Origin of the sequence: Paenarthrobacter sp. NPDC058040, assembly GCF_042885775.1 — a bacterium.
GTDB lineage: Bacteria > Actinomycetota > Actinomycetes > Actinomycetales > Micrococcaceae > Arthrobacter.
The window spans coordinates 177,013-291,008 of record NZ_JBHVRN010000004.1 but is presented as its reverse complement, the minus strand read 5'-3'; the positions used below and the strand labels follow the sequence as shown (position 1 = coordinate 291,008).

103 protein-coding genes, 2 pseudogenes and 1 riboswitch (1 of these 106 running past the window's edge) are annotated in these 113,996 nt (G+C 64.2%); of the genes and pseudogenes, 53 read left to right on the top strand and 52 right to left on the bottom strand.

What is annotated here, in order from left to right; genetic code table 11:
• The 5 genes in view from ACFVSJ_RS07615 to ACFVSJ_RS07595 are tightly spaced (each overlapping or abutting the next) and all read right to left on the bottom strand, a layout consistent with a single transcriptional unit that may run on beyond the window.
• On the bottom strand, positions 1–447 hold the 5' portion of the coding sequence (locus tag ACFVSJ_RS07615) for an amidohydrolase family protein (RefSeq protein WP_387435609.1). It extends 399 nt beyond the left edge of the window; only the first 447 of its 846 coding nucleotides appear in the window; it begins with the start codon at positions 445–447; the stop codon falls past the left edge of the window.
• Entirely contained in the window at positions 440–1,387 is a 948-nt protein-coding gene (locus ACFVSJ_RS07610; RefSeq protein WP_387435607.1) for an aldo/keto reductase, read from the bottom strand. Before ACFVSJ_RS07610 ends, ACFVSJ_RS07615 begins: the two co-directional genes overlap by 8 nt.
• The gene (locus ACFVSJ_RS07605) at positions 1,372–1,686 is read right to left on the bottom strand and encodes an L-rhamnose mutarotase (protein WP_387435606.1); all 315 of its coding nucleotides are present in this window, start codon (positions 1,684–1,686) and stop codon (positions 1,372–1,374) included. Before ACFVSJ_RS07605 ends, ACFVSJ_RS07610 begins: the two co-directional genes overlap by 16 nt.
• A complete protein-coding gene (locus ACFVSJ_RS07600) occupies positions 1,679–2,965 on the bottom strand; it encodes an alpha-L-fucosidase (RefSeq protein WP_387435604.1) in 1,287 nt (428 codons plus the stop codon). Before ACFVSJ_RS07600 ends, ACFVSJ_RS07605 begins: the two co-directional genes overlap by 8 nt.
• Positions 2,962–4,266, bottom strand: coding sequence for an L-fuconate dehydratase (locus ACFVSJ_RS07595; RefSeq protein ID WP_387435602.1), 1,305 nt, complete (start codon positions 4,264–4,266; stop codon positions 2,962–2,964). Before ACFVSJ_RS07595 ends, ACFVSJ_RS07600 begins: the two co-directional genes overlap by 4 nt.
• Before the next feature lie 146 nt (positions 4,267–4,412).
• Between ACFVSJ_RS07595 and ACFVSJ_RS07590 the strand changes: the two genes are divergently transcribed.
• Together ACFVSJ_RS07590 and ACFVSJ_RS07585 are read left to right on the top strand one after the other, a co-directional pair.
• Positions 4,413–5,324: a fumarylacetoacetate hydrolase family protein gene (locus ACFVSJ_RS07590; RefSeq protein ID WP_387435600.1), complete on the top strand. Its 912-nt coding sequence runs from the start codon at positions 4,413–4,415 to the stop codon at positions 5,322–5,324.
• A gap of 3 nt (positions 5,325–5,327) precedes the next feature.
• On the top strand, positions 5,328–6,089 hold the full coding sequence (locus tag ACFVSJ_RS07585; RefSeq protein WP_387435598.1) for an SDR family NAD(P)-dependent oxidoreductase: 762 nt from the start codon (positions 5,328–5,330) through the stop codon (positions 6,087–6,089).
• 5 nt (positions 6,090–6,094) lie between these two features.
• Here the strand turns inward: ACFVSJ_RS07585 and ACFVSJ_RS07580 are convergent, their stop codons facing one another.
• Genes ACFVSJ_RS07580 through ACFVSJ_RS07570 form a run of 3 tightly spaced genes read right to left on the bottom strand, consistent with a single transcriptional unit; the run spans position 6,095 to position 9,604 of the window.
• The gene (locus ACFVSJ_RS07580; RefSeq protein WP_387435596.1) at positions 6,095–7,222 is read right to left on the bottom strand and encodes an FG-GAP repeat domain-containing protein; all 1,128 of its coding nucleotides are present in this window, start codon (positions 7,220–7,222) and stop codon (positions 6,095–6,097) included.
• A 19-nt stretch (positions 7,223–7,241) separates the two neighbouring features.
• On the bottom strand, positions 7,242–8,420 hold the full coding sequence (locus ACFVSJ_RS07575) for an FG-GAP repeat domain-containing protein (RefSeq protein WP_387435594.1): 1,179 nt from the start codon (positions 8,418–8,420) through the stop codon (positions 7,242–7,244).
• A gap of 32 nt (positions 8,421–8,452) precedes the next feature.
• Complete coding sequence (locus tag ACFVSJ_RS07570; protein WP_387435592.1) at positions 8,453–9,604, bottom strand: FG-GAP repeat domain-containing protein; 1,152 nt, start codon at positions 9,602–9,604, stop codon at positions 8,453–8,455.
• A 204-nt stretch (positions 9,605–9,808) separates the two neighbouring features.
• On the opposite strand from ACFVSJ_RS07570, the gene ACFVSJ_RS07565 reads away from it, so the two are divergent.
• The 4 genes from ACFVSJ_RS07565 to ACFVSJ_RS07550 all read left to right on the top strand — a co-directional run bounded on the left by ACFVSJ_RS07565 (position 9,809) and on the right by ACFVSJ_RS07550 (position 14,026).
• Positions 9,809–11,119, top strand: coding sequence for an ATP-binding protein (locus tag ACFVSJ_RS07565; protein ID WP_387435590.1), 1,311 nt, complete (start codon positions 9,809–9,811; stop codon positions 11,117–11,119).
• Positions 11,120–11,149: 30 nt separating this feature from the next.
• Positions 11,150–12,394: a low temperature requirement protein A gene (locus tag ACFVSJ_RS07560; RefSeq protein WP_387435588.1), complete on the top strand. Its 1,245-nt coding sequence runs from the start codon at positions 11,150–11,152 to the stop codon at positions 12,392–12,394.
• Positions 12,395–12,587: 193 nt separating this feature from the next.
• Positions 12,588–12,824 (top strand): helix-turn-helix transcriptional regulator, encoded by a 237-nt coding sequence (locus ACFVSJ_RS07555; protein WP_387435586.1) that lies wholly within the window; start codon positions 12,588–12,590, stop codon positions 12,822–12,824.
• Complete coding sequence (locus tag ACFVSJ_RS07550) at positions 12,821–14,026, top strand: type II toxin-antitoxin system HipA family toxin (RefSeq protein ID WP_387435584.1); 1,206 nt, start codon at positions 12,821–12,823, stop codon at positions 14,024–14,026. Before ACFVSJ_RS07555 ends, ACFVSJ_RS07550 begins: the two co-directional genes overlap by 4 nt.
• 3 nt (positions 14,027–14,029) lie before the next feature.
• On the opposite strand, the gene ACFVSJ_RS07545 is transcribed toward ACFVSJ_RS07550, so the two are convergent.
• Entirely contained in the window at positions 14,030–14,818 is a 789-nt protein-coding gene (locus tag ACFVSJ_RS07545; protein ID WP_387435582.1) for an SDR family NAD(P)-dependent oxidoreductase, read from the bottom strand.
• A gap of 121 nt (positions 14,819–14,939) precedes the next feature.
• Between ACFVSJ_RS07545 and ACFVSJ_RS07540 the strand changes: the two genes are divergently transcribed.
• A complete protein-coding gene (locus ACFVSJ_RS07540; RefSeq protein ID WP_387435580.1) occupies positions 14,940–15,554 on the top strand; it encodes a TetR/AcrR family transcriptional regulator in 615 nt (204 codons plus the stop codon).
• A gap of 108 nt (positions 15,555–15,662) precedes the next feature.
• Here the strand turns inward: ACFVSJ_RS07540 and gluQRS are convergent, their stop codons facing one another.
• The gene (gluQRS, locus tag ACFVSJ_RS07535; protein WP_387435578.1) at positions 15,663–16,583 is read right to left on the bottom strand and encodes a tRNA glutamyl-Q(34) synthetase GluQRS; all 921 of its coding nucleotides are present in this window, start codon (positions 16,581–16,583) and stop codon (positions 15,663–15,665) included.
• A 348-nt stretch (positions 16,584–16,931) separates the two neighbouring features.
• Between gluQRS and ACFVSJ_RS07530 the strand changes: the two genes are divergently transcribed.
• The 3 genes from ACFVSJ_RS07530 (at position 16,932) to ACFVSJ_RS07520 (ending at position 19,618) form a co-directional block, all read left to right on the top strand.
• Positions 16,932–17,399 carry an Lrp/AsnC family transcriptional regulator gene (locus tag ACFVSJ_RS07530; RefSeq protein WP_387435576.1) on the top strand — a complete coding sequence of 156 codons (468 nt, stop codon included), beginning with the start codon at positions 16,932–16,934 and terminating at the stop codon, positions 17,397–17,399.
• 93 nt (positions 17,400–17,492) lie between these two features.
• Positions 17,493–18,971 carry a WXG100 family type VII secretion target gene (locus ACFVSJ_RS07525; RefSeq protein WP_387435574.1) on the top strand — a complete coding sequence of 493 codons (1,479 nt, stop codon included), beginning with the start codon at positions 17,493–17,495 and terminating at the stop codon, positions 18,969–18,971.
• 134 nt (positions 18,972–19,105) lie between these two features.
• A complete protein-coding gene (locus tag ACFVSJ_RS07520; RefSeq protein WP_387435573.1) occupies positions 19,106–19,618 on the top strand; it encodes a hypothetical protein in 513 nt (170 codons plus the stop codon).
• A 27-nt stretch (positions 19,619–19,645) separates the two neighbouring features.
• Here the strand turns inward: ACFVSJ_RS07520 and ACFVSJ_RS07515 are convergent, their stop codons facing one another.
• Complete coding sequence (locus ACFVSJ_RS07515) at positions 19,646–20,101, bottom strand: Lrp/AsnC family transcriptional regulator (protein WP_387435571.1); 456 nt, start codon at positions 20,099–20,101, stop codon at positions 19,646–19,648.
• 105 nt (positions 20,102–20,206) lie between these two features.
• Between ACFVSJ_RS07515 and ACFVSJ_RS07510 the strand changes: the two genes are divergently transcribed.
• Positions 20,207–20,842 carry a LysE family translocator gene (locus tag ACFVSJ_RS07510; RefSeq protein ID WP_387435570.1) on the top strand — a complete coding sequence of 212 codons (636 nt, stop codon included), beginning with the start codon at positions 20,207–20,209 and terminating at the stop codon, positions 20,840–20,842.
• 4 nt (positions 20,843–20,846) lie between these two features.
• On the opposite strand, the gene ACFVSJ_RS07505 is transcribed toward ACFVSJ_RS07510, so the two are convergent.
• From ACFVSJ_RS07505 to ACFVSJ_RS07495, 3 genes are all read right to left on the bottom strand, one after another.
• On the bottom strand, positions 20,847–21,314 hold the full coding sequence (locus ACFVSJ_RS07505) for an SRPBCC family protein (RefSeq protein ID WP_387435568.1): 468 nt from the start codon (positions 21,312–21,314) through the stop codon (positions 20,847–20,849).
• Position 21,315: 1 nt separating this feature from the next.
• On the bottom strand, positions 21,316–21,681 hold the full coding sequence (locus tag ACFVSJ_RS07500) for an ArsR/SmtB family transcription factor (protein ID WP_387435566.1): 366 nt from the start codon (positions 21,679–21,681) through the stop codon (positions 21,316–21,318).
• Between the two features lie 92 nt (positions 21,682–21,773).
• A complete protein-coding gene (locus ACFVSJ_RS07495; RefSeq protein WP_387435564.1) occupies positions 21,774–22,745 on the bottom strand; it encodes a hypothetical protein in 972 nt (323 codons plus the stop codon).
• A gap of 156 nt (positions 22,746–22,901) precedes the next feature.
• On the opposite strand from ACFVSJ_RS07495, the gene ACFVSJ_RS07490 reads away from it, so the two are divergent.
• On the top strand, positions 22,902–23,378 hold the full coding sequence (locus ACFVSJ_RS07490; protein ID WP_387435562.1) for a DUF4383 domain-containing protein: 477 nt from the start codon (positions 22,902–22,904) through the stop codon (positions 23,376–23,378).
• A gap of 155 nt (positions 23,379–23,533) precedes the next feature.
• Here the strand turns inward: ACFVSJ_RS07490 and ACFVSJ_RS07485 are convergent, their stop codons facing one another.
• The 5 genes from ACFVSJ_RS07485 to ACFVSJ_RS07465 form a co-directional block, all read right to left on the bottom strand.
• A complete protein-coding gene (locus ACFVSJ_RS07485; protein WP_387435560.1) occupies positions 23,534–25,600 on the bottom strand; it encodes a glycosyl hydrolase family 28 protein in 2,067 nt (688 codons plus the stop codon).
• Positions 25,601–25,818: 218 nt separating this feature from the next.
• Positions 25,819–26,622 carry an IclR family transcriptional regulator gene (locus tag ACFVSJ_RS07480; protein WP_387435558.1) on the bottom strand — a complete coding sequence of 268 codons (804 nt, stop codon included), beginning with the start codon at positions 26,620–26,622 and terminating at the stop codon, positions 25,819–25,821.
• Positions 26,623–26,718: 96 nt separating this feature from the next.
• Positions 26,719–27,975, bottom strand: a complete 1,257-nt coding sequence (locus ACFVSJ_RS07475) for an aminopeptidase P family protein (protein ID WP_387435556.1) — start codon at positions 27,973–27,975, stop codon at positions 26,719–26,721.
• A gap of 26 nt (positions 27,976–28,001) precedes the next feature.
• Positions 28,002–29,330: an MFS transporter gene (locus ACFVSJ_RS07470; protein ID WP_387435554.1), complete on the bottom strand. Its 1,329-nt coding sequence runs from the start codon at positions 29,328–29,330 to the stop codon at positions 28,002–28,004.
• Positions 29,331–29,780: 450 nt separating this feature from the next.
• Positions 29,781–30,452 carry a GntR family transcriptional regulator gene (locus tag ACFVSJ_RS07465; protein ID WP_387435552.1) on the bottom strand — a complete coding sequence of 224 codons (672 nt, stop codon included), beginning with the start codon at positions 30,450–30,452 and terminating at the stop codon, positions 29,781–29,783.
• 151 nt (positions 30,453–30,603) lie between these two features.
• On the opposite strand from ACFVSJ_RS07465, the gene glyA reads away from it, so the two are divergent.
• The 7 genes from glyA to purU are packed head-to-tail and all read left to right on the top strand — an operon-like array spanning position 30,604 to position 39,406.
• Positions 30,604–31,947, top strand: a complete 1,344-nt coding sequence (glyA, locus tag ACFVSJ_RS07460) for a serine hydroxymethyltransferase (protein ID WP_387435550.1) — start codon at positions 30,604–30,606, stop codon at positions 31,945–31,947.
• On the top strand, positions 31,944–33,164 hold the full coding sequence (locus ACFVSJ_RS07455; protein WP_387435548.1) for a sarcosine oxidase subunit beta family protein: 1,221 nt from the start codon (positions 31,944–31,946) through the stop codon (positions 33,162–33,164). Before glyA ends, ACFVSJ_RS07455 begins: the two co-directional genes overlap by 4 nt.
• A gap of 16 nt (positions 33,165–33,180) precedes the next feature.
• Positions 33,181–33,546, top strand: coding sequence for a sarcosine oxidase subunit delta (locus ACFVSJ_RS07450; RefSeq protein ID WP_387435546.1), 366 nt, complete (start codon positions 33,181–33,183; stop codon positions 33,544–33,546).
• A complete protein-coding gene (locus tag ACFVSJ_RS07445) occupies positions 33,543–36,488 on the top strand; it encodes a 2Fe-2S iron-sulfur cluster-binding protein (RefSeq protein ID WP_387435544.1) in 2,946 nt (981 codons plus the stop codon). The genes ACFVSJ_RS07450 and ACFVSJ_RS07445 overlap by 4 nt, the downstream gene beginning before the upstream one ends.
• Complete coding sequence (locus ACFVSJ_RS07440; RefSeq protein ID WP_387435543.1) at positions 36,481–37,125, top strand: sarcosine oxidase subunit gamma; 645 nt, start codon at positions 36,481–36,483, stop codon at positions 37,123–37,125. The genes ACFVSJ_RS07445 and ACFVSJ_RS07440 overlap by 8 nt, the downstream gene beginning before the upstream one ends.
• Entirely contained in the window at positions 37,125–38,504 is a 1,380-nt protein-coding gene (locus tag ACFVSJ_RS07435) for an L-serine ammonia-lyase (RefSeq protein ID WP_387435542.1), read from the top strand. Before ACFVSJ_RS07440 ends, ACFVSJ_RS07435 begins: the two co-directional genes overlap by 1 nt.
• A gap of 2 nt (positions 38,505–38,506) precedes the next feature.
• Positions 38,507–39,406 carry a formyltetrahydrofolate deformylase gene (gene purU / locus ACFVSJ_RS07430; protein ID WP_387435540.1) on the top strand — a complete coding sequence of 300 codons (900 nt, stop codon included), beginning with the start codon at positions 38,507–38,509 and terminating at the stop codon, positions 39,404–39,406.
• 121 nt (positions 39,407–39,527) lie between these two features.
• On the opposite strand, the gene ACFVSJ_RS07425 is transcribed toward purU, so the two are convergent.
• The gene (locus tag ACFVSJ_RS07425; protein WP_387435538.1) at positions 39,528–40,880 is read right to left on the bottom strand and encodes a GntR family transcriptional regulator; all 1,353 of its coding nucleotides are present in this window, start codon (positions 40,878–40,880) and stop codon (positions 39,528–39,530) included.
• 162 nt (positions 40,881–41,042) lie between these two features.
• Between ACFVSJ_RS07425 and ACFVSJ_RS07420 the strand changes: the two genes are divergently transcribed.
• From ACFVSJ_RS07420 to ACFVSJ_RS07400, 5 genes are all read left to right on the top strand, one after another.
• Entirely contained in the window at positions 41,043–42,401 is a 1,359-nt protein-coding gene (locus tag ACFVSJ_RS07420) for a flavin monoamine oxidase family protein (RefSeq protein WP_387435537.1), read from the top strand.
• A gap of 151 nt (positions 42,402–42,552) precedes the next feature.
• Positions 42,553–43,347 (top strand): amino acid ABC transporter ATP-binding protein, encoded by a 795-nt coding sequence (locus ACFVSJ_RS07415; RefSeq protein WP_387435536.1) that lies wholly within the window; start codon positions 42,553–42,555, stop codon positions 43,345–43,347.
• A 7-nt stretch (positions 43,348–43,354) separates the two neighbouring features.
• On the top strand, positions 43,355–44,002 hold the full coding sequence (locus ACFVSJ_RS07410) for an amino acid ABC transporter permease (RefSeq protein ID WP_387435535.1): 648 nt from the start codon (positions 43,355–43,357) through the stop codon (positions 44,000–44,002).
• A complete protein-coding gene (locus tag ACFVSJ_RS07405; protein ID WP_387435533.1) occupies positions 44,003–44,665 on the top strand; it encodes an amino acid ABC transporter permease in 663 nt (220 codons plus the stop codon).
• Positions 44,666–44,716: 51 nt separating this feature from the next.
• A complete protein-coding gene (locus ACFVSJ_RS07400; RefSeq protein ID WP_387435532.1) occupies positions 44,717–45,586 on the top strand; it encodes a substrate-binding periplasmic protein in 870 nt (289 codons plus the stop codon).
• A gap of 91 nt (positions 45,587–45,677) precedes the next feature.
• Here the strand turns inward: ACFVSJ_RS07400 and ACFVSJ_RS07395 are convergent.
• The 8 genes and pseudogenes from ACFVSJ_RS07395 to ACFVSJ_RS07360 form a co-directional block, all read right to left on the bottom strand.
• A pseudogene (locus ACFVSJ_RS07395) lies at positions 45,678–46,121 on the bottom strand (LysE family translocator); the annotation flags it as partial.
• Positions 46,122–46,231: 110 nt separating this feature from the next.
• Complete coding sequence (locus ACFVSJ_RS07390; RefSeq protein ID WP_387435531.1) at positions 46,232–47,719, bottom strand: aldehyde dehydrogenase family protein; 1,488 nt, start codon at positions 47,717–47,719, stop codon at positions 46,232–46,234.
• A gap of 27 nt (positions 47,720–47,746) precedes the next feature.
• Positions 47,747–49,237 (bottom strand): alanine/glycine:cation symporter family protein, encoded by a 1,491-nt coding sequence (locus ACFVSJ_RS07385; RefSeq protein WP_387435530.1) that lies wholly within the window; start codon positions 49,235–49,237, stop codon positions 47,747–47,749.
• A 3-nt stretch (positions 49,238–49,240) separates the two neighbouring features.
• Positions 49,241–50,143 (bottom strand): 4-hydroxy-tetrahydrodipicolinate synthase, encoded by a 903-nt coding sequence (gene dapA, locus ACFVSJ_RS07380; RefSeq protein WP_387435528.1) that lies wholly within the window; start codon positions 50,141–50,143, stop codon positions 49,241–49,243.
• 44 nt (positions 50,144–50,187) lie between these two features.
• Entirely contained in the window at positions 50,188–51,573 is a 1,386-nt protein-coding gene (locus tag ACFVSJ_RS07375; RefSeq protein ID WP_387435527.1) for a protoporphyrinogen/coproporphyrinogen oxidase, read from the bottom strand.
• Between the two features lie 232 nt (positions 51,574–51,805).
• A complete protein-coding gene (locus tag ACFVSJ_RS07370) occupies positions 51,806–52,528 on the bottom strand; it encodes a cache domain-containing protein (RefSeq protein ID WP_387435526.1) in 723 nt (240 codons plus the stop codon).
• 1 nt (position 52,529) lies between these two features.
• Complete coding sequence (locus ACFVSJ_RS07365) at positions 52,530–53,306, bottom strand: FadR/GntR family transcriptional regulator (protein WP_387435525.1); 777 nt, start codon at positions 53,304–53,306, stop codon at positions 52,530–52,532.
• 145 nt (positions 53,307–53,451) lie between these two features.
• The gene (locus ACFVSJ_RS07360; protein WP_387435524.1) at positions 53,452–54,921 is read right to left on the bottom strand and encodes a PucR family transcriptional regulator; all 1,470 of its coding nucleotides are present in this window, start codon (positions 54,919–54,921) and stop codon (positions 53,452–53,454) included.
• Positions 54,922–55,028: 107 nt separating this feature from the next.
• Between ACFVSJ_RS07360 and ACFVSJ_RS07355 the strand changes: the two genes are divergently transcribed.
• Both ACFVSJ_RS07355 and ACFVSJ_RS07350 read left to right on the top strand, forming a co-directional pair.
• Positions 55,029–56,570: a purine-cytosine permease family protein gene (locus ACFVSJ_RS07355; protein ID WP_387435522.1), complete on the top strand. Its 1,542-nt coding sequence runs from the start codon at positions 55,029–55,031 to the stop codon at positions 56,568–56,570.
• A 22-nt stretch (positions 56,571–56,592) separates the two neighbouring features.
• Positions 56,593–57,558 (top strand): polysaccharide deacetylase, encoded by a 966-nt coding sequence (locus ACFVSJ_RS07350; RefSeq protein WP_387435521.1) that lies wholly within the window; start codon positions 56,593–56,595, stop codon positions 57,556–57,558.
• 83 nt (positions 57,559–57,641) lie between these two features.
• On the opposite strand, the gene ACFVSJ_RS07345 is transcribed toward ACFVSJ_RS07350, so the two are convergent.
• The 3 genes from ACFVSJ_RS07345 to ACFVSJ_RS07335 all read right to left on the bottom strand — a co-directional run bounded on the left by ACFVSJ_RS07345 (position 57,642) and on the right by ACFVSJ_RS07335 (position 60,338).
• Positions 57,642–58,145, bottom strand: a complete 504-nt coding sequence (locus ACFVSJ_RS07345; RefSeq protein ID WP_387435519.1) for a DUF456 domain-containing protein — start codon at positions 58,143–58,145, stop codon at positions 57,642–57,644.
• 118 nt (positions 58,146–58,263) lie between these two features.
• Positions 58,264–59,451: an NADP-dependent malic enzyme gene (locus ACFVSJ_RS07340; RefSeq protein ID WP_387435518.1), complete on the bottom strand. Its 1,188-nt coding sequence runs from the start codon at positions 59,449–59,451 to the stop codon at positions 58,264–58,266.
• A gap of 281 nt (positions 59,452–59,732) precedes the next feature.
• A complete protein-coding gene (locus ACFVSJ_RS07335) occupies positions 59,733–60,338 on the bottom strand; it encodes a TetR/AcrR family transcriptional regulator (RefSeq protein WP_387435516.1) in 606 nt (201 codons plus the stop codon).
• A gap of 205 nt (positions 60,339–60,543) precedes the next feature.
• Here ACFVSJ_RS07335 and ACFVSJ_RS07330 point away from each other — a divergent pair, with 205 nt between their 5' ends.
• The 7 genes from ACFVSJ_RS07330 (at position 60,544) to ACFVSJ_RS07300 (ending at position 71,010) form a co-directional block, all read left to right on the top strand.
• On the top strand, positions 60,544–61,671 hold the full coding sequence (locus ACFVSJ_RS07330; RefSeq protein WP_387435514.1) for an FG-GAP repeat domain-containing protein: 1,128 nt from the start codon (positions 60,544–60,546) through the stop codon (positions 61,669–61,671).
• Between the two features lie 51 nt (positions 61,672–61,722).
• Positions 61,723–62,865, top strand: a complete 1,143-nt coding sequence (locus tag ACFVSJ_RS07325; protein WP_387435512.1) for an FG-GAP repeat domain-containing protein — start codon at positions 61,723–61,725, stop codon at positions 62,863–62,865.
• Positions 62,866–63,037: 172 nt separating this feature from the next.
• Positions 63,038–65,227 (top strand): FG-GAP-like repeat-containing protein, encoded by a 2,190-nt coding sequence (locus ACFVSJ_RS07320; RefSeq protein ID WP_387435511.1) that lies wholly within the window; start codon positions 63,038–63,040, stop codon positions 65,225–65,227.
• A 41-nt stretch (positions 65,228–65,268) separates the two neighbouring features.
• Complete coding sequence (locus ACFVSJ_RS07315) at positions 65,269–67,116, top strand: FG-GAP repeat domain-containing protein (RefSeq protein WP_387435510.1); 1,848 nt, start codon at positions 65,269–65,271, stop codon at positions 67,114–67,116.
• A gap of 65 nt (positions 67,117–67,181) precedes the next feature.
• The gene (locus ACFVSJ_RS07310; RefSeq protein WP_387435508.1) at positions 67,182–68,471 is read left to right on the top strand and encodes an FG-GAP repeat domain-containing protein; all 1,290 of its coding nucleotides are present in this window, start codon (positions 67,182–67,184) and stop codon (positions 68,469–68,471) included.
• Positions 68,458–69,714 carry an FG-GAP repeat domain-containing protein gene (locus tag ACFVSJ_RS07305; protein ID WP_387435507.1) on the top strand — a complete coding sequence of 419 codons (1,257 nt, stop codon included), beginning with the start codon at positions 68,458–68,460 and terminating at the stop codon, positions 69,712–69,714. The genes ACFVSJ_RS07310 and ACFVSJ_RS07305 overlap by 14 nt, the downstream gene beginning before the upstream one ends.
• Before the next feature lie 72 nt (positions 69,715–69,786).
• Complete coding sequence (locus tag ACFVSJ_RS07300; RefSeq protein ID WP_387435505.1) at positions 69,787–71,010, top strand: FG-GAP repeat domain-containing protein; 1,224 nt, start codon at positions 69,787–69,789, stop codon at positions 71,008–71,010.
• 5 nt (positions 71,011–71,015) lie between these two features.
• Here the strand turns inward: ACFVSJ_RS07300 and ACFVSJ_RS07295 are convergent, their stop codons facing one another.
• A complete protein-coding gene (locus ACFVSJ_RS07295) occupies positions 71,016–72,320 on the bottom strand; it encodes an MFS transporter (RefSeq protein ID WP_387435503.1) in 1,305 nt (434 codons plus the stop codon).
• A 159-nt stretch (positions 72,321–72,479) separates the two neighbouring features.
• On the opposite strand from ACFVSJ_RS07295, the gene rraA reads away from it, so the two are divergent.
• Together rraA and ACFVSJ_RS07285 are read left to right on the top strand one after the other, a co-directional pair.
• Positions 72,480–72,953, top strand: a complete 474-nt coding sequence (gene rraA, locus ACFVSJ_RS07290; RefSeq protein ID WP_387435502.1) for a ribonuclease E activity regulator RraA — start codon at positions 72,480–72,482, stop codon at positions 72,951–72,953.
• Between the two features lie 131 nt (positions 72,954–73,084).
• Positions 73,085–74,737: an MDR family MFS transporter gene (locus ACFVSJ_RS07285; RefSeq protein WP_387435501.1), complete on the top strand. Its 1,653-nt coding sequence runs from the start codon at positions 73,085–73,087 to the stop codon at positions 74,735–74,737.
• Between the two features lie 169 nt (positions 74,738–74,906).
• On the opposite strand, the gene ACFVSJ_RS07280 is transcribed toward ACFVSJ_RS07285, so the two are convergent.
• From ACFVSJ_RS07280 to ACFVSJ_RS07250, 7 genes are all read right to left on the bottom strand, one after another.
• Entirely contained in the window at positions 74,907–76,355 is a 1,449-nt protein-coding gene (locus ACFVSJ_RS07280) for an aromatic amino acid lyase (RefSeq protein WP_387435499.1), read from the bottom strand.
• Between the two features lie 232 nt (positions 76,356–76,587).
• On the bottom strand, positions 76,588–78,354 hold the full coding sequence (locus ACFVSJ_RS07275; RefSeq protein ID WP_387435498.1) for a urocanate hydratase: 1,767 nt from the start codon (positions 78,352–78,354) through the stop codon (positions 76,588–76,590).
• A gap of 31 nt (positions 78,355–78,385) precedes the next feature.
• Positions 78,386–79,300, bottom strand: a complete 915-nt coding sequence (locus ACFVSJ_RS07270) for an ABC transporter substrate-binding protein (protein WP_387435497.1) — start codon at positions 79,298–79,300, stop codon at positions 78,386–78,388.
• Between the two features lie 100 nt (positions 79,301–79,400).
• Positions 79,401–80,153, bottom strand: a complete 753-nt coding sequence (locus ACFVSJ_RS07265) for an ABC transporter permease (protein WP_387435495.1) — start codon at positions 80,151–80,153, stop codon at positions 79,401–79,403.
• Positions 80,114–80,764: an ABC transporter permease gene (locus ACFVSJ_RS07260; RefSeq protein WP_387435494.1), complete on the bottom strand. Its 651-nt coding sequence runs from the start codon at positions 80,762–80,764 to the stop codon at positions 80,114–80,116. Before ACFVSJ_RS07260 ends, ACFVSJ_RS07265 begins: the two co-directional genes overlap by 40 nt.
• Positions 80,761–81,867, bottom strand: coding sequence for an ABC transporter ATP-binding protein (locus ACFVSJ_RS07255; protein ID WP_387435492.1), 1,107 nt, complete (start codon positions 81,865–81,867; stop codon positions 80,761–80,763). Before ACFVSJ_RS07255 ends, ACFVSJ_RS07260 begins: the two co-directional genes overlap by 4 nt.
• A complete protein-coding gene (locus ACFVSJ_RS07250; protein WP_387435490.1) occupies positions 81,864–82,550 on the bottom strand; it encodes an IclR family transcriptional regulator in 687 nt (228 codons plus the stop codon). The genes ACFVSJ_RS07255 and ACFVSJ_RS07250 overlap by 4 nt, the downstream gene beginning before the upstream one ends.
• 244 nt (positions 82,551–82,794) lie before the next feature.
• On the opposite strand from ACFVSJ_RS07250, the gene ACFVSJ_RS07245 reads away from it, so the two are divergent.
• The 3 genes from ACFVSJ_RS07245 (at position 82,795) to ACFVSJ_RS07235 (ending at position 87,147) form a co-directional block, all read left to right on the top strand.
• Positions 82,795–83,994, top strand: a complete 1,200-nt coding sequence (locus tag ACFVSJ_RS07245; protein WP_387435489.1) for an allantoate amidohydrolase — start codon at positions 82,795–82,797, stop codon at positions 83,992–83,994.
• Positions 83,991–85,346, top strand: coding sequence for a formimidoylglutamate deiminase (locus tag ACFVSJ_RS07240; protein ID WP_387435487.1), 1,356 nt, complete (start codon positions 83,991–83,993; stop codon positions 85,344–85,346). Before ACFVSJ_RS07245 ends, ACFVSJ_RS07240 begins: the two co-directional genes overlap by 4 nt.
• 334 nt (positions 85,347–85,680) lie before the next feature.
• A complete protein-coding gene (locus ACFVSJ_RS07235) occupies positions 85,681–87,147 on the top strand; it encodes a sugar porter family MFS transporter (RefSeq protein ID WP_387435486.1) in 1,467 nt (488 codons plus the stop codon).
• Between the two features lie 76 nt (positions 87,148–87,223).
• On the opposite strand, the pseudogene ACFVSJ_RS07230 reads toward ACFVSJ_RS07235, so the two are convergent.
• The 3 genes and pseudogenes from ACFVSJ_RS07230 to ACFVSJ_RS07220 all read right to left on the bottom strand — a co-directional run bounded on the left by ACFVSJ_RS07230 (position 87,224) and on the right by ACFVSJ_RS07220 (position 89,550).
• A pseudogene (locus tag ACFVSJ_RS07230) lies at positions 87,224–88,459 on the bottom strand (MFS transporter).
• A 25-nt stretch (positions 88,460–88,484) separates the two neighbouring features.
• Positions 88,485–88,928 carry a MarR family winged helix-turn-helix transcriptional regulator gene (locus ACFVSJ_RS07225; RefSeq protein WP_387435485.1) on the bottom strand — a complete coding sequence of 148 codons (444 nt, stop codon included), beginning with the start codon at positions 88,926–88,928 and terminating at the stop codon, positions 88,485–88,487.
• A gap of 124 nt (positions 88,929–89,052) precedes the next feature.
• A complete protein-coding gene (locus ACFVSJ_RS07220; RefSeq protein ID WP_387435690.1) occupies positions 89,053–89,550 on the bottom strand; it encodes a GNAT family N-acetyltransferase in 498 nt (165 codons plus the stop codon).
• A gap of 112 nt (positions 89,551–89,662) precedes the next feature.
• Between ACFVSJ_RS07220 and ACFVSJ_RS07215 the strand changes: the two genes are divergently transcribed.
• The 5 genes from ACFVSJ_RS07215 to cycA all read left to right on the top strand — a co-directional run bounded on the left by ACFVSJ_RS07215 (position 89,663) and on the right by cycA (position 93,535).
• On the top strand, positions 89,663–89,992 hold the full coding sequence (locus ACFVSJ_RS07215) for a PadR family transcriptional regulator (RefSeq protein WP_387435483.1): 330 nt from the start codon (positions 89,663–89,665) through the stop codon (positions 89,990–89,992).
• A gap of 2 nt (positions 89,993–89,994) precedes the next feature.
• Complete coding sequence (locus ACFVSJ_RS07210) at positions 89,995–90,366, top strand: DUF1048 domain-containing protein (protein WP_387435482.1); 372 nt, start codon at positions 89,995–89,997, stop codon at positions 90,364–90,366.
• The gene (locus ACFVSJ_RS07205; RefSeq protein WP_387435481.1) at positions 90,363–91,160 is read left to right on the top strand and encodes an ABC transporter ATP-binding protein; all 798 of its coding nucleotides are present in this window, start codon (positions 90,363–90,365) and stop codon (positions 91,158–91,160) included. Before ACFVSJ_RS07210 ends, ACFVSJ_RS07205 begins: the two co-directional genes overlap by 4 nt.
• Complete coding sequence (locus ACFVSJ_RS07200) at positions 91,157–91,918, top strand: ABC transporter permease (RefSeq protein ID WP_387435480.1); 762 nt, start codon at positions 91,157–91,159, stop codon at positions 91,916–91,918. The genes ACFVSJ_RS07205 and ACFVSJ_RS07200 overlap by 4 nt, the downstream gene beginning before the upstream one ends.
• Positions 91,919–92,074: 156 nt before the next feature.
• Complete coding sequence (cycA, locus tag ACFVSJ_RS07195) at positions 92,075–93,535, top strand: D-serine/D-alanine/glycine transporter (protein WP_387435479.1); 1,461 nt, start codon at positions 92,075–92,077, stop codon at positions 93,533–93,535.
• Positions 93,536–93,680: 145 nt separating this feature from the next.
• On the opposite strand, the gene ACFVSJ_RS07190 is transcribed toward cycA, so the two are convergent.
• The 3 genes from ACFVSJ_RS07190 to ACFVSJ_RS07180 form a co-directional block, all read right to left on the bottom strand.
• Positions 93,681–94,829 (bottom strand): mannitol-1-phosphate 5-dehydrogenase, encoded by a 1,149-nt coding sequence (locus ACFVSJ_RS07190; protein WP_387435477.1) that lies wholly within the window; start codon positions 94,827–94,829, stop codon positions 93,681–93,683.
• Positions 94,829–96,844 carry a PTS mannitol transporter subunit IICBA gene (locus ACFVSJ_RS07185; RefSeq protein ID WP_387435476.1) on the bottom strand — a complete coding sequence of 672 codons (2,016 nt, stop codon included), beginning with the start codon at positions 96,842–96,844 and terminating at the stop codon, positions 94,829–94,831. The genes ACFVSJ_RS07190 and ACFVSJ_RS07185 overlap by 1 nt, the downstream gene beginning before the upstream one ends.
• Before the next feature lie 66 nt (positions 96,845–96,910).
• Complete coding sequence (locus ACFVSJ_RS07180) at positions 96,911–97,633, bottom strand: TetR/AcrR family transcriptional regulator (protein ID WP_144662142.1); 723 nt, start codon at positions 97,631–97,633, stop codon at positions 96,911–96,913.
• 130 nt (positions 97,634–97,763) lie between these two features.
• Between ACFVSJ_RS07180 and ptsP the strand changes: the two genes are divergently transcribed.
• The 7 genes from ptsP (at position 97,764) to ACFVSJ_RS07145 (ending at position 102,999) form a co-directional block, all read left to right on the top strand.
• Positions 97,764–99,449, top strand: a complete 1,686-nt coding sequence (ptsP, locus tag ACFVSJ_RS07175) for a phosphoenolpyruvate--protein phosphotransferase (RefSeq protein WP_387435475.1) — start codon at positions 97,764–97,766, stop codon at positions 99,447–99,449.
• Positions 99,450–99,479: 30 nt separating this feature from the next.
• Entirely contained in the window at positions 99,480–99,758 is a 279-nt protein-coding gene (locus tag ACFVSJ_RS07170; RefSeq protein ID WP_387435473.1) for an HPr family phosphocarrier protein, read from the top strand.
• A gap of 181 nt (positions 99,759–99,939) precedes the next feature.
• A complete protein-coding gene (locus ACFVSJ_RS07165) occupies positions 99,940–100,773 on the top strand; it encodes an NADPH-dependent oxidoreductase (protein ID WP_387435472.1) in 834 nt (277 codons plus the stop codon).
• A gap of 29 nt (positions 100,774–100,802) precedes the next feature.
• Entirely contained in the window at positions 100,803–101,222 is a 420-nt protein-coding gene (locus ACFVSJ_RS07160; RefSeq protein ID WP_387435471.1) for a helix-turn-helix domain-containing protein, read from the top strand.
• Positions 101,223–101,314: 92 nt separating this feature from the next.
• The gene (locus ACFVSJ_RS07155) at positions 101,315–101,566 is read left to right on the top strand and encodes a hypothetical protein (RefSeq protein ID WP_387435469.1); all 252 of its coding nucleotides are present in this window, start codon (positions 101,315–101,317) and stop codon (positions 101,564–101,566) included.
• Between the two features lie 299 nt (positions 101,567–101,865).
• Complete coding sequence (locus tag ACFVSJ_RS07150; protein ID WP_387435467.1) at positions 101,866–102,651, top strand: alpha/beta fold hydrolase; 786 nt, start codon at positions 101,866–101,868, stop codon at positions 102,649–102,651.
• A 114-nt stretch (positions 102,652–102,765) separates the two neighbouring features.
• Positions 102,766–102,999, top strand: a complete 234-nt coding sequence (locus ACFVSJ_RS07145; RefSeq protein WP_387435466.1) for a DUF6480 family protein — start codon at positions 102,766–102,768, stop codon at positions 102,997–102,999.
• Between the two features lie 6 nt (positions 103,000–103,005).
• Here ACFVSJ_RS07145 and ACFVSJ_RS07140 read toward each other — a convergent pair whose 3' ends face one another.
• The gene (locus tag ACFVSJ_RS07140) at positions 103,006–104,070 is read right to left on the bottom strand and encodes an ATP-dependent DNA ligase (RefSeq protein WP_387435464.1); all 1,065 of its coding nucleotides are present in this window, start codon (positions 104,068–104,070) and stop codon (positions 103,006–103,008) included.
• A 216-nt stretch (positions 104,071–104,286) separates the two neighbouring features.
• Positions 104,287–104,433, top strand: a riboswitch (cyclic di-AMP (ydaO/yuaA leader).
• 3 nt (positions 104,434–104,436) lie between these two features.
• Between ACFVSJ_RS07140 and ACFVSJ_RS07135 the strand changes: the two genes are divergently transcribed.
• Positions 104,437–105,765 (top strand): hypothetical protein, encoded by a 1,329-nt coding sequence (locus ACFVSJ_RS07135; protein ID WP_387435462.1) that lies wholly within the window; start codon positions 104,437–104,439, stop codon positions 105,763–105,765.
• Between the two features lie 260 nt (positions 105,766–106,025).
• Here the strand turns inward: ACFVSJ_RS07135 and ACFVSJ_RS07130 are convergent, their stop codons facing one another.
• The 5 genes from ACFVSJ_RS07130 to ACFVSJ_RS07110 form a co-directional block, all read right to left on the bottom strand.
• Positions 106,026–106,946: an AEC family transporter gene (locus ACFVSJ_RS07130; RefSeq protein ID WP_387435459.1), complete on the bottom strand. Its 921-nt coding sequence runs from the start codon at positions 106,944–106,946 to the stop codon at positions 106,026–106,028.
• Between the two features lie 98 nt (positions 106,947–107,044).
• Positions 107,045–107,170, bottom strand: coding sequence for a hypothetical protein (locus tag ACFVSJ_RS07125; protein ID WP_387435457.1), 126 nt, complete (start codon positions 107,168–107,170; stop codon positions 107,045–107,047).
• Positions 107,167–108,780 carry an aldehyde dehydrogenase (NADP(+)) gene (locus ACFVSJ_RS07120; protein ID WP_387435455.1) on the bottom strand — a complete coding sequence of 538 codons (1,614 nt, stop codon included), beginning with the start codon at positions 108,778–108,780 and terminating at the stop codon, positions 107,167–107,169. Before ACFVSJ_RS07120 ends, ACFVSJ_RS07125 begins: the two co-directional genes overlap by 4 nt.
• Before the next feature lie 34 nt (positions 108,781–108,814).
• Positions 108,815–109,729 (bottom strand): 5-dehydro-4-deoxyglucarate dehydratase, encoded by a 915-nt coding sequence (kdgD, locus tag ACFVSJ_RS07115; protein ID WP_387435453.1) that lies wholly within the window; start codon positions 109,727–109,729, stop codon positions 108,815–108,817.
• A 130-nt stretch (positions 109,730–109,859) separates the two neighbouring features.
• A complete protein-coding gene (locus tag ACFVSJ_RS07110; RefSeq protein WP_387435451.1) occupies positions 109,860–110,744 on the bottom strand; it encodes a LysR substrate-binding domain-containing protein in 885 nt (294 codons plus the stop codon).
• A gap of 189 nt (positions 110,745–110,933) precedes the next feature.
• Here ACFVSJ_RS07110 and ACFVSJ_RS07105 point away from each other — a divergent pair, with 189 nt between their 5' ends.
• On the top strand, positions 110,934–111,335 hold the full coding sequence (locus ACFVSJ_RS07105) for a universal stress protein (RefSeq protein ID WP_387435449.1): 402 nt from the start codon (positions 110,934–110,936) through the stop codon (positions 111,333–111,335).
• Here ACFVSJ_RS07105 and ACFVSJ_RS07100 read toward each other — a convergent pair.
• Positions 111,332–112,549, bottom strand: a complete 1,218-nt coding sequence (locus ACFVSJ_RS07100; RefSeq protein WP_387435688.1) for a PucR family transcriptional regulator — start codon at positions 112,547–112,549, stop codon at positions 111,332–111,334. The two genes, ACFVSJ_RS07105 and ACFVSJ_RS07100, sit on opposite strands and share 4 nt — an antisense overlap.
• Positions 112,550–112,754: 205 nt before the next feature.
• Between ACFVSJ_RS07100 and ald the strand changes: the two genes are divergently transcribed.
• Positions 112,755–113,873, top strand: a complete 1,119-nt coding sequence (ald, locus tag ACFVSJ_RS07095; protein WP_387435448.1) for an alanine dehydrogenase — start codon at positions 112,755–112,757, stop codon at positions 113,871–113,873.
• The last annotated feature ends 123 nt before the right edge of the window (positions 113,874–113,996 follow it).

The following is a 113,996-nucleotide window of genomic DNA, read 5'->3' as shown; positions in this document are numbered from 1 at the left end:
CCGAGGGAAGGCATCAGGAACGTCAAAAACAAGGCCCCGCTGAGCCACGAGGGCAAGGGACTTCCGGACCGACGGCAGCGAAAGGAAATCGTCCCGCGGGTCTTCGTGGACCAGATGCCGCACGCCCTTGAACAAAGGGGTGACCCCGTAGAGGTCTAATGCGGCGGACGCCTCGGGCGGTGAATCCAGCCGGACCCAGCCCACCACTCCCAGCACCCAGGGCTGCCGGGCGGCAACGGCCAGCATGCTCTCAGTATCCCCAACGGTGTCATCGGCCTGGACCAACACCGCTCCCCGCACGCCGGCGGCTTCAAGGACCTCACGGGCTTCGTCCTCACCGAAGCTCCGAAACAAGGCGCCGTGCTGCGGTCCCAGCCACGCGTAGGGCCGAACACCCTCGGTATAAGAGGAGTCCAGGCTCCACAAGTGCAGGTGCGCGTCAATCACGCCCGACGGCCTCCAGCGCACTCCACAGCTCTTCGGGAACGGGCTCGTTCATCCGCGCCGCATTGGACGTGACCTGTTCCGGCGCGCTGGCCCCTACTGTCACGTTGACCACGGCGGGATGCCGCAGCGGAAACTGGAGTGCCGCCGTCGGCAGTTCCACACCCAAGCTGCGGCAGACGGCCGCGAGCTTCCGCGCCCGCTCCACCACTGCGCGGGGTGCTTGGCCATAGTTGTAGTGGGCGTCGTCCGGCACCTCGGGGCGGGCCAGCAGCCCGGAGTTGAAGGCCCCGACATTGACGACGCCGGTGCGGCGCGCCACACAGCGGTCGAGCAGCGGAACGCTGGGCTGCTCCAGCAGCGTGTAACGTCCGGCGAGCATGACGAGGTCAAGATCGGCGGCTTCGACGCATTCCAAGGCGGCTTCGGCCGAGTTGGTTCCGACACCGATCGCCTTGACCATGCCTTCTTCACGTAGCTTCTCCAGTGCAGGCAGGCCCTGCTCGATGCCCAGGGCCAGGTTGTGGACGTCCGGATCATGCAGATAGGCAATATCCACGTGGTCCAGGCCCAGCCGTTCCAGGGAATCCTCGATGCTGCGCCGGATGCCCGCTTCGGTGAAATCCCAGACGCGTTTCTTGCTGGCCGGGACATCGAAACCTTCGGGGTCGCGGCCCTCTCCCGTGGCGGGCTCCAGGAGCCGGCCGACCTTGGTGGAGATGACGAACCCGTCCCGCGGTTTGTCGCGGAGGACGGCGCCGAGCCGCTGTTCGGACAGGCCCAGGCCGTAATGCGGCGCAGTATCGAAGTAGCGGATTCCGGCTTCCCAGGCAGCCAAGACCGTGGCAAGAGCCTCGCCGTCGGGGATAGCCCGGTACAGATTTCCGATGCCTGCCGCGCCGAAGCCAAGCTTGCCCAGGTTCAATGTCATGGCAATTCCCATACTTTCCCGATACCCGAATCGTTGCCCGAGTAATCGTCCTGGACCTCAAGAAGTTCGGCCATGCGGGCTTGCCACGGCACGTTGGCCGGGTGGTCGGTGAGCGCACGGCGCATGGCTTGGTAATCGTCCACATCCACCACGTGGAAGAGATCCTGTCCGCTGCGCCAAATCCGCCAATTCCGAACGCCGGCTTCCTTGAGGGCAGCGACCAACTCGGGCGGAATGTTCGCATGGGCCTCGGCGTAGGCAACGTCGGCGCCGGGTTTGAGCCTGGTATGGAGCGCAATCGACTCAACCATGCGCTGCCTCCGGCTTCAGGAACAGTTCCAGCACCGGCAAAGCCACATCCGGCCGCTGGACCGGCAGCTTGATGGTCAGCGTTCCCGGGGGTTGGCCGCCCGGAGTCATGTTCATGGCCTGTTGCCCGGGGTCCACCTCGCGCAGGAACACCTCCGAGGCATCGTTGAGCAACTGCGCGTACTCCACTTTGCCGGCCAGGCCCGGGAGGTGGACGTACTCGAAGGGCCAGGCGAACAGGTGCACGTACAGCCTGTCGCCGCGCTGGGTGTAGCGGGCATCCGCCGGTGCGGTGAACGGGGAAGGCCCCGCGCCATGGATGGATCTCGAGTGCAGCTTCATCCACTCTCCGATTCCTGTCAGGGAGGCGAGCGCGCGTGGATCGATGTTGCCGCGCCCCGTGGGTCCTACGTTGAGCAGCAGGTTGCCGCCCTTTGAAACGCCGTCCACGAGCATGCGGATGAGGAGGTCCACGGATTTATAGTCCAGGTTGTCCCGGTCGTAGCCCCAACTGCCGTTCAACGTCTGGCAAGCCTCCCAGGTGACGGGCACGCCGTCGAGCATCATGGGAGCGGCAGGCTGGTACTGCTCGGGCGTGACAAAGTCTCCCGGGATATCCAGCCGGTCGTTGACCACGATGCCGGGCTGCAGTTCGCGGACCATGGCCAGCAGGGCTTCCGAGTCCCAGTCCTTCCGGCCCTTGCCGCCCCAGAAATCTCCGTGGTCCGTGTAGGAGAAGTCGAAGAACAGGTAGTCGATGGTGCCGTAGTTGCTCAGGAGTTCACGCACTTGGCCGTGCAGGTATTCACGGTAGCGGGCCATGTCCCGGCCGGCGTTGAGGCGTTCGACGTCGGCAGCGTTGCGTTGCGGGTGGACGCCGTCGATGGTGAAATCCGGGTGGTGCCAGTCGATGAGCGAATGGTAGAAACCGACTTTGAGCCCCTCTGCCCGCAACGCCTCCACATAAGGTTCGATGAGGTCCCTGCCCGCGGGCGTGTTGGTCGCGTTGTAATCCGTCAGCGCCGAGTCCCAGAGGCAGAAGCCATCGTGGTGCTTGGTGGTGAGGACGACGTACTTCATACCGGCATCCCGGGCGGCCCGCGCCCACTCGCGGGGATCGTAGAGATCGGGATCGAAGCGGCGGAAGTACTGCGCATAGTCCGCCACACTGATCTCCTCACGGTTCATCACCCACTCGTGGCGCGCCGGAAGGGCGTACAGGCCCCAATGCACGAACATGCCAAAGCGCGCTTCTTCGAACCAGGGTGCGTGGTGGATCAACGGGATTCCTTCCATACGGGTCCGTCCGGGAAGCTGTATCCGGCCAGTGTTTCACGGAGCATTTGGTTGCCGGCTCCGGGCAACGACGGCGGCCAGTACGCGCCGCCGTGGACGTCCACGGGATCCACGAAATGTTCGTGCAAGTGGTCCACGAACTCGATCATCCGGTCTTCCTTGGTGCCGGACACCGCCACGAAGTCGAACATGGACAGATGCTGCACCGCTTCGCACAGGCCCACCCCGCCAGCGTGGGGACACACACGCACACCAAACTTGGCCGCGAGCAGCAGGATGGCGATGTTCTCGTTCACCCCGGCCACGCGGGCGGCGTCGATCTGCAGGACCTCCAGGGCGCCTGCTTGGAGCATCTGCTTGAAAACCATACGGTTCTGGACATGTTCCCCGGTAGCAACGGGGATCGGTGCAACGCCACGGGCAATGGCTGCGTGCCCCAGGATGTCGTCCGGGCTGGTGGGCTCCTCGATCCAGGCGATGTCATAGGGGGCCAGGTGCGCCATCCACTCGATGGCTTCCTGCACATCCCAGCGTTGGTTGGCGTCCACGGCGATCCGGATATCCGGCCCCACTGCGGCGCGGGCGGCCCGTACACGCCGGATGTCGTCCTCCAGGGAGGCCCCGACCTTCAGCTTGATCTGGGTAAATCCGTCAGCCACGGCTTCCTTGGCCAGACGCGTAAGTTTCGCCTCGCTGTAACCCAGCCAGCCCGGCGTCGTGGTGTACGCGGGGTAACCCTCGGCGCGAAGTGCGGCTTTGCGTGCTTCCCTGCCAGGTTCCGCATCACGGAGCAGCGTGAGCGCCTCATCGGGAGTAAGGGCATCCGTGAGGTACCGGAAGTCCACCAAGGCCACCAGTTCCTCCGGACTCATCCCGCTCAGCAACTCCCAGAGCGGCAGGCCGGCGCGCTTGGCTTTCAGGTCCCAGAGCGCGTTGACCACGGCGCCGATGGCCATGTGCATCACGCCCTTCTCGGGCCCGAGCCAGCGGAGTTGGGAGTCGTGGGCCAGCAGCTTCCATGTGGCACCCATGTCGCCGAGCAGTTCTTCGACGTCGCGCCCCAGAACGTGGTCCCGCAAAGCGCCGATGGCGGCGGTCTCGACGTCGTTACCGCGGCCGATGGTGAAGACGAAGCCGTGGCCTTCGTGCCTATCCCCTGCGTCGGTCCGGATGATCAGGTACGCGGCGGAGTAGTCGGGATCCGGGTTCATGGCGTCCGAACCGTCCAGTTCCAAGGACGTGGGGAAGCGGATATCGAAAGTATCCAGTGCGGTGATGCTGCTCATGGGGCTCCTGGGCGTTAAAGGACTTCACGATTTGTCATGAGCCTAAACATCGGATGTCTTAGTTGTCAACGGGTCACATTTCCGTATTATGGAGGAAAACAGCACACTAGAGCTCGGATGTTAGTCCCGAACGCACGGAGGAAGCCATGACCTTGAAATTCGCCAGGCTGGGTACGGCCGGAAACGAACAACCGGCAGTCATCGCCCAGGACGCCAGCGGCACAGAGAAGTACTACAGCCTCACGTCACTGACGCAAGACATCGACGGCGGCTTCCTCGCGGCCGACGGCATCGCCCGCACCCGCGAAGCGCTGGAATCCGGGGAACTCAAGGAAATCTCCGCAGAGGGCCAGCGCATCGGAGCGCCCGTCGCCCGGCCCGGATCCGTCATCGCGATCGGCCTCAACTACACCGCACACGCAGCCGAATCCGGAGCAACGCCGCCCGAAGTTCCGGTCGTCTTCCTCAAGCCGAGCAACACCATCGCCGGGCCGTTCGACGCAGCACCCATCCCGCCGTCGGCAGAGAAGTACGACTGGGAAGTGGAACTGGCCATCGTGATCGGCAAGGAAGCGTCATACCTTTCGTCCGCCTCAGAAGCCGAAGAACACATCGCCGGATACGCCGTAGCAAACGACCTCTCCGAGCGGGATTACCAACTCAACGGTCCGGCAGGCCAGTGGACCAAGGGCAAATCCCTGCCCGGTTCCACCCCGCTGGGGCCGTGGCTGGTACCGGCCTCCGCGGTGGACGCGGGCAACCTCAGGCTGCAGACCCTGGTCAACGGGGAAGGCCGGCAGGACTCCAGCACCTCGGACATGATCTTCGATCCCGCCACGATCGTCCACCACCTCAGCCAGTACATGGTCCTCGAGCCCGGAGATGTCATCATCACCGGGACGCCCGAAGGTGTCGCATTGTCCGGCAGGTTCCCCTTCATCCAGCCGGGTGACGTTGTGGAGCTCGAGATCGAGGGCCTTGGACGGCAGCGCCAGGAGTACTACCGCGCAACGGCCGGCGCGGCGCGTCCGGTCTCCTTCGCGAGCACCGACGCCTGAGCCGTGGCAGCCACGGTGGGTAACGAGTTTGAAGGCCTTGCGGCACTCGTCACCGGCGGTGCCTCCGGCATAGGGGCGGCCATCGCGGACCGCCTCGCTGCAGGAGGCGCCCAGGTGGCGGTCCTCGACCTCACGCCGGACGGCAGCCCGCATTTCGGCGTGGAATGCAATGTGGCCGATGACGCCTCGGTGCGTGCCGCCGTCGAACGCGTTGCGCGGCAGTTTGGGCGCCTTGACGTCGTGATCAACAACGCCGGGATCGGTGCCCAAGGCGATATCTCCGCGAACGACGACGACGAGTGGCTGCGCGTCCTGAACATCAACGTGGTGGGCATCGCGCGCGTCAGCCGGGCAGCCCTGCCCTACCTTCGGCAATCCCCTGCCGCCGCGATCGTCAACACCTGTTCGATCGCAGCGACGGCGGGGCTGCCGCAGCGTGCCCTGTATTCGGCGTCGAAGGGCGCGGTCCTTTCGCTGACGCTTGCCATGGCGGCCGACCACGTGCGCGAGGGCATCCGCGTCAATTGCGTGAACCCCGGCACCGTGGATACGCCGTGGGTCGGCCGGCTGCTGGATTCCGCCGCGGATCCTTCAGCCGAGCGCGCGGCCCTCAACGCGCGCCAGCCGCATGGCCGGATGGTGGATCCCGTGGAGGTGGCCGGCGCCGTCGCCTACCTCGCGAGCCCGCTGTCAGGTTCGACGTCGGGAACCTCGCTGGCGGTCGACGGCGGGATGCAGGGACTGCGGCTGCGTCCGGTTCAGTAGGGACTTCAGTAGAGTCCGTTGAAGATGTTCCAGCCCCATCCAACGGTCTCTACGCCTTTCCACCCGCCGCGGCCGTCGCCGTAGTACATGAGGAGATCCCCGGCGGCGTTGACGCCGTGGACATCATTGAAGCCATCACGGTTGAAATCACCGGCGCTCCCGATCATTGTCAGGGCGTTCCAGCCTTGGCCGATCTGCCGGGACGTGGTCCAGCCACCGTGGCCGTCGCCGCCATAGAAGAACAGCCGTCCGGATTTGTCCTTCGCCAAGACGTCCACATTGCCATCTCCATCCCAGTCCCCGGGTCCGATGAGCAGGTCCATGACGTCCCAACCTCGGCCGACCTTCTCCCGCGGGCTCCAACCGCCCCACCAGCTCGATGGGTAGATGAACAGGTCACCGTTGGCTTCTGTCCCGAGGAGATCGTTACGTCCATCCCCGTCCCAATCCCCGGGACCCACCACTTGGTCGATGGCATTCCAACCCCAGCCACTGGCGACTCGATACGTATGAAACCCACCGTCGCCCGTACCGTTGAACTTGTACAACGTTCCCGTGGGATCGGTGACAATGAGGTCATTGACTCCGTCACTCGCGAAGTCTCCGGCCCCCACGATCCTGTTCAGTGCATTCCAACCCGGGCCGACCTCCCTGGTCTCTTTCCAGCCCTTTGCTTCTGCCTGGCCGATGTACAGCGCGAGCGTTCCGTCGAGACGGCGACCCAGCAGTTCGAACGCACCGAGGCCGGTAAAACCGTCGGCCCTCACAGGTTGCTTGGATATGACGGGCGACTCCACAACGAACCGCGAAGGCTCACAAACCTGTGGCCCGGTAACGATCGCCGAGATCCGGCTGCCGACATCGCCTGCTTCCAACTCGTAGGTGTACGGCGAGCCATCGGGCACCTCCGGTTGCCCATCTTTGAGCCACTGGACCTGGTAGTACTGCGTGCTATCGCCGCCGCAGACCCTGAAATAGACATCGGCGTTCAAGACTCCCAGTGAGGAGCCAACTATCGGCAGGCCGACAATCCGTATATCGTCAGCATCCACCGCATGGGCTGCCGGTATCGATGCCGAGACGGCCAGCGCAGCCGCCAGCATCACCACTGCACACGACTTCAATCGCGCCATGATCACGATTTGTCTCCGCTCAGTAAAGCCCGTTGAAGATGTTCCAACCCCAGCCGACGGTTTCGACGCCCTTCCACCCGCCGCGGCCGTCGCCGTAGTACATCAGCAAATCCCCGGCAGCGTTCACACCATGGACATCATTGAACCCATCCCGGTTGAAGTCCCCGGCGCTGCCGATCATGGTCAATGCATTCCACCCCTGGCCTATTTGCCGGGGCACCTTCCAACCACCCTTGCCGGTGCCGCCATACAGGTAGAGCCGACCGGACTTGTCCTTGGCCAGGACATCCACGTTTCCGTCACTGTCCCAATCCCCGGGGGCGATCAAGGCATCCATAACATCCCAGCCCCGGCCGACTTGGACGCCGGGCTTGAGATCCCGCTCAAACCCTGATGGATACAGGTAAAGCTCACCGCTGGGCTCACTGGCGAGGAGGTCATTCAGTCCATCCCCATCGAAGTCGCCGGGGCCGATCACCCTATCGAGGGCATTCCATCCGGGCCCGAAACCATAGTCGACGTCGGGACCCTGATAGGTGTTGAAACCGCCATCCCCTGTTCCATTGAACTGGAACATCCGGCCGTCGGCGTTCGACGTCAGAAGGTCGTTGACGCCGTCGTTCCCGAAATCGCCGGCCGCAATGATTTTGGTGAAGCCGGCCCACCCCGGACCCACCTGCCGTACTTCCTTCCAGCCCTTCGTGGTGTCTTTGCCGAGGTACAGCATCAGCGTTCCATCGTGTCTCCGCGCCAGCAGTTCGAACGTGCCGCGTCCCGTGAAACCCTCTTGGCGCATGGGCTCCTTCCGGATGGCGTCAGAAGGAGGCGTTGTGAGGGTTTGACCGGCACAATTCACGGGCGATGCCGTGAGGACTGCGGAAATCCGGTGGCCGAGATCAGCAGTTTTCACCTCGTAAAGGTATTCGTTGTACGGCGGCCCAATGGGAACCGGCACACCATCCCTTAACCATTGAACGCTGTGGTTCGGCTTCCAAGAACCGCTGCAGCCTTCAAAGTACGCATGCGCAGCCTCCACCGACAACGTGGCACCAACGATTGTTTGGCCATAAATCCGAACATCGTCCGCATCGACTGCCCGGGCAGCCGGGACTACCGCCGATGCCGAAAACAGGAGCGTCAGCAGCGCAGCAGCGCTTGCCCGGCGGATGCTGCATTTCTTCCCTGCAATCACGGACACAGTTCCCCTCATTTGATGAATACGGGCCTCTTTCAGTAGAGCCCGTTGAAGATGTTCCAGCCCCAGCCGACGGTTTCAGCGCCCTTCCAGGCCCCGCGGCCATCGCCGTAGTACATCACCAGGTCACCCGCCGCGTTAACGCCGTGGACATCGTTGAACCCGTCCCGGTTGAAGTCCCCCACACTCCCGATCTTGGATAAAGCGTTCCAGCCCTGCCCGATCTGTCGGGCACTGGTCCATCCGCCATGGCCATTGCCGCCGTAGAGAAACAGCCGGCCTTCTTTGTCTTTGGCCAGGACATCGACGTTGCCATCGCCGTCGAAATCGCCCGGCGCGAAAAGGGTGTCCATGCCAGCCCAGCCTTGGCCGACTTTTACCCTGGGACTCCATGAACCTCGTCCAACTCTCGGGTAAAGGTAGAGGTCGCCGTTTGATTGGGTCGCCAGGAGGTCGTTGAGCCCATTGCCGTCAAAATCCCCGGGCCCGATGACCTTGTCCATGGTGTGCCACCCCGAGCCAACCTGGGCACGGAACTGGGTGGTGAACGCGCCATCACTGTAACCCTCGTACAGGAGAAGCGCTCCGGAGGCATCGGTTGCCAGAATGTCGTTCCGGCCGTCAACGGTGACGTCACCCGCGGCGATGATTCTGGTAAAGGACGCCCAACCCGACCCTAGGCGCAGGATCTGTTTCCAGCCTTGGACTGTGTCCTGGCCCAGGTATGACAACAAAACCCCATCGGACCGACGAGCCTCCAACTCAAAGACTCCGCGGCCAGTGAATCCCTCAGCTCTTTCGGGTTCCTTCCGGATCACCCGCGGATCGCCGACGCGAACGGGCGGACACTCCGGGACGCCGGTGAGTACCGCGGAGTACCTGCTTCCAACATCCTCAATTGTCAGTACATGGAGCGACGGGGAATACCCGGACGAGGGTTCCACCGGTTCTCCGTTCCGAAGCCATTGGACAGAGTAGTCCACCCGCTCGTTCGGATCGCAGGCGATGAAGTAGTCGTAATCGCCTGGAGTGGACAGCACGCCGCCAACGATGTTGGGGCCTTGGATGACGATTTCGTCAGCATCCACCGCCCCAGCCGGGGTCGCAAGCCCAGCCCCCACCAACAGGGCACACACCAGCCCGGCGACGCTGACTCGACCCATCGCCGTCCCAGAAAACAAGCCCACGACTTCTCCCCCACCTATGGCGCGACAAGCAGCTAAGTTGCGCTCATTGTAGGCAGGACGCACGACGGCGGGCCGAACGCGGGCGGCGACAGGCCGCCGTCGTACGCGGTTGCGTAACGCAACGGTCCCGCAACCTCCTGTTCGTGCCGTTCGCCTATGCTCAACTCCAAGGCATCAACGACGATCCACCGAGGAGACACAGCCATGACGAATTGGCGTATCAGGGACTTTCACTCGTCCGACCTGGACGGCATCCTGCACTTGTGGGAGTCGCTCAAGGCCGATGGCGTGGAGCCCGTGTACGCCTTGTCCGAGGTGTTGGCTTCCTGCGAGAAGGACCACGCGGTGGTCGCGGTCCAGGGCGACCAGGTAGTCGGCGCCGCCGTCGGACGGGCCGCGCACGACCAAGGCTGGGTGGTTTTCCTCGCCACCCTGACCGAGTTCCGGGGACGCGGGATCGGCACCTCGCTGCTGTCCGCCGTCGAAAACAGGATGGCACCGCACGGGCTGAATAAACTCTCCGCGCTCATGCCGGAAACCGAAACCCGCGTCGAAGCGTTCCTCGGCCGCGGCTTCGTGGTCAAGAAGAACCTGCGCTACTTCGAACGGACCATCCCCGTCCAACGCCAGGAGCTCGAACCCCTGAGCCTGCTCGGTGGCAGGATCCTGGCCCGCGACCTCTGGGAAAACGTCGCCGGCATGAAACGCGAAAAGGAACTCCTGGAACGGCGCCTCGTCCTGCCCCTGGCCGAAGCCGACCTCGCCGACGAATACGGCGTGGTCCCACCCCGGGCCGTGGTCCTGTTCGGCCCTCCGGGCACCGGCAAAACCACGTTCGCCAAAGCCATCGCCTCCCGCTTGGAATGGCCGTTCGTGGAAGTCTTCCCCTCCCGGCTGGCCTCCGACCCCAAAGGCCTGGCCGGCGCCCTGCGCGAAACGTTCCTGGAAATCGCAGAGCTCGAACACGCCGTCGTGTTCATCGACGAGGTGGAAGAAATCGCCTCCCAACGCGCCGGCGACCCACCCTCTCCCCTGCAGGGCGTCACCAACGAACTCCTCAAAATCATCCCGGCCTTCCGCGAACAGCCCGGGCGTTTGCTGGTGTGCGCCACCAACTTCATCCGAGCCCTGGACACCGCGTTCCTGCGCCACGGCCGCTTCGACTACGTCATCCCCATTGGCCTGCCGGACGTCCACGCCCGCGAAGCCATGTGGCAACGCTTCATCCCCGCCACGGTGGTGGACAACGTGGACATACCCTTGCTGGTGGACCGCACGGAGGGCTTCTCGCCTGCGGACATCGAGTTCGCCGCGCGCAGCGCCTCCCAGCGGGCCCTGGAAAAAGCCGTGTACGACGACGGCGCTGCCGCCGGCTCCGTTTCGAACGGCGCCAACGGCCGGAAGGGCCCCGTCACCCAGGACTACCTCGACGCCATCGCCGATACGCGCACCACTGTCAGCGACGAGGTGTACCAGGAGTTCCTCGAAGACATCGACGTCCTCGGGCGGGTGTAGGGGCTGTGCCACGGCGGTAATCTTTGAGCTATGTCCACGAACCCCCTTCGCCATGCCCTGGCTCGGATGGGCGGGCGCGATCCGCATGAAAAGCATCGCACCGCCACGCCCCTGGAACTGTTCTTCGACCTGACGTTCGTGATCGCCTTCAGCGTGGCCGCCAACCAATTGGCCCACAACGTTGCCGATGCGCATTTCGGGGCCGGCCTGCTGGGTTTCTGCTACGCCATGTTCGCCGTGATCTGGGCGTGGGTGAACTTCACGTGGTTCGCCAGTGCCTACGACACCGACGATTGGGTGTTCAGGGTGGTCACCATGATCCAGATGATCGGCGTGCTCATCCTGGCCATGGGTATCGAGCCGATGTTCCATTCGCTCCTTGAGGGCGACCACGTGAACAACGTGGCGATCCTCATCGGATACATCGTGATGCGGCTGGCCTTGGTGTTCCAATGGCTCCGAGCAGCCAAGCAGGATCCCGAACGCCGCGAGACCTGCTTGCGCTACGCCAAATACCTTGCGCTGGTGCAACTTGGCTGGGTCGCGGCGCTCGTGATCGAGACCGACGTTCTCACCACGTTCCTCCTGGCCGCGCCCCTCTTCATCCTGGAGATGTCCGTACCGGGCCTCGCCGAGCGAAAGATGCGCACGCCTTGGCACGCGCACCACATTGCCGAACGCTATGGTTTGCTGGCCATCATTGCCCTGGGCGAGTGCCTCATCGGCGCCATCGAAACCCTGCGCGCGATCGTCGCCCTGCACGGCTGGTCCCTGGAGGCAGCTGTGGTGGGAATCGGCGGAACGGGCCTGGCCTTCGGAATGTGGTGGATCTACTTCATCCTTCCTTCCGGCAAGTCGCTGCATCTCCAGCGGCACCGCTCGTTCCTCTTTGGCTACGGCCACATGATCGTCTTCGCAGCGATCGCGGCCACGGGCGCAGGACTCCACGTTGCCGCCTACTTCATCGACCAGCAAGCCCACATCAGTGCGGCTGCGGCCGTCGCCTGGATCGCCGTGCCGGTGGCGATCTTCAAAGTCTCACTGACATCGATCTACACGGCCATGCTCGGAGTGGACAAGCACGTGCTGTGGAGTACCGCCATGGTGGTGGCCGTACTCGCCGGAAGCGTTGGCCTGGCCGCCGCGGGAGCTTCGGTTCCCGTGTGCATGCTGGTCATGGTCGCGGCCTTGGGCGCCTCGATCGCCCTCGACGAACGCTCGGGCCACAAAGGCCGGGCTGCTGCACTCCGACGTTTGGAGGCGGCGGCCGGCTAGCAAACACCGCGTTGCGTGGCCCGCTTTGCGCCCTACGACACGTCCAAAGCACGCAAAGCGGGCCTCGGAGGGGAGGGTGCAACCGGTACGAACGTGCCGGTTTCGCCCTTCAGCCCTTGAAAGACCCCCTTCAGAAGAGGAAACTGGGCCAATCGGTACGAACGTGCCGAATCCGCCGATCTGAGGAGCCACCATGGCAGGCAACCCGTTCAACACCTCCCTCGGCTCGGAAGTGCGGGCACGAAGAACCTCATTCGGGCTCAGCCAACAGGACCTGGCCGACCTTTCGGGCGTGTCCGAGCGGTTCGTGCGCTTCGTGGAAAACGGCAAGCCAACCATTCAGCTCGAACCCCTCCTGGCTGTCCTCACCACTCTCGGCCTTGAACTCACGGTGGTACAGGCAGCCAGTCCAGCGGCGGCAACGCCATGACCTTCCACAGGATTGCCGACGTCTACAAGCAGGGCGTCCGCGCAGCCCGTCTTGAGCGCCATCAAGGCGGGACCAAGTTCAGTTACCTGACGAGCTATCTGGACAAAGCGCTTCCCGCTGTTGCCACCACGCTCCCCCTGAGCCCAGAGCCGGTGTTCACACCTAGCGGCGCAGTCCCTCCCTATTTCACCGGGCTCCTTCCGGAAGGCCGCCGGCTCAACGCCCTCAGACGCCACGTCAAGGCGAGCGCCGACGACGAACTTGGCCTGCTTATGGCGGCAGGCGGTGACGCCGTGGGCGATGTCCAGACGGTTCCGCACGGCGAGGCGCCAACGGAAGGAGGCTCCGCCGTCGTGCTTGATCCCAAGCTGCCGCTCGACTTCGATGCCCTGCTGGGCGACCCCGGACTGATCGATCCCGTCGCCTTAGCGGGTGTGCAGGACAAGTTGTCCGCCGGGATGATCTCCCTGCCCGTGGCACAGGCGGGGAAGCGGTACATCTTGAAGCTCAACGCGCCTGAGTTCCCTTGGGTGGTGGAGAACGAGTTCCTGATGTTCCGTTATGCGCGCCGGCTGCGGATTCCGGTGAGCAACGTTCAGTTGGCGCACGACGTCGGCGGGCGGGCCGGGTTGTTGGTGGAGCGTTTTGATCGGATCACCGCAGCCGACGGGTCACCGCGGCGGCTGGCCGTCGAAGACGGGGCGCAGATCCTGGGCCTGTATCCGGCCGACAAGTACAGCATTCCGTTCAGCGAAGTGTGCGCAGCCTTGGCCTCGCATTGCCCTGCGCCGCTTCCAGCAGTGCGGAACCTGGTGATCCAACTGGCCTTCGCGTGGCTGACAGGGAATGGCGATCTTCACGCCAAGAACGTGTCAATCGTCGAATCCCCCGGAGTCCTGGGAGGCCGCGAGTTCACAGTCGCTCCGGTGTACGACATCCCCTCCACAGTTGTGTACGGGGATAAGACGCTGGCCTTGGCCATCGGGGGCAAGAAGACGGGAATTTCGCGCAGGCACTTCCTCGACTGGGCCGCGAAGCTCGGCCTCACGGACCGGGCTGCGCAGCATGCTCTGGAGACTGCACTCAAAGCAAGCGGCCCTTTGATCGGGGACCTCGATGCCGGCGCCTCACCATTCGGCACGATGCAGACCCGGGACTGGGTCAAGGAACTGAAGCATCGTCGCCGCCTCATGGAGGGGTAAGTATTAGTCCTGGACTGCCCGGGCGGCGATGGCCACGGTGAGGGCACGGGGCAGGCGCTGGGCAAACCCTGCGGCAACCCGGTTGGCCCAGCCTGAAACGACGCTGGCAGGAGTGGCTTTGCCACCCAATGCCTTGAGCGCGGTTTCAACGACCTGCTCCGAAGTCTGCATGGCGCCGACAGCTGCGGACTCGCTACCCAGTACTTCGAAGAATTCCGTGCGGGTAGCGCCCGGGCAAAGGGCAAGGACGCGGAGGCCGGATCCCTTGGTTTCGTGGGCCACCGCTTCGGTGAAGCTCAGGACGAAAGCCTTGGTGGCTCCGTAAACAGCCATGCCGGGAATTGGCTGGAAGGCGGCCGTGCTGGCAACGTTGACCAGCGCACCCTTCCCGGACGCGAGCAGCTCCGGAAGGAATGCCCTGGTGATATCCACCAAGGCGGCCACGTTGAGGGAGATTTCAGAGGCGATGACGTCAGGGTCTTCGTCAACGAGCGGCCCCCGGGTTCCGAAGCCTGCATTGTTGATCAGTGTGTCCACGGCGATCCCGCGTGCGGAGAGCTCCGCCGCGAGCTCGCGTCCGGCGCCCGGATGTCCGAGGTCCATCGGCAGGACCGTGACCGTAATGCCGTGCTTGGCGAGAAGGTCCGCGGCCAATTCTTCAAGGCGGTCCGCGCGGCGCGCTACGAGGACGAGGTTGGCTCCGCGGGCAGCGAACTTTGCAGCGAATTCGGCGCCGAGACCGGAGCTCGCGCCGGTGATCAGCGCGGTGGTGCCGGTGTAGATCATGGTCATGGCAGGTCCATCCTTTGTGAGGCTCGATCGAGCCCTTAGGCCGATCAAAAGTAGTCAATGCCAACATCGTAGGCAGTGCCTACATTGTTGTCAATGGCTACTTTGTGGATAAACTGGGTGAATGACCGAGCAGCCCTACCACCACGGCAAACTTCGCGAAGCGCTCTTGGAACGCGCCATGGAGACCTTGGAAAGCTCCGGGGTTGAAGGGCTCTCACTCCGGCAACTGGCCCGCGATGTGAACGTCAGTCACGCTGCACCTGCCAAACACTTCCGGGATAAGCAGGCCTTGATCGACGCATTGGCCAAAGCAGGCTTCGAAACCATGAACCAACAGCTCCTGGCAGCATCCCAATCCGGCCCGGAACTCCAGCACCGGCTGGTCGGTGTCGCCAGGGCCTACGTGGACTTCGCCTTGGCCCGCCCCGCCCTGCTAACCGTGATGTACTCCACCAAGCACGATTCCGATTCCAGCGACGAACTCCGGGCCATCGGCGAGCGCGGCCTGCACATAGCCCTGGAACTCATCAAGGAAGGGCAAGAGTCGGGAGCCTTGGCCGAAGGGAGTCCCGAAACCCTGGCCATGGTCTGCTTCGCAAGCCTTCATGGCGCCGCCATGTTGGCAGCAGGCAAGCACCTGGAAGACACCTCCACAGAGGCCCTGGTCATTGCCACCACCGACACCCTCTGGGCCGGCATGACGGCCGGAGTCCCGGCGGCACAAGCAGCCGGCTAGCTATTCCGTGGTTCGTTGCGGGGCCTATTCTGCGTGCTTCGCATCCACTTTGGGGCGCAGAGTGGGCCCCGCAACGCACTGCCGAACGCTGCACGTCGCAGCGCGTGATTACCTCGCTGTGACCGCCTGGTCCGAGGGCCTCCCCGCCTTCGGCGTTTTCCACACCCACGGTTCCCTGGGAAGACGTTCCGGGCGGAAGGCCTCCACGGCGGATTCAAGGCTTCCGGCGCGCATTCCCAGCGACCCGAGAATCATGTCCCGTACGGTCTCAGCGGAAATTCCGACGGCGGCCAGGTCGCCCAGCGTGACGGCGCCGTCGCGCTTTGCCAGCCGCGCGCCGTCGTGATTCACCACCAACGGAACATGCGCATACTCCGGGACCGGCAGCCCCAGCAAAGTTGCCAAATAAGCTTGCCGCGGGGTGGACGGGAGGAGGTCGTCCCCGCGCACCACCTGGTCGACCCCCTGGGCTGCGTCGTCCACCACCACGGCAAGGTTGTAGGCCGTCACGCCGTCATTGCGGCGCAGCACGAAGTCATCCACCACCCCGGTAAAGGAGCCGTGCAACCGGTCCTCTACAGCGCACTCGGCGACGTCGGCGCGGAGGCGGACCGCGGCCGGCCGGGAGGCGCGGCGAATCTCCCGTTCAGCGTGGGACAGGTTCCTGCACGTCCCCGGATACGCCCCCTGCGGAGCATGTGGCGCGGAGGGAGCCTCCTGGACCTCGCGCCGGGTGCAGAAACATTCGTACGTGCGGCCCTCGATGGTCAGTCGGTCTATCGCCTCGCTATACAGCTGGACCCTTTCGGTCTGGCGAACGACGGCGGCATCCCAGGTCACGCCCACGGCCCGCAGATCGCGGAGCTGCTCCGCCTCGGCACCGGACCTGGCGCGATCAAGGTCTTCGACGCGCAACAGGAAAGCCCTCCCGGTGGACCGCGCGAAGAGCCAGGCAAGGATCGCTGTCCGCAGGTTGCCTACGTGGAGTTCGCCAGAGGGGCTGGGGGCGAATCGTCCTGCGGAAGTCATGGTCCAAGCCTATGCGGACCTCCGGATTGCCGGGGCAACACAAAGAGCCCCTCAGCTACCGCAACGATCCGGTGGCTCAGGGGCTCTTAGTGTGTTGCCCGCAGGGCGGGCGAGTGCGGAATGACAATGCGTGAACAAGAGTCAATCAGCGGCGGCTTCCTTGCGGGAAGCGTGTGCGGGAGGTCGGGTGGTGTTCCGAAGGCCCGGTGCCTGCAGGATCCGGCGGTGGCCTCGTCCTGCTTCGTTGCCACTATTTCAGCAGCGGGCATACAGTTGGTGCAACAGACTTGGGCTCAATTGGTCGATCTGACCAGTCTGAGCACGAATCATCGGCAGGAAGTAGTCACATTGCAGGAACTTGACGCAACCGATCGTCGGATCATGGCCGCCTTGGACGAGGATCCGAGGGTTCCCATCATGGTCTTGGCGCAGAAGCTTCACCTTGCCCGCGGGACCGTTCAGTCCCGATTGGAACGCATGACGGCATCCGGCGCCCTTCGGGCGAACAGCAGCCGTGTTTTGCCCACGGCGCTGGGCCGCGGCGTAGCTGCAGCAGTCAGCGCCGAACTGGACCAGAGCCACCTCAATGAGGCCATCGCCGCACTCAGGGAGATCCCCGAAGTCCTCGAATGCCATGCACCCGCCGGCGATACGGACCTGATTATCCGCGTGGTGGCCAGGAGCCCGGACGATCTGTACCGGGTTTCGGAGGAGATTCGGCTCTGCCCGGGAATCGTCAGGACATCCACCAGCATGTTCCTCCGGGAGGTCATCCCCTACAGGACCACGGGGCTGTTGAGGGAAGGTGCGGATTAGCCGCGCACGTTACGCACATAGGGCAGAGGTCCCCATGGGCGGCTCGGAAGCGCCCGCCTAGGATGGGTGCATCGGACAATCCTTGGGGGAAGCATGGCGGGCAATTTCTACGGCGCAGACATCGCCCAACTGCGGCAACTGGCCCAGGATCTTGCCCGCAGCGCCGATCGGCTCACCCAGTTGGGACAACAGCTCAGCGGATCAATCGCCGGCAGCCCCTGGCGGGGAGCCGACGCCGACCGGTTCCGTCATGACTGGAACGGCTCCCACATACGGGCCCTGCAGCACGCGGCGTCCGGAATTCTCACGGCGTCGCAGAGCCTCCGCAAGAACGCACAGGAGCAGGAAACCGCGAGCAACTCCGGCGGCCCGGGCGGCCCCATCGGCGCGGGGGCTCCCGGTGGCGGAAGCGACCAGGACCTGACCAACCTCCTCAACGGCCTGACTCCGGACGAGCGCGCAGCCTACCTGCAGAGCGCAGAGTTCAAGCAATGGGCCCTGGAGCATCCCGAGGAAGCCAAGGCCGCCATGGACGCCGCGGCTGATTCCGGGCTCATCGAGAAGAAGTCGCCGGAGTATGCCCAGTTCCTTAGCGACTATTGGAACCAGCAGGCCATGCGCCAGATGGGCATCGACCCTTCTACGTGGGACACCAGCAAAGGCACCGAGTACAACTGGGAAACCATCAAGAAGGTCTACGACTTCTACGGCCAAGCGTTCCTGTCCAACCCGGACCTGCAGTGGGCAGGGATGGCCAACATGATCGGACCATCCTTTGCCGGCGGGTTCCGCGACATGGCCATGTTGCGGGATCTGGCCCGGCAGATCGCCGACAACCCGGCCTCGGACATCCCCATCCCCGTGTTGGACCAGATCGAACAACTGGCCCACATGACGGACGACGAGATCAAGTTCTACGAGACCTCAATGCTGGACATGAACAAGGAGATCTTCCTTGATCAGGCCCGGCAACACCAGGCTTACATGCACGGCGGGATCGACCAGATCAACAGGCTGCGGGACTCCGGCGCGGTCGACCCCGATACCGCCAAGGCATGGGCCCAGATCGATTCCGGTGACCCCGCCCAAATCAAGGAAGGCAACACGGCCCTGCTCTACCGCGAGCAGAACGAAATCATTGCCGACGACTACACGAATATGCGGAACCACCCTGGCGGCGAAGCCGTCACGTACATGGTCACTTTGGCGGGCGAACCCTCCATCCCCGGCGCCAAGAGCTACCCCGAAGTCTTTCCATACAAGTTCAGCGTGGAGAGCCCCGGTCCGGAGAACGTTCCTTTCACCAATTGGGACAATCCAACGCAGTTCCGCACGGACTTCACCACCGGTTTCCCGGACGGGAACATTGCGGATGCCGACCAGCGGTGGGCGCTCATCAAGCAGGACACCCTGCCCGCCTACCAGAATCTCCTGGCCAACGACCCCCAAGGAGCCCGGGACATCGTGGGCTCGGACTTCAACCAGAGGGTTGAGCAGTACCGGCCCACCAACAACATCCCGGGCATTATGGACCGCTTCCTCGATGGCTTCGACGCCGAGGTGCATCAATGAACCGGCGTACACCAATAAAAGGGCACCAGCCACCCAAGCTGGCAGCCCTCGTCGCAGTCATCCTGGCAATCTTGGCCATCAGCGGATGCCGGATAACCCCCACGCCATCCTCAACCACTTCCCAAGGGAGCACCGTGATCACTTCGGAATTCTCCACGCTGGATGCAGCCGGCGTGGAACAGATCAAAACCGACGGGCGGGCCCGCCTGGACATGAGCAGCGGCTCCCTCCAAAAGTCCGCCGTGCGGGTGGCCGACAGCAGCTATGGCCCGGAAATCAACACCCAGGGTTCCGGGAAGGTCCAGCTCAGCATCGTCGGACCCAGCGGAGAGGTCACCGGCCAGACGGACCGGATCCGGTTCAAGACCACGGATGCCCGCGCAGACTTCACCGAGGTGACCTACTTCCTCACGGCCGAATCCGCCGAGGACCTTTTCGCCCAGATCAGGGAGGGCGTGGAGAAGTACGGCATCGACGCAGCGGATGCGGAACGATGGATCAGCTCAGCCGGCAAGGACTCCACCGGCACCAGCGATTACTCCCTGACCTCCGGCACCAGCACAGGGCTAAGCGTGAACTACGACATCCGCTTCGACGCCTCCAAGGACACCCAGGTCATCATTGTGCATGTGAGTCCCACCGCCTGATCCGGGCCTCACGTCCCGGGACAGGATCTAGACCGGCGGGCCGACGTTCGTCTTCAGGTTCTTCATCACCAATGTGGAGGTCAGGCGCTCCACGGCGGGCAACGCAGCGAGCTCGTCGTCATAAAAGCGTTGATAGGCCGGCAGGTCGGCCGCAATGACCTTGAGCAAATAATCCGGCGAGCCGAAAAGCCGTTGGGCCTCCACGATGTTGCTGCTTGCCGTCACCCTGGCCTCGAAGGCTGCCATCGTGGCGCGATCCGCGCGCTGCAGGGTGACGAACACAATCGCTTCGAAACCGAGCCCGACGGCGGCCGGATCGATGTCCGCGCGGTACCCCCGGATCACCCCGGACTGCTCAAGGTCGCGGAGCCTTCGATGGCACGGAGCCACGGTGAGTCCCACCTTGGAAGCCAGCGCCGTGGCAGTGATTCGGCCGTCCTCCTTGAGGTGCCGCAAAATACTTCTGTCTATTCCGTCGATCACGCAAGAATCTTACCGACATGACGCGGTTCTGAGCGAAATTAGCGAACACTTCTCGATCGATTTTCCCTAGAGTTTTCCTACCCGCCAACCCCGGAAGGAAAACCCGTGAATCCGCAGCTCTTCTCCGCCTTTCTGCTTGTGTCGGTCAGCTTGGCCTGCACCCCTGGCGTCGATTGGGCGTACTCGATTTCCGCGGGCCTTCGCCAGCGCAGCTTCATACCTGCCGTGGCCGGGCTATGCAGCGGCTACGTGATCCATACGCTGCTGATGGCCGCGGGACTCGCGGCCCTCCTCGCCGGAGTTCCCGGCCTTCTCGGTTGGCTCACGATCGCCGGCGCCGCCTACCTGCTCTGGCTCGGCGTCGGAACCATCCGCTCATGGCGGGGTGCGAGCTTCAGCGCGGAAGCCGGCGTCGTGCATTCGGGAACGCAACTCCGCACGTTCCTGACGGGGATGGGAACCAGCGGCATCAACCCGAAAGGGCTTCTGTTCTTTGTGGCGCTGGTCCCCCAGTTCGTCAGCCCGGAGGCCGCCCTGCCGGTGCCGGTACAGTCCGGATTGCTGGGACTGACCTTCGTGGTGCTGGCCGGGCTCGTGTACACGGTGGTGGCATTGACGTCGCGGCGACTGCTGGCTTCGCGGCCCGGCGCGGCACGGGCGGTCACGCTGGCCAGCGGGATCATCATGGTGGGGCTGGGTACGGTGCTGCTTTCGGAGCAGGTCCTGCCGCTCCTTACCTGAGAAATCAGGAAGCCAGGAGCTCGTCCAGCCGCTCGTAGCCTTCCACCACGCCGTAATTCATGCCCGTAGCCAAGGCCATGTCGCGGGCCTCCACGGAAGGGTAGACCTCATGGACCACGATCTTGGTCCGGCCGTCGGTTTCCTCGAAGGTTGTGGTGCTGATGCCCACTTGGTCCGGAGCGCCGTCGAACTCAAAGGTCATGATGATCAGCGCTTCGGGGTCAACCTTGTGGAACACCCCGCGGAAGCCGAACATGGCATTGGCGTCGCCGCTTTCGTAGTGCCAGCTGCCGCCGGTTGTCGCGTTGTATTCAGTGACGTTCAGCTTGGCGGTGCGCGGGCCCAGCCATTTGGCCAGGAGGTCCGGATCCACGTGCGCCTTGAAGACGGCGCTCACCGGCGCGTCGAATTCACGGATGGTGTCCACGAACGGGACGCGGTCATCGGCCGTGATGGTTGTTGGATTGCTCATGTCAGTTCTTCTTTCCATTACCTGCGGTCCCTGTGGGGCCAGTGTTTTTGGCGGGGTCGGCCAGGAGGTCGTCGAGCAAACGGAAGCGCTGCTCGGCGATCAACCTGTATCGGTCTATCCAGGCGGTCAGCTGTTCGAGGGCTGCTGCGTCCAGATGGACCGGCCTTCGTTGGGCGTCACGGGAGCGGGTCACCAGTCCGGCGTGCTCCAGGACCTGGATATGTTTGGAAACTGCCTGCTTGCTGATTGCGAATGGCTCGGCCAGGTCATTGACGGTGGCATCGCCGCGCGAGAGCCGGGCCACGATGTCCCGCCGGACGGGATCAGCCAGCGCCATGAACGCTTTGTCCAGAGCTTCGTGATCCATGAGCCTAACTGCCTTTCGTAATCAACCAAATGCTTTATCAACCACTTGGTTGATTACAAGGTTACGCCCGGATTCGGCCGAGCACAATGGGTCTATTCGCCGCCAAGTTGCCTGAAGTCGTTCTCCCACAAGCGGCGCATCTCAGCGTCCTTGCGGATCACTTCCAGCGTCTCCAACTCGGCCGGCGGAGCAGGCCGGCGGGATCTCGGAGTGAGGGACATCCGGCCCTGGTCCAAGGCGAGCAGCGCGCGGTCCGTCAGTGCATCCTGGCGCAGCGAAAGGCTGGTCTTCTTCCGCCTCAGGACCTCCTTCAGGGCCGACTGCGCCGAATCAAAGTCCCCACGGGCGCGTTGCGAGCGGGCCCGGATGAGCAGCAACGCAGCGGACAAGTCATCCGTGTTCAGCAAGCCGTTGGTCCAGATCACCACGTCCCGGTGCCGTTCCAGCGCGAATGCGGAAGTGCACCTGGCCAAGGCAGAAGGCAACGACGGCGGCAAACCCACCACCGCTTCCAGCGCAGCCTCCATCATTCCCATTTCCCGCAGTGAATGGGACAACGCCAGGAACACGGATTCCTCGCTGAACAAAACCGGTACCTCGACGCGTTCGGCGACCTCAACCCGGGTGACCACCTGCCCAAGGAACTGGGCCGAGAACTGGCTGGCGTCGTCGTCGATCCTCGTAGCCAAGCCGCGCTGCAGGAGTTCCGACGCGCGCAAGTGGCCGCCGTGTTTGTATACGAGCAGGCCCGCCATCACATAACAAAGCCCGGCCCAGCCCGGAAATTCGCGGGCCAGGGCCAGAAGGCGCTCGGGCTCCGTCGACGTAAAAACGGCGTCGTGCATGGCCCTCGCCTGCCTGCTGGACAGGAATTTCAGGCGCGGAACGTCGCCGGCAACGGAAAGCCGGGCAGCGCCGCGACCACCCAGGACTCCCGAAACGGCACCGCCCAAACCGTCCGTGAGCCCTTTCACCGGAGTGCGGATCCGCCCCTCCCTGAACGGCGTCAGGTCACGGGAATCGTGAAAGATCGAGGTGAATCCGCCGCTCGGACCGTGAGTCATGAACCCATGCTATCGGGCGCTGAACTGGCCGTATCCCCTGCTATCGGGGGCATTTCAGGAGTATTATGGCGGCGTCGGCAAGGTTTTCCGACACCCCTTGCCGCGGGCCGGTTCTCCATGAGAAGAGCCGGAAAACAGCGTGAAAGGGAGGACTTAATGACCACCGCTTCGCACCCAGCACACCACCATGCGATGGGTTTAACGCTCCATAACACAGCCATGGGAGTTGGCATTGTGTTTCTGCTGGTCGGTGTCCTGGGCTTCATCCCGGGTATCACCACCAATTACGGCGCCATGACCTTCGCAGGACATGATTCCGGCGCCATGTTGCTTGGAGTTTTCCAAGTGTCCATACTCCACAACATTGTCCATTTGCTGTTTGGCGCGGCCGGTCTGGCCATGGCAAGGACGGGCCGCATGGCCCGCCTGTTCCTCCTGGGTGGCGGTGCCGTTTACTTGGTCCTCTGGATCTACGGCCTGGTCATCAACCAGGAAACCGGCGCCAACTTCATCCCGTTCAACACCGCTGACAACTGGCTGCACTTCATTCTTGGCGTGGCCATGATCGGCTTGGGCGTTTGGCTGGGCAGGGACGCAATGGACGAGACGACGTCGCGCAAGGCAACCATGTAGGCCCCTTGACGCACGTCCCGTATTAACAACGACGGCGGCCGCTCCCCTTGCGGGGACGGCCGCCGCTTTGTTGCCCGCGAGTTGGCAGTTAATGACAGTGTTCGCGTGGCGGATTGTCATCTAATGCCATCTCGGCGTCATTATGAGGCCCGCTTCTACGGCCCGGCGGGCGCGGGGCTCACATCAGTGAAGATGTTCCCGGTGGAGTAGCTGTCCAACCGCCACGGATTCGAGTTATTGCGGACACTCTGGAACGTCACACCGTCAAACACGGAGCCCGTCAGGCCCTTGATGTTGGTGGGATTGACGTTCCTGAAGGCGACGTCCTGAAAGGTAAACGCGCTCAGCGTCGCCGTGCCTTCACCCAAGGACGGGCCGGCTTGGATGTCGATCACAGGCTTGCTGTCCGAAACGGCCATTCCACAGGTGGGCGAGTTGTTGCCGTCCACGGATACGTTCCGGACAGTTACGTTCTTGAATGTGGCAGAGTCAGCGGCCACATACCCTGACGGCGATTGGTTGTAGCTGAGCGACATGATGAACGCACTGCTCCCCATGCACGCCATTGCCGTATCCCGGAACAGGAAGTCCCGCCCACCGCCGGACATGTCGGAAGTGCTCTTCATCCGGAGGCCGCCGGTCTCCACTTTGTACATCACGTTGTCCTCCGCGAGCACGCGCTGAACCCAGGCCGCCGTATTGGAACCCACCGCTACGCCGCCGTGGCCCATTCGCATGTAGTTATTGAAGATCCATACGTCCTGGCTCGGGCGCCCTTGGGCTCCGTACTTGCCCTGGCCCGCCGCAAAGTTGACCTGGTCATCTCCGGTGTCGAAGAAATTGTTCAGCACCATGCCATTGCCGGTCCCGCCGAATTCCAGACCGTCACCGTTGTTGGTGTTGTACGTGGTGTGCCGCATGGCGTTCACGGTGGTGTTTTCGCTGTCGAGGATCATCACGCCGTGGAAAGCCGGATTGTCTGCTGTAATACCCTCCAGGTACAGGTTCTCGACACCCATGAAGGTCATAAGGCTTGAACGGTACTGCCCATAGAACACGGAATCGTCCGGCGATTCAGGCGGATTGATCGCACCGGTGAGGGACTCAGGATGTTCCTTGGCGTTGCGGAACTGGGCAGCAGCCAGCACGCCGTCGTCGAGGACCTTTCCGGCGGAACTGGCCACGTACTGCGGAAGTGCATTGCCTGCCTCGTCGGTGATGGAACCCTCGGCCGTCCGTTTCCACCCGTTGCCATCCACCACGCCCTGGCCAGTGATGCGGACATTCTTGGCGACGGATCCCGGCTCTCGCCCGTCGGCACTCCGGCCGTTGTCTCCCGGGAGGACGTTAATGAGCGACGGCGGCCTCCGGTAGTTGCGGTATTCGGCCTCGCCGGGCAGCGGGTCAGGAACCGGATACAGGTAGTAGCCCTTGTCCAAGGGGTAGTCCGCGGGGTCATCGGACCCGAGCAGCCGGGCACCATCTTCGAACTCCAATGTCATGTCCGAGTGCAGGAAGATGGCACCGGTCTTGAAGGTACCGGCCGGGACCACTACGGTGCAGCCCGGCGTGCGGCACGTATCGATGGCTTTCTGGATTGCCTTCGTGTTCAGCGTTTGTCCGTCACCCACCGCCTTGTACGCAGGCTGCGTGATGGTGACCCGGTGTCGCTCCGGGGCGGTGGTCACGGTGATCGGGCCAGTCGCGGGGGACTCCGTTCCGTCCGCCCGGATCGCGGCGACAGTGAACTCGTAGGAGGTCTTTGGAGCCAAGCCTGTCACCGTGAAGTTGTGGGCCACCGTCCTCACATGGAAGCCATCCTTGTCGGCGGCCCGGAAAGCATCCACGTACTCCTGGGCCGGAGAGTGGGCCTTGGCATTCTCCTCCGCCGTACCCACGGGCTGCCCGTTCATGTAGACGCGGTAATCCACCACGTCGTCATAGCTGCCTGGTTTGTTCCAGACGAGGAGTGTCTTGTCCTCCTCCGTGGCTTGGGCCGGAACGCAGAGGTTCTGCGGGGCGCTGCCCGTGCCAGCCGTGAGCTGAACGCTGCTGCTGGAGCAGGCCGGACTGTCGGACGCGCCTGGTTTATTGACCGGCGCGGTGAGTGCCGGCGCCGCGGTTCCCGGGGTGGCCGTTGCCAGAGATGCCAGCCCAAGCGTCGCGACCAAGGCCGCGGCACCCACTCCTCGCCGTCGTTGTCTCCTACGTGTTTTCTGCATGGATAATCCTTCCCGGGCACAACGATGTGACCCAGTCCTGGAGCGCACACGGCACTCCGGCAATGGACAAACAGGGGTAAGAAAACGTTTTCTCAGAACACCCTAGGAAGGAAGCTGGGTCAGGTCAAGCCCATCATTCACCGCGAGTTGGCAGTTGATGACAATGCTGCGGCGCGGGATTGTCATCAATTGCCAACTCGCGGGGGTTTGTAGAGCCGCTAGGCAGGAGGGCGCCCGCCCAAGCGCGTGGTGACCTTGTCGGCGGCGGCGGCACACGCTTCGCCGAGGCTGGCCAGCGTGTCTTGGGAGACCCGGAACTTGGGGGCAGGAATGAGGACCGCGGCCACAATGTCCCCGCGGTGGTCGTAAACCGGCGAGGCAACCCCGACCTCCTCGATGGAGGTCTCCCCGAAGTTGACAGCCCAGCCACGGGCCGCCGTTTCCTCGAGCCGGACGAGGTAGGCCTCAACCGTTGCTTCGTCCAGGCCGGGCAGGGTGATCGCACCGCTGCGGAGCAAATTGCGGACCCTCTCGGCGTCCTCCGCGGCGAGGAAAACCTGGACGGACGAGCTCAGGGCCTCGCTGTACCGGGCCCCCAACGGAGCAAGGTGCTTGACTTGGTGCCGGCTCGGAATCTGCTCCACGCACATGGATTCGGTGCCGTTCCAGACCATGAGTGCGCTGGTCTCCCCTGTGCGCTCGGTCAACTCGCGCAATACAGGATAGGCCACGCGACGCTCTTCGAGTTCCGCCAGGAGAGGGCCAGCCATGGCGATCATCCCCAGCCCCAAGCGGAACCTGCGGGAATCGACGTCGCGCTCCACCAAACCTTCCTGCTCCAAGGTGGCGAGGATGCGCGAGACGGTGCTCTTGTGCATGCCAATGCGGCCTGCTATTTCGGTGACCCCGAGCAGAGGTTCTTCGGCGCTGAAGCTCTTCAGCACCGCGATGGCGTTGACCAGGACCGAGGCACCTTTTCCGTCGCCGTTGGCTGGAGCGTCGTTGGATTCCGAGGGAGTCATGGGTTTCACTATATTTCCCTGCCTGGGCCCTGACGTGCACACCCAGGGCCGGACCAGCCGGCGGACACCGTGCACCGTGTCCACCGGCCTGTCACGCTAGGCTCCGATGATGTTGTATTCGGGACCGAACGGGAACTTCGTGATGTTCTCCGCACCGTCCTCGCCGACCACCAGGATGTCGTGCTCGCGGTAGCCACCGGCACCCGGCTGCCCGTCCAGGACCGTGATCATCGGTTCCATGGACACCACCATGCCCGGCTCCAGCACGGTATCGATGTCCTCGCGCAGCTCCAGTCCGGCTTCGCGGCCGTAGTAGTGGCTGAGCACGCCGAACGAGTGGCCGTAGCCGAAGGTCCGGTTCGCCAGGAGGCCGTGGCTGACGTAGATCTCATTAAGCTCGGCGGCAATGTCCTTACAGACGGCACCGGGTTTGATGAGTTCCAGGCCGCGCTTGTGCACCGCGACGTTGATGTTCCACAGTTCCAGGGAACGGGCATCGGGTTCGCCGTAGAACAGCGTGCGTTCCAGGGCCGTGTAGTAGCCGCTTGTCATAGGGAAGCAATTCAGGGACAGGATGTCGTGTTCCTGGATCTTCCGGGTGGTTGCCCAGTTGTGTGCGCCGTCCGTGTTGATGCCGGACTGGAACCACACCCAGGTGTCACGGATCTCCGAGTCCGGGAACGTCCGTGCGATCTCGTGGACCATGGCTTCGGTGCCGATCAGCGCAACCTCGTACTCCGTAATGCGCGCCGTGATGGCGTTACGGATGGCTTCACCACCAAGGTCGCCAATGCGGGCACCGTGCTTGATGACCGCAATCTCTTCGGCGGACTTGATCATGCGCTGGCGCATTGCGGCCTGGGCAACATCAACCAGCGCCGCGTCGGCAAACGCCGCCTGGATCTTGTTGCGGTTATCCAGCGGCAACGAGTCATCCTCGACGCCGATGCGGCGCGGCTTGATGCCGCGGGTGCGCAGGACTTCCTGGATGGCGTGGATGTAGTTGTCACGGCGCCAGTCCGTGTACACGAGGTTCTCGCCGTAGCTGCGGCGCCAAGGCATGCCGGCGTCGATATTTGCCGTAATGGTGACCGTGTCATCCTTGGTGACCACCATCCCGTACGAACGGCCGAAGTACGTGAAGAGGAAGTCGGAGTAGTACTTGATGGAGTGGTAGCTGGTGAGGACGACCGCATCGAGGTCCTTTTCCACCATGATGCTGCGGAGGCCGGCAAGGCGGCGTTCGAATTCAGCGTCGGAGAACGTCAGGGAAACCTTTTCGCCGTTGTTGAGGACCTTGAGGCGCTCCAGCTCGGCGACGTCGTTGACAGCCTGGTCTTGGGTGATGGTCATGGGTGTTCCTTTCAATGGGTGTTGGTTCAGTCCTGCTGCAGGGGCTTCTTGGAAGTTTCTGCGGCAAAGAGGACTGCGATGAGGGAAACGACGGAGGCAGCCACGAGGTACCAGCCGGGGGCCAACTGGTTGTGGGTCATGCCGATCAGAAGGGTCGCCATGAACGGGGCGGTGCCACCGAACAGGGCGTTGGAAAGGTTGAAGCTGACGGCGAAGCCGGTGTAGCGGACCTTGGTGGGGAACAGTTCGGCGAGGAAGCTCGGCAGGGTGCCGTCGTTGAGGGTCAACATGCCGCCCAGCAGGATTTGCACCAGCACGATCACCAGGAAGTTCCCCGTGTCCAGAAGCATGAATGCGGGCACAGTCAGCAGCACGAACAGTACGGACGCGGTGAGGAGCATCTTCTTCCGGCCAAACCTGTCCGACGCAATACCCGTCAGGAAGATGAACCCGATGTAGCTTGCCAAGGCAATGGTCGTGGCCAGGAACGACTCCGTGGCACCGAAGCCAAGCTCTTCGGACAGGTACGTGGGCATGTAGCTGAGGATCACGTAGAAGCCGACGGCGTTCAGCAGCACCGCTCCGGTGGCGATGATCAACTGCTTCTTGTAGAGGCGGAACATCGCGAACGCGGGCGCCTTGACGGCATGGTCCTGTTCGGCCAACTCCCGGAAGGCAGGGGTGTCCTCGAGCTTGGTCCGGATATACCGGCCGATCAGGCCCATCGGTGCCGCGAGGAGGAACGGCAGGCGCCAGCCCCACTCGTTGAGCTGCTCTGGAGTCATGGCCGAACTCAGCAGGGCGGCCAGCAACGAACCCAGCAGCAGTCCCGCTGCGGTACTTGCAGGCACGACGGCGGCATACAGTCCGCGCCGATTGGCCGGTGCGTACTCCACCAGGAATGCGGAAGCTCCGGCGTACTCGCCTGCCGCGGAGAAGCCCTGGACCACCCTGACCAGCAGGAGCAGGATCGGGGCCATCACGCCGATGGTGGCGTAGCCGGGGATCAGGGCGATGCAGAACGTAGCTACCGACATCAACAGGATCGAAAGGCTCAGGGCCTGCTTCCGGCCGAGCCGGTCACCGATGTGGCCCCAGATGAATCCACCGAGCGGCCGGACGAAGAAGGAGATCGCGAAGACGCCGAATGTTGCCAGGAGCGCGGTCTGACGATCGGACTGGGGAAAGAAGACAGTAGAGATGATGCCGGCCAGGTAGCCGTAGACGGCGTAGTCGAACCATTCGACGAAGTTGCCGATGAAGCTGGCAGTGACGACTCGCCGTCGAGTATCCCTGCCGGCCGTGTCTTTGAAAGTGGTAGTAGGGGCTGCCACTGAGGATGTTTCGTTACTCATGGGTCCACCAAAATCATTGGGGTTGCATTCAACGCAACGCTGTTGCACCAGAGTATGTGTGAGCGACGCCACGGTCAAGAGGTTCCTTGGATAGGAAAATGCTTGGTGCCTGCGGGATGAAGAAGAGGCCAACGCTGACTGCGAGAGAATTCCCGTTGTTGCAACAACCAAAACCCAGTTGCACCAAATCCGACGCTCTCTCACCAAACCGCCCCTTCCCGCGGACGCTCTCTCACTTGCCTAAAGAAAGCGCGACGTCGACACCCGGGCGGGTGCCGACGTCGCGCATGAGGACGGCCGAAGCAGGTTGGAGCGGGGAAAGGGTGCGCGGGAAAGGGGCGTTACGTGAGAGAGCATCCGCCGGAAAGGGCGTTACGTGAGAGAGCATCCGCCGGAAAGGGCGTTACGTGAGAGAGCGTCTGCCGGAAAGGGGGGGTACGTGAGAGAGGGTCAGAGGACCTTGCGGATGGTTTCTTCGAAGCTCACCACGTGGTGCAGGGCCAGGCTTGCGGCGTGTTCTTCGTCGCCGTCGGCGATGGCCGTCAGGAGGTCCGCGTGCTCGGAGATGTGACCGGAGACCGAGGGCATCTTCTCGAGCATGTGGCACCAGATGCGGGTGGCGAGGTTGTCGTACCGGATCAGGACGTCTTCGAGGTGGGCGTTGGCAGAGGCCTTGTAGATGAGCCGGTGCACCTGGATGTCATAACGCATGAGTTCCTGCGAGGAGGCATCCTTGCCCTCGAGGTCCCTGATGGCTGCGGCAACGTCACGAAGCTCTGAGCGCATTGCGGGGCTGGCCATGCGGGCAGCCTTCCGGGAAGCAAGGGGCTCAAGGAGTTCGCGAATCTCGGAGACTTCCGCGAGTTGGGTGATGTCCACGCCGGTGGCGAAGGTGCCGCGGCGGGGATACGAGACCACAAGGTGGTCACTTTCAAGCCGCTTGATGGCTTCGCGGACAGGCGTGCGCCCAATGCCGAGCTCGGTGGCGATCTGGCCGTCGTTGATGGGGTCGCCCGGTTTGATGTCCAGCATGATGAGCCTGTCGCGCAGGAGCAGGTAGGCGTTCTCCGCCAGGGACGTGCCCTGCGGAGCTGTTTCCAAAGCTTCCAATGCTGTACTCATTGCCTTCTCCCCGATGGTCGCAATCCGGCCTGCTGGATAAGTTGCCGCAGACCTGTTGACGACTATGTGATGTCCAACATACTATGGCAATAGTTCTAATATATCAGTTGCCTAACAGTCAGCAACTACCCGTACTTCAAAGGAGAACACCATGGTTGAACCGCTGATCCGCCCGCTCGCCCAGGCGGACCCGGAGGTTGATCAGGCGATCGCCCAGGAACTCATCCGCCAGCAGTCCACGCTGGAAATGATCGCTTCGGAGAACTTCGCCCCTACGGCCGTCATGGAGGCCCAGGGCTCGGTGCTCACCAACAAGTACGCCGAGGGTTACCCGGGCAAGCGCTACTACGGTGGCTGCGAGCACGTTGATGTGATCGAACAGCTCGCCATTGACCGCCTGAAGTCCCTCTTCGGCGCCGAATACGCCAACGTCCAGCCGCACTCCGGCGCACAGGCCAACGCTGCTGCAATGCACGCACTGATCACGCCGGGCGACACCATCATGGGCCTCAACCTCGCCCACGGCGGACACCTGACCCACGGCATGCGGATCAACTTCTCCGGCAAGCTCTACAACGTGGTCCCGTACGGCGTCCGCGAAGACACCCACACCATCGACATGGCCGAGGTGGAGCGCCTCGCCGTTGAGAACAAGCCGCAGCTGATCGTCGCCGGCTGGTCCGCCTACTCCCGCCAGTTGGACTTCGCTGAATTCCGCCGCATCGCAGACCTGGTGGGCGCCTACCTCATGGTGGACATGGCCCACTTCGCCGGCCTGGTAGCAACGGGGCTGCACCCGAGCCCCGTCCCGCACGCCCACATTGTCACCAGCACCACGCACAAGACCTTGGGCGGCCCCCGCGGTGGCGTGATCCTGACCAACGACGCCGACATCGCCAAGAAGGTCAACTCCGCAGTCTTCCCCGGCCAGCAGGGTGGCCCGCTGGAGCACGTGATCGCTGCCAAGGCCGTCGCCTTCAAGTTCGCGTCCGAGCCCGAATTCAAGGAGCGCCAAGTCCGCGTGCTGGAAGGTGCCAAGATCCTGGCACAGCGCTTCCTGCAGGATGACGTGGCCCAGGCCGGCATCTCCGTGGTCAGCGGCGGCACCGACGTGCACCTGGTCCTGGTGGACCTCCGCAACTCCGAACTGAACGGCCAGCAGGGCGAAGACGCACTGCACCGCATCGGCATCACCGTGAACCGCAACGCCGTCCCGTTCGACCCCCGCCCGCCGATGGTTTCCTCCGGACTCCGCGTTGGCACCCCGGCCCTGGCCGCCCGCGGCTTCGGCGCTGAGGAGTTCACCGAAGTCGCAGACATCATTGCGACGGCGTTGATCGGCTCGGCAGCCACCGGCACCCTGGACGACCAGACCGCCGTCGAACTCCGCAGCCGCGTGACCGCGCTGGCGGACAAGTTCCCGCTCTACCCCCACCTTTCCAACAGCGGATCCGCATCCGCACTCGAAGCAGAAATGATTGGAGCAGCCCAGTGAGTGTCGACCACCTCCCCGAACACCCTGACTTCCTCTGGCGCAACCCGGACCCCAAGAGCTCGTATGACGCCGTGATTGTCGGCGGCGGCGGGCACGGCCTGGCCACGGCCTATTACCTGGCCAAAAACCACGGCATGACCAACATCGCCATCCTGGAAAAGGGCTGGCTGGCCGGCGGCAACATGGCCCGCAACACCACCATCATCCGTTCCAACTACCTCTGGGACGAGAGCGCCGCCATCTACGAGCACGCCCTCAAGCTGTGGGAAATCCTCCCCGAGGAGCTCGAGTACGACTTCCTGTTCAGCCAGCGAGGCGTCATGAACCTCGCCCACACCTTGGGCGATGTCCGCGAAAGCATGCGCCGCGTCGGCGCCAACCGCCTCAACGGTGTTGACGCAGAGTGGTTGGAGCCGGACCAGGTCAAGGAACTCTGCCCCATCCTGAACACGAGCGACAACATCCGCTACCCCGTCATGGGCGCCACCTACCAGCCGCGTGCAGGCATCGCCAAGCACGACCACGTTGCGTGGGCCTTCGCCCGCAAGTGCGACGAGCTGGGCGTGGACATCATCCAGAACTGTGAAGTCACCGGCTTCATCAAGGACGGCAACCGCGTGACCGGCGTCAAGACCACACGTGGAACCATCAACACGGAAAAGGTTGGCTTGGCAGCCGCCGGCCACAGCTCGGTGCTTGCCGAGATGGCAGGCTTCCGGCTCCCGATCCAGTCCCACCCGCTGCAGGCATTGGTCTCCGAACTGCACGAGCCCGTCCACCCGACGGTGGTCATGTCCAACCACGTCCACGTGTACGTCTCCCAGGCGCACAAGGGCGAACTGGTCATGGGTGCAGGCGTCGACTCCTACAACGGCTACGGACAGCGTGGTTCCTTCCACGTGATCGAGGAGCAGATGGCAGCAGCCGTGGAACTCTTCCCGATCTTCGCCCGGGCACACGTGCTCCGTACATGGGGCGGCATCGTGGACACCACGCTGGACGCTTCCCCGATTGTGGGCGTCACACCGGTGGAGAACATGTTCGTCAACTGTGGCTGGGGCACCGGCGGCTTCAAGGGAACCCCGGCAGCGGGCCTCACCTTCGCCCACACCATCGCCACGGGCGCACCGCACAAGCTCAACGCCCCCTTCGCACTGGAGCGCTTCGAAACCGGTGCCCTCATCGACGAACACGGCGCCGCAGCCGTGGCCCACTAAGACAGGAAGGCCGGACATGCTCCTTATTTCATGCCCCAACTGCGGGCCACGCGACGAGACCGAATTCCACTACGGCGGCCAGGCACACGTCCCCTACCCGGAAAACCCGAACGACCTCTCGGACCGGGAATGGGCTGAATACCTGTTCTACCGCGAGAACACCAAGGGCACCTACGCTGAGCGCTGGGTCCACAGCACAGGTTGCCGCCAGTGGTTCAACATGCTCCGGGACACCGTGAGCTACGACATCCACTCCATCTACGCGATGGGCTCACCGCGGCCGAACCTCGCTGACCAAAGCGCGGCAGGCCAAGCCGGCGGACCCGGCCTCGCACCCGGCGCCCCCACCACTACCACCTCCCCGGAAGGAGCCCAGAAGTGACCAGCCAGAACGCCCGCCTCGCCACAGGCGGCCGCATCGACCGCAGCATCACCTGGCGGTTCACCGTGGATGGCCAGGAATTCGTTGGCCACCCCGGCGACACCATTGCTTCGGCCCTCCTTGCCAACGGCCACATCAACGCCGGCAACTCCCTCTATGAGGACCGCCCCCGCGGCATCGTCGCAGCAGGCGTCGAGGAGCCGAACGCGCTGGTCAAGATCGCGGCCCGCTTCCCTGGCCACGTAGCCGAATCCATGCTCCCCGCCACGGCTGTTTCGCTGGTGGATGGGCAGAACATCGAACTCCTGTCCGGCCTGGGCAAGCTTGACCCGGCCGAAGACAAGGCAGAGTACGACAAGAAATACGTCCACACCGACGTCCTGGTGGTCGGCGGCGGCGTTGCCGGTTTGGCAGCTGCCCGTGAAGCAGTCCGCACCGGTGCCCGCGTCATCCTGATCGACGACCAGCCTGAACTCGGCGGTTCCATCCTCTCCGGTTCCACAGCGGAGGGACTGGCAGAGGACATCGAAGGCAAGCCCGCCCTGGAGTGGGTTGCCGACGTCGAAGCCGAGCTGGTCTCCGCCGAGGAATGCACGGTGCTGCACCGCACTACGGCCTTCGGTTCCTACGACTCCAACTACGTCATCGCAGCCCAGAACCGCACGGACCACCTGAGCGTTCCTGCAGCTCCCGGTGTCTCCCGCACCCGTATTTGGCACATCCGTGCTGCACAGGTGGTACTGGCACCGGGTGCGCACGAGCGTCCGCTGGTCTTCGAGAACAACGACCGCCCGGGCATCATGCTCGCCTCGGCCGTACGCACCTACCTCAACCGCTACGCCGTCGCCGTCGGTTCGCGCGTCGTCATCAGCACCACCAACGACTCCGCCTACCTGCTCGCCGCAGACCTGCAGGCAGCGGGCGTGCCGGTGGCCGCCGTCGTCGATGCCCGTGCGCAGATCAGCGAAAAGGCCGCAGCCGCCGTCGAATCCGGCGTCCGTGTGCTGATCGGCAGCGCCGTTGCCGATACCAGCGCAGATGAGAAGGGCCGCCTGAGCGGCGTCACCGTCCGCAGCATCAACGACGACGGCGAACTCACCTCGGGCGTCGAGCAGATCGCCGCCGATGTCCTCGCTGTTTCCGGTGGCTGGAGCCCCGTGGTCCACCTCCACAGCCAGCGCCAGGGCAAACTGCGTTGGGACGACGAGCTCGCAGCGTTCATCCCCTCCACCGTGGTCCGCGAGCAGCAGGTTGTGGGCTCAGGCCGTGGCAGCTACGAACTGCAGGACGTCCTCGCGGAAGGCATCTCGGCCGGAGCGGCAGCGTCCATCGCAGCCGGTTTCGAATCCGCAGTGACTCCGTCCGAGGTCAACGCCCCCGTGGCGAGCGCCCCGACCCGCCAGCTGTGGCTGGTTCCGGGCCAGACCGGTGAACCGGGTGAGTGGCACAACCACTTCGTGGACTTCCAGCGCGACCAGTCCGTGGCCGACGTCCTCCGCTCCACCGGTGCGGGCATGCGGTCCGTGGAACACGTCAAGCGGTACACCTCCATCAGCACCGCAAACGACCAGGGCAAGACCTCCGGCGTCAACGCAATCGGCGTCATCGCCGCAGCCCTCAAGTTCGGCGGCGCGGACGCTGTTCCGGGCATCGGCGAGATCGGCACCACCGCGTACCGCGCGCCGTTCACCCCGGTTGCCTTCGCAGCCCTGGCCGGACGCCAGCGCGGCGAGCTGTTCGACCCCGCCCGCGTCACCTCGATCCACCCATGGCACGTTGCCCAGGGTGCCCTGTTCGAAGACGTCGGACAGTGGAAGCGCCCCTGGTACTACCCGCAGGCCGGCGAGGACATGGACACCGCGGTACTCCGCGAGTGCGCCGCAGTCCGCGACTCCGTGGGCTTCATGGACGCCACCACGCTCGGCAAGATCGAAATCCGTGGCAAGGACTCCGGCGAGTTCCTGAACCGTGTGTACACCAACGCGTTCAAGAAGCTTGCTCCCGGCTCGGCCCGCTACGGTGTGATGTGCACGCTGGACGGCATGATCTTTGACGACGGCGTGACCCTGCGCCTGGACGAGGACACCTACTTCATGACCACCACCACCAGCGGCGCAGCCAAGGTGCTGGACTGGCTCGAAGAGTGGCACCAAACGGAGTGGCCCGAACTGGACGTGGTCTTCACCTCCGTCACGGAGCAGTGGAGCACCATCGCCGTCGTCGGTCCCAAGTCCCGCGCAGTGATCGCCAAGGTGGCTCCTCAACTGGCCGAAAACGGTGGACTCGAGGCAGAGAACTTCCCGTTCATGACCTTCCGTGAGACCACACTCGCCTCCGGCGTGCAGGCCCGCGTCTGCCGGATCTCCTTCTCCGGTGAACTGGCCTACGAAATCAACGTTCCGTCCTGGTACGGACTCAACACTTGGGAAGCCGTTGCTGCCGCAGGTGCCGAGTTCAACATCACCCCGTACGGCACGGAAACCATGCACGTCCTCCGCGCCGAAAAGGGCTACCCGATCGTCGGGCAGGACACCGATGGCACGGTCACCCCGCAGGATGCCGGCATGGAGTGGATTGTTTCCAAGGCCAAGGACTTCATCGGCAAGCGTTCCTACCTGCGCGAAGACTCCAAGCGCGAGGACCGCAAGCACCTGGTGAGCGTCCTCCCCGTGGACCACTCGCTGAAGCTGCCCGAAGGCACCCAGCTCGTGGAGAAGGGCATCGCCGTCAACCCGGCAAACGGCCCCGTTCCCATGGAAGGCTTCGTGACCTCGAGCTACCACAGCGCCGCCCTGGGCCGTTCCTTCGGCCTGGCGCTGATCCAAAACGGCCGCAACCGCATCGGTGAAACCCTGGTGGCCTCCCTCGGAGACCAGCTGGTGGACGTGGTTGTTGGCGAAACCGTACTTTTCGATGCTGAAGGGACCCGCAAAGATGGCTGAGACAGCAACTCCCGCAGAAACCGTGAATGTTGACCGCGTGCGTGAGGCCCGGCGCAGCCCGGCACAGCACCTGGCCGACGCCTTTGTCTCCGGATCCGTGGCCGGCTCGGTCACGCTGAAGGAAATCCCCTACCAGGCGCAGGTGGGCATCCGGGTGGACAGGACGTCCGACGCCGGTGCCCGGGTTGCGTCCGTGACCGGCGGCTTGCCTGCCACGAGCGGTGAGGTGGTCACCTCGGGAGCCATCAGCACCGTGTGGCTTGGCCCCACCGAGTTCCTGGTCATTGCTCCCGAAGAGTCCCACGATTCCCTGGGCGGGTCCTTGGTTTCCGAGCTGACGTCCGCGCTGGGCACAGACTCCGGCCAGGTAGTGGACCTCTCGGCCAACCGCACCACGTTCGAACTCTCGGGCAGCCGTGCACGGGCAGTCCTGGAGAAGAGCTGCGCACTGGACCTCCACCCGCGCGTCCTCAAGGCAGGCACCGCCCTGTCTACCGAGATCGGGCACATTCCGGTGGTCCTCTGGAAGACCGACGAGGAGACTTTCCGGATCTTCCCGCGTGCCTCATTCGCCGATTACCTGGGTCGCTGGCTCCTCGATTCCATGCGGGAGTACGCGTCGCCTGAGGTTCCGTAATGGCACTTAGCGTGCTCGACCTGTTTTCCGTTGGCATCGGGCCCTCGTCTTCACACACGGTGGGCCCGATGCGGGCGGCGAAGCAGTTCACGGACGGTCTTGAATCGTCCGGCCAACTCCCGGCCACAGTGCGCGTCCAGGCTGAGCTTTTCGGCTCCCTGGGCGCCACTGGCCGGGGCCACGGCTCGGACAAGGCGGTGGTCCTGGGTTTGCAGGGCCACTCCCCCGAAACCGTGGACACCCGCACCGCGGACGACCAAGTGGCCGCCGCGGCCCTGGACGCCGAACTGCGCCTGGGCGGGAACCACCGGGTGGACTTCAACTGGGACGAAGATGTGGTCCTGCACCGCCGCAAGTCCCTCCCGGCCCACCCCAACGGCATGACGTTCCGGGCACTCGACCACACCGGGGCGGTGCTGCGGGAGCGGAGCTACTACTCCATCGGCGGCGGTTTCGTGGTGGACGGCGACGCCTCCGCTACGGACAAGGTGGTTCCGGACACCACTGTTCTTCCCTACCCCTTCAGCTCGGGCGATGAGCTGGTTGCGATCTGCAAGCGCGAGGGCAAGTCCATCTCGGACATCATGCTGGCCAATGAGCTGGTGTGGCGGTCAGAGGAAGAGCTCCGTGAGCGGCTTCTGGGGATCTGGGCCGTCATGCGCGAATGCGTGGACAACGGCTGCTCTGCCGAGGGAATCCTGCCGGGAGGCTTGAAGGTCAAGCGCCGGGCGCCGTCGTTGTTCAAGAAGCTGGCTGAAGCCGACGCCACCAACAGCAGCGATCCCCTCCTCGCCATGGAATGGGTGAACTTGTTTGCCCTTGCGGTCAACGAGGAGAACGCGGCTGGTGGCCGCATCGTCACGGCACCCACCAACGGCGCAGCCGGCATCGTCCCCGCCGTGCTGCACTATTACACCAAGTTTGTTCCCGGGGCGAACGACGACGGCGTCGTGCGCTTCCTGCTGGCGGCGGCCGCCGTCGGGATTCTGTTCAAAATCAACGCGTCGATCTCCGGCGCCGAGGTCGGCTGCCAAGGCGAGGTCGGTTCGGCCTGTTCCATGGCTGCCGCAGGCCTGTGCGAGGTCTTGGGCGGAACTCCGGAACAAGTGGAGAACGCAGCCGAGGTGGGGATCGAGCACAACCTGGGCCTGACCTGCGACCCCGTCGGTGGGCTGGTGCAGATCCCGTGCATCGAGCGGAATGCGATCGCCAGCGTCAAGGCGATAAACGCCGCCCGCCTTGCCCTGCACGGCGACGGCAGCCACAAGGTTTCGCTGGACAAAGCCATCAAGACCATGCGGGAGACCGGTGCCGACATGAAATCCAAATACAAAGAGACCTCCCGTGGAGGCCTCGCCGTCAACGTAGTGGAGTGCTGACCATGACTGCCATTCAATCCGAGACCGCCGTTCCTTCCGGTGCGGAGACCGCCGTGGAGCACGTGCTCACCCTGGACTGCCCCGAAGGCCCCGGCATCGTGCACGCGGTCTCCGGGTTCCTGCTGGAGCACGGCTGCGACATCATCGACAACAAGCAGTTCGGTGACCGTGCCGAGGGACACTTCTTCATGCGGGTGCACTTCGCCTCCACCGGCGATGAATCCACCGTGGATGCGCTGAGGGCCTCCTTTGCCCCGGTGGGCGAGAAGTACGGCATGAACTGGCAGCTGGAACGCCAGGGGTACAAGCGCCGCGTTTTGATCATGGTTTCCAAATTCGGGCACTGCCTGAACGACCTCCTGTTCCGGGCGCGCATCGGCGAACTTCCCATCGACGTGGTGGGCGTGGTGTCCAACCACCTCGACCACCGGGGACTCGCCGAGTGGCACGGCATCCCGTATTTCCACGTCCCTGTTACGGCTGCCACCAAGCCTGCCGCCGAGGCCCGCCTGCTGGAACTCATCGACGAGCTCGACGTGGAACTCGTAGTGCTGGCCCGTTACATGCAGGTGCTCAGCGACGACCTTGCCCGGAAGCTGGACGGCCGGGCCATCAACATCCACCACTCGTTCCTTCCGAGCTTCAAGGGCGCCAAGCCGTACCACCAGGCTTATGCACGAGGCGTCAAGACCGTGGGCGCTACAGCGCACTACGTCAACGGCGAGCTCGATGAAGGACCGATCATCTCGCAGCAGGTAGTGGAGGTGGACCACACGTTCGGACCGGACGATCTCGTAGCCGCCGGTCGGGACACGGAATGCAAGGCCCTCAGCAACGCCGTTCGTTGGCACTGCGAAGGGCGGATCATCCTGAATGGGAACAGGACGATCGTGTTGAAGTAGGGCCTTGCTTCCCCGCCTGCGTGCGGGCCTCGTCCGATCTTGGTACGGACGACTTCGCGGGTCCGCTGCTCCTTCGCCGTTCCGCAACGGCGTGCTGGGCAGTGGACCCGCGATTTGGCGTTTATGGGAGCTTGGACCTCTGCCGGTTCATCGCTGAGATGTGCTGGGCGATGTAACCCAGTCCATCTTCCATCTTGGACTGCCAACTCACCGTCGCTGCACGGAGATCAGCGGCATCTATCGCCTCGAAGATCGCGGTGTTTTGCTCCAGGATTTTCTTGGGCGAGAACGCATATCTGGCCCCGAGGACGGCGAAATGCATGAACGCCTGCTTGGTGAGGGTCTCCATGATGGCCGGTATCCGGTTCAGGCCGGAGGACTCGAACAGGGCGATCTGGAAGTCCATGTCCAGGTGGTGGGCCCGCGCCACATCATTGCGGCGGACGCTGTCCTCCAGTTCTTCGAGGTGTTTCCTGACGCGGGAACGGGCCTCCGGACTCCATCGACTGGCCGCCCGGACCACAATGGCCCCCAATGCACGACGCGCCATGTAGGTTTCCGAGACATCATCCAGCGTGGGTACCCGGACCACCACTGAATCGGACCTGGCAGCAGTGACCAAACCGTCTTCGGTGAGTGCCCGGATGGCAGACCGCACCTCCCTCACTGGTGCCCCCAACAGGCGGCTCAGTTTGCCCAGCGATATTTCGCTTTCCCCGGAGAAGGTTCCGTCCACCAGCCCTTGGCGGATTGCAGCAAGGATGTCCTCCGCCAGAACGGTCCAAGGCTCGTCGGCGTCCATCAAGCGTGCTTCCGCGCTGGTTGTGTGCTTCCGGTCCACGGTCCATGCGAAGGGAGTCCGCCCACCGTGGTACCAGCGGCGGATGCGCCACTCGAGGTCCGCCAGATGTTCCCCAGTGGGCACTTCCGGGAGCATGTCCAGGGCCGCCACAAGCTTTTGCCACTGCCACGCATCGCTGATTCGCAACGTGGGTTCACGTCCTGGAGGAAGTGCAAAGTCACCGCTGGCCAGGATGATGGCGTCGTCAAGGCCATGGCCGTTGGAGGCCAGCAGCGACCACAATTCCCCGTCCTTTCCGCCGCCGTCTCCGTCATTGAACGAACTCCGAAGCAGGTCGGCGGCAAGCATCGCGCGTACCCGTCTCCTGCTGTTGGTGGAGAGCCCCGCGGGATACCGCACGCGGGCTGCGCGGACGGGGCTCAGCACCAGGCAAGATCCGTTAGGTCCCACGGCGAAGCCAACCAGGACCATCTGGCGTTCGCCCAGCAGGGCACTGATCGACTCAACCAAACGGTCGGACCGCGAGGCGTCCCGCCAAGTCCGGGCAACGAACGATTGGCTCACGCCCACTGCCTCGGCCACTTGGCGGCTGGAACTCTTGGTGGACTGCATCCAGAGCGGCGCCGTCAGGACAGCACGTTTGAGCTCAACCCGATCGCTTGCACCCGCCATGCGGCAAGTCTAGGCAAGGGTGGGAACTGACTCAAAGACTCAATCTCGTACAGCTTCTGTGCTGAGGTATTCACTTCACAAAAGCCGCGGCCAATCATGGAGACCGAAGCTCCGGCAGGACCAGCTCCGGCGCGCACACCCACCCCTTCCCAAGGAGAGCAAATGTACGATGTCGCCGTTATTGGTGGAGGCCCTGCAGGGCTGGCAGCCGCCTACAACCTCGAGCATGCCGGCCAGAGAGTAGTCCTGCTGGAGGAAACCGGCAGGCTCGGCGGGCGGGCAAAGACGGTGGACATCAACGGCGAACCGGTCAACGTGGGCGCCATGTTCGTCTACTCGGGCACGGCTTCGCATGACTTGGCCGTCGAACTGGGCGTACCACTGGTCCCGTTCGAACCCACCACTTTCGGAATCCACGTCAACGGAGAGACAGTTGTCTCGGCAGACAACAACCGCCTGGTGCAGCAGCTGCCGCTCCCGGAAGAGTCCCGGGAGGGCCTGCGGAAGTTCATCGAACGGGCAAGCTCGGAGTATTTCGAGAACACCGTGGACGGCCAGCTTCGGCCGGCTTCCCCAAGCTTTGGCGACGAGTCCGCCCAATCCCGCATCGACGATCTCCCCCTTGACGTCCAGGAGATCCTCACAGCCGCCATCCGCGGCGGATCTGTCGCGCCGCCGTCGGACCTCAGCGCAACGTACGCCCTGCGGTACTTCGCCAGCTACCTGGTGCTTGAGAAGAAAAACAGGATGGTCTCCACGGGAGGCATGCAGGCCATTCCCGCGGCGCTGGCCAATGCCCTCCAGACCACAGAGGTGCGCTTGCATCACCGTGTGGACTCCCTGAGCCAGAGTGCCGAAGAGACCTGGATGCTCAACGTCACTGATTCCCACGCCGGCAGGGGCCAGGTGACCGCCAAGCACGTCATCATGGCAGTGCCAGCCCCCAGGATCGCCGACATGGTCCAGCTGCCGCAATGGAAGCGTGAAGCCCTGAACGCAGTGCAGACTCCAGGCTCGACCGAACTCGGAGTGGTGGTGGACATCAGTTCTCCGGAGCTTGCCAACATTGACGATTGGGCCTTCGTTGCGGCGGCAGGGCGGGTCTTCGACGTGATAATCAACCCGAGGCCCGGGCGCGGGGACGGTACCGCCCAGTTCGTCTGCTACGGGAATACGGCCGGCTACCTCAAGGAGGCCAACGACCCCTCTTCGGGCGTCCTCGAACACTGGCTCGAGGAGTTCCTGACGGTTGCACCGCAGTTGCGCGGACACATCATCGGCGCCGAAATCCTGTCGTGGGAGCACTGCTTCTCCCTGCTGACCCCCACGCGGGCCGCAGCGCTTCCTGCACTGCAGGAACCGGTGAACGGCACCCTGCATTTTGCCGGTGACTACTCCTCGGAGACGGCCGGAACACACGGGGCCTACGCCGAGGCCAAACGGGTCAGCCAGGCAATCCTGAGCGAAATTTCCCCTCTGGTGTCCTCATCCGGAAATCTCACGCAGAACCTATTGCATTAATCATTCAATAATGTATTCTTTAGATGTGATCAGGACCACAGGCATTTGCGGTCCACTTCACACCGAACCACCGCCACCACGCACCGCGGGAAACGGATCGGGAAAAGGCCTGCATCCGGCCACACGAGTCAGCTAATCGAAGGAACCAACAATGGGCTTAAGTTTTGGCACCAAAGCTCCCCCTACTGCTCTCACTGGCGAGGTGGAGGTGGCCGGGCTTGGCAAGAAGTACGGAGTGATCCAGGTCCTGAAGGACGTGGACCTGTCCATGGCCGAAGGAGAGGTGGTTTCGATCATCGGACCCTCCGGCGCGGGTAAGTCCACGTTCCTGCGGTGCCTGAACTACCTCGAGACCCCGTCCGAGGGCACCATCTCCATCGGCGGCGCCCGCGTCGTGGCCGGTGGGGCGAAACTTCCGGACAAGGCCAGCCTGGACCACCTCCGCCGCGTCACGGGGATGGTGTTCCAGAGCTTCAACCTGTTCCCGCACCTGACCGTGATGGAAAACATCACCCTCCCCCAACGAAAGGTGCTGGGTTCGTCCAAGGAACAGGCCGAGGAAGTCGCCAACCGCCTCCTGAAAAGGGTCGGCCTCCCGGATAAGGCGAAGGCATACCCGGCACGGCTCTCGGGCGGGCAGCAGCAACGCATCGCGATCGCCCGGGCCCTAGCCCTGTCCCCGAAAGTCATGCTCTTCGACGAACCCACCTCGGCCCTGGACCCCGAAATCGGCCTCGAAGTCCTCGCCGTCATGCGCGACCTCGCCGACGAAGGCATGACCATGCTCGTGGTCACCCACGAAATGCACTTCGCCCGCGACGTCTCGGACCGCATCATGGTCATGGGCAACGGCGGCGTCCTGGAAATCGGGCCCAGCGAACAAGTCATGACCCAACCAGCCAACGACCGCACCCGCCAGTTCCTCAAAGCCGTCCTGGACCGGTAACCGAGCCATGATTACCCAACTGCTGGCCTCCATCGCCCAAGGCGTCGGCCAAACCCTCTACGTCACCGGAGCCTCGCTCCTGCTTGGCGGACTCATCGGCCTCGTCCTGGTCGGCGCAGCCCGCTCCCCCATCGCCATCATCCGCACCGCGGCGTCCCTGTACATCAACATCGTCCGGGTCATCCCCCCGATCACCTGGCTGTTCCTGATCTACTTCGGCCTGCCCCAATACGCCCTCCGCCTGACCACCATCCAGGCAGCCATCATCGGCTTCTCCATCATCGCCTCAGCGTTCATGGCCGAAATCTACCGCTCCGGTTTGTTGAGCATCCCCGATGGCCAACGCGAGGCAGCCCACGCCCTCGGCATGTCCTCCATCACCACGGTGGCGCACGTCATCACACCCCAAGCGTTCCGCGTCGCACTGCCCGCGATCGCCACCTACGGCATCGGACTCCTGAAAGACTCCGCCCTGGCCTCCACCATCGGCGTCCGCGAAATCACCTACTACGCCCAACAAAGCGCGAAACAAACCCACGAAGGCCTGCTCTCCTTCGTCGTCGCCGGCGCGCTCTACATCATCATCAGCCTCGTCGTTGCCCTCATCGCCCGACGCGTGGACCTCACACTCCGCCGCAAGATCGGAGTCCTCTAAATGGACCTCATCAACCAATGGCTCGGCTGGATGCCCAACCTCACCCCCGGCCTGGCTGTCAGCCTCCAACTCACCGGGCTCTCCCTGCTCTTCGGCTTCCCCTTCGGACTCCTCTTGGCCGTCCTCGCCGAAGCCAAACCCGCGCCCCTGCGCTGGATCTCCTTCCTCTTCGTCGAAATCGGCCGCGGCCTCCCAGCCCTGGTGCTGCTCTATCTGCTCTACTTCAGCCTCCCCGACGCCGGCATCACCCTGACCTCCCTCACCACCGCGATCATCGCCCTGACCTGGAACACCGGCGCCTACGCCTCCGAATACTTCCGCGCAGGCATCAACTCCGTCCCCCAAGGCCAAAAAGAAGCAGCCCTCACCACCGGGCTCCGTGGCTGGACCGGATTCCGGCACATCATCCTCCCCCAAGCCCTCCGCATCTCCACCCCACCCCTGGCAGGCCTCGCCGTCCTCGTCTTCCAAGGCTCCGCACTCGCGTTCGTCATCGCCGTCCCCGAACTCATGTCCAAAGCCTTCGAAATCGGCTCCATCACCTTCGAATACCTCTCCGTCTACACCCTCACCGCCATCATCTACGGCACCCTCACCCTCATCTTCCTCGCAGCCATCAAACTCCTCGAACAACGCCTCGGCCGCCACCTCCAACGCAACTAAAACCCGTTCCACCACCTCGGGGACAAACCCCTCCATAAAGAAAGAGACACCATGTCGCGATCAACCCGTACCCTCGTGCGCGCACTTTCGGCCGGCACCGCCGCCGGCCTGGTCGCACTCTCCCTTGCTGCCTGCGGCGGCAGCGGAGACGCCTCCGCCGGCTCCGGCGACTGCACCCCCGCCCACAAGGACCTCAAAACCCTCACGCAGGGCGAGCTCACCGTCGCCAGCTACGACTACGCCCCGGCAACCATCCTCAACGGAGACGCCGTGACCGGTATGGAGGGTGACCTCATCGGCGAGATCGCCAAGCTCGAATGCCTCAAGGTCACCGTCAGCACCTCCGGAGGCGCAGGAGCAGTCATCCCGTCCGTGCAGTCCAAGCGCGTGGACATCGGATCCGGCAACTGGCTCCGCACCAAGGAACGGACAAAGATCGTCTACCTGAGCACCCCGCTCTGGAGCGACCCGCAGGCCATCGTGTCCAAGACCGGCCTCACCAGCGACGACCTCCAAGGCAAGAAGATCGGTTCCGTCGCGGGCAACCTGTGGAACGACAGCATGCAGAAGTGGCTTGGCGACAACTTCAAGATCTACCAGGACGACGAATCGATCTACGGCGACCTCAAGGCCGGCCGCATCGACGCCCTCGTCGCATCCTCGGCCTCGGCCAAGTACCGCTTCAAGGACGCCCCCATTGAAGGTGCCACTGTGGTTGACGTGAAACCGAATGCAAACGTCCCCCAGTTCGCTTCAGTAGGCCAGGTCATGCTGCCTTCAAGCCTGGACAACACCGAGCTCGGCCAGGCACTGGACGAGGACATCAAGAAGCTCCGCGAAAACGGCACCATCAAGAAGATCCTCGAAAAGTACGGCATCGACCCCGCCGTCGGCGAGCCGGGAGAACCCAGCCTGCTCTGACAGCAGCACCCCAAACAAAACAAAAGGAACGACGCCGGGCTACCACCCGGCGTCGTTCCTTTTGTTCAGCGTCGGTCGCGGACCCAGGGCGTCAGCTCTTCGAGCCGGCCAGCGCAAGCGTTCCGCCGAGCCCGATCATCATGACGCCGCCGGCTCCGGAGAGCGTAGAGATCCGGCGCGGTGACTTGGCAAACCAATCACGCGCTGTTCCGGCGGCGAGGGCCCACACACTGTCGCAGGCAAGGGCGAGAGCCTGGAAGATGAGTCCGAGGAGCAGCAACTGGGCGTAGACCGCACCAGCGCCGGGATCGACGAATTGCGGAAGGACAGCTACGAAGAACGCGATGGTTTTTGGGTTGGAGACTCCGACGATGAAACCCTGTCGAAGGAGTTTCCACGAGGATGCTGGTGCGCGCGAAGCGGCGTGCGCATGGTGGTGCCGGTGTCGAATGGCTTGGATGCCCAGGTAGGCAAGGTAGATCGCACCCGCGATCTTGATGACAGTGAACGCAACAACCGACGACGCGACGATCGCGCGCCCCACCAGCGCACTGTTCCAGTTGTCCGCCTAAAGCCCTCCGAACTCAAAAAAGCGCGCACCCCGGACAGTTCCGGAGTGCGCGCCCTCTTGAGCCAGAAAAGAAATCAGCCGCGGTTGTACATCACGTGCTTGGTGCGGGAGAAGTCCTCCAGGGCGTAGATGGAAAGGTCGCGGCCGTAGCCCGAACCCTTGAATCCACCCCACGGAACCTCGTTGGCGATCACCAGGTGGGAATTGACCCACACGGTGCCAAAGTCGAGGCGACGCGGAACGGAAAGGGACCGCGAAGCATCCTTGGTCCACACTGATGCCGCGAGTCCGTACACCGTCTCATTGGCACGCGTGATGGCTTCCTCGTCGGTACTGAACGTCTCCACGGACACCACCGGCCCAAAGATCTCGGTGTAGGTGATCGGGGCTCCTGCGGGGACATCGGTCACCACGGTCGGTTCGATGAAGTAGCCCGGTCCCTCCAAGGCGTTGCCGCCAACTGCGATGGTGTGGCCCTCCCTGCGGATGTCCTCCAGAGCGGCGAGGACGCGCTCGTAGTGCGACTTGGAGATCATGGACCCGATTTCGGCGTCCGAACCCGGCGCACCAACGGTAATGGCACTGATTTCGTTGACCAGGAGCTCCGTGAACTTCTCTGCAACGGATTCGTGCACCAGCACGCGGCAAGCAGCGCCGCACTCCTGGCCGGCGTTCCAGAACCCACCCGAGCGGACGCCTTCGGCAGCTGCCTGCAGGTCGGCGTCGTCGAAAATAACCACCGGCGCCTTGCCGCCCAGTTCCAGGTGGACCCGCTTGACCGTCGACGCGGCATTCGCGGCCACCTTCTGTCCGCTTCCCACGCTGCCGGTGATGGCCACGAGATCGACGTCGGGATGCTCGGACAGGCGGTTGCCCACCACCCGGCCGGGGCCGGTGACAATATTGACGACGCCGGCAGGAACCTCGCCTGCGATCAGTGCAGCGAGCTTCAGGGTTGTCAGCGGCGTCTGCTCCGAGGGCTTGAGGACCAGCGTGTTTCCTGCGGCCAGGATGGGCGCGATCTTCCAGACAGCCATGAGCAGCGGGTAGTTCCATGGAGTGATCACACCCACCACGCCGACGGGCTCACGGAACACCACGGAGGTGTGGTTTTCCGCGTAGTCGTCGGCACCGAGCGTGGTAAAGGCACGGGCAGCACCGGCCGAGAACCGGAACGTGTCGATAGCGCTGGAGATGTCGTCTTCGGCGACGGCGGCAGTCTTACCGGTGTTCGCAGCTTCGAGGTTCTCCAGGATTTCCCGGTTCTCCTCAACGATGTCCGCGATCCGAAGCAGCACCGCGGAGCGGTCCTTCGGGGTCTTGGCCGCCCACTCCGCCTTCGCCGCGACGGCAGCCGCCACGGCGGCGTCGACGTCTTCCAGGGAGCCGGCCGGCACCCTGGTGATGGTTTCCTCGGTAGCCGGGTTGACGACGTCGACCGTCTCGTCCGAGGTGGAGGGCACGAAGCTGCCGCCGATGAACTGCCCAAAGGGCGGAAGTTGCGGCGCTGGAAGGGATCCGTCGCGACGGACAGTGAACGGGGACGTTTCTGTGGTTGTCATGGTGTGCTCAGTTCCTTTGCGATGGGGCTATTTGACGACGGCGGCGGCGGACTTTTCGTTCTGGTGTTCCCAAAAGTCGGCCCCTTCGATGCCCAGCGCCTTCGGGTCGAAGGTGGGATCGAGGCCGAGCTTCCGTTGACGCTCGTAGTCCCGGTAGATCTTGCGGACCAAGGGGAACAGGAAGACCAGGCAGATGAGGTTGACCCAGGCGATGAGGCCGAGCCCGATGTCACCTGCGGCCCACATGAGTTTGGCGTTGACGACGGATCCGATGAACACGATGGCCATGGTTCCGATCTTCAGGACGTTCTTCCAAGCGGTTCCGGTCCGGCCGTCCAGCAAGTAGAGAAGGTTGGAGTTGGCCACGTAGAAGTAGGCCAGCAGGCAGGTGAAGCCGAACAGCAAAACCGCGACGGCGACGAAGCCGGCGCCCCAGCCCGGGAGCATCGTGTCGATGGCCTCCTGGACCCAGTTGGCGCCAACGGGGACTCCCGGAATGTTGTTCACGAGGAACCCACCAGCGCTGTCGCTGACGTTGTACTTCCCCGATACCACCATCATGAGGCCCGTGGCCATGCAGATCAGCAGCACATCGATGTAGATGCTGAAGGTCTGGACCAAGCCCTGCTTCCCGGGGTGGGACGTGCGGGCAGCAGCAGCCGCGAACGTGGCCTCGCCCAAGCCGTTGGAGGAGGCGAAGACCGCCCGGCGGACGCCCCACGCAACAGCCGCGCCGGCAATGCCGCCAAGGACAGGGTGGATGCCTACGGCCGACTGGAAGATCAGGACAACAGCTTCGGGAACCTTGTCCACGTTGATGGCGATGACAGTCAGCGCCAGGAGGAGGTAGCCGATGGCAAGTACCGGCACCAGGCCCTGGGTCACCTTGACCACGCGGGTGGTGCCGCCGATGATCACCAGGCCGATCAACACAGTGACCAGGATGGCCGGAGCCCACGTGGGCAGGCTGAACGCCTTCTCGGCGCTGGCTGCGATGGTGTTCACCTGGAGTCCCGGGAACACAAAGCCGTAGCCGATCACACCCAGGACGGCCACGATCGCGCCGACTTTCGGCAGCTTCAGCCCGTACTTGATGTAGTACGGCATGCCACCGATGTCCTCGTTGGCCTTGCGCCGGTCCTCATCGAGTACCTGGCGCTTGAAGGCCTGGGACAGCGCGGCTTCGGCGTAGCCAACCGTGCAACCCACCAGGCCCGTGATGGCCATCCATACCAAGGCACCGGGGCCGCCGGCGCTCACCGCCGTTGCCACGCCGGCAATGCTGCCAACGCCCACCCGGCTTGCCAGCGCCAGGACCAAGGCTTGGAAGGAGGAGAGCCCTCCATCGCCATGTTCAGTCTCCTTGAGCTGGCGCAGCATGTCCGGGATTCGTCGGAACTGGATGCCCTTGGTGGCTACCGAATAGGCGATGCCGAGGCCCAGGACCACGTAGGCCATGGGCGCCCAGATAGCGTCGGAAACGCTGGACAGGAACTCGGTGAAGTCGAAGTCGGCCATGGGTTATCCGATGTTCTGCTTGATCGAGGCCAGTTTGGCCAGCGCCTGCTCAACCTTGGCGAGGCTGTCGGCGTCGAGGTCTGCGGTGGGGCGGCGCGGCGATCCCGCAGGGAGCCCCTGCAAGGTCAGCCCTGCCTTGACGGCGGGGATGAACGGTGAGGAGAGCAGGGCGTCGATGACCGGGTAGACGGCCTTCCACAGCTCGAGCGCACCGGCAAGGTCGCCGTCGTTGATCCGGCGGGTGACCGCCACGATCTCGTCGGGAACCACGTTCGCCGTGCCCGCCATGACGCCGGCCGCACCTTCCACGAGGGCGCTGTACAGGTAGGCGTCCCAACCGATGAACGTGCCGATGACGTCGCTGTGGTGGTGGATGAGCTGGAGGGCCTGCTCCCAGTTGGCGCTGGAGTCCTTGATGTAGCGGATGTTCTCCACTTCCTCGGCCAAGGAGCGGACAGTCGCCGGATCCAGGTTGACGCCCGTGACCGGCGGGATGTTGTAGAGCATCACCGGGATGGTGACCGAGCGGGCCACGTCCTTGATGTAGGTGACGGTCTCTTCCAGGGTCAGCGGCTCGTAGTACGGGGTGATGAGCATGAGCACGTCGGCGCCCAACTGCTCTGCGGCCTTGGAGAGGCGGATGGCTTCGGCCGTTGACGTGGCGCCGGTGTTGGCGATGACCGGAACCCGGCCGTTGGCCTGGTCGATCACGGTCTTGATCAGGAGGAGCCGCTCCTCCGAGGAGAGCGCTCCGACTTCGCCGGTCGAACCGGCAGCGACAACACCGTCGACCCCGGCCTCGATGGAGCGGTCAACGATCTTGCGCAGGGTTTCGACGTCGATCGTCTCGTCCTGGTTGAAGGGGGTGGAGAGGGCGGTCAAGACGCCGCGAAGTTCCTTGGACATGTTTTTCCTCGTTTCAGTACGTGTGTTTTAGGTGTTCAGGGTGCTCAGGCAACAACCGAAAGGCCCGTTGCCGGGGGTGCCTGGCGGTGCGTGGCAAGGACGCTTGCTGCTTCCTGCGCGGCGGAGAAGCCGGTGGTGATGGAGCTTTCCGTGTAGAGCGTGCCCAGGTAGTCGCCGGCCAGGAAGACGCGGTTGGTGCCGCGCATCAAGGTGGACTGAAGCTTGGCCCGGCCCGGGAAGCAGTAAGGGGAAGCGACGCGCCAGCGGTCTGTCTGGGCCTCGACCACGCTGTCGGCGAAGCCGCCGCCAAGTACCTGGTCAAGGTCGGCAAGGTGGGTCTTGATGACCTCGTCATCGCTCTTGTCCAACAGCGCCTTGCCCAGGGCCGCCGGCGAGAACGTCATGAAGCTGCCGCCGGGCTTGCGGACGGTTTCCGTGCCACGGACGATGCTCGCCTGGTTCAGCGCGATGGCAAAGGAACGCTTGGGGGCCGCAATGGCGTATATGTCGTCCCAAGGACGTGCGGACGTCTCGTTGGTCAGGAAGGCAGTACTCACGTGCGGGCCATACTTGATCTGGCTCAGCGCGCCGCGGAGTTCTTCGGGCAGGTCCACACCCACCTTGTGGGACACATCGGCCGTGGTGGCGAGCACCACCGTGCGGGCCTCCACTTCACGGTCCACACCACCCTGGGTGTACCGGACCACTACGGATTCCTGCTTGTGGACTACCTCGTTGACAGTGGCGCCCAACTGGACGCGATCACCCAACGCCGCTGCGATCGATTCCGTCAGCGTGGACGGGCCACCGACGATTCCCTGGCTCAGGCCCTGTCCGATTCCGAGCACGAGGCTGAAGTATCCAATGCCTGCGCCAGCCGAGATCTGGTCCATGTCGCCTGCCGAGCGGGTGACCGTGGTCTTGAACAGGGCTGCGGCGTCCTCGGACAGGTCGCCGATGAAGTCCTGGAAGGAGGCGTTGTTCTCGAAGTCGTAGATGCGCTGCTGGCGCATGGCACCGGATTCGCCCGCACGCTTGCGGACCACGCCGGTGTACTTGGCCACTCCGCTGACCACCTTCATGCCCGCCTTCAACGTGTCGATGCGGGAGGACAGGGACATCGGAATGCGGAAGGGGTAGGTGGCGATGTGCCCCTGCTTGATGAACTTGCCGTTCATGGACAGGGCCTGGAGCGAACCGGGAATCTGGACCGCCGTGACGCCAACCTCGTTGAGCAGCGAATCCGTGGAAGAACCGGCACCGGCGAAGACGTGGCCGCCCCAGTTCAACCAGTAGTTCCCGCGGCGTTCCGAGCGGATGCGGCCACCAACGCGGTGCTCAGACTCCAGCACCAGCGTGTCCCAGTGCCGCAACCGCCACGCTGCCGAGAGACCAGCGAGACCGCCGCCAACAATAACTACGTCTTTCATGAGCTTGAACTTCCTTGTCAGGGGATCACGGTGCGCGGACCCTTGCTGTCTTCCTCGGCAGCTGGAGAACGGTTCCGCCAGTTTCTGGAGAGGTTTCTATGAGGTGCATCCCTAGGCCTTGTGCGCCTGGTCACATATAAAAGATACATCATTGTATGATTAATGCAATAGGTCTTGAGGGTAAAAAAATGCCCGCCAGACGTTTAACGCCGGCGGGCAGGTGGTGCGGAAGCTACTTCTTCAGGCTGATCAGTCTCCACGGGAGCCTCGCGGGACTACCCGAAGGAATATCGAGCGAGATGTCGATGCGCTCCATGTCTTCTTGCAGGAGCAGGGTGCCGGATGCGATCCGGGCGTCGTTCGAGGCAATGACGCGCCCATTCGGGCCCAGGAGAATGACGGAGGGATCCCTGAGCTGCAGGGCGCGCAGGAAGACACCCTCAAGTTTGGCGAGCGTCAGGTCGCAGCCCAGGACATGCGTTCCCTGGGGCGTTGGCGCGGGTGCACACAGGGTGATGATGTTGACGTTGATGCCGCCAATGTCCACGTACGGCCCCACCGCGATAGGGTTGCCGCTCTCCGAGGGAGCCGTGAACCATTCCCGGCTGGTGTAGTCGTAGTAGTTCAGCGATTCCGAGTTGAGGTCGTGGGTCACGAAGCGCGGTTCGGCGCTGCCTTGCGCTGCACGCCACCACTCCAGCCAAAGATGCGCTTCCGGGAGACTTCCCGGCGCGTAAGCAATCCCGGCCCCAACAATGAGCGCGGAGTGGCGGCTGATGAAGGATGCCAAATCCGCTTTAAGGAATGAGTACGCACTCCGGCGCGGAACTCCCTGCCCGGATTCGGCGACAGCCGAAACAGAGGAAGCGATCTTCTCAAGGTCCGCGAAGACCCCACCCACGCTGGACGAGATCGCTTGCGCCGTCCGCTGGAGGGTTTCATGTACAGCCGTCACGTCATGCACTTCCGTCAGACTCCATCGTCAATCTCAGGTGCTGGGCTATCAGGTACTCGGTTTCCGTGCGGGAATGGCGCTCGGCAACGGCTCCCGCCCTGTCAGCATCACGATTCCGGATCGCATCGATGATGGCCAGGTGCTGCTCTACCAGCTCGTCCAGGCTGGCCGCTTCCTCCGCGTGACCCCACCAGAGCGTCATCATCTCAGCCTCGAGTTGGAGCGACGCCGACGTCAGCCGGCTTGACTGCGCCGACACACTGACAGCCACGTGGAAGCGGCTGTCCAGCCGTCGCCGGGTCCGTTCATCCTTTGCTTCGCGATGCTTCTGCACCAGCTCTTCGAGGTGCGCCACATTCTGCGCATCCGCACGGCTCGCGGCCAGCCGGGCTGACATGGAGGAAATCGCCGCACCGAGATCGCCCAGGTCGCGGAGCGATTCAGTACTGGCGTCCTTGAGCTTCCGCTGGAGTTGCCCGTCCGTGAGCTCGATCTGGCCACGTATCACACTGCCGCCGCTGCGCCCGCGGCTCGTCTCGATCAGGCCCTTCGTGCGGAGAGCGGCCAAGGACTGCCGGAGGGTAATCGGGGAAATACCGAGTTCGGCGGCCAGGACCGACTCCGTGGGCAGCCGGTCCCCCTCCGTCAGGATGCCCATCAGGATGGCGGTTTCGATTTGGTAGGACACTTGGTCCGCCCGGCCCAGGCCTTCGGGCTCGCTGCCGCGCAATAAAAGCAGCAAGTCAAGGGCACGGGTCGAGAGTGCCGTGCTCTCCATAAACGGGCCCTCCTCTGGCTGATTCTTGGCAGCTGGGCCGGGAGCCCATTCGCTATTTCCTTGAATCTTTTCACATTAACCAGAGCTAAGTAAGCGTTCACATTATTCTGCACGAACCCCTGCATCCGGGAGCACCACCCCCGGCCTACAGACGCGCCAGCCGCGTGGCCACATGCAGCGCCACCAGCCGTCCGGTACCTCGCGGGTCACCCCCGCTCAGTTCGAAGATCCGCTGCAGCCGGTGGTGCATGGACTGGCGCTCCAAGTGCAGTTCCCGGGCCGCCTGGGCCGTGTTGCAGCCTGAATCCAGCCACACGGTCAGCGTCGCCAGGAGTTCCGAGCGCCTGAGCTTGTCATGTTCGACGACGGCACCCAACTGCCGCTGCACGAAACGTTCGCTCGTGGCCCGGTCCAGCGATTCCCCAGCGAGCAGCTCAACCGCGAAGGCTTCGGCATCAGCGACGCCCGTCCCGGCGAAAGCCAGGCCCAGCGTCCGTCGCGCCTCCGCGAGAGACCATGGGGCCTCGTCGATCCCGGCACCCACCGGCCCCACGGCAATCGCCGAGCCTGCCGGCGCCTCCAAGGAACGCAGCCCTTCGAGGAGGGCCGCACGGCCGGCCGCAGCATCGGCAGGAAGGGCCGCGAGCGCTATCAGCTCAGCGTTGTCCGCGTAGCTCGCGCCGTGCGGAACGCACGAGTCCAGCAGCGCGTCCACTGCGGCGCGCAGGTGCCCAGCGCCCGTCGAGCGAATCACGACGGCGGCAACGGCACCGTCCGCGGGGAACCCTGACGCGGGTCCGAGTTGCTGCAACTGCCAGGACTGGCTTCCCGAATTGATGGCCCGCATGAGTTCGATTCCTGCCAGTTCCTTCAACCCCGGGGGCATGCGTTGCATGAGTGCCAGTCCGAGAATGTCCACCGACCTCTCGCCCGCCACGCGCGCCAGGCCACCATCGCCGCCGTCGGGCACATGCAGCTCAAGGCGGGCCGCCAAAACGCCGCGTACCGGCACGTCCACCAAGGTGACGCTGCCGCCGTCGGCCGCTGAAAGAGGTCCAGCCGCGCCCAAGGTCAAGCCCGACGGCGATACCAGCCTTGCGCCGACGCCCGTCTTTTCCGCCAGGACGGCGAGCAATTGATCGAGTCCGCCGCCATGGGCGAGTTCGGCGGCCATGGCATGGCTTGCCTGGTCCCCGCGCTGGAGTTGTTCCACCGATTCGCTGACCAGCAGCGAGTTGATCTCCTGCATGACGCCAACGAAGGGCACCACGTTGCGCAGCTCGATGACGGGCAGGCCGGCGGCCTGGGCGGCTTCCAGCATGGCTTCCGGGACCTCCGGCAACCCAGGTCCGGTCTCCAAGGCCAAGGCCGAAATTCCGCGCGCGGCCAGTTCACGTACATACCCGGCCTGGCGTTCGGGGGTGACGTCCGCGAGGCCTTGCCCTCCGCTGAGGAGCAGCTCTCCGCCACTGAGCAGGGGCGCGATGTCCAGGACCTCGCTGGAATGGACCCAACGGACAGGACGGGAAAGCGCGCCGGGGATGTCAGTGCGAAGCAAGGGGTCTGCGGCCTTCAAACTTTGGTAGGCGAGCGCTTCGCCGAGCACAAGGGACATGACACTCCGTCATTTGTTTGTTCATTCTGTTAGACACATCGTATCTTGTTGCTGTGATGTGGCGCACATAATCTGGGAGTGTCCCTTTCACACACGGAGGCTCTCCCATGCAAGACAACCTCTCCCCCGCGCATTCAGAACCAGCCACCCCTGGTCAGGCGCAGTCGGGTACGGCAACGGCGCCGGGCCACGACAGCGAAGCCTGGCTCCAGCCCATCCCCGAGTCGGACCGGACCCGCCGCGTCTCCGGTCAATTCTGGATCTGGGCCGGCGCCAACCTCGCCCCCATCAACTGGGTTCTCGGCGCCCTCGGAATCCACCTTGGCCTTGGCTTCGCGGACACCGTGACTGTCCTGGTCCTGGGAAACCTGATCGGCATGCTGCTCTTCGGCTGCTTCGTCCTCCTGGGCCAAAAAACAGGCGCCACCGGCATGGTGCTGGCCCGGGCGGCTTTCGGCCGGCGCGGCAACTACCTCCCCGCCGCGATCCAGGCCCTCCTGGTCATCGGCTGGTGCGCAGTCAACACCTGGATCATCCTGGACCTGGTCATGGCGCTCTTCGGAACGCTCGGCTGGGTAGACCCCAACGCCCACAACCACGGCTGGAAGATCGGCGTGGCCACCGCGATCATGGCGGCCCAGGTGGCGATCGCCTGGTTCGGCTACAAGGCCATCGCGGCCTTCGAGCGTTGGACGGTCCCGCCCACCATCATCATCCTCGCGGTCATGTCCGCCGTGGCGTGGTTCGGCATGAAGATCGACTGGAGCTACGCGGGACCTGCCGGCAACATCCTGACGGGCTCGGAACGGATCGCCGCCATGAGCGCCGTCATGACCGCGATCGGCATCGGCTGGGGCATCACGTGGTTCACGTACGCCGCGGACTACTCACGCTTCGTCAGCACCTCCGTGCCCAAGCGCAAGGTGTACCTCGCCTCTGTCCTTGGCCAGTTCATCCCCGTGGTGTGGCTCGGCATTCTCGGCGCCAGCCTGGCAACCAACAGCGGTGAAATCGATCCAGGCAAGCTCATTGTGCAGAACTTCGGCGTCCTGGCGCTGCCGGTCCTCCTGATGGTGCTGCACGGCCCCATCGCCACCAACATCCTCAACATCTACACGTTCTCGGTGGCCACGCAGGCACTGGACATCAACATCAGCCGGCGGAAACTCAACCTGTTCGTGGGCGTCTTCTCGCTGGCCGCCGTCGTCTTCTTCATCTTCCAGGAGGACTTCGCCGCGGTGCTCGACGCCTGGCTGATCGGGCTCGTCGCCTGGGTGGCCGCATGGGGCGGGGTAATGCTGGTGCATTACTTCTGGCTCGAAAAGCGCTGGCCCGCCAAAGTGGAACGTCTGTTCGACGGCATCGGCACCCACAGGCTCCCCGTGGTCAACTGGGCCGGAATCACCTCCCTGCTGGTCGGCATCTTCGCCACGTGGCTGTTCATGTACGGACTGATCCCCATCATGCAGGGACCGATAGCCGTGGCCCTCGGCGGCTGGGACCTCTCGTGGCTCGCGGGCGGCCTGACCAGCGCAGCCGCCTATGCCGTCCTCGGCCCGCGGGCACACCGGAAATTCCTGCTCTCGGATTCCAACCATGTCTCCGTCACGCAGCCCGCCCCGGCCTCCACACCCGAACCGGCAGCGTAACCGCTCCTCGGAAGGACACATCATGAACCAGCCCGCCTTCGCGGACTCCCTGCACCCGATCACCTGGCCCGAGGGTTTCACGGCCGCCGCCTCGTTTACCTTCGATGTGGATGCCGAGTCCTGCACCATCGCCCACGACCCCGCCAGCACCAGACGCATGTCGCTCATGAGCCACCAATCGTACGGCCCCAAGATCGCCGTGCCCCGCTTGCTGCAGATCCTGGATCGCCAGGACATCAAGGCTTCGTTCTTCATCCCGGGCTTCACGGCAGAGAGCTACCCGGACATCGTCCGCCGGATCGCCGACGGCGGACACGAAATCGCCCACCACGGCTACCTTCACGAGCCCATGCAGGGCATCGACGCCGCCACCGAGGCCAGCTACCTGGACCGCGGCCTGGAAGCCTTGGACAAAGTGGCTGGCGTCCGGCCGCTCGGCTACCGGGCACCATGGTGGGAGCTCAACTGGCACACTCCAGCACTGCTTGCGGACCGCGGCTTCCTTTACGATTCAAGCCTGCTCGACGGCGACGCCCCCTACCGCCTGGCCGTGGCCGACGGCGCCTCCCGGGAGGCCGGCGACTCCAGGGACATCGTGGAGATTCCCGTGGACTGGGCGCTGGATGATTGGGAGCAGTACGGCTTCTACCCCGGAGTGACCGGAAGCGGGGTCATCGAGAGCCCCGCCAAGGCCCTGGAAATGTGGACCCTCGAAGCCGAGGCCCACCATGCGCAGGGTAGCTGCTTCATCCTCACCAACCATCCCTTCATTTCGGGAAGGCCGTCCAGGGCAGTCGCGCTGGAGCAGTTGATTGAGCGGGTAAAGGGACTCGACGGCATGTGGGTCACCACCCTGGCCGAGATCGCCCAACACACCGCGGCCACGGTCCAGGAGGTTCATTCCTTGGCCCGGATCGACGTTCCACTCTTCCCGGGAGCCGGCGCCACGTTCCGCCCGGCCCAGGTCAAGGTCCCTGCGCTCACCTGAGCCGCCAGCACCTCCGCCGAGTTGGCAAAAGATGACAATGTTGCCGCCCAACATTGTCATCTTTTGCCATCTCGGCGCGGGGTTTAAGGGGTGACGGCGTTGATCCACACGCCTATCACCCACGTGCTCGCAGCCGCGCACGCGAGTCCGAACTCCACCAGGATGCCGATGCCGGTGGCCTTGAGTGCTGCGCCACTTGAACGGACAGCGGAGGGGAAATTCCGTGTCCTGAGGACTTCACTCAGCAACAGCCCGACGGCGAAACCCACGAAGAGGCCGACCACCGGGATCACGAACATGCCCACCACGCCAAGGAGCACTCCCACCAGGACCGACCTGTTGGGAATCCCGTGTTGCTTCATCTTGCGCCCGGTCAACACGGCACTGGCCGCCATTCCGGCAATGACAAACACCAGCCCGACACCGAAGATCACCCATCCGAGCGTCCCCGCACCGCCCCAAATCGCCCACGCCAAAAGGCTCACACCAATAAGGATGCTCCCCGGCAAGACAGGAACGATGGTGCCTGCAACGCCCACTGCGATCGCGAGGCCGCACAGGATGGTCACGATCACTTCGGCATTCATGGCCCCAGTCTAGGTGCGGCTCCAAAGCCTGACGGCAGCAGCTGACTTAACACAAGAACGACGGCGACCCTCCCCAGCACGGGACGGTCGCCGTCGTCGGTCTTGCGTCAGGTGACCGCTACTTGGTCACGGCTGCGGCAACTGCCGCGGTGACGGCCGGTGCCACGCGGGCATCCAGCGGGCTCGGAACGATGTAGTCGGCGGAAAGGTCTTCCTCGGCCAGTTCGGCGATGGCACGGGCGGCGGCGATCTTCATCTCCGAGGTAATGCGGCGGGCACCGGCATCCAGGGCACCGCGGAAGATGCCCGGGAAGGCCAGGACGTTGTTGATCTGGTTCGGGAAGTCGCTGCGGCCCGTGGCTACCACGGCGGCGTGCTTGCGGGCGACCTCGGGCAGGACTTCGGGGTCCGGGTTGGACAGTGCGAAGACAATCGACTGATCGTTCATGAGCTCCAGGTGCTCTTCGGCGAGCTTGGAGGATGAAACGCCAACGAAGACGTCCGCTCCGGTGAGTGCCTCGGCCGGTCCGCCGCTGACACCGCGGGGGTTGGTGCGCTGGGCGAATCGGGCCTTGACGCTGCCGGAATCAGCCACGAGGTCTGCGCGTTCGGCATTGATGACGCCCTTGGAGTCGAGCAGGACGACGTCCTTGACGCCTACTGCCAGGAGGATCTCGGCAATCGCGATGCCTGCGGCACCGGCGCCGGAGACAACAACCTTCAGGCCCTCGATGGCGCGGTTGGTCACCTTGGCGGCGTTGGTCAGGGCTGCGAGAACCACGACGGCGGTGCCGTGCTGGTCGTCGTGCATGACAGGGACGTCCAAGGCCTCGATGAGCCGCTCTTCGAGTTCGAAGCAGCGCGGGGCAGAGATGTCTTCGAGGTTCACGGCACCGAAGCTCGGGCGGAGGCGCACCAAGGTCTCGATGATCTCGTCAACGTCGGTGGTGTTGAGCACCAGCGGGATGGAGTCGAGGTCGCCGAAGGTCTTGAAGAGGGCGGACTTGCCCTCCATGACGGGGAGGGACGCGCTGGGGCCGATGTTGCCAAGGCCCAGTACGGCGGTGCCGTCGCTAACCACAACAACAAGGCGCTCGGCCCAGGTGTGGGTGCGGGCAAGCTTGGGGTCGGCGTGGATGGCGCGGCTGACCTGCGCAACGCCGGGGGTGTACGCGATGGAAAGGTCGCGCTTGTCGTTCAGGGGAACCGTGCTGGAAACCGTCAACTTGCCGCCTTCGTGGGCGGTGAAGATTTCCTCTTCGGTCAGAACCAGGTTTTCAGTAGCTTCAGTTGTCTCGATGGACACGTCTTTGTCTCCTCAGGCTAGCCGTGGACCCACGGCGTGATGAATGGCAGGAACAGAACTGCGGTGCGGGCCATGGGTGGCTGGCCCGGCGGTGAGTCTGCAGATATGGGCTGCTAGCCGCTTCGGTAAAATCCAGCCTAGGGAAGAATCCAAGGTACAAGATTCAATACCTAAAGAGACGATTCGAGAGTAAAACGTTCAACCAGCCAATAATGTGAGCCAGGTCATGCAGAAAAGCCCGTTTTTAGGGGCATGTGGTCTAGACCGGTGGACACCAAATGTCATTCACCAGTCAGCAAAGTGCACGCTTTCTTGAGATCCTTCTCCGCTTCGAAGAGGGACAACCTGCGGCAACGGACAGCCTGGACCAGACCACTCACCAGATGCAGCAGGATGCGCGCCTTGACCGAGTCATTGCCGGAATCCTCGCTGAGGGAACCCACCACTTCCTGGGACAGCGAATCGATCTCGCGGAGCAACTGGGCGGTGTCCGTGTCCTTGCCGGCAGGGCGGATGAGGCAGTGCTCAACACCGGGTTGCATGACCCGGAGATGGAAGATCTCCATCATGAGGCCCGCCAGCTGGCCTTTGCCGTGGCGCTGCCGTACGCCGTCGCGCAATTCCCGCAACTGCTGCCGGTAAACAGCCAGCATGAGGTGCGCCGTCGAAGGGAAGTAGCGGTATAAGGTACCCAGCGGCACATCCGCCCGCGCCGCGACGTCGGACAGGCTCAGGGTGTCGAACTGGCGCTGCGCGAAGCCGGCCGCGGTCTTCAGGATGCGGGCATAGCGCAACAACTGCCGCGGGGTAGTGGGCGCGGCAGCCATGCGGGGCAGCCCTGTGGTCAGATCCAGGGAGTACGGTTCCAGTGAATTTGCTGCAGACATCTCCGGCGATCTCTTGGGAAGCTGGCAAGGAAGCGGCCGGTCGAGGATGGAACCGCGGCTGGCCGATCGCATCAATGATACGGGAGCAAAATGACCGTTTCCTGAAAGCCGCCGCGGACGGCGCCGCCAGCGCGCTCCAAGGATTCAACCGCACGTGACCATAAACTTCAGGAAGTCTCAGACAGCACACACGGGAGGATCACGCATGGGGACATTACGACGCCGGATGGCAGCGGCGCTGCTCACAGCGGCTGCGGCGGCCATGGCACTGAGCCCCCTGCCGGCGTCGGCGGCTCCCAGCAACGGGCCCGACCCTGTGGTTAACGGCCAGCCGTTCGTGGGCAAGACCCTCACCACGGACATCGGACCATACACGTTCTACGGATGCGGCGGCGGAAAAGGCCCCGATTTCACCATCTACTGGACCCGCGACGGTTTCCTCGTGGCCGGGGAAACGGGCAGGAACTACGTACTGCAGCAGGACGACGCCGGCTCCAGGATGGCCGCGCACCTGACGGCGAGCAAGACCGCCTGCTCCGGCGAAACCCTCCACAGCAACGAGACCGCCCCCGTGGGATCGGTCAACCGCGCCGCCGGGTTCACGGGGCGGTCCTTCGAACTCCTCGCACGCGGCTCCGATGGCTCCCTGGCGCTCTACGGCCGCACCGGCAACGCGTGGGACGCCGCCCGGACCGTGGGGTGGGGTTGGAACATCTTCAACCTGGTCTTCTCCCCGGGCGACTTCAACGGCGACGGCAAAGCCGATGTGATTGCCCGCGATGCTGCAGGCACTTTGTACCTCTACGCCGGTGACGGGACCGGGGGTTGGAAGCCCGCGCAGACCATCGGCAAGGGATGGAACATTTTCGATTCCATCGTCAGCCCCGGCGATTTCAACGGCGACGGTACGAATGACATCCTCGCCCGCGAGCCCGGCGGCGCCCTCTATCTGTACCCGGGCAATGGCTCCGGAGGCTGGTTGACGAGGACCGCCGTCGGGCAGGGCTGGCAGGTGATGGACGCGCTCCTGACACCTGGCGACTTCAATGGTGACGGCAAAGTGGACGTGCTGGCCCGCGACCGCAGCGGTTACCTGTATTTCTACGGCGGCAACGGCGCAGGTGGCTGGACGCGGTCGTGGCTGATCGGCGTCGGCTGGAACACGCTGAAGTCCGCGGGCGCTGCAGGCGACTTCGACAAGGACGGCAACCCGGATGTCTACGGCGTGGACGCCCAAGGACGGCTGGTGGTCTATTACAGCGACGGCAAAACGGGTTGGCGCGGTTCCGAAGTGGCCGGCAATGGATGGGGCAGCTTCACAGCGATCTTCTAGGGATATCCCAGCCGCGGTACCATTAACCGCATAAAGTCTGGGGAGGACGCCATGTACGCTTCATCACGCCCGACGTCCGGCGTGCGCCGAGCCGTATCAGGAATCGCTGCCGCATTGATCGCGGCAGCCGCCTTCGCACCCGCACCCGCCATGGCAACCATGGACCCCGACCAGCCGGTGGTGCACGGGGCACCGTTCGTCGGTTCGACCCTCACGGTCGAGATCGAGCAGGGCTCGTTCAGCGGTTGCGGTGCGGCCGCCGGACCGGACTACAGCATCTACTGGACCCGTGACGGCGTCCTTTCTTCGAGGCAGTGGCCGAACTACGTCGTCACCGAAGAGGACCGCGGAGCAACCATCGCAGCCCACCTCGTGGCCAGCCAAAATGGTTGCGATCCCGTGGAAGTCGCCAGCGCGGAAACAGCACCCGTCTCCGCGTCCCACCGCCCCAACGGCTTCACCGGGCGCAGCGCTTTCGAGCTGCTGGCCCGCCGCTCCGACGGCACGCTCATGATGTACCCGCGAATCAACAGCACCTGGGAATCCGCCCGCACCGTGGGCCCCGGCTGGAACGGCTTCACCACCGTACTGTCCCCCGGCGACTTCAACGGCGACGGCACCAACGACGTCCTGGCCCGCGACTCCTCCGGCCGGCTTTTCCTCTACGAAGGAACGGGCGACGGCGGTTTCCGCGGCGGCCGCCAGATCGGCAGCGGCTGGAACGCGTTCACGTCCATCGTCTCCCCTGGCGACTTCAACGGCGACGGGAACAATGACATCCTGGCCCGTGATTCGTCCGGAAACCTCTACCTGTACCCGGGCAACGGCAACGGCGGCTGGTTGAACCGCTCGCTCGTGGGCACCGGCTGGAACGTCCTCAACCAGATCATCACTCCCGGCGACTTCAACGGAGACAACAACGTGGACGTCCTGGGACGCGACACCTCCGGCAACCTGCGCCTGTACAAGGGCAACGGCAACGGCGGGTGGAGCGGATCCGCCACCATCGGCTGGGGCTGGGGCGGCATGTCCAGCATCGCCGCAGCGGGCGACATCGACGGCAACGGCAACATGGACGTCTTCGCAGTGGATGGTTCCGGACAGTTGCTCGCCTACTACGGCGACGGCGACGGCGGCTGGAACGGCTCCGGCGTCATCGGCTGGGGCTGGGGCGGATTCAACGCGGTTTTCTAAGCCGATTTCGGTTGCTTTTCGGGCTTGACTTGTCTTTTCCGTGAAGTTTTGTCAGGGAATTCCCAGCTTCGGGTTTTCTCCATGTACTCTCTAGTCACTTACACCAGCCGGTTGTCTGTGGCCGGCCTGAATTGGGGGAATCATGGGGAGCACTCCTGTGCGCTTTCTGACTATGTCCGCGCGCACTCGGGCGCTTCTTGCCGGCATGGTGGTTGCGCTGGTTGCCATGCTGTTGACGCCGGCTTCGCCTGCCACCGCGGCTGCCCCTGTGCTCTCGACTTTCGCCCGCACGTCAGCGGCAATCGTCGACGCCGGCGCTCCCGTCACGTTCAACTTCACGACTTCCGTAGCGGTCAAGCGCGTTGAAGTCAGCCTCCGGAGCGCGGCAGGCACCCACACGCTTGCTTGGGTCCTCGCCGCAGGCGCCAAGAGTGGCACCGTCACGGGCGTGGCAGCTGCGTCTTCATGGACCAACGGAAACATCGAGGTCAGCTTTGTCCAGGTGATCACCACAACGGGAGCCTCCCAGGTGTACTACCGGGGCGGGAATGTCTATCCTCCTGGCACAGGCGCGTCACCCTTTGGCGATCCAGCCGGGCAGGACTTCAAGATGAAGAACCCCATGCTTCCCTATGCAGCAGCGGTTCCCACCGCCCTGACGCCTGTGAAAGGCAGCTTGGCCCCGGGCCAAAATGCCCAAGTGCAGGTCAAGCTCTCCCAGGTGGCGCAGGACGTGCGCCTGGTTTACCGGGATGCTTCCGAAGTGACTACCTTTGAGCTTGCGTGGACCGGCAACCCGGCCCCGGGGCCACTGACTGTCGTTGCCACCGGTGCCGTCACCCCGGCACAGGCTTCCGGCTCATACACGCTGGAACGCGTGGTGGTCAGCTACTTCGACGGCCTGGCCAGGGATACCTACCTCCGCGATGGCACCCTCGAACGGACGGCTCCGGTTCCGCTGGGATCTGTTGCGCGAGCTACTCTTTCCGCGGGCGACTTCGCCGTGAACAACCCGGCGAAGGTTCTGCAGAAGCTCACGCCTACGGTCGCCCCGAGCATTCAGGGGGAGCTTGTCTACAACACCACGCTCTCGATCAACCGGGGAACGTGGCCGGTTGAGCCCACCTTCTCTGACTTCCAGTGGTACCGCAACGGGAACCCCATTGACTACGCCCGGGCCGATACCTACCAGTCCAACATGACAACGGACCCCGGCAACCTGGTGTGGGTCAAGATGACGGTCCGCGCCCCTGGGTATTTGCCGACGAGCGCTTCGACGACAGTCTTTGGGCCCATGCCGCGCCGTGTCTGGGTCAGCAACCTGCGGATCACCGGTGATGCCAGCGTGGGAGGCCGCCTTTACCTTGAGCACGGTGCGGCCGGGGTGGATCCGGAGGGTGGACAGCCCTCCTACACCTACGTGTGGAAACGCAACGGCACCCCGATTCCGGGCGCGACATCGCGGGAATACAGGCCGACGACTGCCGACAAGGGCGTCATCATCACCGCCGGCGTGACTGCGAGGTTCGATGCAGGATCGGCAGTCACCGAAGTTGTGGACCTCGTCGGCCCCCTGGCCGACAAGACCCGGGGCAAAGGCTTTAACGCGGACGGTACCGGCGACATCTTTGCCCGTGATGGCGCAGGAAACCTTTGGCTCTACCCAAGCAACGGGTCCGGCGGCTGGTTGCCGGCACAGCGAATCGGCCAAGGCTGGAACACGTTCAACTCGCTGTTCTCACCGGGCGACTGGGACGGCGACGGCAACGTTGACGTGATGGCCCGGGACGGCGCAGGCAGGCTCTTCCTGTATCAGGGCAACGGCCAGGGTGGCTGGCTCCGCTCCTACCAGGTTGGCCAGGGGTGGGGGTCCATGAAGGACATCGTCGCTCCCGGGGACTTCAACAGCGACGGCACTGCGGACCTGATCACGCGCGATGCGTCCAACATCATGTGGGTGTACCCCGGCAATGGCCGCGGCGGGTTCCTGACTCCCTACGTGCTCAGCCGGGGCTACCAAGAAGGGGGCTGGCAGGAATTCAATGCCTTCGTTTCGCCCGATTCGCGCATCATCTTTGCGCGGGACAGCCAGGGCAACTTGCGTAAGTACAACGGTGCCGGCAACGGCTACTTCTACGACAACGCTTGGACGCCGAACGCCTTCAGCTCCTACGCGGGATACGACTGGGCGGGCTTCAGCCGCATCGGAGCACCAGGCGATTTCGACAGTGACGGAGTGCCCGAAGTGTACGGAATACATCCGGACGGGCGGCTCACCATGTTCTACGGGCTGGGCCACGTAGCCCTCAAGCGCCAGGCGACCATTGGGTGGGGCTGGGGCGGATTTACGGCCGTTTTCTAGGCCATGCCTGCAATGCATTCAAATGACACGGGGGACACACCTTGACCACTTCCCACGCCGCGGGCAATCGGCCCCGGCCTCTTCTGCTCCGCCTCCTTTCGGCCCTGATGGGACTCACCCTGGCCGGTACCGTGCTGGCCTCGGTACCTCTCATGGCAGCCGAGCCATCCGCGGCGGCGGAGCAACAAGCTCCAAAGTTGACGTGGGTTCAACGCGTGTCTGCCTCGACGGTGGCCCCCGGCGCCAAGGTGCAACTCACGTTCAAATTGGCCGAGCGGGCTCAACGTGTGGAGTTCATTTACATGGACGAGTCCCGCGTTACTCAACATAAGGTCGTGTGGGCTGGGACGCCTGCCACAGGCCCCCTGAGTGCAACGGCAGCGCTGACCCTACCGGCGGACGTGTTTCACGGGTCCTACACGCTGCAAAGCGTCTTCGTCACCTATGGCAATGGTGAGTGGCAGAGCGACGTAGCCTACTACCGCGACAACACGAATAGTTACCCATTTCCCGTCGCTTGGGATTCGATGGACTTTGCGGTGAACAATCCCACCAGAGTGCTGGCCCCCAACTCCGCAGAAACGCTGCCGTCGCTAACAATCGCCGAATCCAACTATTCCTCACCGCGGTATGAAGTTCGCGAAGGCACCTGGGCCGCGACGCCGTCGCACTACGGCTACGAGTGGTTCCGCGACGGCGTCCGGCTGAACTCGAGGTGGTTTGACGTTCCGCAGAGCGTCGCCGGAACGGGCTCGGGCCTGACCCTCAAGCTGACAGCGTTTGCTGCCGACCACCTGCCGGAGACGGTCGAAACCAAGCCTTTCTACTTGGTCAGCGCTTCAATTCCGGTCGTCTCGGGATACCCCGTTGTCCGAGGCACGGTAGGAGCAGTATTTGACCCGTCCAGCATCAAGGGGCTCCCGGCGGGAGCCAAACCGACGTACAGCTATCAATGGCTCCTGAACTACTCGGAGCCGATCCCTGGAGCTACGGGAGCCACCTACTCCCCGAAAGCGTCCGACGCCGGGAAACCGCTGGGTGTCGCCGTCGTCATTCGCTATGCAGGCAGCATTGTGGGCCTGTTAACCAGCCCCAGCATGTCTACCGTGGTCAAATTCCAGTCCATGCTCCGCGACTTCGATGGCGATTCCAGGCCAGACGTCCTGACCAGGAAACCGAACGGCACGCTGACGCTCTTCTCCGGCAGCACCTACGGCACGTTTGCCAGCGGCAGCAAGGACGTTGGGTGGGGATGGGCCAACTTCACGGCGCTGCTGTCCCCCGGTGATTTCGACGGCGACGGCACCATGGACGTCATGGCGAGGGACAAGTCCGGACAGTTGTGGCTGTATCGCGGCAACGGGAAAGGCGGCTGGCTTGGCTCGTCAGTCATCGGAACGGGTTGGGCCGGGTACAGCGAAATCATCCCGGCCAGCGACTTCAATGGTGACGGAACAAGCGACGTCCTTGCCCGGGATCCACAGGGCCGGCTCTTCCTCTACCCCGGCAACGGACGCGGCGGGTGGCTGCCTTCCTCACAGGTGGGACAGGGCTGGAACGGCTTCAACAGGGTCTTCAGCCCGGGCGACTTCAGCGGCGACGGTGTCTCGGACCTCCTGGCCCGTGGCACCGACGGCACGCTCCATGCCTACTACCCCAACGGCAAAGGCGGTTGGGCTTCGTCCCGGACGTTGATGGGTAACTACTCGTCGAGCCGCTACATGGGTGGTTTGGGCGGGTTCAACACATCGGAGCCGTACAACTACTTCTTCAGCGTCACGGACCAGGGCGTGTTCAAGACAGAGCAGATGGGGTCCGAGCTGTACAGCTACTCTCGACAGACACATGAGCCCGGCAGTGGTTGGGGCTACCTGACGGCAGTGTTCTGATCTTGCCTGAGGACACGAATTCACAAGAATCCGCCGGTCATCAGCCCGGCTTGAATGGGGGAACCATGGGGAGCAGTCCTCGGCGCCGTGCGCGCACCTGGCTGGCAGGTCTTACCGCCAGCATCGCACTGATCGGTGGGCTGGGCTTCGCACCCGCAGCCTACGCCGATGACACTTTCGCGCCAGTCCCGGTCGCTGTATCCACGACGCCGGAATCGATCGGGTCGGGCGGCCAGGCAACGTCGCGGGTCACCTTCGAGACGTCCAGTCCAATCAGCAACTTCTACGTCTTCTTCCGGAACACCATAACCGGGGAATGGCACCGGGGGCTGACTCAGGGTTCGTTCAACCAGGCCGACTCCACGTACTCATTCAATGTGGTGTTTCCACAACCTGGCACAGCGCCGGGTACGTACAGAGCCGAGTTTCTGCAGTTCAGCAATGCCGCCGGCCAGGAGTTCGGATACCTGCGCGACGGATCACTAGTACACAACCCGGGGGCGGCTCCGGCTTCCGGGACTGCAGCCGTGTCCCTGGCGGGCTTGGACTTCAACTACAACACTCCGTTCGATATCGACCGTCCGCACACAAGCGGCTTCTACCGGCCATATTTGCTGGCGACCCCTTACAACATGAGCCTGTTCGTCCGCCTGTCCGATGGCCGCCTTGGTCTCTACCCCACAGGCGGGAATGCAACCTGGTTGCAGGCCGGCCAGGTCGGATCCGGTTGGCAGATTTTCAACACCATGTTTGCCGCGGGCGACTTCAACGGCGACGGCGAGAACGACGTCATTACACGCGACAACGCGGGCTCGTTGTTCCTCTACCCAGCGAATGGCCAGGGCGGTTGGTACCCGCGCCAGCAGATCGGCTGGGGCTGGGGCATCTTCAGCAGCATCTTCGCGGCCGGTGATTTCAATGGCGACGGCCACAACGATCTGCTGGCACGGAAGGCCAACGGAGAACTCGTGCTCTACCCGGGCAACGGCCACGGCGGCTTCCTCGCGTCCTCCACCGTCGGCTGGGGCTGGAATGGCATGACCTCGATCTTCTCCCCCGGCGATTTCGACGGCGACCACAAGCCTGATGTCTTGGCGCGCGACAGTGCCGGCAACCTTGTCTTCTACGGCGGCAACGGTCTGGGTGGATGGACCACCAGCAGGGTCATCGGGCAGGGCTGGAACGCCATCACCAAGTTGGGCGGAGCCGGCGATTTCGACGGCGACGGCGCCAACGACGTGTGGGGCATCGACACCTCGGGCCAGATGCGCATGTACTACGGCAACGGTTCGGGCGGCTGGAAGAGCTTCGGCGTGGTTGGTTGGGGCTGGGGTGGCTTCAATGCTGTCTTCTAAGAGGGTTGATCGCGTTTCCGGAGCTGTTCGGGGCGCACGGCGGGGCCTGGCATTTCTGACGGCAACCCTTGTGGCCGGCAGCACTGCGGTTCTGGGTCCGGCTGCGTCCGCCGCCGTTCCACGGACGGACGCTTCCGTGACGAGTGTTTCCGCGAACGTGCCCGCGCGGCAGGTCTACATGGGCCAGCCGAAGCTCAACGGCGACCCCACAGTTGGTGGACTGCTGAAAGCCGAGCTCGATGGCTACGCCCCTTTCGTCGTTCCTGAGGGTGGGACGCCCAGCTTCAGCTACACCTGGACGCGTGACGGCCAAGTCATTCCCGGGGCAACTGCTTCCACGTACCGCGCCACCCAATCGGACATGGGTCGCGTGATCGCTGCTTCCGTCACGGTGTCCTACGACTCCGAATCGAAGCTGACCTTGCAGGCCGACTATCCGCTCCGGATTGCCGCCAAGCCGCGTGCCCGCGGCTTCGATGGAGACGGAACCCTGGACCTCTTTGCCCGGGACAGCGCCGGAAGGCTCCTGCTCTACCCCACCGATGGTCGCGGCAACTGGCGTCCGGCCCAGGTGCTGGGAACCGGCTGGAATGTCTTCAACACGTTGTTCTCGCCTGGCGACTTCGACGGCGACGGAACTGTGGACGTCATCGGCCGTGATGGCCAAGGCCGGTTGTTCCTTTACCAGGGGAACGGTACGGGCGGCTGGAAGAAGGCGTTCCAGATTGGCCAGGGCTGGCAGGATTTCCGGTCCGTCTCCGCGGCCGGCGACTTCAACGGCGACGGTACCAACGACATTATTGCCGTCGACCGCTGGTACCAAGCGATTCTCTACCCCGGAAATGGACGCGGTGGATGGCTCCAGCCCTATGGGGTGGACACCTACTGGATCAATCAGGATCCCGTCTTCACCGTTGGACATTTCGGTGGTACTAACAAGCTCGGGGTTGTTGCCCGAGACATTCACGGACACCTGACTCTGCACGAGACCACTCGCAGCGGCTGGTTTGATGTCCAGACCAGCGGGATCGGGTGGGGATTCAACGGTTTCCCTGTGGTTGGCTCGGCGGGTGATTTCAACGGCGACAACAATGTTGATGCGTTCAGCGTCGACACCTCCGGCCGCCTCACCATGTACTACGGGAAGGGCGCGGACTACCTGACGAGTGGACGCCCTGACATCCGTTGGTACGGCCAATCAGTGGTCGGCTGGGGTTGGGGTGGCTTCACGGCCGTCTTCTAAACGAGTCCCCGCCTATGCCCCTCTGACCACTCTTCGCCTCGCCCTTCCGGGCCTCTTCCCACAGGAAAACACGTGAACTCTTTTGCCGTCGCGCGCTCCAAGGCGCCGCGCCGCCGTCGTCCTTTCTCAACCATTGCCGCTGTAGCGCTGGCCTGCGGTCTCCTGGCAACCGGCCTGCCTGCAGCGGCGGCAGCACCAACTGTTGCCGCGCCCATGCGACAGGTCTACATGGCCCCGCCTGAACTGACCGGTGAACCTGCGGTGGGAGGTCTGCTCAAGGCCGACCTCAGCTGGACCACTCCCACGGTTGTGCCCGAGGGCGGTTCCCCGGCATTCACGTACTCCTGGATGCGCGACGGCCAGGCGATTCCGGGTGCCACGGGGCAAACCTACCGGGTAACGATGGCGGACTACGCCCGCGTCATTTCAGCCGCGGTCACCGTCACTTTCGACGCCGAATCAACCCTCACCCTGCAATCACGCGAATCCCTGCGAATCGCGGCGAAGCCCCGTGCCCGTGGATTCAACGGGGACAACACCATGGATATCTTCGCCAGGGACTCGGCGGGACGCCTGCTGCTCTACCCGACGGATGGCCGGGGACACTGGCAGGCTGCCCAAGTGATCGGAACCGGCTGGAACACGTTCAACCACCTTTTCTCGCCGGGCGACTTTGACGGCGACGGCACCGTTGACGTCATGGGACGCGACGGCCAAGGACGTTTGTTCCTCTACCAGGGCAACGGCTCCGGCGGCTGGAAGAAGGCAATCCAAGTGGGGCAAGGCTGGCAGGGATTCACGGCAATTTCGGGTGCCGGAGACTTCAACGGTGACGGTACCAACGATCTCATTGCCCGCGACCCATCAAGCAACATCGTCCTTTACCCCGGAAACGGAAGAGGTGGGTGGCTGCCTTCCTACACCATCGGATGGGGTTGGGGCCGCTTCGACTCCATCTTCAGCGTGGGGCACTTCCAGGGGCGGAGCGATCTCGCGGTTGCTGCCCGTGGACCTTATGGCAACCTCAACGTCTTTGAAACTCCCAGGAACGGCTGGTTCGAAAAGTACGCAGGAGTCAGCGTCGGATCGGGCTGGGAAGCCCTCACCACCATTGGCTCCGCCGGTGACTTCAATGGCGACGAGAACATCGACGTCTTCTCCGTCGACACGAGCGGTCGTCTCAACATGTACTACGGAAATGGCGCGGATTACCTCGCCAACGGCCTGCCGGGCGGCTACTGGAAGGGCCAGGAGACTGTCGGTTGGGGTTGGGGTGGCTTCACCGCCGTGTTCTAAACCGGCTACGCCACGCTCTTGATCTTCACCACGAACACGGCGCCCAGCAGGCCGATGACTGCGGCGGCTACGTACAGCAAGGTGTAGCTCTTCAAGCCTTCGACGAACGGGAGCGCGAGCACCGGGGCCAACACCTGGGGCAGCGAGTTGGCGATATTGATGACACCAAGGTCCTTCCCACGGTCCAAAGCCGTGGGGAGGACCTGCGTGATTAAGGCAAAGTCCACCGCCAGGTAGGCGCCGAAGCCGATTCCCAGGACGATCGCGCCGGCAAGGGCACCGGGCCACGTAGGTGCGAAGGCGAGGATCAGCGAAGCCACCGCGATGATCACGGACGACGCGATAACCAACGGCTTGCGTTTGCCCAGCCGGTCACTCAAACGCCCACCCAAAACGCTCGTGATAATGACCGCGATGGCATACAGCCCGGTGAGGATGAGGACGCCGAATGCGGGGTCGATTCCCTCGGTCTCCTTCAAATGCACGGCATCGCTCAGGAAGAACAACAGGTACAGGGTCACCATGTGGTTTCCCGTACTGACCAGCAGTCGGGTCAGCCAGGCCCAGCCGAAATCGGGATAGCGCTTGGGGGACACCCAAAAGCCTTTGGCGAAAGCCACGAAGTTGAACGGCGGACGTTCCTGCTGGGGCAGGCTCTGATCGTCGTTCTTGAACAGGTAAAGCACGACGCCGGCCAGCAGCGCTGCGGCGCACAGCCAGTAACCAACGGCGAAGTTTCCGGACACGACGGCGGCAATCACCGCGCCGAGCAAGATACCCACCGTTTGTCCCATGGCTGCCAGGCCGCCCACAGTTCCGCGCTGCGGGACGGGAACACGGTCCGGGACCGCGGCAGTAATGGCTGCATACATGCCGTTGGCTCCGGCCTGGACAACGCACCAGAGCAGCGTCATGACAGCGACGTTCGGAGCCCCGGACAGGGCAACCAGCGCGATGGCGCCGAGGATCGCACCAAACAGGACCCAGGGAACCCGGCGACCGTGACGTGACGTGGTTCTGTCACTGAAAGCCCCAAACAGTGGGTTGGCCACGAGTGAGACGGCTGCCCCGCACCCCGTCACCAAAGCCAGGATGGCTTCCTTTTGGCCTTCGTCGAAGTGCGCTGCCTGCTGGCCCAGCAGGACTTGGAGGGGTCCGAAAAAGGCTGCATTGATGCCCAGGTTGACCAGCACCACTCCGGTGACCCACAGCGCCCGGACGCGCTCCACCGGTTCGGCGAGGGCCGTCGTCGTGCTTCCACGGACCATGGCCGGATCCGGGACGGGTCCGGGCATGTCAGACAGGCTCATGGCAGGTTTCCCCCTAGGTGTGGATGTTTGGATTCAGCCTAGCGCGGCGGACGGACGCTGGACCGTTTGTGGCGGCGTTGTCCACATAGGCGTGGACATGCGGTGCGAGGCCCTTGATCCGGGCGTTAGTGTGGCCTCAAACCCCGTAAGGAGAATCCCATGAGCGAGCCTGTTAACACTGCCGACCTGTACGACGAGCGTGGAGAAGAACTGGAATCGATCTCCGTGCAGTTCCAGAATCTCGGCGGCGAGTCCCACTTCAGTGGGCCGGTCCGCACGGTGCGTTGCTTCGAAGACAATGCGCTGGTCAAGACCATCCTCAATACCCCCGGCGAGGGAGCCGTGCTGGTGGTGGATGGCCATGCTTCGCTGCGGACCGCCCTCATGGGAGACATGATTGCGGAAAGCGCCGTAGCCAATGGTTGGGCGGGCGTGATCATCAACGGGGCTGTCCGGGATCGGGTGGCCCTGTCCCGGCTGCCCCTGGGCGTCAAAGCGCTGGGTAGCAATCCCAAGAAGAGTGCCAAGACAGGGGTGGGCGAAGTTGACGTGGACCTCGTCATTGACCGCGTGCGCATCCAGCCAGGAGTCATGATCTACAGCGATCCGGATGGCATCCTCGTGGAACGCTGACCCGGAGCCGGGACGTGATTTACGGGGAGTTCGAAAAAAGTTTGGCAACCCGGGAATCAAACAGGCCTTAGGATAGTTACTGAAAGCAACTATCCTGCTTAAAACCCACGCCTGCCTCTCATGGAGAAGATATGTCCAACTCTGCGCCCGTCCGGGCCGCCGGTGAGGTGCTGACGCATCGTCAGACGCTCACCGTCATGGTGGGACTCATGCTCGGCATGTTCCTGTCCTCGCTGGACCAGACCATCGTGTCCACGTCCATCTACACCATCGCCAACGACCTCGACGGCTTGTCCCTCCAGGCGTGGGCCACCACCGCGTACCTCATCACGTCCACCGTCAGCACGCCGCTGTACGGCAAGCTCAGTGACATCTTCGGTCGCCGTCCGCTTTATCTGGCCGCCATTCTGATCTTCCTGGCGGGCTCCCTGTACGCGGGGTCGGTCCATTCCATGACTGAGCTCGCGATCGCCCGCGGCGTGCAGGGCCTCGGTGCCGGCGGCTTGCTGGCCCTTGCGCTGACCATCATCGGCGACATCGTGGCCTTGAAGGACCGGGCCAAGTACCAGGGCTACTTCATGTCCGTTTTCGGCATCTCATCCGTGCTGGGACCGGTCATTGGTGGTGCCTTTGCCGGTGCGTCGAACATCCTCGGCTTCGACGGATGGCGCTGGGTCTTCTTCATCAACCTGCCAATCGGCCTTGCCGCCCTTGTGGTTGTGTTCCTGTTCCTGCACCTGCCCGCCCGGCACGTGAAGCAGAAGATCGACTACTGGGGTGCCGCTGCGATCACCCTGGCCATTGTTCCGCTGCTCCTTGTAGCAGAACAGGGCCGCGTATGGGGTTGGGCCTCCGGTGGTTCGTGGCTCTGCTACGGACTCGGCGTGGTGGGCATCGCAGCATTCCTGTTCGCAGAGAAGCGCGCCGGGGACTACGCCCTGATCCCGCTCCGTCTGTTCAAGAACGCGACCTTCGGGCTGTCATCGCTGTTGAACTTCATCATCGGTATCGGCATGTTCGGCGCGATCGCCATGCTGCCCATGTACCTCCAGCTGGTCAAGGGCCTCACACCCACCGAAGCCGGCCTGATGATGATCACCTTCACCGTCGGCATCCTGTTCGGTTCCATCACGGCCGGCCGGACGATTTCCTCCTCCGGCGTTTACCGCGTCTTCCCGATCCTCGGCACGGCTACGCTGGCGGCTGCCGCCGTGGTCATGGGCCTGGTGCTGGGCGTCGACACCGGCCTCTGGGTTCCTGGCCTGATTGCCGTCTTCTTCGGCGTTGGCCTGGGCTTCTGCATGCAGCCACTCACGCTCGCCATGCAGGTCTCCGTCCCGCCCAAGGACATGGGCGTGGGTACGTCCACGGCTGCGTTCTTCCGTTCCATGGGTGGAGCCGTGGGCACCGCAGTGTTCATCTCCATGTTGTTCAGCCTGGCCGCGGACAAGATCGCGGACGGTATGAAGACCGCCGCTTCCAGCCCGGATTACCAAGCCGTGCTGAAGGACCCGGCTGTGGCCTCCGATCCCGCGAACGCCAAGCTGTTCGACTTCTTCAAGAACGGCGCCAGCAACGACTCCCTCAACGACACCAGCTGGCTGCACGCGGCCAACAGCACGTTGACCCGGCCTATCACCGAGGGCTTCGCACAAGCCATCGACACCGTGATGCTCACGGCGGCAGGATTGATGGTCATCGCCTTCCTGATCAGTTTCGCTTTGCCCAACAAGAAGCTCACCGACCCCAAGTCGGCGGCCAAGGAGTCCGTGCCCGCGCACTGATCCCGGCACCGAAGCGGCGGCCTGGACGCTGATTGATCCAGCAGCTGCGTTCTGGAATCTCCTGAGCGAACACCCGAAACGGCGGACAGTCCCACGAGGACTGCCCGCCGTTTTGTGCCTTGGCTCGGGCCGGCGCGGCCCTGCCGGCGACGCCCGATGCAGGCTGCGGTCAGAGGCGTTCCCGGACCAGCCGCAGGGCCTGCTCCACATCGTCCCGGAGGTCCCGGTCACCCACGTCCTCCGGCAGATCGAACCCTGCGCTGAGCACGTTCCTCAGCGTGGCGCTCGGGAAGTCCTCCGGAACCTTGCCCTGAAGCCGGAGCGCCCGGACCGCACACACCAGTTCGACGGCGGTGACTGTCGCCAGGGCGTCGGCGGTGGATTCCAGCTGGGCCGCGGCAAGGCTGGCGAAGCTGGCGTCCTCCTCCGCGCCGAGGGACAACACCACGGTCTGGAGGCTCGCAGGTTGGGCATTCGCCCGGATCCTGCCCACCGCTGCTGCGGCCACGTATTCAAGCATCATGACGCCGGACTGGCCGGAACCATCCTCGGCGAGGAAAGGGTGCAGCCCGGTGTAGGCGGGGTCGCAAAGCAGGTCGATCCGGCGCAGGTGCGTGGCGCAGGCTGCCCCAATGGCGAGGTTCAGCGTGTCGATTCGCTTGGCGAGGCTGGTCATTTGGAACAGCCCATGATGGGCAACATCGTTGCTGCCTTCGGCGGGTGATCCGTGCACGAGGGGGTTCTCGTTGGCGGCCACGACGAGCCGCTCCAAAAGCGCTCCCAGGGCATCCAGCTCCTCAGCCTGGGATCCGAAAATCTGCGGAAGGGTCCGCAGGCAATACGGGTCCTGGATCCGGGCTGATGGGCCGCTGCCCTCAACCAAGGCACGCAAGGTATTGGCCGCCGTCGTTATTGCCGGGCTGTCAGCGGCGGCCGCCACGGCAGGGCTCAGCGCTTCAGGGTTGCCCGACATGGCTATGAAGGACAGGCTTGCCACCGCCATGGCATTCGTCAGCAGTCCGGCCAACCGTTGATGGGCCAAGACGGCCTGGGCGATGGTGAGCGCGCTGGAACTGATGAAGGGAAGGGCGTCTGACGTTGGCCACGTTTCAAGTACAAAAGGAGCGTTGCCTCCGCCCAAGGGCAAGCGTTCCCCGAGCATGGTCAAAGCCGTTCCGGCGAGGGCCGGCAGATCAGCCGTCCCGATGCCGCCGAACTCCCTGACTTCCGGGACGACGTCCGCATTGATCATCCCAGCCAGTGCTTCTGCAATGACCGGGCTGATCCCGGATCCGCCCGCAGCCAGTTGGGACAACCTGACCACCATCATGGCCCGGACTGTCCGGCGATCCAGTGACTCACCCGCGTCCACGGCATGGCTTCGGAGGAGTTTGAGGCCGTGGGTGTCGGCGCCTCCGGCCTCGGTCAAAGCCACTGTTCTGTTTGCCCCGACTCCCGTCGAACGGCCATACACCGGCCGTCGGGAAGCAGTTGCCACAGCGGACTCTTGGGAAGCCTCCATGCGAGCCAAAGCTGCGGGCGCCAAGCTCACGGGCGAGCCGTCGGCGACGGCCACGATGTCCGCCAAGGCAAGGTTCCGGCCATCGATCTCAATCATGGAGCGATCCTTTCATTCGTGGTACCGCGCCCAACAGAGCGGCAGTTGTGGTTGCCGTGGAATGCTCGGCAACCACAACTGCGGGCTAGTCGGTTTCCGGTGCGAAGCGAACCGGGTTCCAGGCTTTCTGCGTCGGCCGGGCCGGAATCCGTGGACACGGAGCCGTATCGGTCCGTTCGGAATCCCGGTCCGCAGAGGCCAGTGGAGCTTGCGGGCTCATGGACGCAGTCACTTACTCGCCTTCCGGGGCCACACTGGCGGGAGCCTGCGTTGAGCCTGCGGCTTCCATGGGGATGCGGACGCCGCGTTCGTGGGCGACGTCGATGGCGCGTTCGTAGCCGGCGTCGGCGTGGCGGATGACGCCCATGCCGGGGTCGTTGGTCAGCAGAGCGGTCAGTTTCGCCGCGGCGAGTTCGGTGCCGTCAGCGACGGAGACCTGGCCGGTGTGGATGGACCGGCCGATCCCGACCCCGCCGCCGTGGTGGATGGACACCCACGTCGCCCCCGAAGACGCAGCCGTGAGGGCGTTCAGCAGCGGCCAGTCAGCGATCGCGTCCGAGCCGTCCTTCATGGACTCGGTCTCCCGGTACGGGGAAGCGACGGAACCGGAGTCGAGGTGGTCCCGGCCGATCACGATCGGGGCCTTGACCTTGCCCTCAGCAACAAGCTTGTTGAAGAGCAGCCCGGCCTGGTGGCGTTCGCCGTACCCGAGCCAGCAAATCCGGGCCGGCAGGCCTTCGAACTCCACCCGCTCCGCGGCGGCGTCGATCCATTTGTGCAGGTGCTTGTTCTCCGGGAAGAGTTCCTTGATGGCCTCATCCGTGACCCGGATGTCCTCCGGGTCACCGGACAGCGCGACCCAGCGGAACGGGCCCAGGCCCTCACAGAACAACGGACGGATATACGCAGGAACGAACCCGGGGAACTCAAACGCCCTGTCATAGCCGCCCTTGCGGGCCTCATCCCGGATCGAGTTGCCGTAATCGAAGACCTCGGCCCCGGCGTCCTGGAACTCCACCATCGCCTGCACGTGCCTGGCCATGGAGGCCTGGGCCTTCTTCGTGAACCCTTCCGGATCGGCTGCGGCTTCCGTGTGCCACTCCGCCACCGTGATGCCCTCGGGCAGGTAGGACAACGGGTCGTGTGCACTGGTCTGGTCGGTGACGACGTCGATGGTCAGCTCCCCGGCCTTGTGGCGGCGGAGGAGCTCCGGGAACACCTCCGCGGCGTTGCCCACGTACCCCACGGACCAGCCACGCCGCTCGGCCTTGGCCTTGTTGACCTTCGCGATCGCGGTGTCCAGGTCCGTTTCGACCTCGTCCAGGTACCGCTTCCCGGCACGGCGGCGCAGGCGCGTCTCGTCCACATCCACGATCAGGCAGGCACCATCATTCAACGTGACGGCCAGCGGCTGGGCGCCGCCCATGCCACCGCACCCACCGGTCAGGGTCAGGGTCCCGGCAAGGGAACCCTCCTCAGTGCCCTCCGGCGCAGGTGCTGGGTGGCGGCCCTCCGCGACGAGTTTGTTCCCGACGGCGGCAAAGGTTTCGTAGGTGCCCTGCAGGATGCCCTGGGTGCCGATGTAAATCCACGACCCGGCCGTCATCTGCCCGTACATCGTCAGGCCCTCAGCCTCCAAGCGGCGGAACTCAGGCCACGTCGCCCAGTCCCCCACCAGATTCGAGTTCGCCAACAACACCCGCGGAGCCCACTCGTTGGTGCGGAACACACCCACCGGCTTACCGGACTGGACCAGGAGGGTCTCGTCCTTCTCCATGGTCTCCAGCGTCCGGGTGATCGCATCAAACGCAGCCCACGAACGCACCGCCCGGCCCGTACCCCCATAAACCACCAGGTCATCCGGACGCTCAGCAACCTCAGGGTCCAGGTTGTTCATCAACATACGCAACGGCGCCTCGGTCTGCCACGACTTGGCAGTAAGCTCCGTACCCCGGGCAGCCTTGACCGGGCGGGCTCCAGTAGTGAAATCGGCAGTCATGTCTTTACTCCTCTAAATCGAACCGCAGGGACTAGCCCAGGTTCTTGCTCTTGAGCCATTCCTTGGCGATCTCGCCGATGTCCTCGAACTTGGCCACTCGGCCGTTCATGGAAATGAGGTCGTCGGTGGTCAGCGCGGCAGAGACCTTATCCAGGGTTTCCTTGACGGTGGCCGTGGACTTCTTCTGGTTGATGACCGGAACGATGTTCTCGGACAGGAAGAGGTTCTTGTTGTCTTCCAGTGCCACCAGGTTGTTGTCCTTCAGCGCCGGGTCGGTGCTGAAGAGGTCCGCCACCTGTACCTGCCCGGAAAGCAGGGCGTTCAGCGTCAGCGGCCCACCGGCGTCGAGCGCGGAGAATTCCTTGAACTCGAGGTTGTAAACGGACTTGAGGCCGGCAACGCCGTTCACGCGGGTCTTCCACTCCGGCGGGCCGCCCAGGACGAGCTCCTTGGCCACCGGCTGGAGGTCCTCGATGGTCTTGAGGTTGTGCTTGTCGGCGGTTTCCTTTTTGACGGCGAGGACATCCTTGTCCTGGGCGTCTGAGGCCTCCAGCAAAGTCAGGCCTGACGGAATCTTGGTGGCAAGTTCCTTCTCCACTTCCTCGGAGGAGACTGCCTTGGTGGAGGAGTCCAGGTACTGGAGGAGGGCACCGCCGTACTCTGGCATCAGGTCGATGGAACCGTCCTTGAGAGCGGGGATGGTGACTTCGCGACTGCCGATGCTGGGCTTCTCCGTGACGTTCACGCCCTTGGCTTTCAGGGCCTCGGCGTAGATCTTGGCGATGAGCTGGCTCTCCGGGAAATCCGCGGAGCCGACGATGATGCTGTCGGTGGAGGCGCCGGCCGCAGCCGTGTTGGACGAGCTCATGGGGTCTCCTCCCCCACAGGCGCTCAAGCTGATCGCAGCAACGGCCGCGAGGGTGAAACCGGTCAGGTACTTCTTCATGTCGACTCTCCTGGAAATGGCTCGCGCAGGGCATGCGGCGGCCAGGTGGGGGTGGGTGGAGGTGAAGCTTCCGCACCGGCATGCCGGCGCAAGGTGGTGCTTAGACCGTGACGGGGGTCTTCACGGGTTCGGCCACGGGAGCCGACTTGATGGTGCGCCGGGTCAGTCCTGGTGAGACTACGCGGCGGGTAATGAAGGCGAGCAACTGGTCGAAGAACAGTGCCAGCAGTGCAACGAGGACGGCGCCGGCCACCATTTGGCTGTAGTCGTTCTGGGCCTTGCCGTCGATCAGGAGGCGGCCGAGGCCGCCGAGCGAAATGTAGGCGGCGATGGTCGCCGTCGAGATGATCTGCAGCAGCGCGCTGCGGATACCGGACAAAACCAGCGGAAGGGAACACGGCAACTGGACATCCGTGAGGATCTTCATGGGCCGGAAGCCCATGCCCTTTGCAGCGTCGACGGCGGCAGCATCCACCGCGCGCACGCCGGCATAAGTGTTGGTGAGGATGGGCGGGACGGCGAGCAGGATCAGGACAATGAGGCTCGGCAGGATGTAGCCCATGCGGGACGGGAACGCCGGCGAGAGCAGCAGCACCAACAGGATCAGGAGGCCCACGCTGGGGAGGGCGCGGAGCGCGTTGGCCAGGCCGGCGATCATGAAGACGCCCTTGCCGGTCACGCCGATGTAGATGCCCAGCGGAACTGCGATGATTGCAGCGATGGCCAGAGCGATGAGCGAGTACAGGAGGTGTTCGCCGATGAGCGTTGGGATGCCGTCAGCGCCGCTCCAGTGTGCGGGGTCGAACAAGTAGTTCACGATGCCACCACCTTGGGGGTCCACGGTGTCAGCCACCGGTTGAGGAGAATGATCAGCCCGTCAAGGATCATGGCCAGGACTACGCAGAGTACGATTCCGGCGATGATCGGGGTGAAAAAGCGGAGCTGGAAGCCCTGCGTGAAGAGGGACCCGAGCTGCGGGATGCCCAGCAGCGCGGCAACCGAGACCAGGCTGACGTTGGAGACGGCTGCGACTCGGAGGCCCGCGGCGATCACGGGGACACCCACAGGCAGCTCCACCTTCAGCAGGCTTTGGTAGCCGCGGTAGCCCATGGCCTTCGCGGCCTGGACAGTGTCCTCTGGAACGGAATCAAGGGCATCGGCCACAACCCGGACCAACAACGCCACGGTGTAGATGGTCAGTGCGGCCACGATGTTCAGCGGGTCCAGGATCTTGGTGCCCAAAACCAGCGGCAGCAAGACGAAGAGCGCCAGGGACGGGACGGTGTAGAGCAGACCCGCGATCCCTACCAAGAGGGGGTAGATCCGGCGGCTCCGGTGTGCCCACCAACCAAGCGGCAACGCGATGAGCAGGCCCAGGATCAGCGGGATCACGGCGAGCAGGACGTGCCAGCCGAGCAGGAAAACGATGTTGTCGAACTGGCGGTCGAGCCATTCAAAGTTCATCGCGCCGTCTCCAGGTGGGGTTCGGCTTCGATGGCCTTGACCACGTCGGTGGCCGTGACGGTGCCGATCAGCTCGCCTTGCTCGCTGACCACCACGCCGCGGCGGCTCGGTGACGAGAGGGCGGCGTCGAGCAGCTGGCGCATGGTCCCGGAGGCGGCAGCGGGGATGCCGCTGAGGTTCAGGTGTTCGCGCTTCAGCTCACCCGTGAACAGCTCCGGCTGGACCCAACCCAAGGGCTTGCGGCCGCCGTCGACCACCAACACCCAAGCACCCGACGCCTTGGCGCGGGCCTCATCAGCGGTGGCACCGAGCTGGACTACGGCTTCCTCACCGATGGCCACGTTGCCGGCGGTCTTGGTGAAGCCCAGGGAACGGTAGCCGCGGTCCCGGCCCACGAAGTCCGCAACGAATTCGTCGGCGGGCGAGGTGAGGAGTTCAGACGGTGAAGCCATCTGCGCCAGCTTGCCGCCTACCCGCATCACGGCAACCTGGTCGCCGAGTTTGAGGGCCTCATCGATGTCGTGCGTGACCATGATGATGGTCTTGCCGATCTCGCGCTGCAGGCGGAGGAACTCGTCCTGCAGCTGGCCGCGGACCACAGGGTCCACGGCGCTGAAGGGTTCGTCCATCAGCATGAACGCCGGGTCCGAAGCGAGGGCACGGGCCACGCCGACGCGCTGCTGCTGGCCACCGGAGAGCTGCCATGGGTAACGCTTGGCGAAGCTGGCGGGCAGGCCGACGCGCTCAATGAGTTCCAGCGCCTTGGTCCGGGCCTTCTGCCGGCTCTCGCCGAGGAGGACGGGCATGGTGGCCACGTTGTCCACGATGGTTTTGTGCGGGAACAGCCCGGCGTGCTGGATGACGTAGCCGATCCGACGGCGGAGCAACGCTGCATCCATGCCGGAGGTTGGCTCGTCGTCAAGGTAGATGGTGCCGCTGGTGGGTTCGATGAGGCGGTTGATCATCCTGAGGGACGTGGTCTTCCCGCAGCCGGAAGGGCCCACCAGGATGGTCAGCTTGCCGGTCGGGGCCTCGAGGTTGAGGCCGTCGACGGCGACTGTGCCGTCGGGGTACGCCTTGGTGACATTTTCAAACTTGATCATTTCGCTTCCATGCTTTCCTGGGGTAGCTCAGGGATTTCGGTGTTCAGGGTGAGGATGCCCGAGGCTTCCTCCATCAGGTGCTGGCCGATCTTGAGGGCCTTCAGCTCGTCCACGCGGTAGCTGGGGGCGACGATGCTCAAGGAAGCCACCGCCCTTCCCCCCATGACGACGGGAGCGGCAATCGCCGTGACGTCGTCCTCCACACCGCTCCGCACAACGGCAAAGCCACGCTCGGGCTGTTCGCCCTTGAGGACCTGGCCGGACGCTGTACCTTCGAGCGGGATGCTCCGCCCGACCCAGCTGGAGTGCCTGATCGAATGAGTGCCCTCAACGATCGCGATGTAGATTCCCGTGTCCCCCACCCCGGGAATGCTCAGATAACAGGATTCGCCCGTTTCAGCGACGAGTCGCTTCATGGCGGGCGTGCAGAGTGCGACGAGCGATTCCTTGCCCAAGGCGAGTGCACCCAGCTGGATGATGCTGGCACCGGGCCGGAAGTTGCCGTCGTTGTCGCGCGAAACAAAACCACTGCCCTCAAGGGTGCGAAGAAGGCGGAGCGCCGTGCTTGGCGACAGGTCCGCTCCCCGTGCGGCGTCGCTCAGGGCAATCGCTCCCTCGGAGCACACGGCCCCCAAGAGTGCGAGCGCACGCTCTACCGTCCGGGTCGAGGAATCTGCTGCCATGGAGTGGCCTGCTTTCAAGTGGTCTGGATCACCATGTCTTGCCACTAAGTAAAAAGCAATTTTCATGGCATGGCAATAGGCGCGGGCAAATTTCGCGGAATTCCGGGAAAATGTCGCTCGGCATCACGCCCGCATGTCGCCGAAGTTTCCGGGCTGTTAAATGCAGCTCACCTAGCGGCAAACCCTTGCCATGTAGTGGCATCTGCTTTTTACTTGGTGGCAGTCGTCAACATCGGAGGAACACGTGGAAACCGTCAATCAGCTCCTTGACTCGATCAAGGACGTCGGCCGGGATGGAGTGCGCGGGGGCTACTCAAGGGCCGTCTATTCAACTCCCGAACTCGACCTCCGGGAATGGTTCAAGGAACAGGCAGCCCAACGCGGCCTCGGCGTGGACACCGACCGCAACGGCATCATCTGGGCTTGGTGGGGCGAACCCCAAGACGGCGCCCTGGTCACCGGCAGCCACCTGGATTCGGTCCCCGGCGGCGGCGCTTTCGATGGTCCACTGGGTGTGGCCTCCGCACTGGCCGCCGTCGATATTCTCAAAGATCGCGGACTCAAGCCGAGGCGCTCATTGGCAGTAGCCGTCTTCCCCGAGGAAGAAGGATCGCGCTTCGGCGTGGCATGCCTGGGGTCCAGGCTCCTGACAGGAGCCATCGACGTCGAGAAGGCACTGAACCTGCGCGACGCCGACGGCGAAACTTTCGCCAATGTCGCACGAGCCAATGGCCTGGACCCACGCCACGTCGGTGCCGATCCCGAAGCCATGGCCCGGATCGGTGATTTCGTCGAACTTCACGTGGAGCAAGGCAAGGGGCTTGGCCAACATGGCCCGGCCATCGCCGTCGGAAGTTCAATCCTGGGCCACGGCCGGTGGAAGATCAGCGTCAGCGGCCAGGGAAACCATGCAGGCACCACACTGATGTCGGACCGCGCCGACCCCATGGTAGCCGCCGCGCAGATCGTCCTTGCGGTGCGCGACACCGCGGCCAAGCAGCCCGATGCCCGGGCGACCGTAGGCCGTATAACCCCCGTTCCTGGTGGCACGAACGTCATCGCATCCCGCGTCGACCTTTGGCTGGACGCCCGCCACCCGGACGATGCCGTGACCGCACGACTCATCGAAGCGATCCATGGCGTGGCACAGCAGGTCGCGGCAGCTGAAGGCTGCCACGTGACGCTCACTGAAGAGTCCTATAGCGGGACCGTCCACTTCGACCCCGGACTCAGCCGCCGAATTGGCGGTCTCCTGCCGGAAGCGCCCGTGCTGGCGACCGGCGCGGGCCACGATGCCGGTGTGCTGGCCGGATACGTACCATCAGCCATGGTCTTTGTTCGCAACCCGAGCGGAATCTCGCATTCCCCCGAAGAGTACGTTGCCGATGAAGACGCCTCTTCCGGAGCCACTGCCCTTGCGAACGTTTTGGAGGGCCTCCTGTGAGTACGTTCTGGTGTGAAACTGCCATCCTCGGCTCCCATGAGCGTCTGGGGGAGGCCGACGTCGCGTCCGGCGTACGCCTGGAAACCCAGGACGGCCGGATCACCGGCATCACCGCCGACACCCAACCGCAAACCGGCGACACCAAGCTGGAAGGCATCGTCTTCCCTGCCGCTGCCAATGCGCACTCGCACGCCTTCCACAGGGTCTTGCGGGGCCGGACCCATGACGGCCGCGGAGATTTCTGGGTGTGGCGGGAACAGATGTACACAAGCGCATCGGAGTTGACCCCGGAGAAGTACGAGAAGCTTGCAACGGCCGTTTTCGCGGAAATGGTCGTGGCCGGCTTCAGCAGCGTCGCGGAGTTCCACTACGTCCACCACCAGCCTGGCGGCACACCCTACCCCGAACCCCACGCCATGGAGTTGGCGCTCGCCCGCGCGGCCATGGCCGCAGGCATACGCCTGACCCTCCTGGACACCCTTTACCTGACCGGCGGAATAGGATCGCCGCTCAGTTCCGAACAGGCACGCTTTGGTGACGGGGACGTCCAGGCCTGGCTGCACCGCCTTGCCTCGCTCCGTACGGCCATTGCCGCGGGCTTCCCGGCGGACCGGGTAAGCGTGGGAGCTGCCCTGCACTCCGTCCGGGCGGTGCCTGAGGAGGACCTGAAGGTTGTGGCCGCGCAAATGCCTGCGGATCTTCCCCTGCACATCCACCTGAGCGAACAGCCCGCCGAGAACCAGGCCTGCCTTGAGAATTACGGCACCACTCCCGCCGGCCTCCTGGCGCGCCACGGGCTGCTGAGCAACAGGCTCTCGGCCGTGCATTCCACCCACCTGACGCGGGAAGACATCTCCTTGCTTGGACAAGCCGGCACCACAGTGGTGATGTGCCCCAGCACCGAGGCCGACCTCGCAGACGGGATTGGTCCGGCGAGGGAACTTTCCGACGCCGGAGCCACGATCGCACTGGGGACTGACCAGCACGCCGTGATCGATCCATGGGTCGAAATGCGCACCCTCGAACACGGGGAACGGCTGGGCAGCGGCCAGCGCGGAAGGTTCACGCCGCAGGAACTGCTGCGGGCGGCCACACACGGGGCTGCCCGGTCCATGGCCACTCCCGTGGCCGGGCCCATGATCGAAGTGGGCAGCGTCTGTGATCTCATGGTTATCGATCCAGGATCCACCCGCACCGCTGGCTCACGGCCCCTGCAGTTGGCTTTCAGCGCCACCGCCAGCGACGTCACAGGCGTGGTGGTCGGCGGAGAACTGCTCGCCACCCGCGGCGTTCATACGAGGCTCGGCCGGCCCGGAGCCCTCCTGACGGAAGCGTTGAAGGAACTCTCCTAGCGGACTGCTTTCGCCTCCAAGCGGTGCGACGGCGGCCCTTGAGTCAGGCACCTGACTTAAGGGCCGCCGTCGTACTTTATGTTCACTTAATGAATCCAATCGAGGCTTGAGGGGCCTTCCTAGCGGCCGGAGACCGCTCCCTGCGAATGTCCAGCTAAGCGTCAGCCGCCATTGAGTTCACAAAGTGAATGCATGTCATCTCCACGGCCGTGACTGGAACTTGCCCGATATGGCGTGCCACACTGTGTAGCGCGTGTGCACCGGCGTCCCCGTCGGGCCAGCCGACGACGTCTCCGCACCGCAGCCCCAACACAACCTGCCCCAAGGGAGAACCATGTCCAACACCAGCACCGAAGGCGTGCCCCCAGTCTCCAGAAAAGTGGTCGGCCTGGCTGTCGCGGGCGCGGTGGGCGGCTTCCTGTTCGGTTTCGACTCGTCCGTGGTCAATGGCGCCGTGGACGCGATGAAGGACGAGTTCCTGCTGAGCGAGGCCGTGACGGGGTTCGCCGTGGCAATCGCACTCCTGGGCTGCGCGCTCGGCGCGTACCTCGCCGGCAAGGTGGCCGACCGCTACGGCCGCATTCCCGCGATGAAGATCGGCGCACTCCTCTTCCTGGTGAGCTCCGTTGGCACCGGGCTGGCCTTCGGCGTGTGGGACCTGATCCTCTGGCGCCTGGTGGGCGGCCTGGGAATTGGCCTGGCATCAGTGATCGCCCCGGCCTACATTTCGGAGATCTCGCCTCGGCACGTGCGCGGGCGGCTCGCCTCGCTGCAACAACTCGCCATCACCACGGGCATCTTCGCCGCACTCTTATCCGACGCCCTGCTGGCCAACTCCGCAGGCAGCGCCTCGAACACGTTCTGGCTGGGCATCGAGGCGTGGCGCTGGATGTTCATCGCCTGCGCAGTCCCTGCCGCGGTCTACGGCTTCATCGCGTTTCGCCTCCCCGAGTCCCCGCGCTTCCTGGTGCTCAACGGCAAGGACCAGCAGGCCCGGACCGTGTTTGAGGCCATCATGCCGGGCCAGGACATCGACAGGCATATCCGCGAGATCCGCGAAGCAATCCACGAGGACGAACTCTCCACCAAGAAGGGCTCGCTCCGCGGCAAGGCCTTCGGACTGCAACCCGTGGTGTGGATCGGCATTATCCTGTCCGTCCTGCAGCAGTTCGTGGGCATCAACGTGATCTTCTACTACTCCACCACGCTGTGGAAGGCCGTTGGTTTCCAGGAGAAGGACTCGTTGACCATCTCCGTAGCGACCTCCGTGACCAACATCCTGGTGACGCTCGTAGCTATTGCGCTGGTGGACCGCATTGGCCGCCGGCCCATCCTGTTGACGGGGTCCATCGGCATGGCAGTCTCCTTGGGGGTCATGGCCGTCGCGTTCTCCTCGGCAACGGGCACGGGCTCCGACATCAGCCTTCCCGGCGGCTGGGGACCTGCCGCACTGATCGCCGCGAACGTCTTCGTGATCAGCTTCGGCGCTTCCTGGGGACCCCTGGTCTGGGTCCTCCTGGGCGAAATCTTCCCGTCCCGCATCCGCGCCCGCGCGCTGGGACTGGCCGCCGCCGCGCAGTGGATCGCCAACTTCGCCATCACGCTCAGCTTCCCGATCATGGCGGCAGGTTCGCTGCCGCTGACGTACGCCATGTACGCGGCGTTCGCTGCGGCGTCGTTCTTCTTTGTCATCTTCAAGGTGCCCGAGACCAACGGCATGTCCCTCGAGCAGGCGGACACGCTGTTCGTCCCCAAGGGCGCGCCGGTTTCGCCGCTCCCCGCCGCAGGCGAGCCCAACTAGGTCCCCAACTGGGTAGCAGATCAGGTCGTTCCCAGCGCTGGGAACGACCTGATCTGCTACTCAGTTGGGTGAGGGGCTACACGAGGTGCGGCTCGTGCGACGCCAGGTATCCCCGACCGCCGAGCGCCACCAGGATGGCGATCACCATGGCCACGGCGCCAGCGAAGAACGGAACCTGCGGCCCGAAATGCTCACCAAGTTGGGCTGCGGCAAACGGCGCCAGCGCGCCACCCATCCAGCGGACAAAGTTATAGCCTGCCGAGGCAACCGGCCGCGGCGAGTCCAAGACACCCATGGCCAGTTCGGTGTAGATCGTGTTGTTGATGCCCAGCAAGGCGCCCGCCACGATGACAAGCACGACGACGGCAGTCACCGAGTGCCCGGCCGCCAGTCCCAGCCCGATCAAGTCGAGCATCAGGACGAACAGCGTGCCGGTGAGCACCTTGACGGCGCCGAAACGGTTCTGGAGGACGGGTGCCACGAACACGGAGAACACGGCCACGGCAACACCCCACCCGAAGAACACTCCTCCGATGCCGTAGGCGTCCATGCCGAGGATGAAGGGCGTGAAGGCCAGGATGGTGAAGAAGCCGTAGTTGTAGAACAGGGCACTTGCAGCCGTGGTGCTCAAACCCTTGTGGCCAAGCGCCAGGAGCGGATCCCGGAGGCGGGCCTTCGTGGCGGGAGCGGGGGTCTTCGGGAGCAAGCCGAGGAGGGCGATGAACGCGGCGGCCATGAGGACGGCGGTCCCGAAGAACGGCGCACGCCACTGCCAGCCACCCAGGAGGGCGCCCAGCAACGGACCGAGTGAGATGCCCAGGCCAAGGGCTGCCTCGTAGAGAATGATCGCGGTCCCTGTGCCACCACTGGCTACGCCGACAATCACCGCCAACGCCGTCGCAACGAACAACGCGTTACCCAGGCCTCAGCCGGCGCGGAAACCCACCAGTTGCTCAACACTGCCCGACAACCCCGAAAGCGACGCGAATACCACAATCACGGCCAGGCCGATCAGCAGGGTCTTCTTGCCGCCGATGCGGGAGGACACGAATCCGCTGATCAGCATCGCGATGGCCGTGACCAGGAAATAGCTGGTGAAGAGCAGGGAGACTTCACTGTTGGAGGCCTGAAGGTTCTTGGCGATGGCGGGCAGGATCGGATCCACCAGGCCGATGCCCATGAACGCGAACACGGCTGCCAGGGCGGTGGCCCAGACGGCTTTGGGCTGCTTGAGGAGGGAAGTCTTCTCGGCTTCGAGGGTGTTTTCTGCGGTTGTTTCGGCGCTTGAGGCGTCAGCCAGCTGGCGTGACATGGGGTTGTGCTCCTTAGGGTGCGTTTCAGTTCTGGAAAGCGTTGTTGAGTTTTGCAATGACGGGCAGGGCCGCGGCGAGGCTTTCCACCTCTTCGCCGCTCAGTCCCTGCAGCAATTCGGCCACCATGGCGTTCCGCCGGTGGTTGGCAGATTCGACGGCGGCGATCCCGGCTTGGGTGGTGACCACCTGTACGGCGCGGGAGTCATGCGGGTCAGGTTGGCGGGTGACCAGGCCGGCGCGCTCGAGCTTGATGATCTGCTCGGTGGCACTCGGCACCTTGATCCCGAGGTTCCTGGCGATATCGCCGACGCGGAGCCCGCCGTCGGAAATCATGGACAGCAAGCTGAGCTGCGCGGCGGTGAGTTCGCCCTCCGGGTCCAGGCGCCGGAACATGTACACGCCCAGGCGCAGGGCTTCGCGGAAATCCTGCGCGAGTTCCAGGAGCCTGGGGTCAAACGAAGTGTTCATATTTAGGTACCCTAATAGTTAGGTAACCTAAATGTCAAGGCTGCATTCACCCAAGTAGGTCGCATTAGTGCGCGTTTTGAGCGCCCAAAACGCGCACTAATGCGACTCAGTTGGGTAAGCGGGGCTAGAGGGTGAGCTTCATTCCTTCGTGGCTCGCGACGAATCCCAGGCGCTCATAGAAGCGGTGCGCCGCAGTGCGGGACTTGTCCGTGGTGAGCTGGACCAAGGTGCAGCCGCGCTCACGGGCCTGGTCAATGGCCCACTGGATCATCAGCGCACCCACACCCTGGCCGCGGAGTTCGCGCGATACCCGGACCGCCTCGATCTGCGAGCGCCACGAGCCCTTGCGCGACAAGCCGGGGAGGTAGCTGAGCTGGAAGGTCGCCACCACTTCCCCGCGCAGTTCGCCCACCACCAGAAGGTGGGCCGGATCGACGTCGATCGCGTCAAAAGCCCGTTCATAGGGCACCAGGTCTTCGGCACTTTCCCGGGCGGCGCCCAACTGGTCATCGGCGAGCAGGCGCAGGATTGCCGGCAGGTCATCCTTGCGGGCGCGCCTCAGCGCGAAGGTTCCGGATTCGACGGCGGCAGTCATCAAAGCGGGCATCCCGGCTGGGTTCATGGTCACCCCCACAGCATGCCATTTTAATGTGCAACTCAGTATTGCTAAGTACCGGTACTCAGTTCTACTATGTAGTGGTAGCTAGTAATACCAAGTAGTGAGGAGGTGTCCGGTGGGAAAGCAAATGACAGAGATGCTCAAAGGGACACTGGAGGGCATCGTTTTAGCCCTCCTGACCGGCAAGCCGGCGTACGGATACGAAATCACCACGTTGCTCCGGGAACAGGGTTTCACCGAGATCGCCGAAGGCACGGTGTACGCCCTGCTGGTCAGGATCGAACAGAAGGGCCTGGTGGACGTCGAGAAACGTCCGTCCGAAAAGGGCCCGCCCCGCAAGGTGTACACGCTGAACGCCAAGGGCACATCAGAACTGGACGAATTTTGGAACACCTGGAGCTTCTTGTCCGAACGGCTGGACGAACTCCGCAAGGAAGGGAAATAGCAATGGCAGCAAAGTGGATCGAACTGGTCACCGGATCACTCGAACAGAAGAAGCAGTACAAGCAAGCAAAAGCCCGGCTCGACGCACTTCCCGAGCCCTACCGCTCCGTAGCCACGGCCTACAACCGGTACCTCACGTACTACGGCGGAGTCACCGAAGGCGACACGATCGTGCAGATGTTCCTTGACCTCGCCGACCTGTGGGAGCGGGCAGCCGTGGATGGCACACCCGTCAGCAGCATCGTGGGCGATGACCCCATCGAGTTCGCAGAATCGTTCGCCCAGGCCTATGGCGGAAAGCGCTGGATCGACAAGGAACGGTCCCGCCTGATCGAGGCCGTGGACCATGCCAAGGAAAAGGAGCAAGAGTCATGACTACCGAAACGGTCCCTGGACGCGCGGCGCCGGCCATCAGCGTCCAGGGCATCCAAAAGTCCTATAAGGACCTGAAAGTCCTTCAAGGCGTGGACTTCGATGTTGCCCGCGGGAGCATCTTCGCACTGCTCGGCTCCAACGGCGCGGGCAAGACCACCATGGTCAAGATCCTGTCCACGCTGCTCACAGCGGATGCCGGCGCTGCCGCCGTCGAAGGCTTTGATGTCTCGGCGGAACCGCTGAAGGTGCGGGAGTCCATCAGCCTCACCGGACAGTTCGCGGCGGTGGACGAGATCCTCACAGGCAAGGAAAACCTGGTGCTGGTGGCCGAGCTGCGGCACCTCAAGGACCCGGGGCATACAGCGGATGGGTTGCTCGCGCAGTTCAACCTCACCGAAGCCGGGAGCCGCAAGGTGGCCACGTATTCGGGCGGCATGCGGCGACGGCTGGACATCGCCATGAGCCTCATCGGCCGGCCCAAGGTGATCTTCCTGGACGAACCCACCACGGGACTTGATCCCGAGGCGCGGCTTGAGGTGTGGCAGATCGTGAAGGACCTCGCCCGGCAAGGGACCACGGTCCTGCTCACCACGCAGTACCTGGACGAGGCAGAGCAACTCGCGGACAGGATCTCCATCCTGCACCAAGGACGCATCATCGCCAACGGAACCCTGGCAGAACTGAAACAACTCCTGCCACCGGCAAAAGTGGAATACGTCGAAAAGCAGCCCACCCTGGAAGAGATCTTCCTGGCCCTGGTGGGCACCAAAGAGACAGCAAAGGAACCGTCATGAGCACGCACTTCCTTACAGACACCTCCGTCCTGACCGGCCGCTCCATGCGGCACATCTTCCGGAGCGTGGACACCATCATCACCACGGCAATCACGCCTATCGCCCTGATGCTCCTCTTCGTGTACGTTTTCGGTGGCGCCATCAAGACCGGGACCGAGAACTACGTCAACTACCTGCTGCCGGGAATCATGCTCATCGCCATCGCGTCCGGCATCGCCTACACGGCGGTCCGTCTCTTCACGGACCTGCAGGGCGGCATCTTCGAGCGGTTCCAGTCCATGCCGATCGCACGTTCCTCGGTTCTGTGGGCGCACGTCCTGACGTCCCTCGTCGCCAACGGACTCTCGCTGGTGATCATCGTTGGGGTGGCACTCCTCATGGGGTTCCGCACTTCTGCCAGCCTGTTGGATTGGCTGGCGGTCGCGGGCATCCTCGCACTGTTCACTCTGGCCTTGACCTGGATCGCCATCATCGCGGGTTTGTCCGCCAAGTCCGTGGACGGCGCGGGAGGGTTTTCTTACCCGTTGATCTTCCTGCCGTTCATCAGCTCGGCCTTCGTCCCCACGGACACCATGCCCGGCCCGGTACGCTGGTTCGCCGAGAACCAACCCGTCACGTCGATCGTGAACACCGTCCAGGACGTCTTTGCGCAGCGACCGGTAGGCTCGGACATCTGGGTAGCCCTCGCGTGGTGCCTCGGGATCCTGGTACTTGCGTACGTGTTCGCGGCAAGGGTCTACCGGCGGAAGATTGCCTGACCTCTTCACACAGGCCTAAGCTCCCCCGCGATGCGGAGGGAGCTTTCGCCATGCAGACGGATTCGCCATTTGTCAGACATTAGCTATAGCTTTATCGAACCAGATTTGTAACGGCCGTCACCATTTTGACGGGTCTTCCGAAGGGTTCTTGAACTAATGTCCGACCAGACAACAACGGGGCAGCGCACGGCCTCAAGCAGGGACGGCGAGCCCCACCTGTCACGCTCGCTCAGCAACCGGCACATCCAGCTCCTGGCCATCGGCGGCGCGATCGGCACCGGGCTGTTCATGGGCTCCGGCAAGACCATCTCCGTCGCCGGCCCGTCCGTGATCTTCGTGTACATGATCATCGGCTTCATGCTCTTCTTCGTCATGCGGGCCATGGGCCAGCTCCTGCTGTCCAACCTGAACTACAAGTCCTTCAGCGACTTCGCAGGCGACCTCCTGGGCCCCTGGGCCGGCTTCTTCACGGGCTGGACCTACTGGTTCTGCTGGGTTGTCACGGGCGTCGCCGACGTCATTGCCATCGCGGGTTACGCCAACGAACTCTGGCCAGGAATCCAGCTGTGGATCCCGGGCCTGGCCACCATCATCATCCTGCTGCTCCTGAACCTCCCCACCGTCAAAGCCTTCGGCGAGACGGAGTTCTGGTTCGCCCTCATCAAGATCGTGGCCATCGTCGCGCTGATCGTTGTTGGCCTGGTGCTGATCTTCACCGGCTTCCAGTCCAACGCAGGCACCGCCAGCTTCACCAACCTGTGGAGCCACGGCGGATTCTTCCCCAAGGAATTCATGGGCTTCGTAGCCGGCTTCCAGATTGCCGTCTTCGCCTTTGTGGGCATCGAACTGGTAGGTACGGCTGCCGCTGAAACCAAGAACCCCGAGCACAACCTCCCACGCGCCATCAACGCCATTCCCCTGCGCGTCATGCTCTTCTACGTAGGCGCCCTCATCATCCTCATGTCCGTTACCCCATGGACCGAGTTCAAAGCCGGGCACAGCCCGTTCATTGCGATGTTCTCCCTGGCAGGACTGGGCATGGCCGCAACCGTCGTCAACCTGGTGGTCCTCACCTCCGCCATGTCCTCGGCCAACTCGGGCATCTACTCAACGTCCCGCATGGTCTTCGGCCTCGCGAACGACGGCGACGCACCCAAGGTCTTCGGCCGGCTCTCCAGCCGCAAAGTACCCCAGAACGCCCTGTTCCTGTCCTGCGTCCTGTTGCTCTCCGGCGTCGCACTTCTCTACTTGGGCAAGGACGTTGGCGCGGCGTTCGACATGGTGACCACTGTGTCCGCCGTCTGCTTCATGTTCGTCTGGTCGATCATCCTGGCCAGTTACCTCGTCTACCGGAAGCGACGCCCCGAGCAGCACGCGGCCTCGTCGTTCAAGATGCCCGGCGGCATCGTCATGGTGTGGGTGGTGTTCGCGTTCTTCGCGTTCCTGGTCTGGGCGCTGACCACCCAGCCGGATACCTTGACCGCCCTGTTGGTGACGCCTGCGTGGTTCGCCATCCTCGGCGTGGCCTACGCCATAGTCCGCAAGACGCCCCTCCACCAGGCCCGCGTGGCCGAGTGGAAGGCCATGGCAGAGGAGGAAACCGCCGCCGCGCGCTAAAGCCGGGATTAGCTGGTGCGATGAGAGAGCACCCGGCGGGCACCGACGCTCTCTCACCAAACGGCCCCTTCGCGGCGACGCTCTCTCACTTTCCTGACGAAAGTGAGAGAGCGTCCGCCTGAAGGGGCGTTTTCGTGAGAGAGGGTCAGAGTTCGGCTTGGCGGGACTCCACGAGCTTCTGCACTGCCGGGAACAGCGGGTGCGTCGGCGGCAGTTCCGTCACGCGTTCGACGACGGCGGCCGCGTCCAGTTCGGACAGCAGGTTCACGAGTTCCACGGCTTCGTCATCGGATCCATCGTCGAAACGGAGGGCCGCGGACATCGCCTCCAGCAAGGCAACCGGGGTTACTCCACGCTCGGCGAGCTCAGCCGCCGGGCCGATGAACCGCTCGTGCCGCCCCAGCTTCCGCAGGGGTGCCCGGCCTACGCGGACCACGGTATCGGGGAGGTGCGGGTTGGTGAAACGGGACAGGATCTTCTGCACGTACGCTTCCTGCTCAGCTTCGACGAAGCCGTGCTTGGCTACCAGCAACTCCTTGGTTTCCCCCAGGACAGCACGGACCCTCGCGGCCACTGAAGGATCCGCCATGGCGTCGGAGATCTTCTCCAGCCCTGCCTGGTACCCGAAGTAGGCGGCCGAGGCGTGGCCCGTATTCACCGTGAAGAGCTTGCGCTCGATGTACGGGCCCAGCTCGTCCACGAAGGTGGCTCCAGGAATCACCGGCGGGTTGCCGCCGAACGGTGTCCGGTCGATGACCCACTCGTAGAACGTCTCCACCGTGACATCCAAGCCCTGGCCCGGAGCCTGGTTGGGGACAATACGGTCCACCGCGGTGTTGGCGAAAACGGCGACCGAATCCAGGTCCCCCGCCGAATCGTCCCAGGCTGCCCGGACCTCCACGTGCAGGAGGTCCGTGGCGTTGATGGCGTTCTCGCACGCCATCACCTGAAGGGGCGGAAGGTCCGCAGGCCGAGCGGCAAGCCCGCGGGCGATCACGGGTGCAACAAACTTCAGGATGTGCGGCCCAACAGCCGTGGTGACCACATCCGCCGTCGAAATTTCATCCACGACAGCGGCTTCCTCGGTGCTCGAGTTCAGCGCACGGAAGCCGTCCACGGTCTTGACCGCGGCGTTCTCCCCTACCTCATGCACCTCGTAGCTGTCCGCCGAGGCCAGCTGGCTGATCAGCGCATCCGCGACGTCCGCGAACACCACCTCATAGCCGGCCTCGTGCAGCAGCAGCCCCACAAATCCTCGTCCAATATTGCCCGCCCCAAAATGGACTGCCTTCACTATGCGTTGACCTTTCCGAACAGCTCCAGGACTTCCTCAACCGTGGTGGCCTCCTCCAACTGGGCAACCTGGGCCTTGTTGGTGAAGATCTTGGCGATGGAGGACAGGATGTGGAGGTGCTCATTGTTGAGGCCGGCAACACCGACCACGAACTTCACTTGCTTGCCGCCCCAGTCGATGCCCTCGGGGTAACGGACAATCGAAACAGCCGAGTGGTTGATGTGCTCCTTGGCATCGTTGGTGCCGTGCGGGATGGCGAGGAAGCTGCCCATGTAGGTGGACACCGACTCCTCGCGCTCGTGCATGGCGTGGACGTAGCTGACATCCACGGCACCGCGGTCCAGCAGTAGCTGACCGGCCTCGTCGATCGCGGAATCGCGGTCACGGGCGGCGCCATCCAAAACTACGCTCTCGGGGAGCAGCACGCCCTTGCCTCCGACGGCGGCAGCCGGCTCGGCGGCGTGGGCACCGTGGCTGGGGGCTGCTGTTGCTTCGGCAGCTCCGCTCGGGTGTGCGGCAGCAGGTCCTTCGGTGTTGCTGGTCTTCACCAGCTCCACGATTTCGTCGTACTTGGGGCTGTTCATGAAGTTGTCCACCGAGTAGTGCACAGCGCTGGACGTCTTCGGCTGGGCGCGTTCGGTGAGGTCCTGGTGCGTGACCACAACGTCGTAGGTGTCGCTCAAGTTGGCGATGGCCGAGTTGGTGACCTTGACGTCCGGGAAGCCGGCCGCCTTGATCTTGTTCCGGAGAACCGAGGCTCCCATGGCGCTGGAGCCCATCCCGGCGTCGCAGGCGAACACGATGTTCTGGACCGGACGGGTCAGGACAGCCACATCGCTGCGGCCGGAGTCGCCAACCAAGGCGGAGGAAACGGAGCTCTTCTTGCCCTTCATGGCTTCCATGCGGGACGTTGCGGCCGAGAGGTCATCCTCTCCCGTGTCCTTGGAAGTACGCAGGATCAGCGAGGCGATCAGGAACGAGACCGTTGCCGCCAGGACCACCGCCAGGATCACGCCCACGTAACTGTCGCGCGAGGTCTGGAAGATGACAGCAAGGATGGAACCCGGAGCGGCCGGAGCCACGAGGCCGGAGTTGGTGATGGCCAGGGTGGCAATACCGGTCATGCCGCCACCGATCGCAGCGAGGATCAGGATCGGCTTCATCAGCACGTACGGGAAGTAGATCTCGTGGATGCCACCGAAGAAGTGGATGATGGCAGCACCCGGGGCCGAAGCCCGTGCAGCGCCGCGGCCGAAGAACATGTAGGCCAGCAGGATGCCGAGGCCGGGGCCGGGGTTGGCTTCAAGCAGGAAGAGGATGGACTTGCCCTGGTCCAGGGACTGCTGGATGCCCAGCGGAGTCAGCACGCCGTGGTTGATGGCGTTGTTGAGGAACAGGACCTTGGCGGGCTCAATGAAGATGCTGGTCAGCGGCAGGAGGCCGTTGTTGACCAGGAACTGGACCACGCTGCCTGCGCCTGCCGTGAAGAGCTTGACCACCCAGGCGAGGCCGTAGAAGCCGCCCAGCGCCAGGATTGCGCCCCAGATGCCGGCCGAGAAGTTGTTCACCAGCATCTCGAAGCCGGGCCGGATCTTGCCGTCCCAGAGCCGGTCAAGCTGCTTGATGGACCAGCCGCCCAAGGGACCCATGATCATGGCGCCGATGAACATCGGCGAGTCGGTACCGGCAATGACACCCATGGTTGCAATGGCGCCAACGACGCCGCCGCGGACGTCATAGACCATCTTGCCGCCGGTGTAGCCGATCAGGATCGGGAGCAGGTAGGTGACCATCGGGCCAACGATGCCCACGTTCGGAGCGCCCTCGGCATTGGTGCCGAAGCCACCGAGCTCCGGGACCGGAATCCAGCCGACTTTGATGAACAGGGCAGTGATGAGGCCCCAGGCGATGAAGGCGCCGATGTTGGGCATGATCATGCCGGACAGGAAGGTTCCGAACTTTTGGACACCTACGCGCGCACTGGTGCGGGGCTTCGCAACGGTCTCTGTTGCCATGTGAATTCCTAACGTGTGTCCCGCGGCGGCGCGGGGTCAGTCGATATAGATCGAGAGAGGACAGCTTTAGGAGCTGCTGGAAATGCGGTGAAGCCACTCAAGGAAGAGCTTCAGTTCAGAGCTGGACAGTTGGTCTGAATGCGAGGCCTGCAGTGCCGCATTCAGGGCGATTGCCGCAACAACCACGGAGGACTTACCGGAGTCCTCCGCTGCGGCGCCACGGGCTGTGTCCGTGGAGACGGCGAAAATCATGGAATCCCGGGTCATGGTTGAGAGCTCCAGGTTCCTGTCTTCCACCGGTTCGGCGATAAGCATGAGCGTGACGCCCACATTGGCCGCGAGGATACTGCGGGCCGCTTCGCGGGGCGGCACATTGATCTGACCGGCGATGGCGGCCTTGTTCAGCATTTCCTCCAGGAGGGCCTCAGCATCGGCCACGATGGCTGGGCGGCTTTCCGGACGGATGTTGCCGAACATCACCAGATACAGATGGGGCTGGGTGAGGCCGAACTGGACGTGGTTGTCCCACATCCGCCGGACGTCTTCCAGGGGTTCCCCGGACGGTGCGAAATCCCGCTCCCCTGCCACGTATTCTTCAAAGCCGGCCGAAACGACGGCGTCGAACAGGCCTTCCTTGTCGCCAAAGTGGTGGTAGAGCGTCGGCGCCGTAACCCCCGCGAGCTTGGTGATCTGGCGCGTTGAGACCGCTGACCCCTCCGAATTCGCCAGCAATTCGGCTGCTGCGCGAAGCAACCGAATTTTCGGCGGAAGCTGGTCATCGAAACTCATAACCGCTACCCTAGCACCTATAGCGTTGCTATATGAAGTGGCTCACAACAGAATTTTGTAGGCTATTTCCACAGGCCCAGGGTGCCGTCGCCTAGGGGTCAGATCCAACAAGCAGGGAACAGAGGATTCAGTGCAGAATTTCCAAGGAGTAGGGGTTAGCCCTGGGCGCATCATCGGTTCCGTCCGCCAGATGCCCAAGCCGGTGAGCGAACCGCCGTCGGGCGAACGCCTCGCCGCGGACGTCAGTCCGGAAGACGCCGTCGCGGGTTTGAAAGCCGCGGCACAGTCCGTCCATGACGAACTGAAAGGCCGCGCGGACACCGCCTCAGGCGACGGCAAAGCCGTCCTCGAAGCGACCGCGCTCATGGCCAAGGACACCATGCTGCTGAAGTCGGCCACCAAGCTGATCAACGGCGGTTCGTCCCCCGAGCGGGCCATCTGGGAAGCCGGAGCGTCCGTCTCCGAAATGCTGCACAACCTCGGCGGCTACATGGCCGAGCGCGCCACCGATGTCCTGGATGTCCGTGCCCGCATCGTGGCCGAACTCCGCGGCGTCCCTGCTCCGGGAATCCCCTCTTCCGATACGCCCTTCATCCTGGCGGCCGAGGACCTGGCACCGGCCGATACCGCCACCCTTGACCCCGCAAAAGTCCTCGCGCTGGTGACCTCCGGCGGGGGCCCGCAGTCCCACACGGCGATCATCGCGCGCTCCCTTGGCCTCCCCGCCGTCGTCGCCGCGCATGGCGTGGATACCGTGGCCGACGGTTCCGAAGTCTTCGTGGACGGCGCCGCAGGTTTCGTGGCGGTTGAACCCAGCGAAGAGCACCGCGCTGCCGCCAAGGCCTGGGCGGAAACCTCCGCTACGCTCGCCTCCTTCGACGGAAACGGCACGACGGCGGACGGCCACTTGGTGCCGCTCCTCGCCAACGTCGGAGGCGCCAAGGACGCCGTGGCCGCTGCGGGCCTCGGCGCGCAGGGTGTTGGCCTGTTCCGCACCGAATTCTGCTTCCTCGAGCGCGACACCGAACCCTCGGTCGACGAACAAGCCACGGCATACAAAGCGGTCTTCGACGCTTTCCCCGGCAAGAAGGTGGTCCTCCGCACCCTCGACGCCGGCGCCGACAAGCCCCTGCCCTTCCTCACCGATGCCACCGAACCCAACCCTGCACTGGGCGTCCGCGGCTACCGCACCGACTTCACCACTCCCGGCGTCTTGGAACGCCAGCTCGAGGCGATCGCACGCGCCGCATCCGGGTCCGAAGCCGACGTCTGGGTCATGGCACCCATGATCTCCACGGCCGCCGAGGCCGGGCGCTTCGCTTCGCTGTGTGCTGCCGCCGGCCTGAAGACTCCGGGCGTCATGGTGGAAGTTCCCTCGGCCGCGTTGACCGCCGCGACGGTACTCCGTGAAGTTGGCTTCGCCTCGCTCGGCACCAACGACCTCACCCAGTACGCCATGGCGGCCGACCGGCAACTCGGACCCCTGGCCGAACTCAACACCCCGTGGCAGCCGGCCGTCCTGCGCTTGGTCCAGTTGACCGTGGAAGGCTCGGCACAGGAGGGCAACAACAAGCCCGTTGGCGTCTGTGGTGAGGCAGCCGCGGACCCGGCACTCGCCGTCGTCCTTACCGGGCTGGGCGTCACCACACTGTCCATGACCGCGCGGTCCCTGGCCGCCGTCGGAACCGTGCTCAAGACGGTCACGCTGGAGCAGGCGCAGGAGCTCGCGCGCCTGGCCCTCTCCGCGCCCAGCGCCACCGCAGCCCGCGACTGGGTCCGCGCCAAGCTCCCCGTGCTCGAAGAGCTCGGCCTCTAAGTTCCCGTCCCAACCGCTGAGGAGAAACCCATGCCCGAACGCACAGCCACCATCGCCAGCAAGTCCGGCCTCCACGCCCGTCCCGCGGCCCTCTTCGCCGAAGCCGCAGGCGAGCAGCCCGTGGAGGTCACCATCGCCATGCAGGGCGAACCTGCCGATGACGCGCTCGACGCCGCCAGCATCCTTTCGCTCATGACGCTTGGAGCGGCGAAAGGCGACGTCGTTGTGCTGCGGGCCGAGGGCGACGGCGCGGAGGAGGCGCTGGACGCCCTGGTGAAGCTGCTGGAGACGGACCTGGACGCGGTGTAGATCCGCTTTCCGCCCGATTCGATGGATCGCTGCGCAGTGTGCCGTACGCACGGCATGATCCGCAGCGATTCGTCGAAATGGCGCGCCACGTGGGGTCACGGGAGTACTTCCTTCGTCATTGAGGAAGGTTCTGCCTTCGGTGCTGGTTTGCCCTGGAAAACCCGGAGCATTGGAGAACCGCATGACCACATTGGCGTCCGCCCCCGTCGAACCCGTTGACCTTGTCGCAGCCCGCTACGGCGAGGATGCTTCCGTCCCGCTCGGCCCCCTCAACCAGACGATCGAACTCCTCTTCCGGCACCGCTCCGTCAGGCGGTTCGAGCCAACCGCGTTGGACGAAGCGACCCTGACGGCACTGGTTGCGGCGGGGCAATCCGCTGCGACGTCGTCCAACCTGCAGACCTGGAGCGTGATCGAGGTCCGCGATCCGGAGCATAAGGACGCCGTGGCCAGGCTCGCCGGAGACCAGGACTTCATCCGTGAGGCGCCGGTCTTCCTGGTGTTCGTCGCGGACTGGGCCCGGAACCGGCTTATCGCGGAACATCGCGGGGAGCCGACCGAGGGCGTGGACTTCATCGACAGCACCTTGGTTGGCGTGGTGGATGCTGCCCTTGCCGCCCAAAATACGGTGGTTGCCGCCGAATCGCTGGGCCTTGGCACGGTGTACGTTGGCGCCGTGCGGAACCACTTGGAGGAATTGTCCGAGCTGCTCGGCCTTCCCGCCGGAGCCTTCCCTGTACTGGGGCTGGCGATTGGCTACCCGCACCCGGACGCTCCCGGCAGCATCAAACCGCGGCTTCCGCAGAGTGTCGTGCGGCATCGTGAGCGCTATGCCCTCCCCCAGAACGAGGCGTTGGCGAAGTACGATGCCACGCTCCACGCCTACTACCAGGCCCAGGGCGAACCCCGGGGTTGGATCGACGCCGTAGTACAGCGGGTGCGCAGCCGCCTGAGCCTGCATGGCCGCGACAAGATCCGGGGCGTGCTCGAGCGCCGCGGGCTGCCGTCGCGCTAGGAGCACATTCGCCGCGCTAGGCTTCTGCCATGGCATTGATAGCTCCCCGCGTCACGGCCGGCCTGCCCGCCGATGACGCCCGGAATTTGGCACGCTCACTCCAGGACAGCAACGACATCACGGTGTTCGTCGACGGCACCGTCCACCGCCTGCCCGACCAGGCGAGGGACGCCGTCGTGGACCTTCTGGCCCGGATGGGCCGCGGCGAAGCGGTGACCGTCAGCAGCGTGGAGGAAATGCTGACCACCTCGCAGGCCGCGGAGCTTGCCGGGATCTCGCACACCTACCTGCGCAACATGACCGACCGAGGCGAAATCCCTGTGGAATACAGGGGAACGCACCGCCGGATCCGGCAGGCGTCGATCCTCGCGTGGCTCGAAACCCAGAAGCGGAAACAGGAAGAATCCGCGGCCGGAGACACCACGGAGGCCGGCGCCGACGCGGGCTGAATTGCGTCCGGCAGATGTCGGAGTGATAAGGATCAAGCAACGATCCCAGCCAACGGGCCAGCACCCGCAAAGGCCGGGGTTACGCTTGTTTGGTGGGCAATTTCAAAGGGTGGCATATCGTGGCCGGGATGGCCGCAATGGCACTTGCCGCACCCTTGGGTTCCGCTATGGGATTGAACTTCGTAGCTACCTTCATGTTTGCCTGCGTCGTTTTCGTGGCCGTCGCCATGTGGACCGAATCCAGGATTGCCCGACGCCGGGAGGCAGCGAACGCCGGCAGCGCACCTGACGCTTCGCGCCCCGCGGGCGACCCCGCCGAATCCGACGACGCCACCCGGGACTGATCCGCGTCGGCCAAGCCACGTGGACCGAACCTCGGAAAAGTCCGCGCGTCCTGTTTGAATAGCCGTATGGCTTCGAGATCCCGCTCCGTGGTTTGGCCGATGGTACACGTGGAATGCTGCGCCCTCATCAAGGATCTGGAGGCAACGCACGGTTCGCTGTGGAACGCACAATCCCTATGCCCCGCATGGCGAGGATATCCGCCGTCCCCTCGCGGTATCCGGCCCGTGGATGAGCAGGAACTGACGGGTCCGGGCGCGGCCGTCTTCCTGCAACAGGCCCGGGGCTGAGGAGCCCGGCTGTGAGCGAGCCGGCTTTCCACACCGCCAACGTCGAGGTCGGCGGGCTACAGGGGCGGATCCTCTGGTTGAACGGAGCCCCGGAGCCGGGCAGCCAGGACACTCCCGCTTACGTCCTCATCCACGGCATCGGCGTCTCGCACAGGTATTTGGCCCGCCTGCATGCTGTCCTCTCGGCCGACGCACCGACCTATTCTTTGGACCTCCCCGGCTTCGCAGGCACCCCCAAACCGGACCGTCAGTTGTCGGTGGAAGATTACGGGACGTTCATAGCCGAGGCCTTGGCGGATCGCGGCATCCATAGCCGCATCCTGGTGGGCCACTCCATGGGCGTCCAGTTCGCCATCGAAGCCGCCCTTCAGGCGTCGGGCAGCACTACGAGCCTGGTCCTGATGGGTCCGGTGGTCGATTCGCGGCACAAGAACCTGTGGCGGCAGTCCTTGGCCCTGTTCCTTGACGGCCTCCTCCGGGAAAGCCCGTCGTCCAACTGGATCGTCGTCTCCGACTACCTCCGCTGCGGCCCGCGCTGGTACCTTACGGAGCTGCCCGTCATGATGGGCTACCCCACGGAGAAGCGTCTGGCCAACGTGGACGTGCCGGTGCTGATCCTTCGCGGCAGCCGTGACCACGTTGCCGGACCGGAATGGTCGCTGCGTCTCTCGCGGGCCGTAGCCGACGGACGGTTGGCTGAGATTCCGGGCGTGGGACACGTCGCCCAACACATGCGGCCGAAAGAAGTCGCCAATGCCATCAGGAGCTTCGTCGCCGCTGCGTCGCGGGACAAATAGCCGCAGGCGCACGACGACGGACGGCAGCCTGGGTGCCCCTTGTTGGCTGGGGCGGCCCGCGGCTAGGCTGGCAGGGCAAGTCAAATAATAAGTTTGCTTAGGAAAGGGTGGACCATGACGAGCTACGATCCTGAAGACGATCCCCAAACCTTCGGCGCCCCCGAACCGGACAGCATCCACGACGACCCGGACATGCGCAAGGACGAAGAACACGATCCGGCAGCTTCCTCGAACCCGGACCCGGCAGACGGCAACATCACCGGGCTGGAACCGGGCGGCGGTGTGCCTCCGGGAGAGACCCCACCGGCTGAGGGCAGCATGAGCGGCGACCAGGGCCACGAGGAGTAACGGGGATTACGTAAGACGCAGGATCTCGCCGAGGTCGTAATCGGCGGGTTCCTCCAACTGCGAGTATGTGCAACTGTCCGGGGTACGGTCCTCGCGCCACCGACGGAACTGGGTAGTGTGCCTGAACCGGTCACCCTCCATGTAGTCGTACGCCACCTCAATCACGAGTTCGGGGCGCAAAGGGACAAAGGAGAAGTCCTTGCCTGCGCTCCACCGGCTCTGCCCGCCGGGCATCCTGGATCCACCGGCGGCCGCTTCCTGGTTGGCCCATTCGCCCCAAGGATGCTCGGCGAACTCCACTTGGTACGGCTCCAACTCCGCCACCAAGGCTTCACGCTTGGCCATGGGAAACGAGGCCACGACGCCCACGTGGTGGAGGCGGCCGGAGTCGTCGTACAGGCCCAGCAACATGGACCCCACAACCTTTGCCGTCTTGTGCCAACGGAATCCGGCCACCACACAATCCGCCGTCCGCTCATGCTTCGTCTTGAACATCACCCGTTTGTTCGGCTGGTAGGTGCCGTCGAGCGGTTTGGACAACACGCCGTCGAGGCCTGCTCCCTCAAGTTGCACGAACCATTCCTTGGCCCGCTCAAGGTCATTCACCGCCGGCGTCACGTAGACCGGCGGCTCGGCGTCGGCGAGCGCCTCCTCCAAAGCTGCGCGCCGCTCCGAGAAGGGTCGGCCAGTGAGGTCGTCATCGCCCAGGGCGAGGAGGTCGAACGCCACCAACGACGACGGCGTCTTTTCGGCGAGCATGCGCACCCGGGTGTCGGCGGGGTGGATGCGTTGCTGCAAGCCCTCGAAGTCCAGGCGATTGCCGGAGATGAGGATGATCTCGCCGTCGATGACGCACCTCTCCGGAAGGTTCTTCTTCAGCGCTTCCACGAGTTCGGGGAAGTAGCGCGTCATGGGCTTCTCGTTCCGGCTGCCCAGGACGATCTCGTCGCCGTCCTTGAAGACGATGGTCCGGAAGCCGTCCCACTTGGGCTCATAGTGCCCAACATCGGGGATGTTCGGGACGGATTTGGCGAGCATGGGCGAAACGGGAGGCGTCACGGGGAGATCCATAGCTCATGTCTACCGGCCAGTACATGGTCAAAGCTAGTGTTTGCCCAGCTCGAACTTCCGGTTCCAGCCCCGCAGGGTAGGCGATTGGGTCCCCGCGAAATGTTGGACGTTCCGTCCGTTACATTAATGTGACTTTACTTCCCTGCTCCTGTACGGTCGAAGGGCGACCCTGATCTCCGCTGGGCCGCTTCCGGGCTGACGCCGAGCTCTGCCGCATCCCGGAATCCGCCAGACTCGCGGCAGAGACGGGGGACCCAAAGTTCCCGGGCCTGGTTTCAGGCCCTTGGGGTGAAGCCGCCATGTGCGGCCGGACGGCCTCGTCCGAACCCGACAGCTAACCTCGCAGGCGTTGAGAGGCAATCACCCATGTCCCCAACCATGGATCAGCCGCGCCGTGCCCAAGAGGCCATCGAGCGCACCAAGCCAACCGGACGCCGTCGGGCCCAACCCAGCGGACAGTCCCCCACCAGCGTTGAAAGCACGACGGCGGTACCCGCCGCAGCTGCCAATCCCACCCCGCCTGCGCCCATGACGCGCGCGGAGCGACGCGCGGCCGAGCGCGGTCAGGCCGCCCAGGCGATCGTTGCGCCGGAAGCCGCGGCCGGTTCCGCCGGCCACGACGCTCCTGCCGAGGAACCCCGGACCGCCGCGATCCCTGTCATCGACGCTCCCCGCGCCGACTCCACCACACCCGGCCCGCCGACGTCGGCCATTCCCGTGGTCCCGGCTGCGGACGCGCCACGGGCCGCCGCCGAGCGGGAGTTTGGCGCGGAGTCGGAGCCCGTTACCGCCGCCATCCCTGCACCGAACCCTGAAACTGCTACCGCCGCCATTCCGACAGTAGCCGCGCCGGCAGTCGCCCTCGAAGAGTCGTCACCGGTCCAGCCGAAGACGCCGGCGCAGATCGCCGCGGCGGCTACTGCTGCGGCGGGCTTGGCAAGCCGTGCCAGCAACCGGACCCGGGCTTCCGAGCACACCGCAACGCGCAAAGCTTCGACGCTCCCCACCAACGGCAAGTCCGCCTTCGGCTCGTTCGGTGCTCCGTCGTTCAACCGCGAACCGCACGCCGTGCTGACCAAGGCCGCCTCGGTCAAGACCATGGGCCAGCGCATGGCGGTGGTTGCCGGAGCACTCGGCCTGGTCCTGACCGTCGGCACTGTCAGCCAGGCCGTGGACCTCCCGCTTTTCGGCCAGGACAGCCACTCGCAGGAGGCCAGCGGCTCGAACAACAACGAAAGTGGTCGGGCAACCACCAAGGCTTCCCCTGGTCCCACCCCCTCGTACACCACCGCGTCCTCGACGTCGGCCGCGAAAGCCGAGGCCGGAACGCCCGCCGAACCCCAGACTGAAGCGGAGGCACCTGCTGGCGCAACGGCGTCGTCCGCTGCTGTCCCGCAGGTTTCCTTGGCCGCCCCGCAGTGGGTACCGTCCGCCGCTCCCTCGGCTGTGGTCCCGGTTCCAGGAGTAACCACGCCGGTCCCGAGCCAGCCGGCACCGCCGTCGGACACTATTACGGCCCCGACGCCTACGCCGACCACCACCCCGACCGTCACGCCGACCCCGACGCCGACTCCCACGCAGACCCAGCCGTCGAAGCCGAAGCCCAGCGGCAACCCCAACGCTTCCTCCACGCCGCAGCCAAGCGGCTCGGCAGTGGACGGGTTGCTGGACGCGGCCAAGGACCTCCTCAAGTGAGCATCCGACTGCCCCGGACAACCACGCATGTCGGCTGGCACGGCCGCTATTGCAGCAGCAGCCGGACTGCCACCTTCCGTCGCCGGATGGGCCGCTGGAGCTGCCAGCGGCTTCGGCGCTCCTAGGCCGCCAACGCAAAGGAGGCTGGCACCCGATCGGGTGCCAGCCTCCTTTGTTTTACCCAGCGAAAGCTGTTGGGAAGCTCGAAGATCGCGTAGGCCACGAAGAACAGGCCGTCACCGAAGCCCGCAAGCGGACGCCTATCCCAGCAGCCAGGCAACCACCACGAGCGCCCCGACGCAGAGCACCGTGGTGCAGAGGATGACATCCCGGGCTACCACCGTTCCGCGGCCATAGGGCGAGGCGAAAAGGAACACGTTCTGCGCCGTGGGAAGGGCCGCCATGATCACGCTGGCCAAAAGGTGCTGGCCATCCAGTCCGAAGAGGAACCTACCCAGCGCCCAGACGATCACCGGCATCCCTGCAACCTTCAACAGCGTGGCCACCACGGTTTCCACACGGCCATCGCCCTTCTGCAAGGGAGCCTTTCCCGCCAAGGACATGCCAAACGCGAGCAGCACCATGGGCACGGCGGCACCGGCCAGCATGTCGATCGGTTTGTGCACGAGTTCCGGCGGCTGCCAGTCGGTCAGGGCCACCAGGACGCCCAGGGCGGAGGCGATGATCATTGGATTACCCAGCGGCTGCAGTATTACCCGTTTCCAGGAGATTTTGGCACCTCCAGCGAGGCCAAGGACCGTGACGTAGAACGGCGCCAGGACCAGGAGTTGCACCAGGAGCACCGGAGCCACGTGCTGGGCAGTTCCCACGGCATAGAGGGAAACGGGGATGCCAATGTTGTTGGCGTTGGCGTAGCTGCTCGCCATGGCGCCCACGGCGGTCTCGGCTACCGGCCGACGGAAAAACAGGAAACTCAACAGGCAATAGAGAAGCCCCACGGCCGCCGCCGAAAGCAGGGCCAGTGGGGCGTCGACGCCGAGGGCGGCCCGGATGTCGCTTCCGGCCACGACCGTGTACAGCAGGGCGGGATTCGTGATGTAGAACGCCGTCTTTGTCAGGGCGCCCTGGACGTCCGGGGACAGGATCTTGAAGCGGGCGGCAAGATACCCCACCGCGATCACCGTAGAGATGATGAGGATGCCGGAGACGACGCCGCCCACGTAGTGCCTTCCTTAAATGCTGGATTTCCGCACGGCCGCTTCCTGTTGCGGAGGAAGTATGCGGCCGTGCGGAAGGGGTGTTACCTGACCAACAGGACTTACCAAACCAAACAGGGCCGTTTCGGATCGAACTGCCAACCATCGATGTAGTACTGCATGCCGATGCTGTCGTACCCGGCGACGGGCACAACGTCCACCCGCGAAATGATGGGTTGGGTGCTCATGCGCCTACCTCTGCTTTCTCTGCGGCTGGAACAACCTCGCCGTCGATGCGGCGGTTGAGGTGCCAGGGGTTGGCGTCCTGCAGCGCCTCGGGAAGGAGTTCCTGGGACAGGTTCTGATAAGCCACCGGGCGGAGGAATCGGTTGATCGCGAGGGTGCCCACGGAGGTGGTGCGCGTGTCCGAGGTGGCGGGGAACGGGCCACCGTGGACCATGGCGTGTCCGACTTCAACCCCGGTGGGCCAGCCGTTGACGATGATGCGGCCCACTTTCTGTTCCAGTACCGGCAGGAGGGGCGCCGCCGTCGGGTAGTCCGCTTCGGTGAGCTGCAGCGACGCGGTGAGTTGGCCTTCGATCCGTGAGGCGGCCTGGAGGAGGTCCTCCACGGAGGAGTAGCGGATCACCAGGGAGGCTGCGCCGAAGATCTCTTCGTGGAGGACGTGGTTGTCCAGGAACTCCCGGACCCCGGTCCCGAAGATGGTGGGTGCGGGAGCGTTTTCCGTTCCGCCGGGAGTGCCTTGGCCAATGACCTCGACGCCGTCGGCGTTGCCGAGCGCCTCGGCGCCGGCGCTCCAGGAACCGGCAATACCTTCGGTGAGCATCGTCTGTCCGCTGCAGGCCGCCACAGCACGTCCGACGGCGGCAGCCAGCCGGTCGCCCGCCTCTCCTGCCGGGGCGAACAGCAGGCCGGGCGAGGTGCAGAGCTGGCCGGAGCTTCCGGTGACGGCGGTGACGTACTGCCGTGCGAGTGCGTCGATCTGTTCGGAGTCGCCCTTGAGAGCGCCTTCGAACACGAAGACCGGGTTCAGGGAGGACATTTCGGCGTAGACGGGGATGGGTTCCTTGCGTGCGGCGGCGGTGCGCATCAGGGCGACCCCTGCGCTTTGAGAACCGGTGAAACCGACGGCCTTGATCGCGGGATCAGACACCAAGGCCTGGCCAATGCTGGCCCCGGGGCCGTAGATGAGCGAGAACACGCCCGGGTGCAGTCCGGCGTCCTTGACTGCCTTGGCAATGGCCTGGCCCACCAGTTCGCTGGTGCCGGGGTGGGCGTTGTGGGCCTTGAACACTACGGGACAACCGGCGGCGAGGGCCGAGGCGGTGTCCCCACCCGCAGTCGAGAACGCCAACGGGAAGTTGCTGGCACCGAAGACCGCCACAGGACCCAAGGGGATCTGGCGCTGGCGGATGTCCGCCCGGGGCAGCGGAGCACGGTCCGGGATGGCCGGGTCGATGCGGACGCCGCGGAAGTCGCCTTGGCGGACGACGTTCGCGAAGAGCCGCAACTGGCCGGTGGTGCGGGCCCGCTCGCCGGTCAGCCGTGCCGCGGGGAGGCCGGTTTCCTGGCCGGCGCGGACAATGAGTTCATCACCGATGGCCTCGATGTTGTCCGCGATCGCGTCCAGGAACCCGGCATGGGTTTCCGGGTCCAAGGTACTGAAAGAAGCATAGGCTTCCTTCGCGGCAGCCGTTGCGGCCGCCAACTGCTCTTCCGTGAGCAGCGTGTAAGCAGGCTCCAGCGCCTGGTTGGTGGCGGGGTTGAAGCCAAAGGTGGTCTTGCCGGCGCCAACAACGGACTGTCCGGCGATGAGGGAGTGTCCGGTAAGGGTCATGGGGTTCTCCTGTGGTTCTTCGAAAACGAGCAGGTCAGGAAACAGTGGCGATGAGCGCCTTGAGGTCTGCGAGGTCCTGCTCCGCGAGGTTCTGCAGCGGAGGACGGACGCCACCGGCGGAACGGCCAATCGCATCCAGGCCGCCCTTGACGATGGACACGGCGTAACCCTTCACCCGATCGCGGATATCCAGGTAGGGAATGACGAAGTCGTTGAGCTTCCGGTTGACGGCCACGCGGTCGTTGTTGCGGACATCGGCATAGAAGTCGAGCGCGAACTGAGGCACGAAGTTGTACATGGCGCTGGAGTAGGTGCTCATGCCCAATTGCAGGAGCGGAAGCGCGAACGTCTCCGCAGTGGGCAGGCCGCCGAGGTAGAACAGGCGGTCGCCGAGCTTTGCGTGGACGCGGGCGTCGTGTTCGAGGTCGCCCACGCCGTCCTTGAAGCCGATGAGGTTCGCGTGGCGGTCGGCCAGCGTGATCACGGTGGTGTCCTTGTAGATCGCGTTGGCGCGGTTGTAGATGATGACACCCAGGCTCGTGGCGTTGCAGACAGCGCTGACGTGTTCGATCAGGCCGCCCTGGTCTGCTTCGGTGAGGTAAGGCGGGAGGAGGAGAATCCCTTCGGCACCTGCGGCCTCGGCGGCTTTGGCGTTTTCGATGGCCTGCGCGGTTGAGCCGCCGGCCGAAGCGAGGACCGGAACCACGGTTCCAACCTCGTCGACGGCGGTGCGCACCACGCGCTCGGATTCCGCCGGAGTGAGGGAAAAGCCTTCGCCCGTGCCACCTGCCGCGAAGAGGCCGGCCACCGGGAAGCTAGCCTGCCACGCAAGGTGCTTCCGGTAGTTTTCCTCGTCGAACTGCAGCTGGGCATCGAACGAGGTGACGGGGAAGGAGAGGAGCCCGTCTTTGAGGACGTTGGCCAGTTCCTGGGGTGTGTACGTTGCCACGGTGGTCCTTACGCGTGTGTGCCGTCTTTGGCGCTGGGTGATGGTTCTTTTCCAGACTAGGACCGGAAGTAATGCCTGTCTAAGTGTTCTTTTGTATCCATTGATACCCTGAGAGCATTATTCCTCGGGGCTACTCAGCTTCGAAGGTGAGCTCCTCCAACAGCCTCCGCAGGGCCGGGTTTTCCACCTTCCGCCGCCAGATCGCGTGGAGCTCCACCGGTTCTTCCTCCACGCCCGCGAGGCCCAGGAACTCAACGCCCTGGATTCCCAGGACCTTGGCCGAGCGTGGAACGAAGGCCACCCCGCGCTTCGCCGCGACGAGGGACACCATGGTGAGGATCTGACTCACGGTGTGGACCACATTTTCATGCCGGATGGGCATCAGCCTGACCACCAGGTCGTAGAAGTACCGGGCATCCGAGGCGGAGTGCATGATGAGCCGCTCGTCATTGAGGTCTTCGTGGGTGATGTCCCTTTTGAGGCCGGCGAGACGATGCCCGGCAGGGACGGCCAGGAGCATCGATTCACGGTAGAGGAGCTGGGAGTCGAAAGCTTCGGTATCGAAGGGCGGGCGGGCAAGGCCCAGATCCAGCTGCCCGGTCAGGAGGCCATTGATCTGCTCCCCCGTCACCAACTCCTGCAATTCGACGTCGACATCCGGGAGGGTGCTGCCGATCTCTTCCAGCAGCGGGCCCAGAATGCTGAAACCGCTGGCTGCGGTGAAGCCGATCCGCAGCAATCCCGAGCGGCCCGAGGCTATGCGCCGGGCAGCCACGGGTGCCCGTTCTGCCAGCGCCATGAGCCGCCGGGCTTCATCGAGGAAGGCCTGGCCGGCATAGGTAAGTTCCACCTTGCGGTTGTCACGCTCCAGTAATTCCGCGCCCACGATCTTCTCCAGCCGCTGGATCTGGCGGCTGAGCGGAGGCTGGGTCATGTTGAGCCGCTCGGCCGCGCGACCGAAGTGGAGCTCCTCAGCCACGGCAATAAATCCGGCCAGTTGGTCAAAAGTAAACATGATGCCTTCCCGGTATCAACCGATGCACTTTTGGGCTTAGACATGCATCATAGCGGCTCCCTACACTCAACAAAGAGGACCGGACGTGACCCCCGTTCACATGACCAGACGGCCCAGCCCTCACATGAAACCACCTGCGGCAACCGGGAGATCCAACGGCGTGCTTCCCCTCATGACAAAGGAAAAGGTATGAGAATCATCGTCGGTTTTGTTCCCACGCCCGCCGGGGAGGCTGCGTTGGATGCCGGAATCTCCGAGGCCAAGCTGCGGAAGCAGGACCTGGTGATCGTAAACTCGGCCCGAGAGGGTGCCCTGGCGGACAAGTCGGTTGCCCCGGCGTCGGTGTTGGAGGAAGCGCTCTTGAAGGCAAGCCAGGCGGGCGTCTCAGCCACCGTCATCCAACCGCCCTACAAGGACGACCTCGCCGATGAATTCCTCGACGTCGCGCGGGACATCGACGCTTCCCTGATCGTGATCGGGCTCCGCCGCCGGACCCAGGTTGGCAAGTTCATCATGGGCAGCCACGCGCAGCGGATCCTGATGCAGGCAGACCGCCCGGTGCTGGCCGTAAAAGCCGGAACCGCTTCCTAGATCCGCGGCCTGCCGGCCCATCGGCGGGCCTTCAGGGCGGCATGCAACTCGAGCCGGATCGCGCCACTTAACGGATCGGCACCGATGAGTTGGCGGATCCGGCCCAGGCGGTTGTAGATACTGCTCCGGTGCAGGTGCAGCTTGGCGGCCACATCCTGGACCGAGCCGTCGTTGTCATAGAGCAACTCCAGCACGGGCAGGAGTTCGCCGTTGCGGTCATGGTCTTCGAGCGCCCGGAAGTGCACGGACCCGGTGTCATCCCAACCACCGGGCGCCTGCAGCCTGTCGAACAACTGGTAGACGCCGACCGACCGGCTCTCCACCAGCTCACCCAGCGGCACGTCTACCGCCGCTGCCTGCGCAGCCACCTTCGATTGCCGGTACGCCCCGGCCAGCTGCCGGATCACCTGGATGGGCTCGCTGATGCCCAGAATCACCCGATCCACCGTCCGCCCCGCGCGCTTGGCCAACTCAAGTTGATAGTGCACCAGCACCTGGGCGTGGTCCGCCCTTCCCACGGATTCCCGGAAAAGGACCACCGAGTGCGTCTCGGTTCCGGCACTGAACAGGGCAGCGTCAACGCCAATCGTTGACTGAAGCGCTGCGGAGCGGTGCGTCAGCGTAGCGGCAAGAGGATCGACGGCGGAACCGGCGCCGTCCGCGTCCAGGATGGTGACCACCTGCCACGGACCGCGCCCTTGGATTTCCTTCCAGCCGGCCACCGCCGCCACGGCATTGGATTCCCCGCCGCAGGCCGCCAGGAATTCCTGCTCACGCCGCCTGCGGAACTCCGATTCGGCCGTGTTCGAGTCCAGCAGGAGTCCCGCCAAGAGGTCCAGCTCGTCACGTACGCCGGGCAACTGGGCGAGGATCGCCGTCGCGCTTTGCTCCTCCAGGTCCTGTTGCACCCATAAGTAGCCCACGCGAAAACCGCGCACCAGCAACGGGACGCAGACGCGGCCCAGCATTCCCAGCTCGTCGTTGGCGGGAACCACCACCGGGCGGACCGCCGTCGCGATTCCGTGCGAAAGCTGCCACGCGCTGACATCGCTGGGCACCCGCTTGCTGAGGAGGAAATTAACGCGGACGCGGTCGGCGTGGGACTGGTTGGAACTGTAGGCCAGGAGGACGCCGTCGAGGTCCTCCAGGGAGAGCCCCCGGCCGAGTTTGGCGGCCACGCGTTCGACGATCTGTTCAACGTCCTGCTGCATCAGCAAAGCGTACCAACAGCAGGCGACACTTGACGCTTGAGTGCTCGACAATTGTCGAGTCGGCAAGCAAGAAATCCTTGAATTTCCGGGATTCGCAGCGAGCTGGAAGACCAGGATCCATGTCGCCTGCCTCACAGCCGGATCTATTCTGGAATCACAGCCCACAGCACCAAAACCGGCCGAAAAGCCGCTAACGATGGAGCCCCAAATGATCATTGGCGTCCCCAAGGAAATCAAGAACAACGAGTTCCGCGTAGCCATCACGGCCGCCGGCGTCCACGAGTTCCGTACCCATGGACACACCGTTCTGGTTGAGCGCGGCGCAGGCCTCGGCTCGGGCATCACCGACGAGGAATACTCCATCGCAGGAGCCGAAATCGTTGCAGACGCGGACGACGTCTGGGGCCGCGCGGACATGGTCATGAAGGTCAAGGAACCCATCAAGGCCGAATACCACCGCTTCCGCAAGGGCCTGATCCTCTTCACCTACCTGCACCTCGCCGCCGAGCCCGAGCTCACCGCAGAGCTCATCAACTCCGGCGTCACGGCCATCGCCTACGAAACCGTGCAGGAAGGCCGCGCCCTCCCGTTGCTCGCCCCGATGTCCGAGGTAGCAGGCCGCCTGTCCGTCGTGGTCGGCGCTTCCTCCCTCATGGCTCCGGCCGGCGGCAAGGGCGTCCTTCTGGGCGGCGTACCGGGCGTCCGCCCGGCCAAGGTTGTTGTCCTCGGCGCCGGCGTTGCGGGAACCAACGCCGCTGCCATGGCGCTGGGCCTCGGTGCCGATGTCACCATCATGGACATCAACATCAACCGGCTGCGCGAACTCGACGCCCTCTACCAGGGCCGCCTGAAGACCGTCGCCTCCAACGCCTACGAGATCGAGAAGTCAGTTGTCGACGCAGATCTCGTGATCGGCTCCGTCCTGATCCCGGGCGCCAAGGCTCCCAAGCTCGTCACCAACGAACTCGTATCCCGGATGAAGCCGGGCTCGGTGCTGGTGGACATCGCAGTGGACCAAGGCGGCTGCTTCGAGGACACACACCCCACCACCCACCAGGAACCGACGTACAAGGTCCACAACTCGATCTTCTACTGCGTTGCCAACATGCCCGGCGCTGTTCCGAACACCTCGACGTACGCACTGACCAACGTCACCCTGCGTTACGCTGTTGCCCTGGCCAACCTGGGCGTCAAGGCCGCCTTCGACCGCGACCCCGCCCTCGCCGCCGGCCTCAACATCGCCGCAGGCCACGTGGCACACCACTCCGTCTCCGAGGCGCACAACCTGCCCCTCGTTGAGGACTGGCACAGCCTGGTTTCCGCCTAGCCTTCCAGGCAAGCTCGACGGCGGGGTGGGGGGGGGGGGGGGGGCGCCCCCCCGCCCCCGCGGGGGGTGTGGGGCGGCGCCGGGGGCCGAAAAAGAATAAAAAATAGCAAACAAAAAGAAATA

Excerpts from the sequence above, each read along its gene's own strand:
- ACFVSJ_RS07185 (WP_387435476.1), bottom strand. The coding sequence starts at position 96,844 with ATGGCAACAGAGACCGTTGCGAAGCCCCGCACCAGTGCGCGCGTAGGT.
- ACFVSJ_RS07235 (WP_387435486.1), top strand. The coding sequence starts at position 85,681 with ATGTCCAACACCAGCACCGAAGGCGTGCCCCCAGTCTCCAGAAAAGTG.
- ACFVSJ_RS07305 (WP_387435507.1), top strand. The coding sequence starts at position 68,458 with ATGCTGTCTTCTAAGAGGGTTGATCGCGTTTCCGGAGCTGTTCGGGGC.
- ACFVSJ_RS07555 (WP_387435586.1), top strand. The coding sequence starts at position 12,588 with ATGGCAGGCAACCCGTTCAACACCTCCCTCGGCTCGGAAGTGCGGGCA.
- ACFVSJ_RS07500 (WP_387435566.1), bottom strand. The coding sequence starts at position 21,681 with ATGGATCACGAAGCTCTGGACAAAGCGTTCATGGCGCTGGCTGATCCC.
- ACFVSJ_RS07330 (WP_387435514.1), top strand. The coding sequence starts at position 60,544 with ATGGGGACATTACGACGCCGGATGGCAGCGGCGCTGCTCACAGCGGCT.
- gluQRS (WP_387435578.1), bottom strand. The coding sequence starts at position 16,583 with ATGACTTCCGCAGGACGATTCGCCCCCAGCCCCTCTGGCGAACTCCAC.
- ACFVSJ_RS07295 (WP_387435503.1), bottom strand. The coding sequence starts at position 72,320 with ATGAGCCTGTCTGACATGCCCGGACCCGTCCCGGATCCGGCCATGGTC.
- ACFVSJ_RS07165 (WP_387435472.1), top strand. The coding sequence starts at position 99,940 with ATGACCACATTGGCGTCCGCCCCCGTCGAACCCGTTGACCTTGTCGCA.
- ACFVSJ_RS07250 (WP_387435490.1), bottom strand. The coding sequence starts at position 82,550 with ATGGCAGCAGATTCCTCGACCCGGACGGTAGAGCGTGCGCTCGCACTC.
- ACFVSJ_RS07350 (WP_387435521.1), top strand. The coding sequence starts at position 56,593 with ATGAACCAGCCCGCCTTCGCGGACTCCCTGCACCCGATCACCTGGCCC.
- ACFVSJ_RS07280 (WP_387435499.1), bottom strand. The coding sequence starts at position 76,355 with ATGATTGAGATCGATGGCCGGAACCTTGCCTTGGCGGACATCGTGGCC.
- ald (WP_387435448.1), top strand. The coding sequence starts at position 112,755 with ATGATCATTGGCGTCCCCAAGGAAATCAAGAACAACGAGTTCCGCGTA.
- ACFVSJ_RS07405 (WP_387435533.1), top strand. The coding sequence starts at position 44,003 with ATGGACCTCATCAACCAATGGCTCGGCTGGATGCCCAACCTCACCCCC.
- ACFVSJ_RS07450 (WP_387435546.1), top strand. The coding sequence starts at position 33,181 with ATGCTCCTTATTTCATGCCCCAACTGCGGGCCACGCGACGAGACCGAA.
- ACFVSJ_RS07440 (WP_387435543.1), top strand. The coding sequence starts at position 36,481 with ATGGCTGAGACAGCAACTCCCGCAGAAACCGTGAATGTTGACCGCGTG.
- ACFVSJ_RS07360 (WP_387435524.1), bottom strand. The coding sequence starts at position 54,921 with ATGTCCCTTGTGCTCGGCGAAGCGCTCGCCTACCAAAGTTTGAAGGCC.
- ACFVSJ_RS07200 (WP_387435480.1), top strand. The coding sequence starts at position 91,157 with ATGAGCACGCACTTCCTTACAGACACCTCCGTCCTGACCGGCCGCTCC.
- ACFVSJ_RS07285 (WP_387435501.1), top strand. The coding sequence starts at position 73,085 with ATGTCCAACTCTGCGCCCGTCCGGGCCGCCGGTGAGGTGCTGACGCAT.
- ACFVSJ_RS07470 (WP_387435554.1), bottom strand. The coding sequence starts at position 29,330 with ATGAGTAACGAAACATCCTCAGTGGCAGCCCCTACTACCACTTTCAAA.
- ACFVSJ_RS07420 (WP_387435537.1), top strand. The coding sequence starts at position 41,043 with ATGTACGATGTCGCCGTTATTGGTGGAGGCCCTGCAGGGCTGGCAGCC.
- ACFVSJ_RS07400 (WP_387435532.1), top strand. The coding sequence starts at position 44,717 with ATGTCGCGATCAACCCGTACCCTCGTGCGCGCACTTTCGGCCGGCACC.
- ACFVSJ_RS07505 (WP_387435568.1), bottom strand. The coding sequence starts at position 21,314 with ATGAGCAATCCAACAACCATCACGGCCGATGACCGCGTCCCGTTCGTG.
- cycA (WP_387435479.1), top strand. The coding sequence starts at position 92,075 with ATGTCCGACCAGACAACAACGGGGCAGCGCACGGCCTCAAGCAGGGAC.
- ACFVSJ_RS07125 (WP_387435457.1), bottom strand. The coding sequence starts at position 107,170 with ATGAGCACCCAACCCATCATTTCGCGGGTGGACGTTGTGCCCGTCGCC.
- ACFVSJ_RS07365 (WP_387435525.1), bottom strand. The coding sequence starts at position 53,306 with ATGGAGAGCACGGCACTCTCGACCCGTGCCCTTGACTTGCTGCTTTTA.
- ACFVSJ_RS07160 (WP_387435471.1), top strand. The coding sequence starts at position 100,803 with ATGGCATTGATAGCTCCCCGCGTCACGGCCGGCCTGCCCGCCGATGAC.
- ACFVSJ_RS07205 (WP_387435481.1), top strand. The coding sequence starts at position 90,363 with ATGACTACCGAAACGGTCCCTGGACGCGCGGCGCCGGCCATCAGCGTC.
- ACFVSJ_RS07595 (WP_387435602.1), bottom strand. The coding sequence starts at position 4,266 with ATGAGCAGCATCACCGCACTGGATACTTTCGATATCCGCTTCCCCACG.
- dapA (WP_387435528.1), bottom strand. The coding sequence starts at position 50,143 with ATGTCCAAGGAACTTCGCGGCGTCTTGACCGCCCTCTCCACCCCCTTC.
- ACFVSJ_RS07255 (WP_387435492.1), bottom strand. The coding sequence starts at position 81,867 with ATGATCAAGTTTGAAAATGTCACCAAGGCGTACCCCGACGGCACAGTC.
- rraA (WP_387435502.1), top strand. The coding sequence starts at position 72,480 with ATGAGCGAGCCTGTTAACACTGCCGACCTGTACGACGAGCGTGGAGAA.
- ACFVSJ_RS07260 (WP_387435494.1), bottom strand. The coding sequence starts at position 80,764 with ATGAACTTTGAATGGCTCGACCGCCAGTTCGACAACATCGTTTTCCTG.
- ACFVSJ_RS07475 (WP_387435556.1), bottom strand. The coding sequence starts at position 27,975 with ATGACCATCACCCAAGACCAGGCTGTCAACGACGTCGCCGAGCTGGAG.
- ACFVSJ_RS07135 (WP_387435462.1), top strand. The coding sequence starts at position 104,437 with ATGTCCCCAACCATGGATCAGCCGCGCCGTGCCCAAGAGGCCATCGAG.
- ACFVSJ_RS07270 (WP_387435497.1), bottom strand. The coding sequence starts at position 79,300 with ATGAAGAAGTACCTGACCGGTTTCACCCTCGCGGCCGTTGCTGCGATC.
- ACFVSJ_RS07320 (WP_387435511.1), top strand. The coding sequence starts at position 63,038 with ATGTCCGCGCGCACTCGGGCGCTTCTTGCCGGCATGGTGGTTGCGCTG.
- ACFVSJ_RS07310 (WP_387435508.1), top strand. The coding sequence starts at position 67,182 with ATGGGGAGCAGTCCTCGGCGCCGTGCGCGCACCTGGCTGGCAGGTCTT.
- ACFVSJ_RS07390 (WP_387435531.1), bottom strand. The coding sequence starts at position 47,719 with ATGACAACCACAGAAACGTCCCCGTTCACTGTCCGTCGCGACGGATCC.
- ACFVSJ_RS07580 (WP_387435596.1), bottom strand. The coding sequence starts at position 7,222 with ATGGCGCGATTGAAGTCGTGTGCAGTGGTGATGCTGGCGGCTGCGCTG.
- ACFVSJ_RS07465 (WP_387435552.1), bottom strand. The coding sequence starts at position 30,452 with ATGAGTACAGCATTGGAAGCTTTGGAAACAGCTCCGCAGGGCACGTCC.
- glyA (WP_387435550.1), top strand. The coding sequence starts at position 30,604 with ATGGTTGAACCGCTGATCCGCCCGCTCGCCCAGGCGGACCCGGAGGTT.
- ACFVSJ_RS07410 (WP_387435535.1), top strand. The coding sequence starts at position 43,355 with ATGATTACCCAACTGCTGGCCTCCATCGCCCAAGGCGTCGGCCAAACC.
- ACFVSJ_RS07105 (WP_387435449.1), top strand. The coding sequence starts at position 110,934 with ATGAGAATCATCGTCGGTTTTGTTCCCACGCCCGCCGGGGAGGCTGCG.
- ACFVSJ_RS07490 (WP_387435562.1), top strand. The coding sequence starts at position 22,902 with ATGACCACCGCTTCGCACCCAGCACACCACCATGCGATGGGTTTAACG.
- ACFVSJ_RS07605 (WP_387435606.1), bottom strand. The coding sequence starts at position 1,686 with ATGGTTGAGTCGATTGCGCTCCATACCAGGCTCAAACCCGGCGCCGAC.
- ACFVSJ_RS07610 (WP_387435607.1), bottom strand. The coding sequence starts at position 1,387 with ATGGGAATTGCCATGACATTGAACCTGGGCAAGCTTGGCTTCGGCGCG.
- ACFVSJ_RS07225 (WP_387435485.1), bottom strand. The coding sequence starts at position 88,928 with ATGAACACTTCGTTTGACCCCAGGCTCCTGGAACTCGCGCAGGATTTC.
- ACFVSJ_RS07345 (WP_387435519.1), bottom strand. The coding sequence starts at position 58,145 with ATGAATGCCGAAGTGATCGTGACCATCCTGTGCGGCCTCGCGATCGCA.
- ACFVSJ_RS07435 (WP_387435542.1), top strand. The coding sequence starts at position 37,125 with ATGGCACTTAGCGTGCTCGACCTGTTTTCCGTTGGCATCGGGCCCTCG.
- ACFVSJ_RS07375 (WP_387435527.1), bottom strand. The coding sequence starts at position 51,573 with ATGAAAGACGTAGTTATTGTTGGCGGCGGTCTCGCTGGTCTCTCGGCA.
- ACFVSJ_RS07415 (WP_387435536.1), top strand. The coding sequence starts at position 42,553 with ATGGGCTTAAGTTTTGGCACCAAAGCTCCCCCTACTGCTCTCACTGGC.
- ACFVSJ_RS07480 (WP_387435558.1), bottom strand. The coding sequence starts at position 26,622 with ATGACTCCCTCGGAATCCAACGACGCTCCAGCCAACGGCGACGGAAAA.
- ACFVSJ_RS07425 (WP_387435538.1), bottom strand. The coding sequence starts at position 40,880 with ATGGCGGGTGCAAGCGATCGGGTTGAGCTCAAACGTGCTGTCCTGACG.
- ACFVSJ_RS07120 (WP_387435455.1), bottom strand. The coding sequence starts at position 108,780 with ATGACCCTTACCGGACACTCCCTCATCGCCGGACAGTCCGTTGTTGGC.
- ACFVSJ_RS07275 (WP_387435498.1), bottom strand. The coding sequence starts at position 78,354 with ATGACTGCCGATTTCACTACTGGAGCCCGCCCGGTCAAGGCTGCCCGG.
- ACFVSJ_RS07110 (WP_387435451.1), bottom strand. The coding sequence starts at position 110,744 with ATGTTTACTTTTGACCAACTGGCCGGATTTATTGCCGTGGCTGAGGAG.
- ACFVSJ_RS07325 (WP_387435512.1), top strand. The coding sequence starts at position 61,723 with ATGTACGCTTCATCACGCCCGACGTCCGGCGTGCGCCGAGCCGTATCA.
- ACFVSJ_RS07140 (WP_387435464.1), bottom strand. The coding sequence starts at position 104,070 with ATGGATCTCCCCGTGACGCCTCCCGTTTCGCCCATGCTCGCCAAATCC.
- ACFVSJ_RS07335 (WP_387435516.1), bottom strand. The coding sequence starts at position 60,338 with ATGTCTGCAGCAAATTCACTGGAACCGTACTCCCTGGATCTGACCACA.
- ACFVSJ_RS07550 (WP_387435584.1), top strand. The coding sequence starts at position 12,821 with ATGACCTTCCACAGGATTGCCGACGTCTACAAGCAGGGCGTCCGCGCA.
- ACFVSJ_RS07220 (WP_387435690.1), bottom strand. The coding sequence starts at position 89,550 with ATGAACCCAGCCGGGATGCCCGCTTTGATGACTGCCGCCGTCGAATCC.
- ACFVSJ_RS07180 (WP_144662142.1), bottom strand. The coding sequence starts at position 97,633 with ATGAGTTTCGATGACCAGCTTCCGCCGAAAATTCGGTTGCTTCGCGCA.
- ACFVSJ_RS07170 (WP_387435473.1), top strand. The coding sequence starts at position 99,480 with ATGCCCGAACGCACAGCCACCATCGCCAGCAAGTCCGGCCTCCACGCC.
- ACFVSJ_RS07565 (WP_387435590.1), top strand. The coding sequence starts at position 9,809 with ATGACGAATTGGCGTATCAGGGACTTTCACTCGTCCGACCTGGACGGC.
- ACFVSJ_RS07495 (WP_387435564.1), bottom strand. The coding sequence starts at position 22,745 with ATGACTCACGGTCCGAGCGGCGGATTCACCTCGATCTTTCACGATTCC.
- ACFVSJ_RS07540 (WP_387435580.1), top strand. The coding sequence starts at position 14,940 with ATGACCGAGCAGCCCTACCACCACGGCAAACTTCGCGAAGCGCTCTTG.
- ACFVSJ_RS07590 (WP_387435600.1), top strand. The coding sequence starts at position 4,413 with ATGACCTTGAAATTCGCCAGGCTGGGTACGGCCGGAAACGAACAACCG.
- ACFVSJ_RS07525 (WP_387435574.1), top strand. The coding sequence starts at position 17,493 with ATGGCGGGCAATTTCTACGGCGCAGACATCGCCCAACTGCGGCAACTG.
- ACFVSJ_RS07545 (WP_387435582.1), bottom strand. The coding sequence starts at position 14,818 with ATGACCATGATCTACACCGGCACCACCGCGCTGATCACCGGCGCGAGC.
- ACFVSJ_RS07560 (WP_387435588.1), top strand. The coding sequence starts at position 11,150 with ATGTCCACGAACCCCCTTCGCCATGCCCTGGCTCGGATGGGCGGGCGC.
- purU (WP_387435540.1), top strand. The coding sequence starts at position 38,507 with ATGACTGCCATTCAATCCGAGACCGCCGTTCCTTCCGGTGCGGAGACC.
- ACFVSJ_RS07355 (WP_387435522.1), top strand. The coding sequence starts at position 55,029 with ATGCAAGACAACCTCTCCCCCGCGCATTCAGAACCAGCCACCCCTGGT.
- ACFVSJ_RS07210 (WP_387435482.1), top strand. The coding sequence starts at position 89,995 with ATGGCAGCAAAGTGGATCGAACTGGTCACCGGATCACTCGAACAGAAG.
- ACFVSJ_RS07485 (WP_387435560.1), bottom strand. The coding sequence starts at position 25,600 with ATGCAGAAAACACGTAGGAGACAACGACGGCGAGGAGTGGGTGCCGCG.
- ACFVSJ_RS07385 (WP_387435530.1), bottom strand. The coding sequence starts at position 49,237 with ATGGCCGACTTCGACTTCACCGAGTTCCTGTCCAGCGTTTCCGACGCT.
- ACFVSJ_RS07145 (WP_387435466.1), top strand. The coding sequence starts at position 102,766 with ATGACGAGCTACGATCCTGAAGACGATCCCCAAACCTTCGGCGCCCCC.